Source organism: Azohydromonas lata NBRC 102462 (assembly GCF_001571085.1).
Lineage (GTDB): Bacteria > Pseudomonadota > Gammaproteobacteria > Burkholderiales > Burkholderiaceae_C > Azohydromonas > Azohydromonas lata.
In genome coordinates this window covers 1-83,154 of record NZ_BCTC01000019.1, presented here as the reverse complement: position 1 = coordinate 83,154, position 83,154 = coordinate 1, and the positions used below count along the sequence as shown (strand labels likewise).

The window sequence follows — 83,154 nt, the reverse complement described above, 5'->3', positions numbered from 1 at the left end:
GCCGGTGGCCGCCGAGGCGCCCGTGCAGGCGCAGGCGCCTGCCGCCGAGCCCGCGGCCGAAGCCGCGCCGGCCGACGCGCCCAAGCCGCGCCGCACGCGCGCGCCCCGCAAGAAGGCCGCCGAGCCGGCGGCAGACGTTGCCGAACCCGCGGCTGCGGTGGCGGAGCTGCCCGTGGTGGCGGCCGAGGTGTCGGCGGCCACGCTGGAGGTGGTGGCTCCGGCGGTGGCGGCTGCCGCGCCCGCCGAAGCTGCGCCGGCCGAAGGTGGCGAGGCCACCGCGCCGGCCGCTGCCGAAGGCGAGGGCGAAAGCGAGGCGGCTGCGCGTCCGCGCCGCCGCCGCACGCGCCGCGACAAGCCGGCTGCGGAGGCTGCTGCCGAAGCGTCTGCCGAGGTTGTGCAGGAGAGTGCCGCTGCCGACGTGGCGCCGCAGGCGGCTGAAGCCGCTGCAGCCGAGCCTGCCGTGGCTGTGGCCGACGAGGGCGCCGTGGCGGCTGAGCCGGACGAACAGGTGAAAGAGCCGCGCCGCGAGGGCCGCAACCGCCGCAAGCGCAACGAGCGCCGCAATGCCGAGCAGGCTGCCGCCGCTGCGCCGGCCGAGGGTGGCGACGCCGAAGGCGCCGCGCCCCAGGCGCCGGCCGCCGAGGCCGCACCCGTGGCCCTGCCCGTGCCGGACACGCAGGAGCTGTTCGCGCAGGTGCTCTCCGGCGCCTTCGACGTGGAGCCCGCCGAGGAGGAAGAGGCCGACGCCGGCCCGCAAAAGCGCGTGCTGGCCGCCGAGCCGGATGCGCCCAAGCTGCACAAGGTGCTGGCGCAGGCCGGCGTGGGCTCGCGCCGCGACATGGAGCAGCTCATCGTCGAGGGCCGCATCACCGTCAACGGCGAGCCGGCGCACACCGGGCAGCGCATCTCCTGGGGCGACCGCATCCAGGTGAACGGCAAACCCATCCGCGTGCGCATCGCGCCGCCGCCGGCACGCGTGATCGCCTACCACAAGCCCGTGGGCGAAGTGGTCACGCACGACGACCCGCAACAGCGCCCCACCGTGTTCCGCCGCCTGCCCAGGCTGCAGCAGGGCAAGTGGCAGTCGGTGGGCCGGCTGGACATCAACACCGAAGGCCTGCTGCTGTTCACCAACTCCGGCGAGCTGGCCAACCAGCTCATGCACCCCCGCTTTGGCGTGGAGCGCGAGTACGCCGTGCGCGTGCTGGGCACGCTGGAGCCGGAAGCGCGCGCCAAGCTGCTCGACGGCGTGGAGATCGAGGGCCAGCCGGCCTGCTTCAAGTCCATCGAGGACGGCGGCGGCGAGGGCGTGAACCACTGGTACCGCGTCGTCATCACCGAGGGCCGCAACCGCGAGGTGCGCAAGCTCTTCGACACCGTGGGCCTGGCCGTGAGCCGGCTCATCCGCATCCGCTACGGCACCGTGGTGCTGCCGCGCGGCTTGAAGCGCGGCACCTGGGTGGACCTGTCCGAGGACGACGTGCGCATCATCCGCCGCCTGGCCCAGGGCCCCGGCAGCGAGCAGCGCCGCGCCGAGGGCGGCGAGCGTGGCGGGGACCGCAACAACGACCGCAACAACGACCGCAACAACGACCGCAACCGCCGCGGCAAGCGCCGTGGCGACAAGCGCGATGGCGCGCCGCTGCCGCAGGAGGGCCGCGCGCCGCGCCGCGAGGGCGACCAGCCGCAGCAGCCGCAGGAAGGGCGTGGTCCGCGCCGCGAGGGCGAGCAGCAGCGCGCCGACCGTGGTGGCGAGCGGGGCGGTGAGCGCAATGACCGCAACCGCCGCGGCAAGCGCGGGCGCGGCGGCGAGGGCGGCCCGCGCGAGGGCGGGCCGCGCGAAGGTGGCGCACGCGAGGGCGGCGCCATTCCCAACCCGCTGCAGCAGACCTACGACAAGCGCGCCATCCAGAGCGAGCGCGCCCGCAGCCGCAGCGCGGACTGGGAAGACGACGACAACCGTCCCATCCCCAACCCGCTGCAGCAGACCTACGACAAGCGCGCGCTGCAGGCCGAGCGCCAGCGCCGCGAGCGCAGCGAGGACGGTCCGATTCCCAACCCGCTGCAACAGACCTACGACAAGCGCTTCGTCCAGAAGGGCCCGGGCGGTGGTGGCGGTGGTGGCGGCTTCGGCCGCAACCGCGGTCCCGGCGGTGGTGGCGGCTTTGGCGGCGGCCCGGGCAACGGCCCGCGCGGCGGCGGCAAGGGCGGCAACCGGGGCGGCAAGGGCGGTGGCGGCGGCGGCGGCGAGCGCCAGCCCGACCCGATGCAGACCTCGGTGGGCTACATCGGCGCCGATGCCTTCTTGCGCGGCAAGGGCCGTGGCGGTGGCGGCCGCGGCGGCCGTGGCGGGCGCTGAGCCCGTCCGCCGTCCCTGACTTCCATCGGCCCGGCTGCCCAGCGCGCCGGCCCGGTGCCTTTGGCACCGGCCTGGCGTGTGCCGGCGCCGACATCCCTGTGTCACGGGCGCCCAAGGGCGCGCCGGTACAATTACGGGCTTTGCCCGCTTCACTTCAAGGAGAAATTCAAATGGCCATCGAACGCACCCTGTCCATCATCAAGCCCGACGCCGTGGCGAAGAACGTGATCGGCCAGATCTACGCCCGCTTCGAAGGCGCCGGCCTGAAGATCGTCGCCTCCAAGATGGCTCACCTGTCGCGCCGCGAGGCCGAGCAGTTCTACGCCGTGCACGCCGCGCGCCCGTTCTTCAAGGACCTGGTGGACTTCATGGTCTCCGGCCCCGTGATGATCCAGGTGCTCGAAGGCGAAGGCGCCATCGCCAAGAACCGTGAGCTCATGGGCGCCACCGACCCCAAGAAGGCCGAGAAGGGCACCATCCGCGCCGACTTCGCCGACAGCATCGACGCCAACGCCGTGCACGGCTCCGACGCTCCCGAAACCGCTGCCGTGGAAGTGGCCTTCTTCTTCCCCGGCATGCAGGTCTTCGGCCGCTGATCCAGGCTGGATACCCCGCGCTTAACGCCTCTACAGGCCCCGCAGCCATGAGCCTCGTCAACCTGCTGGATTTCGACCTCGAAGGCCTCACCGCCTTCTGCGAGGGCCTGGACGAAAAGCGTTTCAGGGCCGTGCAGCTCTTTCGCTGGATTCACCAGAAGGGAGCTGCCGACTTTGAGCAGATGAGCGACCTCGCCAAGTCGCTGCGCGCCAAGCTCGCCACCCGCGCCGAAGTCCGGCCGCTGGCCGTGATCAGCGAGCAGGCCTCCAGCGACGGCACGGTGAAGTGGCTGTTCGACGTGGGCGGCGGCAATGCGGTGGAAACCGTGTTCATCCCCGAGGAGGACCGCGGCACGCTGTGCGTCTCTTCCCAGGCCGGCTGCGCCGTGGGCTGCCGCTTCTGCTCCACCGGCCATCAAGGCTTCAGCCGCAACCTGAGCACGGGCGAGATCCTGGCCCAGCTCTGGTATGCCGAGCACCATCTGCGCGAACGCCTGAAGCTGGCGCCCACGGAGCGCGCCATCGACAACGTCGTGATGATGGGCATGGGCGAGCCGCTGCAGAACTACGCGGCGCTGGTGCCCGCGCTGCGCACCATGCTGGACGACCACGGCTACGGCCTGTCGCGCCGCCGCGTGACGGTGAGCACCTCCGGCGTCGTGCCCATGATCGAGCGGCTGCGCGAGGATTGTCCGGTGGCGCTGGCCGTGTCGCTGCACGCGCCCAACGACCCGTTGCGCGACGAGCTGGTGCCGCTCAACCGCAAGTACCCGATCGCCGAGCTGCTGGACGCCTGCCACCAGTACCTCAGCGCCGCGCCGCGGGACTTCGTCACCTTCGAATACTGCATGCTCGACGGCGTCAACGACACCGACGAGCACGCCCGCCAGCTCATAGAGCTGGCGCGCCGCAGCCCGCGCAGCGAGGGCTCGCGCGGCATCAGCTGCAAGTTCAACCTTATTCCCTTCAACCCCTTCCCGGCTTCGGGGCTCAAGCGCTCGCCGCGCGAGCGGGTGATGGCGTTTGCGCGCGTGCTGGCCGATGCCGGCATCGTCACCACGGTGCGCAAGACGCGCGGTGACGACATCGACGCCGCCTGCGGCCAGCTCGCCGGCGAGGTGCAGGACCGCACGCGCGCGGCCGAGCGCATGACGCGCGCGCCCATCCGCATCCACGCCGCCGCCCCGACCGCGCGCTCCTGAGGCCGCGCGGTCGCCTTTCGACGACGCAGTGCCCGCCGCCATGTCCGCCGCCTTTCCGCGCCTGCTGCTCACCGGCCTGCTGGCCGGCGCCGTGCTGCTGGCCGGCTGCGCCGCGACGGCGCCGCAGGGGCAGCAGACGGAAGCGGCCCAGCGCCGCGCCCAGGCTCGGCTGGAGCTGGCCTCGGCCTACCTGGAAAACGGCCAGGCGCGCACGGCGCTGGAAGAGGTGGACAAGGCGCTGGCGGCTGACGCCCAATCCGCCCCGGCCCACGACCTGCGCGGCCTGGCGCTGGCCAGCCTGGGGCGCGCGGGCGAGGCGCAGGCCAGCTTCGAGCGCGCGCTGCAGCTGGACGCGCGCGACGCCGGCGCCATGCACAACTTCGGCTGGTTCCTCTGCCAGCAGCAGCGCTGGGACGAGGCCCAGGCCTGGCTAGAGCGCGCCCTGGCGCAGCCCGGCTACGAGGGCGGCGCGCGCAGCCTGCTGGCCTTGGGCGTGTGCCAAGCGCGCGCGCAGCGCTGGGCCGCGGCCGAGCGCAGCCTGACGCTGGCCCTGGAGCGCGACCCGGCGCAGGCCGTCGCGGCGCTGAACCTGGCCGAGGTGCTGCTGCGCCAGGGCCAAGCCGAGCGGGCGCGGCTGCAGCTGCAGCGCGTGAGCATCACCAGCGCGCAAGCCGATGCAGCCACGCTGTGGCTGGCCACGCGCATAGAACACCGGCTGGGCCGCCACGCTGCCGTGGAGGCTCTTGGGCGCGAGTTGCGCCAACGCTTTCCGCAAGCGCCGCAGACGCTTGCCCTGGACCAAGGACGTTTTGATGACTGAGCCGAGCGCAACGACCCCGCGCGGTGACTCCCCCGGAACCATGCTGCGCAACGCGCGCCAGCAGCAAGGGCTGGAGCTGGATGCCCTGGCCGCCGCGATCAAGGTGCGGGCCGACAAGCTCGCCGCGCTGGAAGCCGACCACTACGAGCAGTTGCCCGATATGGCGTTCACGCGCGCGCTGGCCAAGACGCTGTGCCGCACGCTCAAGATCGACGCCGCGCCGGTGCTCGCCGGCCTGCCCGCCAGCCTGGACGGCTCGCGGCTGGAGCAGGTGGCCACGGGCTTGAACACGCCTTTCCGCGACCGGCCGGGCCGCCGCGAGGCGCGCGACCTGGGGCCGCTCAAGCGGCCGGTGCTGTGGGTCGTGGCGCTGCTGCTGGTGGGAGCGGCGGCCATCGTCCTGCTGCCGGCGAGCTGGCTCAAGTTGGGCAGTTTCGACTCAGGCAGCGGCGGCAGCGCCGAGGTGGCGACGTCGGCGGCGGCGCCCGCGGCGTCCGGGACGGCCTCGGCCGTGGTGGAGACGGTGTTCGCCTCGCCCACGGCGCCGGCCGCGGCCGACGCTGCGGCGTCAGGCACCGCACCGGCGGCGGCCGCCGAGTCGGCCGGTTTGCTGGTGCTGCGCGCCACGGGCGAAAGCTGGGTGGAGGTGCGCGACGGCACCAATCAACTGCTGCTGTCGCGCGCGCTGCACGCGGGCGAGACGGTCAACCTCGACGGCACGCTGCCGCTGCGCGCCACCATTGGCAATGCCTCGGCCACCTCGGTGAGCTTCCGCGGGCAGGTGCTGGATACGCGGTCACAGACGCGTGACAACGTGGCGCGTCTCGAACTCAAGTGAGTCTCCCAGCCATGCAAACGCCTTTTGAACCCATCAACGTGGCCCAACCCGCCGCCCGCCGCTCGCTGCAGGCGCGCGTGGCGTGGGGCGGCCAGGTGCTGACGCTGGGCGGCGACGCGCCGGTGCGCGTGCAGTCCATGACCAACACCGACACGGTGGACGTGATCGGCACGGCCATACAGGTCAAGGAGCTGGCCTTGGCCGGCTCGGAGCTGGTGCGCATCACGGTGAACACGCCGGAAGCGGCGCAGGCCGTGCCGCACATCCGCGAGCAGTTGGACCGCATGGGCATCAGCGTGCCGCTGGTGGGCGACTTCCACTACAACGGCCACCGCCTCCTGAGCGAGTTCCCGGACATGGCCGCGGCCCTGTCCAAGTACCGCATCAACCCGGGCAACGTGGGCAAGGGCGACAAGCGCGACCGCCAGTTCGCCCAAATGATCGAAGCGGCCCTCAGGCACGACCGCCCGGTGCGCATCGGCGTCAACTGGGGCAGCCTGGACCAGGAGCTGCTGGCCGCGCTCATGGACGAGAACGCGCAGCGCAGCAAACCGTGGGATGGCAAGCAGGTGATGTACCAGGCGCTGGTGCAGTCGGCGCTGTCCTCGGCGGCCTTTGCCGTGGAGGTGGGCATGGACCCGGCGCAGGTCATCCTGAGCTGCAAGGTCTCCGGCGTTCAGGACCTGGTGAGCGTGTATCGGGCCCTGGCCGCGCGCTGCAGCCACCCGCTGCACCTGGGCCTGACCGAGGCCGGCATGGGCACCAAGGGCACGGTGGCCTCGGCCGCGGCGCTGTCGCTGCTGCTGCAGGAAGGCATTGGCGACACCATACGCGTGAGCCTCACGCCGCAGCCCGGCGAGCCGCGCACGCAGGAAGTGGTGGTGGCGCTGGAGATCCTGCAGGCACTGGGCCTGCGCGCCTTCAACCCCAGCGTCACGGCCTGTCCGGGTTGCGGACGCACCACCAGCACCACGTTCCAGGAGCTGGCCAAGCAGATCGACGACTTCCTGCGCGCGCAGATGCCCGTGTGGAAGGCCCAGTACCCCGGCGTGGAAAACCTCAAGGTGGCGGTGATGGGATGCATCGTCAACGGCCCCGGCGAGAGCAAGCACGCCGACATCGGCATCAGCCTGCCCGGCACCGGCGAGGCGCCGGCGGCGCCGGTGTTCATCGACGGCGAGAAGGCGCTGACGCTGCGCGGCGAGGGCATCGCCGCGGACTTCCAGAAAATCGTCCAGGACTACATCGAGAAGCGCTTCGGCGCGGTGGCCGCGACCGCCGCTGCCTGAGGCTGCTTGAACTCCTGCGCCGCAGCCCGTGTGGGCCGCGGCGCCACCTCAGCCGCTGTCAACGCAGCGGCACGATCCGACATGGCTGAACAACCGAAGAACAAAGTCGAGCCGCTGCGCGCGGTCAAGGGCATGAACGACATCCTGCCGCCCACTTCCGCGCACTGGGAGTGGCTGGAGGACAAGCTGCGTTCGCTCATGCGCCGCTACGGCTACCTCAACGCGCGCACGCCCATCGTCGAGCCCACGGCGCTGTTCGTGCGCGGGTTGGGCGAGGTCACCGACATCGTGGAGAAGGAGATGTACTCCTTCGAGGACTCGATGAACGGCGACCGGCTGACGCTGCGCCCGGAGAACACCGCCGGCATGGTGCGCGCCGTCAATGAGCACGCGCTGCTGCACGACGGCGGCAAGCGCCTCTTCTACATCGGCCCCATGTTCCGCCACGAGCGGCCGCAAAAGGGGCGCTACCGCCAGTTCCACCAGGCCGGCGCCGAGGCGCTGGGCTACGCCGGGCCGGACGTGGACGCGGAGCTCATCCTCATGTGCCGCGCGCTGTGGCGCGAGCTGGGCCTGGAGGAAGGGCGCGACGTCACGCTGGAGCTCAACAGCCTGGGCCAGCCGGAGGAGCGCAACGCGCACCGCGCGGCGCTGATCGCGCACTTCGAGGCCCATGCCGAGCTGCTGGATGAAGATGCCAAGCGCCGCCTGCACAGCAACCCGCTGCGCATTCTCGACACCAAGAACCCGGCGATGCAGCCGGTGGTGGAGGCGGCTCCCAAGCTCATCGACTACCTGGGTGCCGAGTCGCGCGCGCACTTCGACGGGGTGTGCGCCATCCTGGACGCCGCGGGCCTGGCCTACCGCGTCAACCCGCGCCTGGTGCGCGGCATGGACTACTACAACCTGACCGTCTTCGAGTGGGTGACCACGCGGCTGGGCTCGCAGGGCACGGTGTGCGGCGGCGGGCGCTACGACCCGCTGATCGCGCAACTCGGCGGCAAGCCGGCACCGGCCGTGGGTTGGGCGCTGGGCATGGAGCGGCTGCTGCTGCTGCTGGAAGAGGTGGGCGTGCTGCCGCCGCCGCCGCCGCCGCGCGTGTATGCGGTCATTCCGTCGGCCGCGGCGCTGCCCAAGGCTTTCGTGGCGCTGGAGGCGCTGCGCGCCGCCGGTGTGGCGGCCCTGATGCACCCGGGGCAGGGCAGCATGAAGTCGCAGTTCAAGCGCGCGGATGCGTCCGGCGCGCAGTGGGCGCTGATCTTCGGCGACGAGGAAGTCTCCCGCGGCGAGGTGGCGCTCAAGGCGCTGCGCGCGCTGCCTGACGGCTCGCAGCTGCCCCAGCGCAGCCTGGCGCTGGCGGACGTGGCGGCCTGGGGGCCGCACCTGCTGCACGATAATCCCGCGTTTTGACAGCCCCAAGCTTCATGGCCACCTCACTCGACCTGCAGGAACAGGAACAGATCGACCAGCTCAAGGCGTTCTGGAAGCAGTACGGCAACCTCATCACCTGGATCCTGATCGCGGTGCTGGGCGCATATGCGGCCTGGAACGGCTGGAACTGGTGGCAGCGCGAGCAGGGCTTCAAGGCCGGCGCGCTGTACGGCGAGGTCGAGCGCGCGGCGCAGGCCGGCGAGGCCGACAAGGTCGCGCAGGCTTTCAATGACCTGCGCGAGCGCCACGGCGGCACGACCTACGCCGCCCAGGGCGCGCTGCTGGCAGCCAAGGTGCAGGCCGAGAAGGGCCAGGCCGACGCGGCCCGCGCCACGCTCACCTGGGCCGCGGACAAGGCCGACGGCGACGCCTACCGCGACATCGCCCGGCTGCGCCTGGCGGCGGTGCTGATGGACCAGAAGCAGTACGACGAGGCGATCAAGGCGCTGGACGGCGTCAAGGGCGACGAGTTCAAGCCGCTGGCAGCCGACCGCCGCGGCGACGTGCTGCAACTGCAGGGCAAGCCGGCCGAGGCCAAGGCGGCCTACCAGACGGCTTGGGCCGGGCTGGACGCCGCGGTGGAGTACCGCCAGGTGGTGGACGCCAAGCTCACGGCGCTGGGCGCCGCGCCCGCGCCGGCCGCCTCGGCTTCCGCCGCCAGCGGGGTGGCGCAATGAGCCGCCGCCTGCTGATGGGCGCCGCGCTGGCCGCGGCGGTGCTGGCCGCGGGCTGCGCGTCGAGCAGCCGGCCCAAGCCCGCGCCGCTGGAAAGCTTCAACGCGCAACTGGCGGCCAAGCCGCTGTGGAACACCAGCGTCGGCTCGCTCGACTTCGCGCTCACGCCGGCCGTGCGCGGCAACACGCTGGTGCTGGCGGGCAACGCGGGCCAGGTGCTGGCGCTGCAGGCCGACAACGGGCGCGAGCTCTGGCGCCTGAATGCCGGCACGCCGCTGTCGGCCGGCGTGGGCAGCGACGGGCGCTTCGCCAGCGTCGTGACCCGCGACAACGAGCTGCTGACCTTCGAAGGCGGCAAGCTGCTGTGGCGCCAGCGCCTGAACACGCGCGTCGTCACGGCGCCGCTGGTGGCGGGCGAGCGGGTGTTCGTTTTGGGCGTGGACCGTGGCGTGCAGGCCTTTGACGCCATCGACGGGCAGCAGTTGTGGAAGCTGCAGCGCCCCGGCGAGCCGCTGACGCTGCTGCAGCCCGGCGTGCTGTCGCCCTTCAAGGACACGCTGCTCGTGGGCCAGGGCCCGCGCCTGGCGGGCGTGGATCCGCTCAAGGGTACGCTGCGCTGGGAAGTGGCCATTGCCGTGCCGCGCGGCACCAACGAGGTCGAGCGCCTGGCGGACCTGGTTGGGCCCGTGCAGCGCGCGGGCGACGTGGTGTGCGCGCGCGCCTTCCAGTCGGCCGTGGGCTGCGTGGACGCGCAGCGCGCCGCGCTGCTGTGGGCCAAGAGCGTCGGCGGCGTCTCGGCCGTGGGCGGCGACGCGCGGCAGGTGTTCGGCGCTGACGCCAGCGACCGCATCAGCGCCTGGAACGCCAAGAGCGGCGAGCTGGCCTGGACCAGCGACAAGTTGTTGAACCGCGACCTGAGTGGCGCGCTGGTGCTGGAGCGGGCCGTCGTGTTCGGCGACGCGCAGGGCTACGTGCACTTCCTGTCGCGCGACTCGGGGCAGACGCTGCAGCGCCTGTCCACCGATGGTTCGGCTGTGGTGGGATCGCCGCTTCGCGTCGGCGACGCAGTGGTTGTGCTTACGCGTAAGGGAGGCGTCTACGCCTTCCGACCTGAATGAGGAAACGTTGATGAAACCCGTGGTGGCCCTGGTGGGCCGACCCAACGTCGGCAAGTCGACGCTGTTCAATCGCATTACCAAGAGCCGCGACGCGATCGTGGCGGACTTCGCCGGGCTCACGCGCGACCGCCACTATGGCGACGCGCGGCTGGGTTCGCGCGAGTTCATCGTCATCGACACCGGCGGCTTCGAGCCGGAGAAGCCCTCCGGCGTGGTGGCCGAGATGGCCAAGCAAACCAAGCAGGCGGTGGCCGAGGCCGACGCCGTGGTCTTCGTGGTGGACCTGCGCAACGGCGTGTCCGGGCAGGACCACGACATCGCCCGCTACCTGCGCCAGTGCAACAAGCGCGTGTTCCTGGCGGTGAACAAGGCCGAGGGCATGTCGGAGTCGCCGCTGCTGGCCGAATTCCACGAACTGGGCATGGGCGAGCCGCATCCCATTTCGTCGGCGCACGGGCAGGGCATCCGCAGCCTGCTGGACGCGGTGCTGGAGAGCTTCGACTTCGGCGACGAGGACGAAGAGCTCAGCGAGGAGGACGTGGCCAACCGGCCCATCCGCCTGGCCGTGGCCGGGCGGCCCAACGTGGGCAAGAGCACGCTGATCAACACCTGGCTGGGCGAGGAGCGGCTGGTCGCCTTCGACATGCCGGGCACGACGCGCGACGCCATCAGCGTGCCCTTCGAGCGCCTGGGCCAGAAGTTCGAGCTGATCGATACGGCTGGCCTGCGCCGCAAGGGCAAGGTGTTCGAGGCGATAGAGAAGTTCTCGGTCGTCAAGACGCTGCAGGCCATTGCCGACGCCAACGTGGTGTTGCTGCTGGTGGACGCCATGCAGGGCGTGAGCGAGCAGGACGCGCACATCGCCGGCTACGTGCTGGACTCCGGCCGCGCGGTGGTTATCGCCATCAACAAGTGGGACGCCGTGGACGCCTACCAGCGCGAGATGGTGGAGCGCTCCATCTCGCAGCGGCTGGCCTTCCTGAAGTTCGCGCCCATCCTGCACATCTCCGCGCTCAAGCGGCAGGGCCTGGGCCCGCTGTGGAAGGCCGTTGCCGATGCCCATGCCTCGGCCACGCGCAAGATGCCCACGCCCGTGCTCACGCGGCTGCTGCTCGAAGCGGTCGAGCACCAGGCGCCCAAGCGCGCCGGGCACTTCCGGCCCAAGCTGCGTTACGCGCACCAGGGCGGCATGAATCCGCCGGTGGTGGTGGTGCACGGCAACTCGCTGGAGCACGTCACCGACAGCTACAAGCGCTATCTGGAAGGCCGCATACGCGAGCATTTCAAGCTGGTGGGCACGCCGCTGCGCGTGGAGATGAAGTCTTCGCACAACCCGTTTGTCGACAAGGAGTGAGCAGGCGCTTCTCTGCATCAACCGTGCCGGGCAGGGCCACGCTCCCCTGTGTTAACGTGCAAACTTTCTGGACTTTCATCACGGAGAACACGTGAGCAACAAAGGGCAACTCCTACAAGACCCGTTCCTGAACCTGCTGCGTAAAGAGCACGTGCCGGTGTCGATCTACCTCGTCAACGGCATCAAGCTGCAGGGCCACATCGAGTCCTTCGACCAATATGTGGTGCTGCTGCGTAACACCGTGACGCAGATGGTCTACAAGCACGCGATTTCTACCGTCGTGCCAGGGCGTGCAGTGAACTTCCACGCCCAGGAACAGAACGAAGCTTCCTGACCCGTCGTCATTCCGACGGCGGCCCTTCAAAGCTGCGTTCACCATTACTAACACCTTGAGTTCCGACAACACCGCCGCCGCGCAAGCTGCCTTGCAGCCGGCGCGGGCGGTTCTGGTCGGGGTCGATCTCGGCCCCGCCTCCTCATTCGATCCCACGCTCGACGAACTTGCCCTGCTGGCCGAATCGGCCGGTGACGAGGTCGTTGCGCGCGTGATTGCCCGCCGCAAGGCTCCCGACGCCGCACTTTTTGTAGGCTCGGGCAAGGCCGACGAGATCAAGCTGCTGGTGGACATGCACCAAGCCCAGGGCGTGATCTTCGACCAGGCGCTCAGCCCCGCACAGCAACGCAACCTGGAACGCCACATCGGCGTGCCGGTGGCCGACCGCACGGCGCTGATCCTGGAAATCTTTGGCCAGCGCGCACAAAGCCACGAGGGCAAGCTGCAGGTGGAGCTTGCCCGGCTGCAATACCTCTCCACGCGGCTGGTGAGGCGCTGGAGCCACCTGGAGCGCCAGCGCGGCGGCATTGGCACCCGCGGCGGCCCGGGTGAAGCCCAGATCGAGCTGGACCGCCGCATGATCGGCGAGCGCATCAAGGCGCTCAAGGTTCGGCTGGACAAGGTCAAGCGCCAGCGCGGCACGCAGCGCCGCGCGCGGGCACGCAGCGGCACCTTCCGCGTGTCGCTGGTGGGCTACACCAACGCGGGCAAATCCACGCTGTTCAACGCGCTGGTCAAGGCGCGGGCTTACGCGGCCAACCAGCTCTTCGCGACGCTGGACACCACCACGCGCTCGCTGTTCCTGGAGCAGGCCGGGCGTGCGGTGTCGCTCTCCGACACCGTGGGCTTCATCCGCGACCTGCCGCACAAGCTGGTCGAGGCCTTCGAAGCCACGCTGCAGGAGGCCGCCGACGCCGACTTGCTGCTGCATGTCGTCGATGCCTCCAGCCCCGTGCTGCAGGAGCAGATGGAAGAAGTGGACCGCGTGCTGGCCGAAATCGGCGCTTCGGACATTCCTCAGGTGTTGGTCTACAACAAGGTCGATGCGCTGCCGCCCTCGCAGCAGCCGCGTCAGGTCGTTGACGCATTGGAGCGCACGCCCGGCGTGCGCACGCCGCGTGTATTCGTCAGCGCGTTGCAGGGGCAGGGACTGGATGCCCTGCGTGACCTGATCGCGCAGGCGGCCACCGGCGCCGATGCAGCGGCCGACCAGACGATGCAGGACGACGGCGGTGACCCCGATGCCGCGGCCGACCTGCTTTCGCCGTCCGAGCCCCAGGCCCGCGACGACGATCACCCTCCTCGATCGATGCAAGCATGAGCATCCACCCTGACACTTCCTTGCCGTCGTCGCCGCTGCGAGCCGTGGCCGGTGCCGCACAGGCCTTGCTGCGACGCCTGGCGCGGCCTCTTTTGATGAGCAACGGCCGCAATGACGGACCGCCTGACCTCGACGAGCTCTGGCGCGACTTCAACCGCAAGCTCTCCAACCTGTTCGGCGGCAAATCGGGAAGGCCAGGCCCGGGCAACGGCGGCGGCAACGACGGCGGGCCGTCGTTCCAGCCCGACATGAAGAGCGCGGGCATCGGTGCCGGCCTGATTGCCGGCGTGGTGCTGCTGATCTGGCTGGGCAGCGGCGTTTTCATCGTCCAGGAAGGCCACCAGGCCGTGGTGACCTCCTTCGGCCGCTACGCCTACACCTCCGACGCCGGTATTCAATGGCGCTTTCCGTATCCCTTCCAGGCGCACGAGACGGTGCCCGTGACGCAGCTGCGCTCGGTGGAAGTAGGCCGCAACACCGTGGTGCAGGCCACGGGGCTGCGTGACTCATCCATGCTCACGCAGGACGAGAACATCGTCGATATCCGCTTTACCGTGCAGTACCGGCTCAAGGATGCGCGCGCCTACCTGTTCGAGAACCGCAACGCCGACGAGGCCGTGGTGCAGGCCGCGGAGTCGGCGGTGCGCGAGATCGTGGGCCGCAGCAAGGTGGACTCCGTGCTGTACGAGCAGCGCGACGCGGTGGCGCAGGATCTGGTGAAGTCCATCCAGAGCCAGCTCGACCGGCTCAACGCCGGCATCGTGGTGGCCAACGTCAACATGGGCAGCGTCCAGGTGCCTGAGCAGGTGCAGGCCGCGTTCAACGACGCCGTCAAGGCCGGCGCCGACCGCGACCGCTTCAAGAACGAAGGCCAGGCCTACGCCAGCGACGTCATTCCCAAGGCCCAGGGCACGGCCGCGCGGCTGCGCCAGGAAGCAGAGGGTTATCGTTCCCGCGTGGTGGCACAGGCTGAAGGCGATGCGCAGCGCTTCCGCTCGGTGCTCACCGAGTACCAGAAGGCGCCGGGCGTGACGCGTGACCGCCTCTACATCGACACCATGCAGCAGGTGCTCAACAACGTCAGCAAGGTGCTGGTGGACAGCCGCAGCGGCTCCAACCTGCTGTACCTGCCGCTGGACAAGCTGATGCAGCAGGCCAGCGCTCCGACGGCCGTGACGCCGCCGCCCGGCTCCAATGTGCCTTTACCCGATGCCAGCAGCGCCAGCACGGCAGCCGGCAACGTGGCCGACGTGCGCTCTCGCGACAACGCCCGCGGCCGCGAGCGTGAAAGCCGCTGATCGCGGCAGGAATGAGACAACAACACAATGAACCGCATCGGACTCATCGTGGCCAGCGCGCTTATCGCGCTGATGCTGGCAGCCTCGACCCTGTTCATCGTCGATCAACGCCAGTTGGCGGTGGTGTACGCGCTGGGTGAAATCAAGGAAGTCATCACCACGCCGGGGCTCAAGGTCAAGCTGCCGCCGCCGTTCCAGAACGTGGTGTTCCTCGACCGGCGCATCCAGACGCTGGACAGCCCGGAAAGCCGCCCCATCTTCACCGCCGAGAAGAAGAGCTTGGTGATCGATTGGCTGGTGAAGTGGCGCATCGCCGAGCCGCGCCAGTTCATCCGCAACAACGGCACCGACATCCGCAACCTGGAGAACCGGCTCGCGCCCGTGGTGCAGGCGGCCTTCAACGAGGAAGTGACCAAGCGCAGCGTCAGCGGCGTGCTGGCCACCGAGCGCGAGCGCGTGATGCAGGACGTGCGCTCGCGGCTGACGGACGATGCCAAGGCCTTCGGCATCGAGATCGTGGACGTGCGCGTCAAGCGCGTGGATTTCGTGGCCGACATCACGGATGCGGTCTATCGCCGCATGGAATCCGAGCGCAAGCAGGTGGCCAACGAGTTGCGTTCCACGGGCGCGGCCGAGGCCGAGCGCATCCGCGCCGATGCCGACCGCCAGCGCGAGGTGATCGTGGCCGAGGCCTACCGTGATGCCCAGAAGATCAAGGGCGAAGGCGATGGCCAGGCGTCGGCGCTGTACGCTGACGCCTTTGGCCGCGACCCGCAGTTCGCCCAGTTCTATCGGAGCCTGGAGGCCTACCGCGCCAGCTTCCGTCAGAAAAGCGACGTGATGGTGCTGGATCCCTCCAGCGACTTCTTCCGGGCCTTGCGAGGTTCCGGTGGAGGCGGTGGCGCCGCGGCGCCCGCGGCAGCGCCTTCGCGCCGTTGAAGACGCCTCCATGACTTCGCCGCCGGCCTTCGCGCCGGCGGTTGCGTTTTTGCGCTGGAACCGGGGCATACCCGGCCGCGGTTGCGGGGCTGAGTACAATCCCGTTTTTAATCCCCGCCTGTTTTTCCATGTCCTCTGCCTGGCTGCTGCCTGAGCACATCGCCGATGTGCTGCCTTCCGAGGCGCGGCGTATCGAGGAGCTGCGTCGGGGTCTGCTGGACATGGCGCGCAGCTACGGCTTCGAGCTGGTGATGCCACCGCTGCTGGAGCACCTGGAGTCGCTGCTCTCGGGCACCGGCCATGCGCTGGACCTGCAGACCTTCAAGCTCATCGATCAGCTCAGCGGTCGCACGCTGGGCGTGCGCGCCGACACCACGCCGCAGGTGGCGCGCATCGATGCGCACCTGCTCAATCGCGCTGGCGTGACCCGCCTTTGCTACTGCGGTCCGGTGCTGCACACGCGTCCCGCGAGTCCGCGCGCCACGCGCGAGCCGCTGCAGTTCGGTGCCGAGATCTATGGCCACGCCGGCCTGGAAGCCGACCTGGAGATCGTGGAGCTGGCGCTGGACGGCCTGCGTGCCGCCGGCGTCGAAGCGCCTGTGCTGGACTTGGGCGACGCACGCATCGTGCGCGCCCTGCTGCAGGACGTGGAGCGTTCGCGCCAGGATGAGCTCGCCGCCGCGCTGGCCCGCAAGGACGCCGCCGCGCTGCATGCGCTCACCGACGGTCTGCCCGCCGCTACCGCACGCGCGCTGCGCGCGCTGGCCCAGCTCTACGGCGGTGCCGAAGTGCTTGAAACGGCGCGCACGCTGCTGCCTGACGTGCCCGCCATACGCGCCGCGCTGGACGACCTCGCCTGGTTGTCCACGCACGTGCAGCGCACGCATGAACAGGTGCGCTTGGGTTTTGATTTGGGCGATACCGGCGCGCATGCCTACTACAGCGGTTCGCGCTTTGCCATCTATGGCAACGGCGCCAGTGACGCGCTTGCGCGTGGCGGCCGCTACGACGAGGTGGGCGCGGTGTTCGGCCGCAACCGTCCCGCCGTGGGTTTCAGCCTGGACCTCAAGGCCCTGGCTGAACGCACCGCGCCGGCACCCGCACGCTCAGCCGTGCGTGCGCCCTGGGGCGAGGCGCAGGCGTTGCGCGAGGCCGTGCGCGGCCTGCGCCGCCAGGGTGAAACCGTGCTGTGTGTGCTGCCGGGGCACGAGCACGAAGGGCAGGAGTTCGACTGCGACCGCGAGCTGGTCGAGGTCAATGGTCAATGGGTGTTGCGCGCCCTCTAAGGGTCAGCGTACTCACCGTTCAACGCAAGTCAAGATGGCACAAGTGAATCCTTCCGCCGTGCGCGGGCGCAACGTGGTCGTGGTCGGCACCCAGTGGGGCGACGAAGGCAAGGGCAAGGTCGTGGACTGGCTCACCGATCACGCCCAGGGCGTGGTGCGCTTCCAGGGCGGCCACAACGCCGGCCACACGCTGGTGATCAAGGGCGTCAAGACGGCGCTGCAGCTCATCCCGTCGGGCATCATGCGCGACGGCGTGGCCTGCTACATCGGCAATGGCGTGGTGGTCGATCCGGCGCACCTGCTGTCGGAAATCGAGCGGCTGGAAAAGGCGGGGCTGGACGTGCGCTCGCGCCTGTTCATCAGCGAGTCCTGCCCGCTGATCCTGCCTTTCCACGTGGAAGTGGACCGCGCCCGCGAGGCGCTGCGCGAAAGCAGCGGCAGCGGCAAGATCGGCACCACCGGCAAGGGCATCGGCCCGGCCTATGAAGACAAGGTGGCCCGCCGCGCGCTGCGCGTGCAGGACCTGAAGCATCCGCAGCGCTTCGAGAAAAAGCTGCGCGATCTGTTGACGCTGCACAACGAGGCGCTGGCGGGTCACCTCAAGGGCCAGCCGCTGGAGTTCCAGCCCATTTTCGACCAGGCCATGAAGCTGGCCGAGGTGCTCAAGCCCATGATGGCCGACGTGGGCTACCGCGTGCATGCCGCCAACGGCGCGGGCGCCAACATCCTGTTCGAGGGCGCGCAGGGCACGCTGCTGGACATCGATCACGGCACCTATCCCTTCGTGACCTCCAGCAACTGCGTGGCCGGCAATGCCGCTGCGGGTGCCGGCGTGGGTCCGGACCAACTGCACTACATCCTGGGCATCACCAAGGCCTACACCACGCGCGTGGGCTCGGGTCCGTTCCCGACGGAGCTGTCCATCGACGACGAGGGCAGTGTGGGCCACCACCTCTCCACCGTGGGCCAGGAGCGCGGTACCGTTACCGGCCGCGCCCGCCGCTGCGGCTGGCTGGATGCCGCGGCGCTCAAGCGCTCGGTCATCATCAACGGCATCTCCGGCCTTTGCATCACCAAGCTCGACGTGCTCGACGGCCTCGAAGAGATCAAGGTGTGCACGGGCTACGAGCTGCACGGCCAGCGTGTGGACATTCTGCCCTTGGATGCCGACGACATTGCCGACTGCGTGCCCGTGTACGACAGCTTCCCCGGCTGGACCGAATCCACCTTCGGCGTGACCGAATGGGACAAGCTGCCCGAGAACGCCCGCGCTTACCTGCAGCGCGTGCAAGCGCTCATCGGCGCGCCCATCGACATGGTCTCCACCGGCCCGGACCGTGAGCACACCATCGTGCTGCGCCACCCCTACCAGCGCTGAACAGCCAGCAAGGACCACCATGCTCACTGACGACGGCAAGCATCTCTACGTTTCCTGGGACGAATACCACCTGCTCACCGAGCGCCTGGCGCTGAAGGTGGCGGCTTCCGGTTGGGAATTCGACCAGATCCTGTGCCTGGCCCGTGGCGGCCTGCGCCCGGGCGACGTGCTCTCGCGCGTGTTCGACAAGCCCCTGGCCATCATGTCCACGAGTTCCTACCGTGACGAAGGCGGCACGCTGCAGGGCCGCCTGGACATGGCCAAGTACATCACCATGCCCAAGGGTGAGCTCGCCGGCCGCGTACTGCTTGTGGACGATCTGGCGGACTCCGGCGTCACGCTGCAGGCGGTGGTGGAGCGGCTGCGCGGCATCCCGGCCATCAAGGAACTGCGCTCGGCCGTGATCTGGACCAAGGGCGTGTCCTGCTACACGCCGGACTACTACGTCGAGCTGCTGCCCACGAGCCCGTGGATCCACCAGCCCTTCGAGGAATACGACAACCTGCGCCCCGACGGCCTGGCCCGCAAGTTCGCGGTTTGACGCCTACGGCAACGCTCATTGGTAAAACGGCCTGCAATTGCAGGCCGTTTTTTCATGTTGGGTGGCAAGAAGCAATGACTGTGTTGGTTGCCGGTGAGGCACGCCAATTGCCCTGGTTGCGCTGGCAACTGCAGAAAACACAAGTGCCGGCAACGAAAAGTCCAACAAAAAAGGCCGGCGCATTGCGCCGGCCTTTATGATGATTTGGTGCCCAGGAGAGGACTCGAACCTCCACGGAGTTACCCGCTAGTACCTGAAACTAGTGCGTCTACCAATTCCGCCACCTGGGCTTTGTTTCCGTCGTTTCGAAAACAGCAGAGATTCTATCATCAAAACAAAACAGAACGCAAATCCGGGCCTCGGCGCGGCGCTCATGAGCGAAGTCGAGGGTGTAGTGCAAGGCCATCGCGATGGCCACGGCTTCTTGTTGCGCCAGGGAGAAGGCGACGTCTATCTCTCGCCGCAGGAGATGCGCTCGGTGCTGCATCGCGACCGCGTGCGCGTGCGCATCGTGCGCTACGACCGCAAGGGCCGGCCGGAAGGCCGGGTACTGGAGATACTGGAGCGCAGGCGCACGCCCATCATCGGCCGCCTTCTGCATGAGAACGGGGTCTGGCTGGTGGCGCCTGAGGACAAGCGCTACGGGCAGGACATCCTCATTCCCAAGAACGCCACGGGCAGCGCCACGGCGGGGCAGGTGGTGGCCATAGAGCTCACCGAGGAACCTTCGATGTACTCGCAGCCGGTGGGCCGCGTCACCGAGGTGCTCGGCGAGATCGACGATCCGGGCATGGAGATCGAGATCGCGGTGCGCAAGTACGAGGTGCCGCACCGCTTCTCGCCTGAGACGCTGGCGCAGGCGGCGGCCTTGCCGGAGAAGCTCAGGCCTGCGGATCGTCGCCACCGCATCGACCTCACCGACGTGCCGCTGGTCACCATAGACGGCGAGGATGCGCGCGACTTCGACGATGCCGTCTACTGCGAGCCGCATGCTGCGGGACGCGGCAAGAGCGCCTTCAAAGGCTGGCGCTTGATCGTGGCCATTGCCGACGTGAGCCACTACGTCAAGCCCGGCGAGGCGCTGGACGAGGATGCTTACGAGCGGGCGACGTCCGTCTACTTCCCGCGCCGGGTCATTCCCATGCTGCCGGAGAAGCTCTCCAACGGGCTGTGCTCGCTCAACCCGCTGCAGGAACGGCTGTCCATGGTGTGCGACATGCTCGTGCGCGAGGACGGCGAGCTGCATGCCTACCAGTTCTTTCCCGCGGTGATCTGTTCGCATGCGCGGCTGACCTATACCGAGGTTGCTGCCATCCTGAGCAACACGCGCGGTCCTGAAGCCGGGCGCCGCGCGGACCTGGTGCCGCACCTGCTTCACCTGCACGAGGTGTACCGCGCGCTGCTTAAGCGCCGCGGCAGCCGTGGCGCAGTGGACTTCGATACCACCGAGACGCAGATCGTGTGCGATGCCAATGGCCGCATCGAGAAAATCGTGCCGCGCGTGCGCACCGAGGCGCACCGGCTGATCGAGGAGGCCATGCTGGCGGCCAACGTCTGCGCCGCCGACTTCATCGGCCACCACAAACATCCGGCGCTGTACCGCGTGCACGAAGGGCCCACGCCTGAAAAGCGCGTGACGCTGCAGAACTACCTGCGCGCGCTGGGGTTGGGTTTGAGCGTCAGCGACGAGCCCACGCCCGGCGAGTTCGCCGCGATTGCCGCGGCGACCAAGGACCGCCCGGATGCGCAGCAGATCCACACCATGCTGCTGCGCTCCATGCAGCAGGCCATCTACACGGCCACCAACTCCGGCCACTTCGGCCTGGCCTACGAGGCCTATACCCACTTCACCAGCCCCATACGCCGCTACCCCGACCTGCTGGTGCATCGCGTCATCAAGGCGCTGCTGGCGGGCAAGCGCTACCGCATCGCCAGCGGCGCGCTGGAGGAGGCTCCCAAGGCCCGTGCGGCCGGCAAGCAGGCCAAGGGACATTCGCAGGAAATGGAGATGTGGGAAGGCGCCGGTGCGCACTGCAGCGCTAACGAGCGCCGTGCCGACGAGGCCTCCCGCGACGTCGAAGCCTGGCTCAAGTGCCGCTACATGCGCGACCGCTTGGGCGAGGAGTTCAGCGGCACGGTGACTGCCGTCACCAGCTTCGGCTTGTTCGTCACGCTGGACGCGCTCTACGTCGAAGGTTTGGTGCACATCACTGAGTTGGGCGGCGAGTACTTCCGCTATGACGAGGCGCGCCAGGAACTGCGCGGCGAGCGCACCGGCGTGCGCTATGTCGTGGGCTCACGGGTGCGGGTGCAGGTCAGCCGCGTGGACCTGGACGGCCGCCGCATTGATTTCCGTCTTGTGCACGAAGGCGCCGAGGCTCGCGTGACCGGTCGGCGAGGCGTGCAGGGTAAGGCGGTGGAGGGTGAGACGCGTGGCGGACGCGGACGCCGCAACCGCAAGGGCGGCGAGACGCCGCGTTCTGCGGCGCAGGATGTCGCCGGTGCCGAGTTGGCGGACATGCCTTCCGCGGATACGCCGCCGCTGGACCGCCCGCATGCCACGACGCCTATGGGGCAAGGCTTTGGTGCCGATGGCGATGAGCCCGGTGCCGATCAGCCGCTTTCCGCTGTCGAACAGTTGGAAGCGCTCAAGGAGGAAAGCCGCGCCCACAAGGCCGCCGCGCGCACGGCGCGCAAGAGCGGGGCACGCAAGAGTGCGGCCCGCAAGACGGCCGCCGCCAAATCGGCTGCCAAGTCCGCCGCCCGCAAGAGCAAGGCGCGGAGTTGATGAATGCCCGGCGGCGCGGTGCGTCGCCGGCGTTCGCCGTCTTGGCTGGACGTTGATGCCGAGAACCTGCCTGGCGGGCTTCACGCCAGGCGTTGCATGGCACCAATCAAATCCAGTGCCAGCAGCGGGCCGTGCTGCGCATGGGCGTCGGCGGCCGCGCCGTGAAGCTGCACGGTGGCTGCCACCAGCGCCTGCAGCGATGTGCCGCCGCCGGCATGCGTGCTCCATTGCCCGGTGATCCAGCCCGCCAGCACGTCCCCCGTGCCCGGGCTCGCCAGCGCCGCGTTGCCCGTGGCGTTGACGTAAGGCAGCGCACCAGGAGCAGCCACCACGGAGCCCGACCCTTTGAGGACGACCACGGCCTTCAAATCGTCAGCGAGCCGTTGGGCGGCAGACAAGCGGTCGGCCTGTACCTGCGCCGCGGTGCAGTCCAGCAGGCGGGCGGCTTCCAAGGGGTGTGGCGTCAGTACCGTGGCCTGGCCGCGGCCGTCGCGCTCGCGCAGGGCCGTGGCCAGTGACCCGTCCGCAGCCAGGGCATTGAGGCCGTCGGCGTCGATCACCAGCCGCGCAGCCTGCTCCAGCAGCGGCGGCAAGGTGGCGGCTGCGGCCTTGCCGCCGCCGCAACCGCACAGCACGGTCGCGGTACCCAGGCGTTCGGCACCGGCATTCCAGAGCGCGTCGCGCTGCATCAGCTCCGGCCGGGTCGGGTCCAGCGGCATGGAGCCTTCCAGCAGGCTGAGGTAGACGCGGCCGGCGCCCGCGGACAGTGCCGCGCGCGCCGCCAGCAGCGCCGCGCCGTGCATGCCCAGCGCACCGGCGACGATGAAGGCATCGCCGTAACTGCCCTTGTGCTGCGCATGGCCGCGCGGCGTGCGCATGGCCATGTGCAGGGCGCGGCCGGCCAGCCAGGCCTGGGGCGGCTCGTCGTCCTGCACGTCCAGGGGTGCGAGCCAGATGCGGCCGCAGTGGGCGCGCCCGGCGCCGGTGAACAGGCCCGCCTTGAGGTTGAGCATGGTCAGCGTGTCCGTGGCCTGGGCCACGGCGGCGCCGGCCGTGGCGCCGGTGCCGGCGTCCAGCCCTGACGGCACGTCCACCGCCAGCCGCGTGCCCTCAATGGCGTTGAAGCCGTGCACGGCCTGCGCCATGGCACCTTCGATGGGGCGGGCGCTGCCTATGCCCAGCAGTCCGTCCAGCGCGAGTGCGCAGCCGTGCGGCGCGGCCGGGTCGTTGAGCAGGATGTTCGCGCCGGCATCGCAGGCTCGCTGCAGCGACTGCGCCGCCGCGGGCACGATGGCTTGCTCGTCGCGCGCAAACACGCTGGCCGTCACGCAGCGGCCGCTGCGTGCCAGGTGGAAAGCGGCTTCCAGCGCGTCGGCGCCGTTGTGTCCCGGGCCGGCCAGCACCCAGCAGTGGCGCGCGTGCGGCGCCAGTGCCAGAGCCAGTCGCGCCGTGGACAGGCCCGCGCGCGCCACCAGCGTGCCCGGCGGTACGGCGGCCAGCGCGCGCTGCTCCAGGCGCCGCGTGGCGCTCAGGTCGTGCAAAGGGAAATCGTGGTCCGGGACGGTGATGGCTTGCATGGCGCGGCGCAGGCTAGCCCAAGCGGTGCAGGGGGGCAACGGTCGGCGAGCGCTGTGCGCAGGTGCTACAATCTTCGGGTTTTTCCCCAGCCGGCCATGGTGGCCGGTTGCGTGGCGGAAAACGACTCGCGATGCCGGCGATCCAAGGTGCTCCTCAGGGGTGTTTGATGCCCCCGTGCAGGGGTTCGCGCCGGCTTCAAGACCCAACCTTTTGGAGAACTTCCATGTCCGTCAGCATGCGTGAAATGCTGGAAGCCGGTGTGCATTTCGGCCACCAGACCCGCTTCTGGAACCCCAAGATGGCTCCGTACATCTACGGCCATCGCAACAAGATTCACATCATCAACCTCGAAAAGACGCAGCCGCTGTTCGAGGAAGCGATGAAGTTCGTGCGCAACCTGTCGTCCAAGCGCGGCACCGTCCTGATGGTCGGCACCAAGCGCCAGGCTCGCGACATCGTCGCCCTGGAAGCCCAGCGCTGCGGCATGCCCTTTGTTGACCAGCGTTGGCTGGGCGGCATGCTGACCAACTTCAAGACGGTCAAGGGCTCGCTGAAGAAGCTCAAGGACATGCAGGCTCAAGTCGAAGCCGGCACGCAGCCTTCGATCAAGAAGGAAGCCCTGATGTTCCAGCGCGAGATCGCCAAGCTGGAAAAGGACATCGGCGGCATCGGTGATCTGGCCGCGCTGCCTGACGCCCTGTTCGTGATCGACGTGGGCTACCACAAGATCGCCGTGGCCGAAGCCAAGAAGCTGGGCATTCCGGTGGTGGGCGTGGTGGACACCAACCACTCGCCGGACGGCATCGACTACGTGATCCCGGGCAACGACGACTCGGCCAAGGCCGTGGCGCTGTACGCCCGCGCCGTGGCTGACGCGGTGCTGGAAGGCAAGGCCAACGCCACCAACGAGCTGGTGCAGGCCGTGTCCAGCGGCGGCGACGAATTCGTCGAGGTCCAGGCCGAGGCCTGATCGATCACGCGCCGGATGCGACCGGCCTGACGAAGGGGGCTGCTTTCAGCCCCCTTTTCACAATCACTGGAGATTCATATGCCCGCAATTACCGCAAGCATGGTCGCCGCGCTGCGTGCCAAGACCGACGCGCCGATGATGGAGTGCAAGAAGGCGCTGACCGAAGCTGACGGCGACATGGACCGCGCTGAAGAGATCCTGCGCGTCAAGCTCGGCAACAAGGCCGGCAAGGCCGCCTCGCGCGTGACCGCCGAAGGCGTCGTGGCCGCTGCCGTCAACGGCAACGTCGGCGCGCTGGTCGAAGTCAACTGCGAAACCGACTTCGTCACCAAGAACGATTCCTTCCTGGCCCTGGCCAAGAGCATTGCCGGCCTGATCGCCGAGCACAACCCGGCCGACGTGGAAGCCATCGGCGCGCTGCCGCTGGACCAGGACGGCTTCGGCCCCACCGTGGAAGACGTGCGCAAGGGCCTGATCGGCAAGATCGGCGAGAACATGTCCATCCGCCGCTTCAAGCGCTACGCGGACGGCGGCAAGCTGGCCTCGTACCTGCACGGCACGCGCATCGGCGTGATCGTGGAATTCGAAGGCGACGAAGTGGCGGCCAAGGACGTGGCCATGCACGTGGCGGCCATGAAGCCCGCAGCCCTCTCCGGTGCCGAAGTGGCGCCTGAGCTGGTCGAGAAGGAGCGCAAGATCGCCGCCGAGAAGGCTGCCGAGAGCGGCAAGCCCGCCGAGATCGTGACCAAGATGGTCGAAGGCTCGGTGCAGAAGTTCCTCAAGGAAGTCTCGCTGCTGGACCAGGTTTTCGTGAAGGCCGCCGACGGCAAGCAGACCGTGGGCGCGATGCTCAAGGAAAAGCAGACCACGGTGAAGGGCTTCACGCTGTACGTGGTGGGCGAGGGCATCGAGAAGAAGGTCGACGACTTCGCCGCCGAAGTGGCCGCGCAGGTCGCTGCCGCCAAGGGCCAGTAAGTCGGCCCACTGCGCCTGCCGCGCGTTGTGACGGCAGGCCCCCGGGCCGCCCAATGGGCGGCCCTTAGACTTGCATACCTTCGTCTTACTTCCTCAGGGAGAACCGCCGCATGCCGGCTTACAAGCGCATCCTGCTGAAACTTTCCGGCGAAGCCCTGATGGGCGACGACGCCTACGGCATCAACCGCGCCACCATCGTGCGCATGGTGCGCGAGATCCAGGAGGTGACGCAGCTGGGCTGCGAGGTGGCGGTGGTCATCGGCGGAGGCAACATCTTCCGCGGCGTGGCCGGCGGCTCCGTGGGCATGGACCGTGCCACGGCCGACTACATGGGCATGCTCGCCACGGTGATGAACTCGCTGGCCCTGGCCGACACGATGCGCCAGGAGGGCATGACCGCGCGCGTCATGTCGGCCATCAACATCGAGCAGGTGGTCGAGCCCTACGTGCGGCCCAAGGCGCTGCAGTACCTGGAAGAGGGCAAGGTGGTGGTGTTTGCCGCCGGCACGGGCAACCCCTTCTTCACCACCGACACGGCCGCGGCGCTGCGCGGTGCCGAGATCGGCGCCGAGATGATGCTCAAGGCCACCAAGGTGGACGGCGTCTACACGGCCGACCCCAAGAAGGACCCCAACGCCACGCGCTATACGCGCATCAGCTTCGACGAGGCCATCGCCCGCAACCTGCAGGTGCTCGATGCCACCGCCTTCGCGCTGTGCCGCGATCAGAAGCTGCCGATCAAGGTGTTCTCCATCTTCAAGCCCGGCGCGCTCAAGCGCGTGGTCATGGGCGAAGACGAGGGCACGCTGGTGCATGTGTAAGAGGAGCGATCGATGACCATTGCCGACATCCGCAAGACGGCTGAACAGAAGATGGCCAAGACCATCGAAGCCTTCAAGAACGAACTGCAGAAGGTGCGCACCGGCCGTGCGCACCCGGGCCTGCTGGACCAGATCCACGTGGAGTACTACGGCTCCATGCTGCCCCTGAGCCAGGTCGCCAACGTGAGCCTGCTCGACGCGCGCACGATCAGCGTGCAGCCCTGGGAAAAGGGCATGGGCGCCAAGATCGAGAAGGCCATCCGCGAGTCGGACCTGGGCCTGAACCCGTCCTCCCAGGGCGACCTGCTGCGCGTGCCCATGCCCGCGCTCACCGAGGAGCGCCGCAAGGAGCTCACCAAGGTCGTGCGCCACGCCGGCGAGGATGCCAAGGTGGCCGTGCGCAACCTGCGCCGCGACGCCAACGAGCACGCCAAGAAGCTGCTCAAGGACAAGGCCATCACCGAGGACGACGAGCGCCGCAGCCTCGACGAGATGCAAAAGCTCACCGACCGCACCATCGCCGAGCTCGACAAGCTCGTCGCTTCCAAGGAAGCCGAAATCCTGGCGGTCTGACCGCGGCAACGGCACGGCGAGCGTTTTTGATGCAGAAGCAGCAAGCGCCTGGGCACCACGCGGCGCGCATCCCGCGCCACGTGGCCATCGTGATGGACGGCAATGGCCGTTGGGCCAAGCGGCGCTTCATGCCGCGCATCTTCGGCCACAAGCATGGCGTGGATGCGCTGGTGCGCACGGTGCAGGCCTGTGCCGACCGCGGCATCGAATACCTCACCGTTTTCGCTTTCTCCTCGGAGAACTGGCGCCGCCCAAGCGACGAGGTCTCCGGCCTGATGAACCTGGTGCTGGTGGCCGTGTCCAAGTACCTGGGCAAGCTGCAGAAGGAAGGCGTGCGCATCCACATCGTGGGGGACCGCGCCGCCGTTTCCGAGCGCGTGCGCTCGGCCTGGCAGCAGGTGGAAACGGCCACCGCGCACAACCGCCGCATCACGCTGTCGGTGGCCTTCAACTACGGCGGGCGCTGGGACGTCGTCCAGGCCTGCCGCCGCGCGCTGGCCCTGGGCTTGAGCCCGGAAGAGCTGGACGAGCGCCGGCTTGGGCAGCTCATGGCCATGAGCCATGCGCCCGACCCCGATCTCTTCATCCGCACCGGCGGCGAGCTGCGCATCAGCAACTTCCTGCTCTGGCAGGTCGCCTACTCCGAGCTGGTCTTCAGCAACTGCCTGTGGCCGGAGTTCGGCGAAGCCGAGCTCGACGCCGCGCTGCAGGAGTACGCCGGACGCGAGCGGCGCTATGGCGGCGTGCCTGACGGGCAGTCGCAGGCCCTGAGCGCCTGAAAGGCCAACCATGCTCAAGCAGCGCGTGATCACGGCGCTGGTCCTGCTGGGCCTGCTGATCCCGGCTCTGCTGGCGCCTGACACGCGCTGGTTTGCCGCCCTGACGCTGGCCTTCATAGGCGCGGCCGGCTGGGAGTGGATGCGGCTCAACGGGGCCGCCTCCGGCCTGGCGGTGGCTTCAGGCGCCGTGCTGGCGGCGGCCTGTGCCGGCGCGCTGGCCGCGGGCTGGACGCAGCAGCCACCCTCGGCGTGGTGGCTCGTTCCGGCCGTGGCCTGGGTGGTGGGCGGCGCGCTGTCGCTGCGCGCGGGCGTGGCGGGCTGGCCCAACGTGCCCAGGGCGCTGCGCGGTGTGCTGGGCCTGGTGCTGCTGTGGCTGGCCTGGCTGGCGTTGTCGCAGGCGCGCGCGCTGGGCCTGAACTTCATCTTTTCCGTGTTCTGCCTGGTGTGGATGGCCGACAGCGCGGCCTACTTCGGCGGCCGCCGCTTTGGCCGCCACAAGCTCGCGCCCACCATCAGCCCCGGCAAGAGCCGCGAGGGCGCCGTCAGCGGCCTGTTGGGCGTGCTGGTCATGGCCGTGCTGTGGCTCGCGCTCGACGGCGAGCGCAGCAGCCTCTACGGCCGCCTGATGGCCTCGCACGGGCCGGCGCTGCTGGTGGCCGGCGTGCTGCTGCTGGTGGCCATGAGCGTGGTGGGCGACTTGTTCGAGTCGCTGGTCAAGCGCGCCGCGGGCGCCAAGGACAGCAGCGCGCTGCTGCCCGGCCATGGCGGCGTGCTCGACCGCGTGGACGCGCTGCTGCCGGTGTTCCCGATCGCGCTGGCGCTGGCCGCGCTCTGACCCGCCCGCCGCTGCTGCCTTCACGCGCGCGCCGGGCCCTCACGAGATCCAACGTCATGACTTGCACCAAGCAGCGCCTCACCATCCTGGGCGCCACCGGCTCCATAGGCACCAACACGCTGGACGTGGTGGCCCGCCACCCCGAGCAGTACGAGGTGTTCGCCCTGAGCGCGCACCAGCGCATCGAGGCGCTGGCCGCGCAGTGCCTGCAATGGCGCCCCCGCTTTGCCGCCGTGGCCGACGAGGCCGGCGCGCGGCGGCTGCGCGCGCTGCTGGCCGAGGCCGGCTGCGCCACCGAGGTGATGAGCGGGCCGCAGGCGCTGTGCGAGCTGGCCGCGCATCCGGACGTGGACGCGGTGATGGCCGCCATCGTCGGCGCCGCGGGCCTGGCGCCCTGCCTGGCCGCCGCGCGCGCGGGCAAGCGGCTGCTGCTGGCCAACAAGGAGGCGCTGGTCGTGGGCGGCGCGCTGTTCATGGACGCGGTGCATGCCGGCGGCGCCACGCTGCTGCCCATTGACAGCGAGCACTCGGCCATCTTCCAGTGCCTGCCCGACGACCGCGCCGCCTGGCCCGCGCGCATCGACCACATCATCCTCACCGCGTCGGGCGGCCCCTTCCGCCAGCGCGACCCGGCCACGCTGGCCGCCGTGACGCCGCAGGAGGCCTGCGCCCATCCCAACTGGGTCATGGGCCGCAAGATCTCGGTGGACTCCGCGACCATGATGAACAAGGCGCTGGAGGTCATAGAGGCGCGCTGGCTGTTCGAGCTGCAGCCGCAGCAGATCCGCGTGGTCATCCACCCGCAGAGCATCATCCACTCCATGGTGGTGTGCCGCGACCGTTCGGTGCTGGCGCAACTGGGCACGCCGGACATGCGCGTGCCCATCGCGGTGGGGCTGGCGCATCCGCAGCGCATCGAGTCCGGCGCCGAGCTGCTGGACTTCACGCGGCTGTCGGCGCTCACTTTCGAGGAGCCCGACCCCCAGCGCTTCCCGGGGCTGCAACTGGCGTTTGATGCGCTGCAAGGGCCCGAAGGCAGCACGGCCGTGCTCAATGCGGCCAACGAGGAGGCGGTGGCCGCCTTCCTGGACGGCGCCATAGGCTTCACCGACATCCACCGCGTCAACGCGGCCACCATAGAGCGCGTGCTGCCCAGCCTGCCCGCGCAGCCGGCGCTGCAAGACCTGCTGGCGCTGGATGAACGGGCCCGCGCGCAGGCGCGGCACTTCGTCAAAGGAATGGCGACATGAGCACCTTGCTGGCCTTCATCGTGACGTTGGGCGTGCTCGTGTGGATACACGAGTACGGGCACTACCGCGTGGCGCGTGCCTGCGGCGTCAAGGTGCTGCGCTTCTCGGTGGGCTTCGGCAAGGTGCTGTGGCGGCGCCAGAAGGGCGACACGGAGTTCGCCGTGTCGCTGCTGCCCTTGGGCGGCTACGTGCGCATGCTCGATGAGCGCGAAACCCCGGTGGCTGCGCACGAGCGCCACCAGGCCTTCAACCTCAAGCCCCTGTGGCAGCGCGCGGCCATCGTGGCCGCGGGACCGGCGGCCAACCTCATCCTGGCCGTGCTGCTGTACGCCGTGGCGAGCTGGATGGGCACGCAGGAGATCAAGCCCGTGTTGGGCGCGCCCGTGGCCGGCAGCCTGGCCGAGCGTGCCGGGCTGCGCGCGGGCGACTGGATACGCGCGGTTTCGCGCGACGGCACCGACTGGGTGGACGTCGAATCCGTCGCCGACCTGCGCTGGCAGGTGACGCAGGCCGCCATGGGCGGCGAGCGGCTGCAGCTCATGGTCAGCGACGCCCAAGGCCACGCCTCGCGCAACCTGGTGCTGGACCTGCAGAGCCTGGCGGGGCAGGAGGTCGATGCCGAGCTGGTGCAGCGCATCGGCCTGGGGGCGCCCTACAGCGAGCCCGTGATGGGCGACGTCAAGGCCGGCGGCCCCGCCGCGCGCGCCGGTTTGCAGAGCGGCGACCGGGTGCTGCGCGTGGACGGCGTGCCGGTGATGGACGCCGCGAGCCTGCGCGAGCGCATCATGGCCAGCGTGCACGACGGCGTGCCGCAGCCCATGCGCTGGCAGGTCGAGCGCCGCGGCCAGACGCTGGAGCTGGCCGTGCAGCCTCGCCTGCACGGCGAGGGCCCCCGTGCCGTGGGGCGCGTGGACGCCTACATCGGCCACCCGGCCGAGACCGTGGTGGTGCGCCGCGGCCCGGTGGATGGCCTGGTGCAGGGTGTGCAGCGCACCTGGGAGGTGTCGGCACTGACGCTGCAGATGATGGGCAAGATGCTCATCGGCGAGGCCTCGCTCAAGAACATCTCCGGCCCGCTGACCATTGCCGACTACGCCGGCCAGTCCGCCAACCAGGGCCTGAGCTATTACCTGGGCTTCCTGGCGCTGGTGAGCGTGAGCCTGGGGGTGCTCAACCTCCTGCCGCTGCCCATGCTCGATGGTGGGCACCTCATGTATTATCTTTTCGAGGGATTGACCGGACGCCCGGTCTCGGAGCTGTGGCTCAAGTGGCTGCAGCGCGGCGGCGCGCTCATTCTGCTGCTGCTGATGTCCCTTGCCCTGTCCAACGACCTGGCCCGCTACCTGGGCCAGTAATCACGCGCGCATTCGATGCTGTTTCCCTTTTCTGTGAGCCCGCTGCGCCCCGTGGCGGCCTGCGTGGCGGTGGCGGCCGCCGCCTGTGCCTTGCCCGCCGCGCACGCGGCTGAGCCTTTCGTGCTGAAGGACATCCGCATCGAGGGCCTGCAGCGCACCGACCCGGGCACCGTGTTCGCCGCGCTGCCTTTTCGCATCGGCGACACCTACTCCGACGAGAAGGGCGCCGCCGCGCTGCGCGCGCTCTTTGCCACCGGCCTGTTCCGCGACGTGCGGCTGGAAGTGGACGGCGACGTGGTCGTGGTGGTGGTCGATGAGCGCTCCATCATTGCCGACGTCAACTTCGTGGGCCTCAAGGAGTTCGACAAGGACACGCTGCTGAAGTCGCTGAAGTCCGCCGGCATCGGCGAGGGCCTGCCCTTCGACCGCGCCACGGTGGACCGCGCCGAGCAGGAGATCAAGCGCCAGTACCTCTCGCGCAGCCTCTACGGCGCCGAGGTGGTCACGACCATCACGCCGCAGGAGCGCAACCGCGTCAACGTCACCTTCACCATCGTCGAAGGCGACACGGCGCGCATCAAGGACATCCGCATCGTCGGCGCCAAGGCCTTCTCCGAGGGCACGCTGCTGGGCCTGCTGGAGCAGACCACCGGCGGCTGGCTGACCTGGTACACCAAGACCGACCGCTACTCCCGCGCCAAGCTCAACGCCGACCTGGAGACGCTGCGCGCCTACTACACCAACCGCGGCTACCTGGAGTTCAACGTCGAGTCCACGCAGGTCACGATCTCGCCGGACAAGCAGGACATCTCCATCACCATCAACGTGCGCGAGGGCCAGCCCTACACCGTCACCGGCGTGCGGCTCGAAGGCGACCTGCTGGGCAAGGAAGACGAGTTCCGCGCCCTGGTCAAGGTCAAGCCCGGCGAGCCCTACCGCAGCGAGGACGTGGCCGAGACCGTGCGCCAGTTCACCGAGCGCTTCGGCTTCTACGGCTACGCCTTCGCCCGCGTGGAATCGCGCCCCGAGATCGACCGCGCCAACGGCCAGGTGGCGCTGGTGCTGACGGCCGACCCGCAGCGCCGCGTCTACGTGCGCCGCATCAACGTGGCGGGCAACACGCGCACGCGCGACGAGGTGGTGCGCCGCGAGTTCCGGCAGTTCGAGTCGTCGTGGTACGACGGTCAGCGCATCAAGCTCTCGCGCGACCGCGTGGACCGCCTGGGTTACTTCAGCAACGTTGCCGTCGATACCGACGAGGTGCCGGGCGCGCTGGACCAGGTGGACCTCACCGTCAACGTCACCGAAAAGCCCACCGGCAACCTCATGCTGGGCGCGGGCTTCTCCAGCGCCGAAAAGCTCACGCTGTCGGGCTCCATCCGCCAGGAGAACGTCTTCGGCAGCGGCAACTACCTGGGTGTGGAAGTCAACACCAGCCGCTACAACCGGCAACTGGTGCTCTCCACGGTGGACCCGTACTTCACCATCGACGGCATCTCGCGCGCGATAGACCTCTACTACCGCACCAGCCGCCCAATCAACAGCCAGGGCGAGGACTACCAGCTCATCACCCCGGGCGCGGCCATACGCTTTGGCGTGCCGTTCTCCGAGTACGACACGGTGTTCTTCGGCATCGGTGCCGAGCGCACCGAGATCCGCGGCAGCGCGCTGCCCGTGGCCTACGCCAAGTACCGCGAGAGCTTCGGCGACACGGCGGTCTCGGTGCCGCTGACGCTGGGCTGGGCCCGCGACCAGCGAGACAGCGCCCTGGTGCCCACGCGCGGCCGCTACCAGCGCGTCAACGCCGAGTTCTCCGGCGCGGGCGACGCGCGCTACCTGCGCACCAACTTCCAGATCCAGCAGTACATCGCGCTGGGCCCGCGCTTCACGCTGGGCCTCAACGGCGAGCTGGGCTATGGCAAGGGCATCGGCGGCCGTCCGTACCCGGTGTTCAAGAACTTCTACGGCGGCGGCCTGGGCTCGGTGCGCGGCTTCGACCAGGGCTCGCTCGGCCGCGTGGACCCCACCGGCGCCTACTTGGGCGGCAACCGCAAGCTCAACCTCAACGCGGAGCTCTATGTGCCCGTGCCGGGGTCGGGCAACGACAAGACGCTGCGCATCTTCGGCTTCATGGACGCCGGCAACGTGTGGGCCGAGGACGAGAAGATGACGCTGTCGGACCTGCGCGCCTCCGCGGGCCTGGGCCTGAGCTGGCTCTCGCCGGTGGGTCCGCTCAAGCTCAGCGTAGGCACGCCGGTGCGCAAGCAGTCGGCAGATAGAATTCAACGTTTCCAATTCCAGATCGGGACCGCGTTTTGAAGAACATGGGTGGATTGAAGTCGCTGGTCTTTGCCGCGGCGCTGGCGGCTGCCGGCGCGAGCGCGCAGGCCCAGGAATTGAAGATCGGCTACGTCAACAGCGAGCGCGTGCTGCGCGAGGCCACGCCGGCCAAGGCCGCGCAAAGCAAGCTGGAGGCCGAGTTCGGCAAGCGCGAGAAGGAACTGGCCGACATGGCCACGCGCCTGAAGGCCGCCTCGGACAAGCTGGACAAGGACGCGCCCACGCTCAGCGAGGCCGAGCGCACCCGCCGCCAGCGCGACCTCGTCGAGCAGGACCGCGACTTCCAGCGCCGCCGCCGCGAGTTCCAGGAAGACCTCAACCAGCGCAAGAACGAGGAGCTGGCCTCCGTCGTCGAGCGCGCCAACAAGGTCATCAAGCAGATCTTCGACCAGGAAAAGTACGACCTGATCCTGCAGGAGGTCGTGTTCGCCAGCGGGCGCGTGGACATCACCAAGAAGGTGATAGACGCGCTCAACGCCGGCAAGTGACGCCTGAGGCCCGGGACGCCGCGCGGCGTCCCGGGGCAGCTTTTCCCCCGCGGCCGCCTTTTGGGCGGCCGCAGCCTTTGTCCCACTGAATGAGCCTGCAAGCATGAGCGTCGCGCTTTCCGACATCGTGGCCGCGCTCGGCGGCGAGCTGCTGGGCGACCCGGCCCTGGCCATGGACGGCATCGCGCCGCTGGAGTCGGCCGAGCCCACGCACATCAGCTTCCTGGCCAACCCGCGCTACCGCAGCCAGCTCGCCAGCACGCGTTCCGGCTGCGTGATCGTGGCCCCGGCGCTGCGCGACGAGGCCGCCGCCCGCGGCGCGGCGCTGGTCACGGCCGACCCCTACCTCTACTTCGCGCGCCTGACGCAATGGTGGGCGGCGCGCACGCGCGCGGCGTTGCCCGCGGGCGTGCACCCGTCGGCCGTGGTGGAGGAGGGCGCGGTGGTGGACCCGTCCGCGCGCATCGAGGCGCTGGCCTTCGTGGGCGCCGGCGCCATCGTGGAAGCGGACGCCGTGGTGGGCACGCAAAGCCACGTCGGCCGCGGCGCGCGCGTGGGCGCGGGCTCGCGGCTGGCGCCGCGCGTGGTGCTGGGCGAGGGCTGCACGGTGGGGCAGCGCTGCATCCTGCACAGCGGCGTGGTGGTGGGGGCCGACGGCTTCGGCTTCGCGCCCAACCAGGGCCGTTGGGAAAAGATCGAACAATTGGGTGCCGTCACCATGGGCGACGACGTCGAGATCGGCGCCAACACCTGCGTGGACCGCGGCGCGCTGGGCGACACCGTCATCGAGGACGGCGTGAAGCTGGACAACCTGATCCAGGTCGCCCACAACGTGCACATCGGCGCGCACACGGCCATCGCCGGCTGTGTCGCCATCGCCGGCAGCACGCGCATCGGACGCCACTGCACCATCGCCGGCGCCTCCAGCCTCGTGGGCCACATCGAGCTTGCGGACCATGTCCACATCTCGGCCTGCACGCTGGTCACGCGCTCGGTGCGCCAGCCGGGCCGCTACAGCGGCTCCTTCCCCTTCGACGACAATGCGAGCTGGGAGAAAAACGCAGCCACGTTGCGTCAGTTGCACGCCCTGCGCGAGCGCGTCAAAGCGCTAGAGAAAAAGACCTCATGATGGACATTCACCAGATTCTCAAGAAGCTTCCCCACCGCTACCCCATCCTGCTCGTGGACCGGGTGCTGGAGGTGGAAAAGGGCAAGCGCATCGTGGCGCTCAAGAACGTCACCATCAACGAGCCGCACTTCACGGGCCATTTCCCGAACCGCCCCGTGATGCCGGGCGTGCTCATTCTCGAAGCGCTGGCCCAGGCCTCGGCGCTGCTGGCCTTTTCCTCGGAGGAGAGCGGGCCCGACGAGAACACGGTGTATTACTTCGTCGGCATCGACGGTGCGCGCTTCAAGCGCCCGGTGGAGCCGGGCGACCAGTTGCGCCTGGAAGTGACGCTGGAGCGCATGAAGGCCGGCATCGCCAAGTTCAGCGCGCGCGCCCTGGTGGGCGAGGAGCTGGCCGCCGAGGCGCAGATCATGTGCACGACCCGCAAGGTCGCCTGAGCATCCCGCGCATGGCCCTCATCCACCCCACCGCGCTGGTGGACCCGGCCGCCGAGCTGGCGGACGACGTCAGCGTCGGCGCCTACACGCTCATCGGCCCCGAGGTCGTCATCGGCGCGGGCACGCGCGTCGGCCCGCACTGCGTGATCGAGGGCCGCACCACCATCGGCCGCAACAACGAGATTTTCCAGTTCGCCTCGTTGGGCGCGGCCCCGCAGGACAAGAAGTACGCCGGCGAGCCCACCGAGCTGCACATCGGCGACGGCAACACCATCCGCGAGTTCTGCACCTTCAACCGCGGCACGGCGCAGGACGTGGGCATCACCCGCATGGGCGACGACAACTGGGTCATGGCCTACGTGCACATCGCGCACGACGTGCAGTTGGGCAGCAAGACCATCCTGGCCAACAACGCCACGCTGGCCGGCCACGTGCACGTGGGCGACTGGGTGATCGTCGGCGGCCTCACCGGCGTGCACCAGTTCGTCAAGATCGGCGCGCACGCCATGATCGGCTTCGCCACCGCGCTGGCGCAGGACGTGCCGCCGTTCATGATGGTGGACGGCAACCCCGCTTCCACGCGCGGCTTCAACATCGAGGGCCTGCGCCGCCGCGGCTTCAGCCGCGAGCGCATCGCGCAGGTCAAGCAGATGCACAAGCTCATCTTCCGCGAGGGCCTGACGATGGACGCCGCCAAGGCGCAGATCGCGGCGCTGCGCGGCGGCACGGACGCCGAGGGAGACGCCGACATCGCGCTGATGCTGGACTTCCTGGAGCGCGCCAAGCGCGGCATCGTTCGCTGAAGCCGACCATGGCACCCATCGCAGGCGATCCTCGCTTCTCGATGGTCGCCGGCGAAGCGTCCGGTGACCTCCTCGCATCGCTGCTGTTGGGCGGCATGCGCCGGCGCTGGCCGCAGCTCTCGGCCACGGGCATAGGCGGGCCGAAGATGGCCGGCCAGGGTTTCACGCCCTGGTGGCCCTCGGACAAGCTGGCGGTGCACGGCTACGCCGAGGCGCTGCGCCACTACCGCGAAATCTCCGGCATCCGCGAGGCGCTGGCCGAACGGCTGCTGCGCGAGCGGCCGCAGCTCTTCATCGGCGTGGACGCGCCGGACTTCAACTTGGGCCTGGAAGCGCGGCTCAAGGCGGCCGGCGTGCGCACGGTGCACTTCGTCTGCCCCTCCATTTGGGCCTGGCGCGGCGGGCGGGTGAAGAAGCTCTGGCGCAGCGCGGACCACGTGCTGTGCCTGTTCCCCTTCGAGCCCGAGCTGCTGCAGGGCCACGGCATTGAGGCCAGCTACGTGGGCCACCCGCTGGCCGACGCCGTCCCGCTGGACGTGCCCCGTGCCGCCGCGCGCCAGGCGCTGGGCTTCGCGGCCGACGAGCCCGTGCTGGCCGTCATGCCCGGCAGCCGCCGCGGCGAGATCAACAACCTGCTGCCCGCCTTCCTGGGCGCGGTGCGGCGGCTGCACGCGGCGCGCCCCGCGCTGCGCTTCGTCCTGCCGGTGGCGCCGGGGCTGCGTCCGCTGGTGGACCAGCACATTGCCGCCCACGGCGCCGGGCTGCCCGTCGAGCTGCTAGACGGCCGCTCGCACGAGGCCCTGGCCGCCTGCGACGCCACGCTCATCGCCAGCGGCACCGCCACGCTGGAGGCCGCGCTGTTCAAGCGCCCAATGGTCATCGCCTACCGGCTGCACCCGCTGAGCTGGCAGCTCATGAAGCGCATGCGCTACCAGCCCTGGGTTGGGCTGCCCAACATCCTTTGCCGCGACTTCGTGGTGCCGGAGCTGCTGCAGCACGACGCCACGCCCAACGCGCTGGCCGACGCGGTGCTGCAGTGGCTCGACGCCCCGCAGCGCGCGCAAGCGCTGGAACAAAGATTCATGGAACTTCATCACCTGCTGCGCCGCGATACGGCGCGCACCGCCACCGATGTCATCGCACGACTGCTGGGGTCCTGAGCAAATGGCGCTGTGCTTCGACGTCCCCGGACTGGTGGCCGGCGTGGACGAGGCCGGCCGCGGCCCGCTGGCCGGCCCCGTGGTTGCCGCCGCCGTCATCCTGGACGACGCCAACCCCATCGAGGGCTTGGCCGACTCCAAGGTGCTGACGGCGCGCCGGCGCGAACAGCTCTTCGACGAGGTGCGCGCCAACGCCCTGAGCTTCTGCATCGCCGAGGCCAGCGTCGAGGAGATCGACCGCCTCAACATCCTGCACGCCACCATGCTGGCCATGAAGCGGGCCGTGGAGGGCTTGCGCCTGAAGCCGGCCAAGGCGCTGGTGGACGGCAACCGGCTGCCGCCGCTGCGCATCCCGGCCGAGGCCATCGTGCGCGGCGACGCGCTGGTGGCCTCCATCTCCGCCGCCTCCATCCTGGCCAAGGTGCACCGCGACCGGCTGTGCCTGGAGATGCATGCCGAGCTGCCGCATTACGGCTTCGACGTGCACAAGGGCTACCCGACGCCCGCACACCTGGCCGCGCTGCGCGAGCATGGCGCCAGCGCCGCGCACCGCCGCAGCTTCCGCCCCGTGCGCGAGGCGCTGGCGGCCCGCTTGGCGGGAGGCGAGGCATGAACGAGCCGCAACGCGTCACCTCGCGCGACAACCCGCTGCTGGTCAAGCTGCGCAAGCTCACGCAGGACCCGGCCGCCTACCGCAAGCTGGGCCTGGTCTGGCTGGAAGGCGACCACCTCTGCCGCGCGCTGCTGGCTCGCGGGCAACGGCCGGCGCAGGCCGTGGTGAGCGAGTCCGGCTGGCTGCAGCCGGCGCTGCGCGAGCTGGCCGCCGCCGCCGACAAGGCCGTGGTGGTGCCGGATGCGCTGTTCGCCGGCATCAGCGCGCTGGAGTCCCCGGCGCGCATCGGCTTCACGTGGGTGCCGCCCGCGATGACGGACATTGCCGCGGGCCAGGCCGCCGTGGTGCTGGACCGCGTGCAGGACGCGGGCAATCTCGGGAGCATCCTGCGCAGCGCCTCCGCGCTGGGCTTTGCGCAAGTGATCGCCCTCAAGGGCAGCGCGGCGCTGTGGTCGCCCAAGGTGGTGCGTGCCGGCATGGGCGCGCATTTCAACCTGCGGCTGGTCGAGGGCGTGGACGTGGACGCCCTGGACGCCCTGCAATTGCCGCTGGTGGCCACCAGCTCGCACGCCGCGCAGGCGGTGCACGAGGCGGCGCTGCCCTGGCCCTGCGCCTGGGTCATGGGCCACGAGGGGCAGGGCGTGCGCGAAGAGCTGCTGCAGCGCTGCGGGCTGACCGTGCGCATCGTGCAGCCGGGCGGCGAGGAGTCGCTCAACGTGGCCGCGGCAGCAGCCATCTGCCTGCACGAGTCGGCGCGGCGGCGGGCGGGCTGATGCGTCACGGACGGCGGCTCCCAGCCGCCGCTTTTCCATGCCGCCCCCCGCCGCTCACACCGTCGCCATCCCCCCGTCCACCTGCAGATTCGCCCCCGTCACGTAGGACGACTCGTTGCTCGCCAAGTACAGCACGGCCTGCGCGATCTCCTCGGCCTGCGCCAGCCGGTGCGCCGGCACCTGCTTGAGCAGCGCGCCGGCCCACTCCTGCACGGCGGCCTGGGGCAGGCCCAACTTGCCGTAGATGGGCGTCTCGGTCAGGCCCGGGCTCACGACGTTCACGCGTATGCCCTTGTCCAGCAGCTCGGCCGAGAGCGAGCGCGCCAGCGAGCGCACCGCCGCCTTGGTCGCGGCGTAGACGCTCATGCCCGCGATGCCGCGCTCCGTCATGGCCGTGGAGGTCATGACGATGCTGGCTGGCCGGCGCAGCAGCGGCAGCATCTTCTGGATGGTGTAGAGCACGCCCTTGAAATTCACGGCGAGCTGGCTGTCGATGTGCGCTTCGTCCACCTCGGCGATCGTCTTGGGCAACGCGATGCCGGCGTTGGCGAACACCACGTCCAGACCGCCCAGCGCCGCCTTGATCTGCTGCGCGGCGGCGGCCATGTCCGACAGCGAGGTCACGTCCGCACGAAGGCCCATGGCCTGCGGGCCCAGCAGCCGCGCCGCCTCGGCCACGCGCTGCGCGTCCTGCCCGGTGATGACCACGCGCGCCTCTTCCTGGATGAACAGCCTGGCCGTGGCCAAGCCGATACCACTGGTGCCGCCGGTGATCAGCACGTTCTTGCCCGTCAGTCTTGCCATGGCGATCTCCAAGTGAATGCCCCTGCGGGGCGGAACCGTTCAGTGAAGCCGGATTTCTGTACCGACAGGTATACTGTACCGATCGGAATATAATTTTCAAGAACCTTTTGGAGACCCGCCATGGCGACGGAACGCGGACGCCCCCGCTCCTTTGACGCTGACCAGGCGCTGGACGCCGCGCTGCGCGTGTTCTGGCGCCAGGGCTTCATGAAGGCCTCGCTGTCGGAGCTGACGGCCGAGATGGGCATCAACAAGCCCAGCCTGTACGCCGCCTTCGGCGACAAGGAGCGGCTGTACCTGGCGGCGCTGAGCCGCTATGCCGAGCGGCGCCTGAGCGGCCTGGCGGCGCGCATGCTGGCCAACCCGGACGGGCGTGAGGCGGTGTGGGAGTTCCTGCGCGCGCTGGCCGCGCTGTTTGCCGATCCGCAGCTGCCCGGCGGCTGCTTCATCGTCACCGGCGCGGCCGATTGCGGGACCAGCGCCATGTCGCCGGGGGTGGAGCAGGCCTTGCGGCAGGCGCTGCAGGGCAACGAGGGCTTGTTGCGCCAGCGGCTGGCGCAGGCGCAGGCGGACGCTCAGTTGCCCGCCGCGGCGGATGCCACCGCGCTGGCCGCCTTCTTCATCGCCACGGTGGCGGGCATGAGCGTGATGGCACGCAATGGCGCGGGCCTGCCCAAGCTGGAGCAGGTGGTGGAAGCGGCGATGGCGGTGTGGCCGCCGGTGCCGCTTCACAGCGAACAGCACGGCGGCCCCGGCGCTGCCGGGGCTGCCGTGACCTGAGTGGCTTGAAGCGGGCGGGCTCAGGCCGTGGCGAGCACGTCCTTGAGGGCCGCGACCAGCCGGTCCACGTCCGGCCGCTTGCGCACCACCAGGCGCAGCAGGGCTTCGCTGCCGCCCACCTTGTTGCTGCACTCGCGCACGAAGATGGCGTGGCGCTGCAGTAAATCGTTGCGCAGCGCCTTGCCGGAAACCCCGGCCGGCAATTCGACGAGGATGAAATTCGCCTCCGAGGGATAAACCACCAGAGTGCTGATTTCTCCCAAGCGCTCCTGCATGTAGCGCCTGTCCGCGGCGACCTTGGGGAAGCTCGCGCGGTATTCCTCGTGGAAGTCCTGCAAGTCCCTGAGCACCTGGCCCGCCAGGCCGTTGATATTCCAGTAAGGCAGGCGTGCACGCACCCGCTCGGCCAGCGCCGTGTGAGCCACGCCATAACCCAGGCGCATGCCGTGCCAGCCCAGGGACTTGCCCATGCTTTTCACCACCATGGCGTTGTCGTGGCGCAGCACCAGCCGCTCGGCCGAGGGTGTGGCGGCGAAATCGATGAAGGATTCATCGATGACGACCAGCGCCAGGTGTCTCAATTCGCCCAGCAGGCGGGCGATATCCGCCTCGCTGGAACAGGCCCCGGTCGGGTTGCTGGGATTGCAGAGGATGAAAGTGCGGGCCTGGGTGGATTTCACCTTGGCGACGATCTCTTCCACCGTCAGGCGAAACCCGTTTTCCCTGCGCCGCTCCAGGAAATGAATGGGCATGCCGTATTGCAGCGGCAAATCCGTCCAGCGGCCGAAGGTGGGCACGTCGGTGAGCAATGGCGCCTCGGCGGCCAGGCAGAGCTGGGTGATGATTTCCGTCACCCCGTTGGCCACGACGATGTTTTCGGCCGGCAGGCCGATCAGGCGGCTGATGTTTTCCTGGTGCACCGGAGCGTAGTCCGGGTAGTACTTCAAGGTGTCGGCCAGGCCGGCCTGGATGCGATCCACCAGCGCGGGTGGCGGAAAATAGGGATTGGCCGGTACGCAGAAATCCAGCACGTCCCTGGCGTTCGCCGTGGCGCGGATGCTGAAGATGGACGGGTTGTGAAACCGCGTGTCGAAAATGGCCAGGCCGTTGTCAGAGGGCATCGCAGCCTCCGCCAATGATTCTGTAGTCGCCCACGATGGACAGTGAATCGCCGAATTCCCGGCGCACCGTGTCCAGCAATTCGTGCGTGAGCCGGCTGTCTTCGCGGTAAAGAATGCCCAGCACCGAGCCGCTGTGCGCGCAATTGACCCCCAGTGCACCTTTTTCCGTGGTGCAAGCCAATAAATCCTCGAATTGGGGTTTGCGGTGGATTTGCTGGCTCAGCGTCGCGCTCATGGTGGCGGCCACGGCGATGACGGCCGGGTCGTTGGCACGCAAACCCTGTTTCAACAGGCTCAGCGCCTCGGTGATGCAATCTTCGTGATTGCGGTACACCGCGCGGGCGCGTTGCCGGTCAAAGCACAGCGTGTCGATTTCGCCGCCGCAATCCACGATGAGGGCGCGCATGCCGGAAGGGGGCGGCAAACTCTCCAGCAAATCGCCCGTGAGGTGATTCAAATGGGCAATGCCGGCGAAATGCACGCAGTCCGAAGGTTCCACTTCGGTCAGCAGCCGGGCGAATATATGGGGCGACACTTGCTGGCCGCAGGCGTGCAGATACGCGCTCAGCGCCGCGCCAATGTCGGCCGAGCTGGAGGCCATGCCCTTGCCGCGCGGAATAGGGCTGTTGACCTGGATGTCATGGCGCAGCGGCAAAAACAGCTCGTAAGCCGCCAACGTGAGCGTGTCGCGAATCTTGAAATAATCGCTTTCCCGCTCGATGTGCAGGCCGTCGTTGTCGGCTGTGCCTACTTCGGCATAGGAGTACAGGTCGATGGGGCAATTGACCAGGAAATCCCGTCCCTGGATATGTCCCTGAACGAATTCGCCGCAAGTGCCCGGCGCGCGGAACTTGGAAAATTTGACTTTGCTGTCCAGCTGCAGTGCTTCGGTAGGCATGGTGGGCTCCTTGATGAGGGTTCAGGCAATTTCACGCCAGGGCTGGTTCGGCCTTGGGCTCGCGCTTGAAGGGGTTGTCGAAGTTCTGGCGTCCGGCCGCTTCAAAGCTGCGGAAGTGCGTGCCGTGGTTTTCGAGCTGCGATGCGTCGAGGGCAATGGAGTCCTCGAATTTCACCGTGTCGCCAATCTGGCCTATGAGTTTGTTCACCGAGTCCTGGTTTTCCGACACGGCCTTGAAGTAGGCCAATTGTTCGGCGGTATAGGGCTGCATTTCGGCGCCGTCGCAGACGAAATTCCAGTAGCTTTCATAGTCCTGCATGCGCACGCCGGCATAGGCGGACAAGGCGTCGGACCAGGAAACTTCCCCCTGCAAATACCCATCGAGATATTGGGAGATCAATTCCGCGTCGCGCAGCGCGTGGGTGATGCCCATGGCCGTCCACTGGTCCTTGAAGCTGCCGGCGTCGCCCACCAGCGCCCAGCCGTTGCCCCAGTTCTCCCGGTGGTAGGCCACCATGCGGCCCATGGCCTTGAAGGGTTCCGTGCGCTGCGCGCGCGCCACGAGCTCGGCCACCTCCGGCGCGACGTAGCGATGGATGCGCTGGAAATTCTCGCCGGGATGGGCACTGAAATCGCTCCACCACGCGGTCGGGCCATAAACCAGGACCAAGTGTTTATTTTCATTGGTCGGGAATATGGCGGTGCCGAAACGGCCCCTTTTGTGGATAACCAATTCGGGTTTCTCGATGCCGGAGAAATAGCCGTAGTAGGCAAACGTGGACTTCTCGCGCACATGGGTGGTTTGGGCGCCCACCATGGAAGCGAACGATGAAACCCGGCCGTCGGCGCCAATCACCACGCGGGCACGGGCCAGCAATTCCTGGCCGTCGGCCGTTTCGGCGCGAATACCCGCCACGCGGCCGTTTTCCATGAGCAGGCCGCGCAGGTGGGTGCGCAGCCGCACGTCCACGCCATTTTCCTGGGCGTTGTCGAGCAGCAATTGGTCCAAGTGGAAACGGCGCGGGCCGCTGTAATAGCCGACCACGCCGTGGTCATTGCCGTGCAGGGCCATGAAGCGCTTTTTGAGGTCGGCCAGCGGCACGTGGCCGCGCAGGCGTATGCCCTCGATATTCACCTCGACGTTGGTGAAGTGCGGCGTGGTGGCCGTGATCTTGTCGGCCACGCCCAGGCGGTTCAAATAAGACACGCCGCGTGGCCAGACGAAATGCGTGGAATTCGTGTCGCGGGGGAAGGTGGCCTTGTCCACCATCAGCACTTTATAACCCTTGCGGGCCAGCCAGGTGGCGGTGGGAGAGCCGGCCACGCTGGCGCCGATCACGATGGCATCGAATTGTTCCATGATAATGCTCCTGGGGTAGAAAATGAGTCAGAGGGAATGGTTGCCGCTTTGTCGGCTTTTTATTGTTGAGGGTGTGCGCTCAGTTGGCGGCCCGGCGCACGAATTTCTGCAGCGACACCGTATAAACGTCCGTGGCGCTGTTGTGCCGTATGCAGTATTCGGTGGGGTAATAACCCGCCGATTGGAACTTGGCCGGCTGCTTGACGGGGTGGCACTGGTTGGGCTTGCTCAGCAGGTAATCCAGGCTCACCATGGGCTCGTAAAAGGTGATTTTCGAATCGTAGGAGCCCAATATGAAAGTCTGGGTGAAGGGCTGGCCGTGGAATTCCGGGCTGGTGCGGTCGGCCCAATGGTTGCCCATGCGGGAGAAGGCCAGGTTGGTGTTGAAGAAGTCGGGGTGCAGGTATTGCGCTGCCACGGGGCGAACCGCGACCTCGTGTTGCGCGCAGTTGATGGTGCCCGGCATGCAGGGGCCGACCGCAATCTGGTTGCGCTCCACGAAGCCGGTCATGTAGAAGTGGAAATCGAAATGGCGGGCGCCATAAATATCCTCAGGTACATGGCCATGAGGCTCCCAATCCACGGAAATCCATTGGAAGGGCGTGTTGTTTTTGCCGAAAAACAGGCTGCGGTTGTGGCCGCCTGAGCATTCGTCGTGCAGGTCGATCCGGTTGTCGGCGTTGAGGTCCCAGCAATTGAGGCCGTCGTTGGGTTCCGTGGGCAATTGCTTGAGGGTGGCGCCGGGGAAGCGCACGCCGATGGCATAGGGCGTTCCGTTTTGGTAATGCCGCGTGAAGGTGCGGATATGGCCGGCGCCCAGCGATATTTTGTCGCCATAAACGGCCGGCCCAAGGGGCGAGCCGCTGGCCGATGCCGTGGGGGCATCGTCCAGGTCGGCCTTGTTGTCCTTGGCTTGGGCGGGCAGCGTTTGCAGCGACAGGCCCAGGGCGAAGGCGGCCGAGGCCAGGGTATATTGAAGCGTCGTGTGGGTCATGCTTGTACTCCGGGGTGGCTATGAGAATGTGTTCGGCAATGAGGGCTGAATAAAGATTTTGCGTGCACGGCGTCCTTTCCCGAATGTTGGATATTCGGTCCGTGGGGTTGGGGAAAAAGGTTTTATGTCGGCGCCGTCGAGCAGCCTTGTCGGCAGGCTGTGGTTTATATCCGGCGCTTCGATATGTGCACTTTAGGTGCGGAGTAATTTAAATGCACCCCCCTGAGGGGTGAAGGCCAAGGGGGAGAGGGAACTCCCTGTAAATCGCCGCGCTCATTTGAAAATGCCGGCGGTGGACGATATGGGGCTTATCCCCGTTCGAATCGCGGGGAGAATGTCATGGCTTGGGAAATGTGACTTTTGGCCTTGCGCCAAATGCACGCCGGTGGGGAAGGGCGGTACAAAAATAAAAACGGCAGCCTGAGCTGCCGTTTTGTATGGGAAGGGGTTTGGCCTCAGTAAATCAATCGGTCGGGCCGGATGTCGCGCAGGATGGTGGTGGCGATCTCCTCGATGGACTTGTGCGTGGAGCTCAGCCAGCTGATGCCTTCGCGGCGCATCATCTGCTCGGCCTGGCGCACCTCCCAGCGGCAGTTCTCCAGCGAGGCGTACTTGCTGTCCGGGCGGCGCTCGTTGCGGATTTGCGCCAGGCGCTCGGGGTCGATGCTCAGGCCGAAGCACTTGCGCTTGTGCGGCGCCAGCGACGAGGGGATCTGGTGGCGCTCGAAGTCGTCGGGGATGAGCGGGTAGTTGGCGGCCTTGATGCCGTGCTGCATGGCCAGGTAGAGCGAGGTGGGCGTCTTGCCGCTGCGGCTCACGCCCACCAGGATCACGTCGGCGCTCTCCAGGTTGCGGGCGGACTGGCCGTCGTCATGTGCCAGCGAGAAGTTGATGGCCTCGATTCGCTCGTTGTACTCCTCGCTCTTGGCCACGTCGGAGAAGCGGCCCACGCGGTGGTTGGACTTCACGCCGAACTCCGCCTCCAGCGGCTCGACGAAGGTGTTGAACATGTCCAGCACCAGCCCGTGCGGCGACTCCTTGAGGATGCGGCGCACGTCCTCGTTGACCAGCGTGAGGAAAATGATGGGCCGCTTGCCTTCGCGTTGCGCCGTGGCCTCGATCTCCGCGGCCACGTGGGTGGCCTTCTCGACGCTGTCTATGAAGGGACGCCGCACATGCCGGTGCTTGGCCGGGAACTGCGCCAGGATGGAGTTGCCGAAAGTCTCGGCGGTGATGCCGGTGCCATCGGAGACAAAGAACACGGTTCTGTTGGGCATGACTTACCGCAAGTGCAGGAGTTGTCACGATCATAGGTGGCGCTTGCGTAGAATCCTGCGCATTCGCCTTGCGGCCCCGTCGGCACCAGCGTCCCGGGCCTGTCCATTCAAGAACACCAAGAACAAGTGCACATCAGGCACGCGTGACTTGTCACACGCGTGACGTGTCAGCGGCTGCGCGCAGGGCTCCAGGTTTCCCATCATCACGGAGCTTTTCCATGTCCAACCTTCAAGCCGCGACCGCACTGGTCCTGCCTTTCGAGCAGCTGCGCATGACCGACGTCGAGTCGGTCGGCGGCAAGAACGCCTCGCTGGGCGAAATGATCAGCCAGCTCGCCGCCACCGGCGTGCGCGTGCCCACGGGCTTCGCCACCACGGCGCATGCCTTCCGCGAGTTCCTGAAGTTCAACGACCTCACCGAGAAGATCAACGCCCGGCTGTCCAGCCTGGACGTGGACGACGTGCGCGCCCTCACCGAGGCCGGCGCCGAGATCCGCGGCTGGGTGACGGACGCCCCGTTCCCGCCCGCCTTTGAAGCCGCCGTGCGCGAGGACTTCGCCCGGCTGACCGCTGGCCACCCCGGCGCCAGCTTCGCCGTGCGTTCCTCCGCCACCGCCGAAGACCTGCCTGACGCCTCCTTCGCCGGCCAGCAGGAGACCTTCCTCAACGTCAGCGGCATCGACGACATCCTTCACAAGATGAAGGAAGTGTTCGCCTCGCTCTACAACGACCGCGCCATCAGCTACCGCGTGCACAAGGGCTTCGCCCACAGCGACGTGGCCTTGTCTGCGGGCGTGCAGCGCATGGTGCGCTCCGACCTGGGGGCCGCCGGCGTGATGTTCACCATCGACACCGAGAGCGGCTTCAAGGACGTGGTCTTCATCACCGCCAGCTACGGCCTGGGCGAGACGGTGGTGCAGGGTGCCGTCAACCCCGACGAGTTCTACGTGCACAAGCCGGCGCTCAAGGCGGGCAAGTTCTCCGTCATCCGCCGCAACCTGGGCTCCAAGCTCATCCGCATGGAGTTCGCCAGCCCCGAGGAAAAGGCCGCCACCGGCCGCCTGGTGCGCACCGTGGACACGCCGCCTGAGCAGCGCAACCGCTACGCGCTGAACGATGCCGACGTGGTGGAGCTGGCCAAGTTCGCCCTCATCATCGAGCAGCACTACGGCCGTCCGATGGACATCGAGTGGGGCAAGGACGGCGAGGACGGCCAGCTCTACATCCTGCAGGCCCGCCCCGAGACGGTGAAGAGCCAGGCCGAAGGCAAGGTCGAGCACCGCTACAAGCTCAAGGGCAAGGGCACCGTGCTGGCCGAAGGCCGCGCCATCGGCCAGAAGATCGGCACCGGCCCCGTGCGCCTGGTGCGCAGCATCGCCGAGATGGAGCGCGTGCAGCCCGGCGACGTGCTGGTGGCCGACATGACCGACCCCAACTGGGAGCCGGTGATGAAGCGCGCCTCGGCCATCGTCACCAACCGCGGCGGCCGCACCTGCCACGCGGCCATCATCGCGCGCGAGCTGGGCATCCCGGCCGTGGTGGGCTGCGGCGACGCCACCGAGACGCTTGCCGACGGCGCCCTGGTGACCGTCTCCTGCGCCGAGGGCGACACGGGCTTCATCTACGACGGCCTGCTGGAAACCGAGATCAGCGAGGTGCAGCGCGGCGAAATGCCGTACTGCCCCATCAAGATCATGATGAACGTGGGCAACCCGCAGCTCGCCTTCGACTTCGCCCAGATGCCCAGCGCGGGCGTGGGCCTGGCGCGGCTGGAATTCATCATCAACAACAACATCGGCGTCCACCCCAAGGCCATCCTCGACTATCCCAACATCGACGACGACCTGAAGAAGGCCGTGGAGTCCGTGGCCCGCGGCCACGCCTCGCCGCGCGCCTTCTACGTGGACAAGCTCGCCGAAGGCGTGGCCACCATCGCCGCGGCCTTCTGGCCCAAGCCCGTGATCGTGCGCCTGTCGGACTTCAAGTCCAACGAGTACCGCAAGCTCATCGGCGGCACCCGCTACGAGCCGGACGAAGAGAACCCCATGCTGGGCTTCCGCGGCGCCTCCCGCTACATCAGCGGCGACTTCAGCGACGCCTTCGGCATGGAGTGCGAGGCGCTCAAGCGCGTGCGCAACGACATGGGCCTGACCAACGTCGAGATCATGGTGCCGTTCGTGCGCACCGTGGCGCAGGCGCAGAAGGTGGGCGAGATGCTGGCCAACCGCGGCTTGAAGCGCGGCCAGGACGGCCTGAAGCTCATCATGATGTGCGAGGTGCCCAGCAACGCCATCCTGGCCGAGCAGTTCCTGGAGCACTTCGACGGCATGTCCATCGGCTCCAACGACCTGACGCAGCTCACGCTGGGCCTGGACCGCGACTCCGGCCTGGAGCTGCTGGCCAACGACTTCGACGAGCGCGACCCCGCCGTCAAGGCGCTGATCTCGCGTGCCATCGCCGCCTGCCGCGCCACCGGCAAGTACGTGGGCATCTGCGGCCAGGGCCCCAGCGACCACCCGGACTTCGCCGACTGGCTGGCCTCCGAGGGCATCGTCTCCATCTCGCTCAACCCCGACAGCGTGGTCGAGACCTGGCAGCGCCTGGCCAAGCGCTGATCCGGCGCTGAGCTTTCACCCGGCGGTTGCGCGCGCAGCGCCGCCGCCGCGGGTGAATTCCCTTCGAAAGCCCAAGCCTGCTTGGGCTTTTTCACGCATGCCGTTGCAGGCCCGAGACCCCCGGTTTGGGGCTTTCCCCACTCCACTGCTATAATCGCGGGCTTGCCTTGCCGTTCCTCTTCAAGACGCAGAGGAGCGGCTTTCCGTTTTTGGAAACCCACAAGGAGTCTTCATGCGTCATTACGAAATCATCCTGCTGATCCACCCGGATCAGAGCGAACAGGTTCCGGCCATGCTGGAACGCTACAAAACCCTGGTCACCAACGGTGGTGGCAAGGTGCACCGCGTCGAGGACTGGGGCCGCCGTCAACTGGCCTACCTGATCCAGAAGCTGGCCAAGGCGCACTACCTGTGCCTGAACATCGAGTGCAGCAAGGAAACGCTGGGCGAGCTGGAAACCGGCTTCCGCTTCAACGACGCCGTGCTGCGCCACCTGACCGTCGCCAAGGACAAGGCTGAAACGAGCCCGTCGGTGATGATGAAGGCCGTTGAGAAGGAAGAAGCTCGCAAGGCCGCTCAGGAGAGCGCCGCCTGATGAGCGCTGGCGCGTCGTCCGCGCCGCCGCCGATGCAGGCCGCCGCAGGCGTCAACCGGCTGGTGCTCAGTGCCCAGCTCGTCGAACGCGGTGCCCTGCGCTACACCCCCGCCGGGCTGCCGGCCCTGGACCTGGGACTCAAGCACGAGTCGCAAGTCCTGGAAGACGGCCAGCCGCGCCGGGTCTCGCTGGAGATCCGCGCGGTGGCGATAGGGGAGATCACGCGGCGCGTGGGCGCTCTGGCGCTGGGAGACGGCGGCGAGTTCGCCGGTTTCCTCAGTGCAGGGCGCAGTGGACGCGGTCTGCTCTTCCATGTCACGGCGCTGGACTGACACCTCAACCGTCAAGCCGCGCCGAACTGTTCGCAATTTCGAATCTGGATTCAAGGAGTCACTATGGCCCCGCCCCGTGGAAAAGGTCGCCTGAACAAGGACCGCAAGCCCAAGCGCAACCAGCAATCGCTGCTGTTCCGCCGCAAGCGCTTCTGCCGCTTCACCGTCGCCGGTGTCGAGCAGATCGACTACAAGGACATCGACACGCTGCGCGACTTCGTCGGCGAGAACGGCAAGATCACGCCGGCCCGCCTGACCGGCACGCGCGCCTTCTACCAGCGTCAGCTGACCACCGCCATCAAGCGCGCGCGCTTCCTGGCGATGCTGCCGTACAGCGACCAGCACAAGCTCTGATAGGGAAGCAGCACCATGCAAGTGATCCTGCTCGAAAAGATCGCCAACCTGGGCAACCTGGGTGACGTCGTCAAAGTCAAGGACGGCTACGCCCGCAACTTCCTGATCCCGACCAAGCAGGCGCGCCGCGCCACCGAGGCCGCGCTGCAGGAATTCGCCACCCGCCGCGCCGAGCTCGAAAAGGCCGCCGCCGAGAAGCTGACCGCCGCCCAAGCCCTGGGCGAGCGCATGGCCGGCCAGACCGTCCAGATCGCCCAGAAGGCGGGCGTGGACGGCCGCCTGTTCGGCTCGGTGACCAACGCCGACATCGCCGACGCGCTCAAGGCCAAGGGCTTCGAGATCGTCAAGTCGCAAGTGCGCCTGCCCAACGGCCCGCTCAAGGCCGTCGGCGAGTTCCCGGTGAACGTGGCCGCCCACACCGACGTGGTGGTCGAGCTGACCATCAAGGTCGTCGCCGAAGCGGAATAAGCGCCTTCAAGCGCACGAGCCGCCGCGGGCTTCATGCCCGCGCGGACCACGAAGGGCCGGCCATGCCGGCCTTTTTCTTTGGGTTTCCCGATGTGCCGTGCACCGCGCCCGGCGGGGTGCCGGCCGGGCTTGCCAAGCGAATCCTTCAGGGCTTGGCAGGTATCCAGCGCCGCCCGCCCCGCCGGCCAAAGCGGTCCCGGCCGCGCCGTATCATCCCGCGATGCCTGCCGTATTCCCCCCCCGTGACGCCTCCTCCGCCCCGCGCGACGACGAGGTGGCGCGCCTGCGCGTCCCGCCCCATTCGATCGAAGCCGAGCAAAGCGTGCTCGGCGGCCTGCTGCTGGACAACGCCGCCTGGGACCGTGCCGGCGACACGCTCTCCGAGGGTGATTTCTACCGTTACGAGCACCGGCTGATCTACGCGGCCGTCGGCAACCTCATCAGCGGCAGCAAGCCCGCCGACGTCATCACCGTCTTCGAGCAGCTCCAAAGCCTGGGCAAGGCCGAGGAGTGCGGCGGCCTGGCCTACCTCAACGCGCTGGCGCAAAGCGTGCCCAGCGCCGCCAACCTGCGCCGCTACGCCGAAATCGTTCGCGAGCGCGCCATCCTGCGCAAGCTCATCGAGGCCAGCGACGAGATCGCCACCAACGCCTTCAACCCCCAGGGCCGCGCCGTGTCGCAGATCCTGGACGAGGCCGAGGGCAAGATCTTCAAGATCGGCGAGGAGGGCTCGCGCCAGAAGGCGGGCTTCCAGAGCATGGACCACCTGGTCATGCAGCTCATCGACCGCGTGACGGAGCTGGCCGAGAACGGCGCCGAGGAAGTCACCGGCGTGCGCACCGGCTTCTACGACATGGACCGCATGACCGCCGGGCTGCAGCCGGGCGACCTGATCGTGCTGGCCGCGCGGCCGTCCATGGGCAAGACGGCCTTCGCCCTGAACATCGCCGAGCACGTGGCCGTGCACGAAGGCCTGCCCGTGGTGGTGTTCTCCATGGAAATGGGCGCCGCGCAACTGGCGCTGCGCATGGTGGGCTCGCTGGGCCGCATCGACCAGCAGCACCTGCGCACCGGCGCACTGCGCGACGACGAGTGGAGCCGCCTCACCGAGACCGTGGACCGCCTGAGCAAGGCCAGCGTCTTCATCGACGAGACGCCCGCCCTCAATCCCGCCGAGCTGCGCGCCCGCGCCCGGCGCCAGGCGCGCCAATGCGGGCGGCTGGGCCTCATCGTCATCGACTACCTGCAGCTCATGAGCGGCTCCGGCGCCAACGAGGAAAACCGCGCCACCGTCATCGGCGAGATTTCCCGCGGCCTGAAGGCCCTGGCCAAGGAGCTGCACTGCCCGGTGATCGCGCTGTCGCAGCTCAATCGCTCGGTGGAAACGCGCCCCGACAAGCGGCCCATGATGAGCGACCTGCGCGAGTCCGGCGCCATCGAGCAGGACGCGGACGTGATCATGTTCATCTACCGCGACGAGTACTACAACAAGGAGTCCAAGGAGCCGGGCGTGGCCGAGGTCATCATCGGCAAGCAGCGTAACGGCCCCGTGGGCACGGTGAAGCTGACCTTCCTGAAGCCGCTGACTAAGTTCGACAACCTGGCGCCTGGTAGCGCCTACGACGGCTAACGCCAACCTTCTCCAGCCCGGCGCCACCTCGCGTGGCAGGGCGGCCACCGCCCCCACAAGGGGCTTGCGCAGCGGCAGGTAACTGTATAAATATACAGTATGCGTACCGCTCGACCGCCTGACGCCGCCGCGCACGCCCCTGGCGTCGCTCCCGTGCACTTCGTGCCCTTCAAGGGCAGAGGCGCGTCGCGCAACATCGCCTCGCGCTTCGAGGCGGTGGACCGCGAGGGTTTCGACGATGGCTGGGGGACGCTGGCGCAGGCCGCGCTGCAGGAGCGCGCCGCGCCGCGCACGCAAATCATCGAGCAATCGGCGCGCAGCATCCTGGCGGGCAACGACTCGCCGGACATCCCCTTCGACCTGTCCATCAACCCTTACCGGGGCTGCGAGCACGGCTGCATCTACTGCTTCGCGCGGCCCACGCACAGCTACCTGGACCTCTCGCCGGGGTTGGACTTCGAAACGCGCATCGTCGCCAAGACCAACGCGGCGCAAAAGCTGCGCGAGGCCTTCGCCAGCCCAAGCTACGAACCGTCGCTCCTGAGCCTGGGCTCGGCCACCGACGCCTACCAGCCGGCCGAGCGCCAGTTGCGCATCACGCGCGGCCTGATCGAAGTGCTGGCCGAGCACCGGCACGCCTTCAGCATCGTCACCAAGTCCTCCGGCATAGAGCGTGACCTGGATCTCATCGCCCCCATGGCCGCGCAGCGGCTGGCTGCCGTCTACGTCTCCATCACCACGCTGGACGCGAAGCTGGCGCGGCTGATGGAGCCCCGCGCCACGGCGCCGGCACGCCGGCTGCGGACGATGGAAACGCTGGCGCGCGCGGGCGTGCCGGTGGGCGTGAGCGTCTCGCCGCTGATCCCGCTGCTCAACGAGCCGGAGCTGGAGCGCATCCTGGAGGCCGCGCGCGACGCCGGCGCCAGCCGTGCCTTCAGCATCGCGCTGCGCCTGCCCTGGGAGGTGAACCCGCTGTTCCAGCAATGGCTGCACCAGCATTTCCCGCAGCGCGCGGCGCACGTGATGGCGCGCATGCGCGAGCTGCGCGGCGGGCGCGAGAACGACTCGCGCTTCGGCCACCGCATGCGCGGGCAGGGCGTCTGGGGCGAGCTGCTGTCGCAGCGCCTGCACAAGGCCTGCGCCCGCCTGGGCCTCAACCTGCAGCCGCTGGCGCTGGATTTGTCGCAGTTCCAGCGGCCCGTGCCCGTCGCTTGCGGCGCTGCGGCGCCTGCTGCACCCCGGCCGGCGGCCCAGGCCGCTGGCGTGTCGGTGCCGGCGGCGGGCGTGCAGGGCGAGCTGTTCTGACCGGACACCGCCGGCGGCGGCGAGGGCGGCGCTTTTCAGCGCTGGCCCAGCCAGGGTGCGGCAGGGATTCACCCGATCCAAAGCGGGCCTTGCAAAGCCCGCCCCGCCGCAAAGTTCAGGGCTTGCGGCAGCTTTTGAAAATGTCCAGCTCGGGGCGGTAGGCGCTGGTTTGCACCTGCATCCAGCCCAGCACGCTGTGGGAGAGGTGGTCGTGCGACAGCGCCTCGTCGCGCCGCTGGCGCAGGCAATCCAGGCTCAGGCCCGTGGCGGCTTCGGTGGCCCGTGGCCACCAGGCGACCATGGGCACGTGCTTTTGGGCGCGCGGCGCCATGCCGTAGGGCAGGCCGTGCAGGTACAGGTTGTTCTCGCCCAAGGACTCGCCGTGGTCGGACACGTACAGCAGCCCCGGCGTCCAGGCCTGGGTGCGCTGCTGCAGCCAGCCCGTCAGCGCCGTGAGCACCTGGTCGGTGTAGGCGATGGAGTTGTCGTAGGCGTTCACCAGCGCCTGCGGGTCGCAGTGCTGCAGCGCGGTGTTGGTGCACTCCGGCTGGAAGGGTTTCGCATTTGGCGGCGAGCGCAGGAAGTAGGCCGGGCCGTGGCTGCCCATCTGGTGCAGCACCAGCACGACGCCGCGCTCACGCTGGTCGGCAGGCAATTGCGCCAGGCGCTCGTCCAGGCCGTGCAGCAGCGCCATGTCCAGGCACTCGCCGTCGGCCTTGCAAAGTTGCGACGGCAGGGGCGGCGCGCCGACAGGCAGATCGCTGGCCATGGCGTTGTGCACACGATTGCACAAGCCCTTGCAGCCGGACTGGTTGTCCAGCCACAGCACGGCCAGCCCGGCGTGCTGCAGCACGTCCAGCAGGTTTTCCTGCGGTTGCTTCAGCGACTGAAAGCCCTCGCGGCCCAGCAGCGAAAACATGCACGGCAGCGAAGCGGCCGTGCTGGTGCCGCAGGACGTCACGTCGGTAAAGCTCACCACCGGCAGCTTGGACAGGCCCGGGTTGGTCGGCCGGCCGTAGCCGTTGAGCGAGAAGTGGTCGGCGCGCGCCGTTTCGCCCACCACCAGCACCAGCAGCGGCGGCGGCGTGCCGGCGCGGCGGGCGGCGAGCGCGGCATCGCGGCCGGCGGGGGCGGGCGGTTCGTCGCGGCGGGTGGAGCGCTCGTCCACCAGGGCGCGCGTGAACGAGTACCAGCCGTTGATGGGGCTGATCATGTAGCGCAGCGTGGTGTGGTTGCGCATGAGCGAGGAGAAGTCGGCGAAGGTCGCGTAGATCAGGCCCGCCGCCACCGCCAGCCCACCCACGAACATCGCCACGTTGCGGGTTAAACCGCGCCACAGCCCCGGGCGGGCCAGCGGGCGCCGCCACAGCCACAGCATCGGCAGCAGCGCCAGGAACGTGAAACTCAAGAGCAGCGGCAGGCCCAGCAGGTCGCGCACCTCGCGCGCGTCGGTCTGCAGCACGTTGACCATCATGGTCGTGTCCAGCACCACGCCGTAGCTGCCCATGAAGTGCGCCGCCCCCGCGGTGCACAGCAGCGCGAAGCTCAACAGCGGCTTGACCAGCCGCGGCCACGCCAGCGGCGCCAGCAGTGCGGCCAGCACCCCGGCGATGCCCAAGCCCATGCACGAAGCCAGCAGCGGGAGCCGACCGCCCTGCAGCTCCGGCAGCGACATGAGCTGCCGCCACAGCGGCCAGTTGCCCGGCCCTGCGCACCACAGTGCGCACAAGATCACGAGAGCCTGCGGCGTCCACGCGCCGTTGGGCGCTGCGGTACCGCCTGGAAATGACAATCCTTTTCTCATCGGCCGTGATTGTCGGCGAGCGGCACAAGCCGTCCCCCGGCAAGCCCCGCCAGACCGTGTGCGCGGGGTGTTAAGAAGCTCTTCAGACACCGCCGCCACACTGCGCCCGGCCCGGCATTCGCCTGGCCTTTTCTTTTCCAGCCGGCTCCAGCGCGGGGCCCTGCAGTACCCATGTCCAATGCTTTCGCGGGCGCCGGCCTGACTCGGTGGTTTCCTCAGCGCTTGAAACCCCTGGTGCCGCTGGTGCTGGGCTTCGTGCTCTTCAACGCCCTGGTGCGGCTGGGCCTGCTGGCTTTCAACGGCCAGTGGTCGCTGGTGCTGCCGTGGCGGCTGCTGCCCATCCTGGGCATAGGCGCCTTGTTCGACCTGGGGGTGGCCACCTTCTTCCTGCCGCCGCTGGGCTGGCTGCTGCTGGCCTGGCCGGCACGGCGCACGCGCGGGCTGCGCTGGACGCTGCTGGCGTTGCTGCTGCCGCTGTGCGTGCTGGCGGTGTTCGTCGCCGCGTCGGAATTCACCTTCTGGAACGAGTTCGCCTCGCGCTTCAACTTCATCGCGGTGGACTACCTCGTCTACACCAACGAGGTGCTGGGCAACATCCGCGAGTCCTACAACATGCCGCTGCTGCTCTCGGCCGTGGGCGCGGTGGCGCTGACGCTGTGGGTGCTGCTGGTGCGCCGGCTGAGCCGGCCGCAATTGTGGAGCGACTTCGCCCTGTCCTGGCGCCGCCGCGCCGTGGCCGCCCTGGCGCTGGCTGCCGCTCCGGTGCTGGCCTACGTCAGCCTGGACGCGCGCTACAAGGAGTTCAGCGAAGACGCCCAAGCCAACGAGCTGGCGGGCAACGGCTACTTCGACTTCTGGCACGCCTTCTGGCACAACGAGATCGACTACGAGCGCTTCTACAGCACCGTGCCGGACGCGCAGGCCGCCGCCACGCTGTCGCGCACGTTGGGCAGCCCGTCGGCCGCCAACCCGTTTGACCGTGACGTGGAGCACCAGGGGCCGGAGAAGCGGCTCAACGTGGTGCTGGTGTCGGTGGAAAGCCTCTCGGCCAGCTTCCTGGGCAGCTTCGGCAACCAGGAGGGCCTCACGCCGCACCTGGACCGCCTGGCCAAGGACGGGCTGCTCTTCACGCGGCTCTACGCCACGGGCACGCGCACGGTGCGCGGGCTGGAGGCGCTGTCGCTGAGCGTGCCGCCCACGCCGGGCCACTCCATCGTCAAGCGCCCGGACAACGGCGACCTCTTCACCGTGGGCGAGGTGTTCAAGAGCAAGGGCTACGAGCCGCTCTACATCTACGGCGGCTACGGCTACTTCGACAACATGAATGCCTTTTTCGGGGGCAACGGCTACACCGTCATCGACCGCACGGCGCTCAAGGCCGACGAGATCCACTTCGAGAACATCTGGGGCGTGGCCGACGAGGACCTCTTCAGCCTCACCCTGCGCGAGCTCGATGCCCGCGCCGCCGCCAAGAAGCCTTTCTTTGCCCACGTCATGACGACGTCCAACCACCGGCCCTACACCTACACGGCCGGGCGCATCGACATCCCGTCCAAGACCGGGCGCGAGGGCGGCGTGAAGTACACCGACTGGGCCATTGGCGACTTCATCGAGCGCGCCAGGCAAAAGCCCTGGTTCGACGACACCGTCTTCGTCATCGTGGCCGACCACACCCACAACGGCCGCGGCCGCCAGGAGCTGCCGCCGGACAACTACCACATCCCCATGGTGATCTACGCGCCCAAGCACGTCGCGCCGGGGCGGGTGGAGAGCATCGCCTCGCAGATCGACGTGGCGCCCACGCTGCTGGGCCTGCTGAATTTCAGCTACCACAGCCGCTTCTTCGGCCAGGACATCCTGCGCGAGGGCCAGACGCACCAGCGCGCGCTGCTGGCCAACTACCAGACGGTGGGCCTGTACGAGGAGGGGCGCGTGGTCGAGCTCAAGCCCGGCGCGCGCTCGCGCGTGGTCGATGCCGAGTCCGGCCAGGAGATCGCCCAGGACGACGCGCTCAGCCGCCGCCTGCGCGACGAGGCCATCGCCTACTACCAGGTGCCCGCCAAGGCCTACAGGAAGGGCGAGCTGCGCCTGTCGGCCATGCCGTTGCACTGAGGACCGGCCGGCGCGCCACGCGCACAAAAAAGCCCCGCGGCCTGTGCAGCCGCGGGGCTTTTTGCCTTGTGGCGAGCGTCGCCCGGCGACCCGGGTCCGCTCGACTGCCTATCGGACCCGGAGCGCCCGCGCGGCCTACTTGAAGAGGTCCTTGATGCGGTCGGTAAAGCTCTTGGCGTTGGGCGAGTGGCGGTCGCCGGACTTGCGGAAGGACTCGTCCAGCTCCTTGAGCAGCTTGCGCTGGTGCTCGGTGAGCTTGACGGGCGTCTCCACCGCGACGTGGCAGTAGAGGTCGCCCGGGTAGCTGGAGCGCAGGCCCTTGATGCCCTTGCCACGCAGCCTGAACGTCTTGCCGTGCTGGGTGCCCTCGGGCAGCTCGATCTCGGCCTTGCCGCCCAACGTGGGCACTTCCACCGCGCCGCCCAGGGCGGCCAGCGTCATGCCCACGGGCACGGTGCAATGCAGGTCGTCGCCGTCGCGCTCGAAGATCTCGTGCTGCTTGATGCGGATCTCGATGTAGAGATCCCCCGGCGGGCCGCCGTTGGTGCCGGGCTCGCCGTTGCCGGCCGAGCGGATGCGCATGCCCTCGTTGATGCCGGCGGGGATCTTCACCTCCAGCGTCTTTTGCTTGCGCAGCTTGCCCGCGCCGGAGCACGTTGGGCAGGGCTCGGGAATGATGCGGCCCGTGCCGTGGCAGTGCGGGCAGGTCTGCTGGATGCTGAAGAAGCCCTGGCGCAGGTGCACCGTGCCGGAGCCGCCGCACGAAGGGCAGGGCTTGGGCGAGGTGCCGGGCTTGGCGCCGTTGCCGTGGCAGGTTTCGCAGGTCTCCCAGCTCGGGATGCGGATCTGCGTTTCCTTGCCGTTGGCCGCCTCCTCCAGCGTGATCTCCATGGTGTAGCTGAGATCGCCGCCGCGGTAGACCTGCTGGCCGCCGGGGCCGCGCCGGCCGCCAGCGGCTCCGCCGCCCTGGCCGAAGAGGTCGCCGAAGATGTCGCCGAAGGCTTCCGCGAAGCCGCCGAAGCCTTCCGGCCCCGGACCACGCCCCGCGCCCATGTTGGGGTCCACGCCCGCGTGGCCGTACTGGTCGTAGGCGGCGCGCTTTTGCCCGTCGGAGAGCATCTCGTAGGCCTCCTTGGCCTCCTTGAACTTCTCCTCGGCCTTCTTGGCATCGTCACCCTGATTGCGGTCAGGGTGGTATTTCATGGCCAGCTTGCGGTAGGCCTTCTTGATGTCCTCTTCGCTGGCGTTCTTGGCCAGTCCAAGGACCTCGTAGTAATCACGCTTTGCCATGGCAATGGATGCTCTATGCAAAAAGCCCCCGTGTGCGCCTCAAAGCCCACACGGGGGTGTTTCAGAAGTCAGTCAGGCTTTAGCGGCGCGTCACTTCTTGTCTTTGACTTCCTTGAACTCGGCGTCCACGACGTTGTCGTCGGCGGGGCGCGAGCTCGAAGCGGACGGACCACCTTGCGGCGCCTCGCCGCCCGGGGCAGCACCGGTACCAGCGGCGCCGGCCGCGGCCTGGGCCTCGGCGTAGACCTTCTCGCCCAACTTCTGGCTGGCCGTCATCAAGGCCTCGGTCTTGGACTCGATGGCGTCCTTGTCGTCGCCCTTGAGTGCTTCCTCGGTGTCCTTGAGCGCGGCCTCGATCTTGTCCTTCTCGCCCGCGTCGAGCTTGTCGCCATGCTCGCCCAGGCTCTTGCGCACGGAGTGCACCAGCGCCTCGCCCTGGTTGCGGGCCTGCACCAGCTCAAGCTTGCGCTTGTCCTCGGCGGCGTTGATCTCGGCGTCCTTCACCATCTTCTCGATCTCGGCTTCGGAGAGGCCCGAGTTCGCCTTGATGGTGATCTTGTTTTCCTTGCCCGTGCCCTTGTCCTTGGCCGAGACGTGCAGGATGCCGTTGGCGTCGATGTCGAAGGTCACCTCGATCTGCGGCACGCCGCGCGGCGCGGGCGGGATGCCTTCGAGGTTGAACTCGCCCAGCGACTTGTTGCCGGAGGCCATCTCGCGCTCGCCCTGGAAGACCTTGATGGTCACGGCCGGCTGGTGGTCGTCGGCGGTGGAGAAGGTCTGCGCGAACTTGGTCGGGATGGTCGTGTTCTTCTTGATCATCTTCGTCATCACGCCGCCCAGGGTCTCGATGCCCAGGGACAGCGGGGTGACGTCCAGCAGCAGCACGTCCTTGCGCTCGCCGCCCAGGACCTGGCCCTGGATGGCGGCACCCACGGCCACGGCCTCGTCGGGGTTGACGTCCTTGCGCGGCTCCTTGCCGAAGAACTCCTTGACCTTCTCCTGCACCTTGGGCATGCGGCTCATGCCGCCGACCAGGATCACGTCGTCGATGTCGCTCACCTTGACGCCGGCGTCCTTGATGGCCACGCGGCAGGGCTCGATGGTGCGCTGGATCAGCTCATCGACCAGCGCTTCGAGCTTGGCGCGGGTGAGCTTGATGTTCAGGTGCTTGGGACCCGAGGCATCGGCCGTGATGTAGGGCAGGTTGATGTCGGTCTGCGTGCTGTTGGACAGCTCGATCTTGGCCTTCTCGGCGGCTTCCTTCAGGCGTTGAAGGGCCAGCACGTCCTTGGTCAGATCGACGCCTTGCTCCTTGCGGAACTCGGTGACGATGTAGTCGATGATGCGCTGGTCGAAGTCCTCGCCGCCCAGGAAGGTGTCGCCGTTGGTGGACAGCACCTCGAACTGCTTCTCGCCGTCCACGTCCGCGATCTCGATGATGGAGATGTCGAACGTGCCGCCGCCCAGGTCGAACACGGCGATCTTGCGGTCACCCTTGCCGTGCTTGTCCAGGCCGAAGGCCAGGGCCGCGGCGGTGGGCTCGTTGATGATGCGCTTGACGTCCAGGCCGGCGATGCGGCCGGCGTCCTTGGTGGCCTGGCGCTGGCTGTCGTTGAAGTAGGCGGGCACCGTGATCACGGCTTCCGTCACTTCCTCGCCGAGGTAGTCCTCGGCCGTCTTCTTCATCTTGCGCAGCACCTCGGCGCTGACCTGGGGGGGCGCGAGCTTCTTGCCGCGCTCTTCCACCCAGGCGTCGCCGTTGTCGGCGGCCACGATCTTGTAGGGCATCAGGTCGATGTCCTTTTGCACTTCCTTCTCGGTGAACTTGCGGCCGATGAGGCGCTTGACCGCGTAGAAGGTGTGGCGCGGATTGGTGACGGCCTGGCGCTTGGCGGAAGCGCCGACCAGGATTTCGCCGTCTTCCTGGTACGCGACGATGGAGGGCGTGGTGCGCGTGCCTTCGCTGTTCTCGATGACGCGGGTGCTGTTGCCTTCCATCACGGCCACGCACGAGTTCGTGGTGCCGAGGTCAATGCCGATGATCTTGCCCATGTTTTGCTCCTGATCTCAGGGAGGATGTCTGGTTGTTCTGGGAAGTGCGGCCAGGCACGGAACTTTCAAGTCCGCGCCGCCGCCTTGGTTTTCACTTGGGGGCGGCCACCGTCACCAGGGCCGGGCGCAGCACGCGCTCGGCGATCAGGTAGCCCTTTTGCAGCACGGTCACCACGGTGTTGGGCTCCTGCTCGGCGGGAATCATGCTGATGGCCTGGTGCTGGTGGGGGTCGAAGCGCGTGCCCGCGGGCGGGGCCACTTCCACCACCTTGTTGCGCTCCAGGGCCTGGCTGAGCTGGCGCAGCGTGGCCTGCACGCCTTCGAGCACCTGCGCGGTGTTTGCGCCGGGGTTGGCGACGGCCGCTTCCAGGCTGTCCTTGACGGGCAGCAGGCTCTCCGCGAAGGACTCGACGGCGAACTTGCGCGCCTTGGCCATCTCCTCCTCGGAGCGGCGGCGCACGTTTTCGGTCTCGGCCTTGGCACGCAGGTAGGCCTCGGACACCTCGGCGTGGCGCGCTTCCAGCTCGCTCAGGCGCTGCTCCAGCGAGGGGGCTGCGCCCTGCGCCTCGGCGGCGCCGTTGGGGGCCGAGCCGGCGTCAGCGGCGGTGGTGTGGTCGGCGGCCGGCGGCACGTGGGCCGCGTCGGGGGTCGTGGTGTTGTCGGTCTGGTTCATGGGTGTGTGTCACTCCAACGCCTCGACACCTGGGGACGATCTCCCGGGCTTCAAGAGGGTCAATGCAAAAAAGATGCGGCCGGTTCAGAACGGGCGGGCTGCCTTCAATCCCTGAGCTTGGCGCTCCAGCGGTCCCATCCGACGCGCTGGCGCTGCTCGCGCTCGATGTCGCGCCGGTCGCGCTTGGTGGGCCGGCCGTTGACGATGCTTTGCGCCGGCTCAATGCCCTGGCGCCGCTGCTCGGCGGCGACGCGGCGGGCCTCCAGGCTTTCCGGGGTTTCGGCGTACAGCGCCTGCGCCAGCGGCGCGGGGCCGCGCACCTCGCTGAGGGCGCGCACCTCCACTTCGCGCAGCACGCCTTGCTGGCGCCAGGAGACGCGGTCGCCGGCTTTCAATTCGCGCGAGGCCTTGGCCACCTGGCCGTTGACGCTGATGCGGTTCTTGCCGATTTCCTCGGACGCCAGCCCGCGTGTCTTGAAGAAGCGGGCTGCCCACAGCCACTTGTCCAGCCGGACGCGTTCCTGAAGAGGTAGTTCGATCATTGGGCGCGATTGTCGGACAGTGCCAGGCGCACCACGGCGTCCAGGCCTTCGGTGCGGTCGCCCGCGCCCCGGTCCAGCAGCTCGATGCGGCCACCCAGCGACATGGCGATTTCGTGGCAAATCGCAAGCCCAAGGCCGGAGCCGCCCGGGCTGCCGGAGGCGAAGGGCTCGAACAGATGGCGGCGCACCTGCGGCGCCAGGCCCGGCCCGTCGTCGCGGATGGTGAGCACGGCCTGCCCGTCGATGTGCTGCAGCCGCACCAGCAGCAGCGCCCGCGTGTGGCGTATGGCGTTGTGCAGCAAATTGCGGGTGAGCTCGCGCAGCGACCATTCGTGGGCGTGCACGAGGGCAGGGCCGTCCTGCAGGTCCAGCTCGAAGTCCAGGTTGCGCTGCGCGATCAGCGCCGAGAGCTCCAGCGCCAGCGCGTGGACGATGGCGGCCCAATCGCTCACCGGCGCGTCCTGCTGGCGGCGCAACTGCTCGACCTTGGCCAGGGCCAGCATCTGGTTCACGAGTTGATTCGCACGGTCCACCGTGGTGTTGATCTCCTGCAGCCCTTCCTGCGGCGCCACGTCGCCGCGCAGCGCCGACTGCACCTGCACCTTGAGCACCGCCAGCGGCGTGCGCAACTGGTGCGAGGCGTCGCGCACGAAGCGCTTTTGTTGCGCCGCCGCCTGCGCCAGCCGCGCCATCACGGCGTTGGTGGCGGCGATCAGCGGCTGCAGCTCGCGGGGCGCGTCCGGCGCATGGATGGGCGACAGCGCCGCTTCGTCGCGCGCGGCCACCTCCTCGCTGATGCGGCGCACCGGCGCCGTGGCGCGCTGCACCACCCACACCACCACCAGCGCAATCACCACCACCAGCAGCCCCTGGCGCCACAGCGCATCCAGCAGCATCTCGCGCGCCAGCGAGCGGCGCAGCTCCAGCGTCTCGGCCACCTGGATGGTCGCCATGCCCTGGCCCAGGTCGGAAGCCACCGGCTGCAGCAGCACGGCCATGCGCACGGGCATGCCCTGGTAGGTGCCGTCGTAGAAGTCCACGAGGGCCGCGTAGGCCGGGCGGTCGGGAATGCGCCCCTGCCAGCGGGGCAAGTCTTCGAAGCCCGACAGCAGCTCGCCGTTGAAGCCGTTGACGCGGTAGAAGAGGCGGCTGCGGTTGTCGGCCTCGAAGGCCTCCAGCGCCGCGTAGGGCACGGTCGCATGCAGCCGCACCTTCCCGCCGTCGCGCGTGAGGAAAAGCATCTCGCCAATGGATTTCGCCGAGGCCAGCAGCGTGCGGTCGTAGGCCAGGTCGGCCGCGCGCAGCGCCTGGCGGTACAGGCTCCAGGCGTTGAAGCTCACCAGCGCCAGCACCGGCACCAGGATGCCCAGCAGCAGCCGCGCGCGCAGCGACAGCCGCGCGGCGTGCACGGCGGCGTCCTTGCCGTTTGGGCCGGTGGCCGCCGTCACGCCGGCGCCTGCAGCAAGTAGCCCAGGCCGCGCAGCGTCACGAGCTGCACGCCGGTGGCGCCCAGCTTCTTGCGCAGCCGGTAGGCCACGACTTCTATGGCCTCCGGCTGTACCGCGGCGTCGCCCGCGAACACGATGTCGAAAAGCCGCTCCTTGGCCACCGCGTGCCCGGGCTTGCCCAGCAGCGCGCGCAGCAGCGCCGCCTCGCGCGGGGCCAGCTCCAGCGGCTTGTCCAGGTGGTAGACGGCGCCGCTGGCGGCATCCACCCGCAGCCCGCACCAGCTTGGCGGCTCCACGGCGCCGCTGCCGTTGCCCCCGCCGCGGCGGCGCACCAGGGCGCGCAGACGTGCCTCCAGCTCGTCCAGGTCGAAAGGCTTGGCCATGTAGTCGTCCGCGCCGGTGTTGAGGCCCAGCACGCGGTCGCCCACCGTGCCGCGCGCGGTGAGGATGAGCACCGGGGCGTCCAGCCCTTCCGCGCGCGCCTGCGCCAGCACCTGCAGCCCGTCCACGTTGGGCAGCGACAGGTCCAGCACCACGGCGTCGGGCACCGCCGCGCGCCAGCGCTCCAGCGCGCGGGCGCCGTCGCCGCAGGTGCTCACCTGGATGCCGCGGCGCTCCAGCGAGCGCTGCATGGCGGCCTGCATGGCCGCATCGTCTTCCACCAGCAGCAATCTCATGCGCTACAGCTCCGTAATTTCCCTGATGTGTTTGACAGCCGATCGACAGCGCCAATTTCAAGAATCCCCCCAGCCCTCAAGACAACAAGGAGACATCCATGCGTCGAGACACTTTCCTGCGTTCCCTGGCCGCGCTGGCCGCCGTGGGTGCGCTGCCGCTGTCGGCCCGCGCCGCCGGTGCCAATCTCAAGATGATGATCCCCGCCAACCCCGGCGGCGGCTGGGACACCACCGGCCGCGCCCTGGGCAAGGCCTTGATGGAGGCGGGTGCCGCATCGTCCGTCAACTATGACAACAAGGGTGGCGCGGCCGGCGCCATCGGCCTGGCGCAGTTCGTCAATGCCAGCAAGGGCGACCCGAACGCGCTGATGGTCATGGGCGCCGTCATGCTCGGCGGCATCATCACCGGCAAGCCTCCCGTCAACGTCACGCAGGCCACGCCGCTGGCGCGGCTGCTCAGCGAATCGCAGGTCTTCGTCCTGCCCGCCAATTCTCCCTTCAAGTCCATGAAGGACGTCGTCGAGCAGATGAAGAAGGACCCGGGCAGCGTCAAGTGGGGCGGCGGCTCGCGCGGCTCCACCGAGCACATCGCCGTGGCCATGCTGGCGCGCGAGGCCGGTGTCGATCCCACCAAGATCAACTACGTCGCCTTCCGTGGGGGCGGCGAGGCGGTGGCCGCCATCCTGGGCGGCAACGTCACGGTGGGCGGCAGCGCGCTCACCGAGTTCGGCGAGTACATCAAGGGCGGCAAGATGAAGCCCATCGCCGTGACGGCCGAGCAGCGCCTGAAGGGCCTGGACGCGCCCACGCTCAAGGAGCAGGGCTACAACGTCGTGATCAGCAACTGGCGCGGCGTCTACGGCGCCCCCGGCATCACGGCCGAGCAGCGCAAGGCGCTGATCGACATGGTCACCAAGGCCACGCAGGCGCCGGCCTGGACGCAGGCGGTGCAGACCAACGGCTGGACGCCGGCGCTGCTCACGGGCGACGCCTTCGGCAAGTTCGTGGACGACGAGTTCGCGAGCCTGCGCGCCATCATGGCCAAGTCCGGGATGGTCTGACATGAGCCAGCGCACGGCACAGACGCTGGTGGGCCTGGCGGCGCTGGCCGCCGGTGGCCTGCTGGCCTGGGGGGCCTCGGGCATCCCGGCCGACGCAGGCTATGCCGGCGTCGGCCCCAACTTCCTGCCCTGGCTGGTCACGGTGGCGCTGCTGCTGTGCGGCGGCTGGCTGCTGTTCGAGGCGGCCACGGGGGGCTTCCGGCACATGGAGGAAGCCGACGACGAGGAGGGCGGCTTCTGGGGCGGCTTTGTGTGGGTGTCGGCCGGGCTGCTGGCCAACGCGGCGCTCATCGAGCGCGTGGGCTTCATCCTGAGCTGTGCGCTGTGCTTCATGCTGGCCGTGCGTGGCTTCAAGTCGGCGCAAGGGCGCACCGACCGCTCGCCGCTTTCCTTCGTGAAGGACTTCCTCGTCGGCCTGGCCATTGCCGCGCCGGTGTACTGGATGTTCACGCAGGGTCTTGCAATCAACCTGCCGGGGCTCACCGGCACGGGGTGGCTGTAAATGGATATCTTGAATGCCCTGCTGCAGGGCTTTGCCACCGCCGGCACGCCGGTGAACCTGTTGTGGGCGCTGGTGGGCTGCACCATCGGCACGGCCGTGGGCGTGCTGCCTGGCATCGGCCCGGCCACGGCGGTGGCCATGCTGCTGCCCATCACGCTCAAGGTGGACCCGACGGCGTCCATGATCTTCTTCGCCGGCATCTACTACGGCGCGATGTACGGCGGCTCGACCACGTCCATCCTGCTCAACACGCCGGGCGAGGCCGGCTCCATGGTCACGGCCATGGAAGGCAACAAGATGGCGCGCAGCGGCCGTGCGGGCGCCGCGCTGGCCACGGCGGCCATAGGCTCCTTCGTGGCGGGCACCATCGCCACGGTGCTGGTGACCTTCTGCGCGCCGCTGGTGGCGAAGTACGCGGTGCTGCTTGGGCCGCCCGAGTACTTCATGCTGATGGTGCTGGCCTTCTGCACCGTGACCGCGGTGCTGGGCAAGAGCACGGTGCGCGGCCTGACGGCGCTCTTCATCGGCCTGGCCATGGGCCTGGTGGGCATCGACCAGATCACGGGCCAGGCGCGCTACACGGCGGGCATGCCCGAGCTCATGGACGGGCTGGAAGTGGTGCTGATCGCGGTGGGCCTGTTCGCCGTGGCCGAGTGCCTCTACGCCGTGCTCTACGAGGGCAAGACGCAGGAGACGCAGAACAAGCTCAGCCGCGTGCACATGACGCGCGACGAGTGGCGCCGCTCCTGGCCCGCCTGGCTGCGCGCCACCTTCATCGGCTTTCCCTTCGGCACCATCCCGGCCGGCGGCAGCGAGATTCCGACCTTCCTGAGCTACGCCACGGAGAAGAAGCTCTCCAAGCACAAGGAAGAGTTCGGGAGCACCGGTGCCATCGAGGGCGTGGCCGGCCCCGAGGCGGCCAACAACGCCGCCATCACCGCCACGCTCATTCCGCTGCTGACGCTGGGCATCCCCACGTCCAACACGGCCGCCATCCTGTTGGGCGCCTTCCAGAACTACGGCATACAGCCCGGGCCGCAGCTCTTCGACAACAACGCCGCGCTGGTGTGGGCGCTGATCGCCTCGCTCTACATCGGCAACGTGATGCTGCTGATCCTGAACCTGCCGCTGGTGGGCTTCTGGGTGAAGCTGCTCAAGGTCCCGAAGCCGCAGCTCTACGCCGGCATCCTGATCTTCGCCACGGTGGGCGTGTACGGCATGCGCCAGTCCGCGTTCGACCTGGTGCTGCTCTACGCCATCGGCATCCTGGGCGTGGTGATGCGCCGCTTCGACTTCCCCACCGCACCGGTGGTGGTGGGCATGATCCTGGGCCCGCTGGCCGAAGCGCAGTTGCGCAACGCCCTGTCCATTGGCGAAGGCCACTGGAGCGTGCTGGTGCAGCGCCCCATGTCGGCCACGCTGCTGGCGGTCGTGGTGGCGGTGCTGGTGCTGCCGCGCTTCATGGCCTGGCGCCGCCGCATGAAGAGCGGCCCGCGCACGCCCGCGCCCATCCCGCACGGCTGACGCGCCACCCGCGGCTTCCTCGACAGGAAGCCGCTTCCCGTTCATCCGACTCATGCCGCGCGCGGCCCTTCATCGGGCTGCTTCGCGGCCGGGTTCGCGCCGCCGGTGGCAAGGCCGGCGGCGTGAAACAACAAGCCCGGACCCAGCCGAAACGGCGGCCCGGGGCAGTTCATCACCAAGAGGAGATACCCCATGAAGAAACTCGCCATCGTGCTGGCCGCGCTGCCCGCCGCGGCCGCCGTGCAGGCCCAGTCCACCAACGTCCAGCTCTACGGCCTGGTCGATGCCGGCGTGGAAGTCGTCAACCACGCCTCGGCCACGGGCGGCAAGGTCACGCGGCTGACCTCCGGCGGCATGAACACCTCGCGCTTCGGCCTGCGCGGCTCCGAGGACCTGGGCGGCGGCCTCAAGGCCATCTTCCAGCTCGAAGGTGGCCTCTTCATCGACGAAGGCAAGTCCGACGGCAACCTGTTCGGCCGCCAGGCCAACGTGGGCCTGGAAGGCGGCTTCGGCCGCGTCATCGCCGGCCGCTCCTACACCACGGCCTACGACTTCATCCTGCCCTTCGATCCCATGGGCTACGCGCCGGCCTACTCCTGGGCCACCACGGGCCACGGCACCCCGGTCAACGCCACCACCGGCACGCCCGTCAACAAGTACGGCATGACCACGGGCGCCAGCAACCTCGTCAAGTACCAGGGCACGTTCAGCGGCGTGAAGGTCGGCGCGACCTACGCCTTCGGCGAGCAGACCACGGGCGCCTCCGACGGCTCCACCGTGATGCTGGGCCTGGGCTACGCGGCCGGTCCCTTCAGCACCGCCGCCACCTACGAGCGCACCAACGGCCTGTCCACCGCCACCGGCCACGACAAGACCACCGTGGCCCAACTGGGCGTGGGCTATGCCCTGAACGACACCTGGTCGCTCAAGGGGGCCTATCGCTATTACAAGAAGAACCTCGCCGCTGCCGCGGCGGTGGACCTGCGCGGCGACACCTGGTGGGCCGGCGTCAACTACCAGGCCACCCCGGCGCTGGGCCTGACCGCCGCCGTGTACCGCGTCAACGTCAAGGACGTGGCCACCGGCCCCGAGGCCGATCCGACGATGTTCGTCTTCCGCGCCAAATATGCGCTGTCCAAGCGCACGGACCTCTACGCCGTGGCCGCCCACGCCCGCGCCAAGAACGACCAGTTCGTCGGCCTGACCCGCAGCGGCAGCACCGAGGGCGTGACCGGCTTCAGCGACACCCAGACCGGCGCCATGGTCGGCGTGCAGCACCGCTTCTAAGCGCATTGCGCGCCCTCCCGGCCTGGTGCCGGGAGGCTGCCGGCCCATGCCGGCCTGCGCCGGCACCAGGCCGCCGCGGCAACCCCCGTTGCCCGGCGGCCTTCTCGCTTTTCAGGCCGCCGCGCCCAAGGCCAGCGCCCGCTCGCGCTGGCGCGCCAGCTCGGCCGCCGGGGCCGCGTCCACCGGCCAGCCCTGCAGGTGGCGCCGCGCCAGGTCGGCCAGCGCGTCCAGCCAGGCCGGCGCGTCGTTGAGGCAGGGGATGTAGTGGTACTCCCGTCCGCCGGCCTGGACGAAGGCGGCGCGCACCTCCATGTTGATTTCCTCCAGCGTTTCCAGGCAGTCGGCCGGGAAGCCGGGGCACATGACGTCCACGCGCTTCAGGCCGCCGCGTGCCAGTTGCACCAGCGTGGGCTCGGTGTAGGGCTTCAGCCACTCGGCCTTGCCGAAGCGGCTCTGGAAGGTCACCAGCCACTCGTCCTTGGCCAGGCCCAGTTGCTGCGCCAGCAGCCGCGCCGTCTTGTGGCATTCGCAGTGGTAGGGGTCGCCCAGCTCCAGCGTGCGCTTGGGAACGCCGTGGAAGCTCATGACGAGCTTCTCGCCGCGCCCGTGCTGCTGCCAGTGCGCGCGCACCTGCGCAGCCAGCGCGCCGATGTAGCCGGCATCGTCGGGGTAGTGGTTGACGAAGCGGATTTCCGGCTGGCGCCGCTGCGCCGAGAGCCAGCGCGCCACCGCGTCGTTGGCCGTGGCGGTGGTGGAGGCGGCGTACTGCGGGTACAGCGGCAGTACCAGCACGCGCGTGGCACCGGCGGCGGTGAGCTCGTCCAGCACCTGCGGCAGGGCCGGGTTGCCGTAGCGCATGGCGTGGCGCACCAGCACCGTGTCCGGCAGCCGCTGGCGCAGCCCTTCGGCCTGGCGCTGCGTCCACACCGCCAGGGGCGAGCCCTGCGGCGTCCAGATGCTGGCGTACTTGGCGGCCGACTTGGGCGGGCGTACGCGCAGGATGACGCCGTGCAGTATGGGCAGCCAGGCCGCGCGCGGGATCTCCACCACGCGCGGATCGCCCAGGAACTCGGCCAGGTAGCGGCGCAGCGCCGCGGGAGTGGGCTCGTCAGGCGTGCCCAGGTTGACGAGCAGCACGGCGGTGCGCTCGGCCGTGCCGTGCCGGTAGGAAGCGGTGGAGGTCATTCGCAAATTGTCCCCGATGGCCTGGTCCCGAGCGGGCAGGGCCGCCGCGCGCCGGGCGCGCTTCAGGCCGTGGCGGGCTCGGGCGGCAGCCGGTTGTTGCCCAGGCGCAGGACTTCAAAGCGCAGCACGGGCGCGCGCACGTCCCCGGGCGGCACGCCCAAGCCGATCTCGCCGCGGCCGTGCAGCGTGCAACTGCCGCGGCGCAGGCTGAGCACGGCGCGGTCGTGGGCGAAGCGCACGAAGCTGCCGTTGAAGCTCAGGTCCGTGAACTGGAAGGCGCCGCCGTGCCAGTCGATGCGCGCATGCGAGCGCGAGACGCGGGAGTCGTCTATGCAGCAGCCGGCCTGCGGGCTGCGGCCCAGCACCAGCGGGAATTGGGAGGTGGCAAAAATCCGCTCCTGGCCGCGCCACACCAGGCGCAGCGCCTCGGGCTCGCCGGGCAGGGCCACGGCGTCGCCGAACTGCGTGGCCGCGCCGTCCGTGGCCGCGGCGCGGCCTTGCAGCAGGTGCACCTGCACGGGCTCGGCACGGCCGCGCAACTGCAGCCGGTCCAGGGCGCGAAAGCGCGTCTGCTGCACGGGCTGCAGGCCGGCCAGCACGTCCACGGTGACCAGGGTCTCGTTGTCGCCGGCATGGTCCAGCAGCCGCGCGGCGACGTTGACGGCGTCGCCGAAGCAGTCGCTGTCGATCTCCACGACCTCGCCGCGTGCCATGGCCACCTGCAGCTTGAGCGCGCCGGAAGCCACGCCGGCGGCGGTGGCCGCGCCGCTGCCCTGGGGCGGGCGGTCCAGCGCCACGTGCATGGCGTCGGCCGCGGCGACGGCGGCGGCGGTGTGCTCGAACACCGCCATCAGCCCGTCGCCCAGCGTCTTGACCACGTGGCCGCCGCCGCGCTCCACGCACTCGCCCACCAGGCCCACGGCACCCGTCACCAGCGTGCTGGCCGCGGCATTGCCCAAGCGCTCGTACAGCGCGGTGGATCCGCGCAGGTCGGCAAACAGGACGGTACGTTCAAGGATGCGGGTCATGGGCCACGGCAGTTTAGCCGCGCGCTTGCGGGGGCCGGCGCACAAAAGCGACGGCCCCGGGATTACCGGGGCCGTCGCCAACTTCAAGGGCTGGCAAAGCCAGCCCGCTTTTCCGACTTACAAGTTGTCCAAGTACGTGCGCAGCTTGTCCGAGCGCGTCGGGTGCTTGAGCTTGCGGATGGCCTTGGCCTCGATCTGGCGGATGCGCTCGCGGGTGACGTCGAACTGCTTGCCGACTTCCTCCAGCGTGTGGTCCGACTGCATCTCGATGCCGAAGCGCATGCGCAGCACCTTGGCTTCGCGCGGGGTGAGGCTGTCGAGGATGTCCTTGACCACGTCGCGCAGGCCGGCCTGCATGGCCGCCTCGATGGGCGCGGTGTTGTTGGTGTCCTCGATGAAGTCGCCCAGGTGGGAGTCGTCATCGTCGCCGATGGGCGTCTCCATGGAGATCGGCTCCTTGGCGATCTTCATGATCTTGCGGATCTTGTCCTCGGGGATCTCCATCTTCTCGGCCAGCGTCGGCGCGTCCGGCTCGAAGCCGAACTCCTGCAGGTGCTGGCGCGAGATGCGGTTCATCTTGTTGATGGTCTCGATCATGTGCACCGGGATGCGGATGGTGCGCGCCTGGTCGGCGATCGAGCGCGTGATGGCCTGGCGGATCCACCACGTGGCGTAGGTCGAGAACTTGTAGCCGCGGCGGTATTCGAACTTGTCCACCGCCTTCATCAGGCCGATGTTGCCTTCCTGGATCAGGTCCAGGAACTGCAGGCCGCGGTTGGTGTACTTCTTGGCGATGGAGATCACCAGGCGCAGGTTGGCCTCGATCATCTCCTTCTTGGCGTCGCGAGAGCTCTTCTCGCCCTCGTTCATCTTCTTGTTGATCGCCTTGAGGTCTTCCAGCGGCACCACGGCGCGCGACTGCACGTCGACGAGCTTTTGCTGCAGCTCCTGCACGGCGGGCAGGTTGCGGCCCAGCACGGCGCTGTAGCCCTTGCCCAGGGCCACTTCGTCCTCGGCCCACTTCAGGTCCAGCGCGCGCGGCGGGAAGGTCTTGATGAAGTGTTCCTGCGGCATGCCGCACTTGTCCACGACGATGCGGCGCAGCTCGCGCTCGTAGCGGCGCACGTCGTCCACCTGCGAGCGCAGCATGTCGCAGAGCTTCTCGATGGTCTTGACAGTGAAGCGGATCGTCATCAGCTCGCCGCTGATGGCGTCCTGCGCCTTCACGTAGGCCGGCGACTTGTAGCCCTTGGCGCCGTCCTTCTCGACCACCTTGCGAAGCTGCTCGAACTGGGCGCGGATGGCGTCGAACTTCACCAGCGCGGCGCGCTTGAGCTCTTCGAGCTTCTTGGTCAGCGCCTTGGAGCCGCCCTGGCCGTCGTCGTCGTCCTCTTCGTCGAACTCGTCGAAGTCTTCCTCGGCGACGTAGTCGTCGGCCTCGTCCTCGGCCACGAAGCCGTCCACCACCTCGGAGATGGCCATCTCGCCGGAGGCCAGCTTGTCGGCCATGGTGAGGATCTCGGCAATCGTCGTGGGCGACTCCGAGATGGCCAGCATCATGTCCTGCAGGCCCTTCTCGATGCGCTTGGCGATCTCGATCTCGCCCTCGCGCGTGAGCAGCTCCACCGTGCCCATTTCGCGCATGTACATGCGCACGGGGTCGGTGGTGCGGCCGAACTCGGAGTCCACCGTGGACAGCGCGGCCTCGGCGGCTTCCTCGGCCTCTTCCTCGGTGGCGGTGGTGGTGGCGCCGCCGGCAATCAGCAGCGTGGCCGCGTCAGGCGCCTGCTCGTACACGGCGATGCCCATGTCGTTGAGCATCGAGACGATGGCTTCCAGGATCTCCGCCTCCACCAGCTTTTCCGGCAGGTGGTCGTTGATCTCCTGGTGCGTCAGGAAGCCGCGCGTCTTGCCCATCTTGATGAGCGTCTTGAGCTCCTGGCGGCGCTTGGCGACTTCCTCTTCGGTGAGCGCGGTCTCGTCCAGGCCGAACTCGCGCATGAGCGCGCGCTCCTTGGCGCGGCTGACCTTCATGCGCAGCGGCTTGGCCTTGGGCTTGTCGGCGGCGACCTCGTCGGCCACGACCTCGGTGCCGGCATCGGCCTCGGCTTCACCCGCCTCGGCTTCAACCTCGCCCTCGAGATCGGCCTCGATGTCGTCGCTGAAGTCCTCCTCGGCCTCTTCCTTCTCGGCAGCCTTGGGCTTGCGACCGCGCTTGGCCTTGTCCTCGGCAGGCGCGGCGGCAGCAGCCTTAGCGGCCGGCTTCTTGCGGGCAGCGGTCTTGGCCGCCTTGGCAGCAGGCTTCTTGTCGTCTTCCAGATCGTCTTGGACAGGCGCGGTCTTCTTGGCGGTCATGCAATTCCTCGGATGGTGAAAGCGTCAAACGTCCGGCCTCGCGGAGGCGAGCACATGGCATGCGCGCGCCTCATGCGCAAAGCACGAAGCACGCGCCGGCACGTCTGGTGCGTCGCGGTCGGTAAGGCTCGGGCGGGCAAGCTCGCGTGGACTTCGGGAATAGCGCAGCCCTGGGCGGAAATATGGCCTGTTGTTTCAACCCCGTGTCGCGGGTGGCCGGATCCGGTATCCAATGACGCTGCTGTCACTCTTGCCGCTGATAACGAACCTTCAATTATCCCCCATGTAGGGTCGAAGGTCAAAAGTCAAGTGTTTGTCAAGCCAAAAAAAGTGTCTGACAGCAGCCTATTCGGCTGGACCGCGCCAGAGTTGAGTGGCATTCAGCCAAGCACTTGAAAAAGCTTCAGAAAATGCAGCGGGGCGGGCGTGCGGGCGAGGGTGCGTGGCACTTGCGGCGGGCCTGCGGGAGCAAACGGATGGCGCCGGCGTCGGCGCCTGCTGCTCCCAGGGCGATTGCCTGCGCTCAGGCGCTGGAAGCGCTGGTGCGCTTGCGCAGCTCCTGGCTCAGCGCGGTGAGCTCGCGGATGCGGCCCATGTGCTGCTCGCGCGCCACCGGGTCGGCGGGCAGGCTCACGGCCAGCTCCTCCAGCTGCGCCTGCACTTCCTTGAGGTGCAGCGCGTCCAGCAGCCTTTCCAGGTCGGCCAGCACTTCCTCGCCGGGCTCGTCGCCGGGCAGGGCGTTGCGCGCCTCCTCGGCCAGCGGGTCCTGCTCCAGGGCGACGCGCAGCGCGGCCCAGGACTGCGGGCCGTGCTCGTGCAGCTCGCGCTCCAGCCAGGCCACCAGCGCGCCATGCGGCGCGGGCAGGCCGTGCAGCAGGTCGTGCGCGGCCGGGGAGAGCTGGTCCCACCAGTCGGCGTGCGACAGCAGCAGTTGCAGCACGCGGTCCTCGCGCTGCTTGGGCGCGACGCGGCCGCCGCTGCGCCGCGCCGCCGGTGCCCGGGGGCGGTTGAAGCCCGGCGCGGGCCTGTCCACCCCGGGCGCCGCGGCGGCACCCGGCTCGCGCCGCGCCGCGCCGCGCGAGGCCGGCTGCGCCTGCCACAGCGCGGAGAGCTCGTCGGCCGGCAGCGCGCCGCGGCGGGCCAGCTCGCCCAACAGCTGCAGCCGCAGCGCGCCTTCTGGCAAGGCGCTCCACAGCGGCTTGGCCTGCGCCAGCATGCGCGAGCGGCCCTCGACGCTGGCGAGGTCGCACTCCTGCGCCGCCAGCTCCAACAACTGCTGCGACAGCGGCACCGCCTGCGCCACGGCCTGCTCGAAGGCCTCCTTGCCGTGCTCGCGCACGAAGGAGTCCGGGTCGTGCTCGGCCGGCAGGAACAGGAAGCGGAAGGAGCGCGTGTCGGTGGCATGCGGCAGCGCCGCCTCCAGCGCGCGCGCCGCGGCGCGGCGCCCGGCGGCGTCGCCGTCGAAGCTGAACACCACCTGGTCCGTGAAGCGCAGCAGCTTGGCCACGTGCTCCGGCGTGCAGGCCGTGCCCAGCGTGGCCACGGCGTGGGGCAGGCCCAGCTGCGCCAGCGCCACCACGTCCATGTAGCCCTCGGTGACCAGCACGTAGCCGCTGTCGCGCAGCGCGCCGCGCGCCTCATAGAGGCCGTAGAGCTCGCGGCCCTTGTGGAACAGCGGCGTCTCCGGCGAGTTGAGGTACTTGGGCTCGCCCTTGTCGAGCACGCGCGCGCCGAAGGCGATGACCTCGCCCTTGACGCTGCGTATGGGGAACATGATGCGGTCGCGGAAGCGGTCGTAGCGCTTTTGCTCCGGCCCGTCCTCGCCCTGGACGATGACCAGCCCCGACTCGGCCAGCAGCGGGTCGTCGTAGCGCGGGAACACGCTGGCCAGGCCGCGCCAGCCGTCCGGCGCGTAGCCCAGCGCGAAGCGCGCGGCGATCTCGCCGGAGAGGCCGCGGCCCTTGAGGTAGTCGATGGCGCGCGGGCTGGCCTTGAGCTGCTTGCGGTAGTGCGTCGCGGCGCGGCCAAGCACGTCGGCCAGCGTGGCCTCGTGCTCGCGCTGTTGGGCGGCAAGCTCCTTGCGGCGCGGATCGGCCTCGTCCTCCGGCACGGTCAGGCCCACCTGCTGGGCCAGGTCCTTGACGGCCTCGACGAAGCCGAGCCCATGCTGCTCGGTGAGAAAGCGGATGGCGTCGCCGTTGGCCCCGCAGCCGAAGCAGTGATAGAACTGCTTGCTTGGGCTGACGGTGAAGCTGGGGCTCTTCTCCCCGTGGAAGGGGCACAGGCCGACGTAGTTGGCCCCGGTTTTCTTGAGCTGGACCTGGCGGCCGACGAGCTCCACGAGGTCCACGCGCGACAGCAATTCCTGAACGAAGCCGGGTGGGATCATCCGGGGAGTCTAGCCAAGCGCCACGCCCCGGCGCCCCGTGGCGGCTTCGTGCGCCCAACGGTCGCCCGCACCCCGCGCACTTGTGCACGCCCGGACCTTGAAAATTGAGGCGGTGACTGAAAATATTTTTTGAATCCACGCAGCAAGAAAAAAGCCGCCCATAAAAGGCGGCTTTTTCATGGCGACTCGTCGAATCGGCAAAACATCGTGCATCAAGCACGGTACAAAGCCTGATTTGAATCAGCTCAGGCAGTGAAGCTCTCCGGTTCAATCCCGTCGCCACGCCGGCAAAAAACGGGAGAAAGGCTCCGGCAAAAGCTTGGGCGAAAGTGCAGGCAAACGTCCAGGCAAAAGTTCGGGAAAGCCGGGAGAAAGCTTCAAACGCGGATCAGGCCGCGTCGGGAATCAAAAAGTCGGCCAGTTGCTTGCCTTCGGCCAAAGCCGCCTTGAGCCACTTGGGCTGCAGGCCACGGCCGGTCCAGCTTTCGCCGGTGGCGGGATTGCGGTATTTGGCGGCCACTTTGGCGCGGCGGCCATCGGTGGCCGAAGCGGCCGAGCGCGAAGCACCCCGCGTGGCCGTGACGTCCTCGATGGACAAATCATGGTCGGCCATCAGCTGGCGAATGGTGGCAATGGCTTCGGCACGCTCTTGACGCTGGGTTTCGGCAATTTGGCGCTCCAGCTCGGCACGCTGGTTCAGGAGTTCTTGCAGGGAGGTCATTCTCATCTCCTCGTTATGTGGGCAGGGCGAAATATATCACCGCTTTTGCCCACATACCGTTCCGCGCCAGGGTTGGAGGAGATATGTGCCGATATTCAAACGTTGCCGCACTGTTTCACTGTGAACGACAAGCTGTCAATTGCCTTGCTGTGCCTGGGCCCGTGGGGGAGTATTCACGGGTCGATTCGCCGAAACGTTTCCCGGCAGGGAATGTGTTGGGCCGCCACCATATTGGCGCGGCCCGCCGGGCGCAGGCCCGGCGGCGGATCGAAAAAATCAGGCCGAGGGCGGAACGAAACCGGTGGGCTGGTCGGCGCCTTCGCCGAAGAAGAAACGCTCCATCTGCCGCGCCAGGTATTGGCGGGCGCGCGCGTCGGCCAGGTTGAGGCGGTTTTCATTGACCAGCATGGTCTGGTGGCGCTTCCACTGCTCGAAGGCTTCCTTGCTGACGTTGTCGTAGATGCGCTTGCCCAGCTCGCCCGGGTAGGGCGCAAAGTCCAGTCCCTCGGCTTCCTTCTTCAGATAAACGCACTGAACCACTCGTGCCATGTCGGTTCTCCTTCGTGTAATGAGGTTGTCGGGGGTTGTCAGGTGAGTTTCTTGACCAGCACCAGCGAGCGCCGGTCCCAGTTGTACTTGCGCTTTCTGGCCTCGGGCAGCCAATCGGGGTCCACCTGCGAGAACCCGCGCTTGACGAACCAGTGCTTGGTGCGCGTGGTGAGCACGAAGATGCTCGCCAGCCCAAGCGCCTTGGCGCGCTGCTCCACGCGCTTGAGGATGCGTTCGCCGTCGCCCTGGCTCTGCACCTGCGGCGAGATGGTCAGCGCCGCCATTTCGCCCGTGTGCGCCTCGGGGTAGGGGTACAGCGCCGCGCAGCCGAAGATCACGCCGTCGTGCTCGATGACGGTGTAGTTGGCGATGTCGCGCTCGATCTCCGTGCGCTCGCGCCGCACCAAGGTGCCGTCGCGCTCGAAGGGCTCGATGAGCTGCAGGATGCCGCCCACGTCGTCGCTGGTGGCCTCGCGCAGGCTCTCCAGCTTCTCGTCCACCACCATGGTGCCGATGCCGTCGTGGGTGAAGACCTCCATGAGCAGCGCGCCGTCCACGGAGTACGGGAGGATGTGTGAGCGCTCCACGCCGCCGCGGCAGGCGCGCACGCAGTGCTGCAGGTAGAAGGCGGTGTCCGTGGGCAGCGTGGGCCGCGGCAGCGAGGCCAGCAGCCGCTCGGCCTCGGCCACGGACAGCTCGGTGTCTATGGCGCTTTCCGGGTCGTTCAGGTCCTCGCGGATGCCGGGCATCTCGGTGAGGAACAGCAGCTTGTCGGCCTGCAGCGCCACGGCGGTGGCGGTGGCCACTTCTTCCATGGCGAGGTTGAAGGCCTCGCCCGTGGGCGAGAAGCCGAAGGGCGAGAGCAGCACCAGCGTTTCGGACTCGATGGCGCGGCGGATCGCCGCCGCGTCCACCTTGCGGACGACGCCGCTGTGCATGAAGTCCACGCCGTCCACGATGCCCACCGGGCGCGCGGTGAGGAAGTTGCCCGACACCACGCGCACCGTGGCGTTGGCCATGGGCGTGTTGGGCAGGCCCTGGGAGAAAGCGGCTTCGATCTCGAAGCGCAACTGCCCCGCGGCCTCCTGCGCGCAGTCCAGCGCCACCTCGTCGGTGATGCGCAGCCCGTGGCTGTAGCGCGAGGCGTGGCCCTTGGCGGCAAGCTGCTCGTTGACCTGCGGCCGGAAGCCGTGCACCAGCACCAGCTTGATGCCCATGGCCTGCAGGATGGAGAGGTCCTGTGCGAACTGGTTGAGCTTGCCCGCGGCAATGGCCTCGCCGGCCAGGCCGATGACGAAGGTCTTGCCGTGGTAGGCGTGGATGTAGGGCGCGACCGCCCGGAACCAGGGAACGAAGGTGTGCGGAAAGACGAGGCTCACGGCAGCGGCGGCAATAGGCAAAGGCGGGCGGGGGGCGGCGGTCAAGGCCGGTCAATCCGGAATTCTTGCATGCCCCTGAAAGCAGGGGCCGCCGCCGGGCTGCTGACGCCGCCCAAGGCCGGCTTTGCTGGGGGTATTCGCCGGGCCTGCGCGGCTGGCGCTGCCCCGTCTGCGCGGCCGCCTTGGCCCGCGCCCGCGCCTATGCCCGTGGCGCTCAGTGCGCGCCGCCCAAGTAGGCCGCCTTCACCGCCGGGTCGTCGCGCAGCTTGTGGGCCGGGCCGTGCACGGCGATGCGGCCGTTTTCCAGCACGTAGCCGTAATCGGCCACGGCCAGCGCCGCGGCGGCGAACTGCTCGACCAGCAGCATGGTCACGCCCTGGGCCTTGAGCCGCTCGATGATGCGGAACACCTCCTCAACCAGGATGGGCGCCAGGCCCATGGAGGGCTCGTCCAGCAGCACCACCTCGGGGTTGAGCATGACGGCGCGCGCCATGGCCAGCATCTGCTGCTCGCCGCCGGAGAGCGTGCCGGCGAGCTGGTTGCGCCGCTCCTTCAGGCGCGGAAACAGCTCCATGGCCCGCTCCAGGTCGGCCTTGACGTCGCCCTTGGGCCGGCTGCCCGTCAGGCGCGGGAAGGCGCCCAGCACGAGGTTGTCGGCCACGCTCATGGTGGCGAACACGCGCCGGCCCTCCGGCGAGTGCGCCAGGCCCAGGCGGGCGATGTGGTGCGACTCCAGCGCGTCGATGCGCCGCCCGTTGAGGCTGATCTGGCCGGCGCTGGGCCGGATCATTCCGGAGACGGCGCGCATGGTGGTGGTCTTGCCCGCGCCGTTGGAGCCAATGAGCGTGACTACCTGGCCCTTGGCCACGTCCATGGACACCTCGTGCAGCACCTGCACCTTGCCGTAGCCGGCGCACAGCTTGTGGATGTTGAGCATGTGTGGGGTTTGCGGTTGAAGCGGGTCAGGCGGCCTGGCCGCCGAGGTAGGCCTCGATGACCTTGGCGTCGGACTGCACGGCGGCAGGGGCGCCTTCGGCGATCTTCTGGCCGAAGTCCAGCACCGAGACCGTGTCGCACAGGCCCATGACGACGTCCATGTGGTGCTCGATGAGGATCACCGTGATGCCGTGGTCGCGCACCTTGCGGATGATGGCGATGAGCTCCTTGATGTCCGGCGCGGTCAGGCCCGCCGCGGGCTCGTCCAGCAGCAGCAGCCGCGGCTCCAGCGCCAGCGCGCGGGCGATCTCCAGCAGCCGCTGCTTGCCGTAGGGAAGGTTGCGCGCCTGCTCGTGCGCCAGCTCGCCCAGGCCCACGAAGCGCAGCAGCCCCAGCGCGCGCGCCGTGCCGCGCAGGTTCTCGCGGGCGTAGCGCGGCGTGTGCAGCGACACGTCCAGCAGCCCCGACTTGAAGCTGTGGTGCAGGCCCACCAGCACGTTCTGCAGCGCCGTCATCTCGCCGAAGAGCTGCACGTTCTGGAAGGTGCGCGCGATGCCGGACAGGGCGATGTCGGACGAGGTGCGTCCAACCACCGAGCGCCCGTCGAAGGTGATGGCGCCGGCCGTGGGCACGTAGATGCCGGTGAGCACGTTCATCATGGTGCTCTTGCCCGACCCGTTGGGACCAATGAGGCCGTGGATGCTGCCGCGGGCGATGCTGAGGTCCACCTCGTTGAGCGCCTTGAGGCCGCCAAAGCGCATGAGCACGCCTTGCGCCTGCAGCAGCGGCTCGCCGCGCGCGCCGCCGGCCGCGGCCTGCGACACCGCGTCGGCGCCGGCCGGGCCCAGGGCCTGCGTGTCCTCCGCGTCGTCGGCCACGCTGCGCTGGCGGTTGAGGGCGCTGCGAATGAAGCCGACGATGCCGTCCTGCAGGTAGTAGACGACGAAGAGCGTGATCAGGCCGAAGATGGACAGTCGCCAGTCCGTCATGGTGGTCAGCACGAAGGAGAGGGCCGCCAGCGCCAGGCTGCCCGCCACCGGAATGGCGGCCTGCACGGCGGTGGCCTTGCCGCGCTGCAGCGCCACCACCGCGCCCGCGGTGACGATCACGGCCATGGCGACGGACACCATGCGGAAGGCGTCGATGTCGTCCAGCAGCTTGGGCAGCATCACGATGATGGCCGCCCCCAGCAGCGCGCCGGTGCGCGTCTTGCGGCCGCCCATGATGATGGCCAGCAGGAACAGCACCGTCTGCTCGAAGTTGTAGGTGTTCGGGCTGATGTACTGCTCGGAGTAGGCGTAGAGCGCGCCGGCCAAGCCCGCCAGGCCCGCGCTGATGACGAAGGCGTGCACCTTGTAGCGGTACACCGACACGCCCATGCAGTCCGAGGCCACGGGCGAGCCGCGCAGCGCCTCGAAGGCGCGCCCAAGGTGCGAGCGCAACACGCGGTGGACGAACACCAGCGAGGCCACCAGCAGCGCCAGCACCACCCAGTAGTAGCCCACCTCGCCCAGCTTGGTACCGAAGAGCGCCGGCTTGTCCAGCTTGATGCCCATGGGGCCTTCGGTCAGGAAGCTCATCTCGTTGATGAGGATCTGGATGATGGTGCCGAAGGCCAGGGTGACCATCGCCAGGTAGGGCCCCGTCACCCGCAGCGCCGGCAGCGCCAGCAGCGCGCCGAAGGCGGCCGTCACGGCGATGGCCGCGGGCAGCGTGAGCCACAGCGGCGCGGCCAGCTTGAACACCAGCACGCCCGCGGTGTAGGCGCCTATGCCGAAGAGTCCGGCGTGGCCCAGCGACACCAGCCCGGTGTAGCCCACCACGATGTCCAGGCCGAACAGCACGATCGCGTAGATCATGATGGTCTCGACCAGGTGGATGTAGTACGGGTTGTGCAGCACCAGCGGGAACAGCGCCGCGGCCGCCACGCCGGCCACGGCCAGCAGGGCCTGGGAACGATTGACTGCCATGGCGGGCCTCACACCTTCTTGATCGCGGTCTTGCCGAACAGGCCCTGCGGCTTGACGGCCAGGACGATGAGCAGCAGCACCAGCCCGGGCACGTCCTTGTAGCCCGTGGAGAGGTAGAAGCCCGTGGTGGTCTCGGCGATGCCCAGGATGAGCCCGCCCACCACGATGCCGAGGCCGCTGGTGAGGCCGCCGATGATGGCCACGGCAAACGCCTTCAGGCCCAGCACCGCGCCCATGGTGGCGCCGGTGAGCGTGAGCGGCGCGATCAGCACGCCGGCGAACGCGGCGGTGAGCGAGGACAGCGCGTAGGAGAAGGTGATGACCATCCCCGTGTTGATGCCCATGAGCCGCGCCGCGTCGCGGTCGTTGAAGGTGGCAACCACCGCCTTGCCGTAGATGGTCTTGCGGTTGAAGAACTCGACGGCCAGCATCATGGCCAGGGCGCCGACCACCACCAGCACTTCCATGGGCAGCACGTTGGCGCCCAGCAGCTGCATGGGCGATTCGGGCAAGGGCGAAGGAAACCTCAGGTCATCGCGGCCCCACAGGTTCTCGGCCACGTTTTTAAAAATGATGCCCAGGGCGATGGTGCTCATGATCCAGCCGAACTCGCTCTTGAGCTTGATGGCCGGGCGCACGCCGATGCGCTCCACCAGGGCGCCTTGCAGCGCGCCGAACAGGCAGACGATGGGAATCATCAGCCAGTAGTTCACGCCGGCGTTGACCAGCGACAGGCCCACCAGCGCGCCCAGCATGAGCGACTCGCCCTGGCCGAAGTTCAGCGTGTCGGAGGTGGCGAAGGTGAGCTGGTAGCCGAAGGCGATGACGGCGTAGATCATCCCCAGCGCGATGCCGCTGTAGATGAGTTGGATCAGGATCTGCATGGCGAGGCCCGCGAAAGACGTCCGCAACAAAGTGCGCCGCCGCGGGCTGGAGCGCCCCGCGGCGGCGTCACGACCGCTGTGAGTGGTGGAGAGGAAGTGCGGATTACTTCTTGGTCTGGACCAGGGCGCCCTTGGCGTTGACGTCCTTGACGCGCACCTCGGAGGCCTTCTTGAAGTCGGCCTCGTAGGCGTAGACCACGCGCTGGCCCTTGACCTCGCCCAGCACCGGGATGTTGGCCGTGATGGCCTCGTGGTCCTTGGCCGTGTAGGGCTTGCTGTAGGTGGTCACCACGCCTTCCACGGGCGTCTTGAGGTCTTCCAGCGCGGCGCGGACCTTGGGCCCTTCGGTGGAGCCGGCCTGCTGCATGGCCGCGGCCAGCAGGTAGATGGAGTCGTAGCCCTGGGCCGCGGACACCGGCGAGTCGATGCGGTTGTTCTTGGGCTTGAAGGTGCGCAGGTAGTTGATGATGAAGCTCTGGCGCTTCGGGGTCGTGGGCTCCTGGATGAAGGTCTGCGGCATGCGCGCGCCTTCGCCGCCGGGGCCGGCGTTGTCGATGTAGTTGGCCATGGAGAGCGTCCAGCTCCCGATCATGGGCACCTTCCAGCCCAGCTTGGTCATGCCGTTGGCGATCTGCGCCAGCTCCGGGCCGATGCCGTAGGTCAGGATGGCCTCGGCGCCGGCCTCCTTGGCCTTGAGCAGCTGGGCCGTCATGTCCACGTCCTTGATGTTGAACTTCTCCACCGCCACGGGCTTGAGGCCCTTGAGCTCCAGCGCCTTTTCCAGGTCCTGGCGGCCGAGCTGGCCGTAGTTGGTGGAGTCGGCCAGGATGGCCACCTTCTTGAAGCCGCGGCGGGCGACGGCCTCCTCCACGATCATCGGCGCCTGGATGCTGTCGTGCGCCGAGTTGCGGAACACGTAGTTCTCGGGCTGGTCGGCGAACTGCTGCGTGATCACGGAGCCCGTGGCCACGTTGTTCATCACGGGGATCTTGGCGTCCTGGAAGAAGCGCTGCGAGGCCAGCGCCACGCCGGTGTTGATGTAGCCCACCACGGCGGCCACGCGCTCCTTGTTGATGAGCTCCTGCGCGATCTGCACGCCGCGCTCGTTCTTGGCCTCGTCGTCGCGCTCCACGAGCTGGATTTGGCGGCCCAGCACGCCGCCGGCCTTGTTGATCTCCTCGGCGGCCAGGCGCACGCCGTCGCGCATGCTCACGCCCATGGAGGAGGAGCCCCCGGTGAAGGGGCCCGAAACGCCAATCTTGATCGTGTCGGCCGCCATCGCCAGGGTGCTCATGGCGGCCAGTGCCAGGGCGCTCAGGCCCGTCTTCAGCAAGCTCATCGACTGTCTCCGTACTTGTCGTTCGTCCCGCCTGCCGTCGTGCCGGTGGTGCATCGCGGCGGGCTGCGCGGTGCCGCATGCGGGTGCGCATGCGTGCAGCCGAAACGAATGTAGCAGTGGGTTTTCAGCCCTTGACGCTGCGCGAAGTCCTTGTCGGCCTTGAAGAAAACGGGACATGCGCCGCCCAAGCATGGCGCTTGGGACAGCGCCATCCAGGGCAACCCTGCAAAGGCTGATGCAGGTCACGGAGGGGCCTTGCGCCTTGGCCCAAGGGGCGGGCCGGGCAGGGCGCCGGCTGACGCGAAACTTTCCGATTCAGGGACTTCCCCAGCGCGGGAAAGTCCCGAGATGGGTGGGTGCGGATAATCCCGCCCCGCGATGCCCTCCATGCCCGATACCAGAACGAACGCCGCGCCCTCCGACCAGGAGGAGCGCCGCCGCACCGACAAGCCGGCCCAACCGCCCGCCC

General features: G+C 68.7%; 72 protein-coding genes and 1 tRNA gene. 47 read left to right on the top strand and 26 right to left on the bottom strand.

The window, feature by feature from the left end; all coding sequences use genetic code 11:
- The 17 genes from ALA01S_RS09565 to ALA01S_RS09485 all read left to right on the top strand — a co-directional run.
- Positions 1-2,359, top strand: a 2,359-nt coding sequence (locus tag ALA01S_RS09565; protein ID WP_307189673.1) for a pseudouridine synthase, incomplete at its 5' end; no start/stop codon positions are given.
- A 170-nt stretch (positions 2,360-2,529) separates the two neighbouring features.
- Entirely contained in the window at positions 2,530-2,955 is a 426-nt protein-coding gene (gene ndk, locus ALA01S_RS09560) for a nucleoside-diphosphate kinase (RefSeq protein ID WP_066335263.1), read from the top strand.
- 47 nt (positions 2,956-3,002) lie between these two features.
- The gene (gene rlmN / locus ALA01S_RS09555) at positions 3,003-4,157 is read left to right on the top strand and encodes a dual-specificity RNA methyltransferase RlmN (protein WP_066335260.1); all 1,155 of its coding nucleotides are present in this window, start codon (positions 3,003-3,005) and stop codon (positions 4,155-4,157) included.
- Between the two features lie 40 nt (positions 4,158-4,197).
- Complete coding sequence (gene pilW / locus ALA01S_RS09550) at positions 4,198-4,977, top strand: type IV pilus biogenesis/stability protein PilW (RefSeq protein WP_084267389.1); 780 nt, start codon at positions 4,198-4,200, stop codon at positions 4,975-4,977.
- A gap of 40 nt (positions 4,978-5,017) precedes the next feature.
- Entirely contained in the window at positions 5,018-5,815 is a 798-nt protein-coding gene (locus tag ALA01S_RS09545; RefSeq protein WP_066335255.1) for a helix-turn-helix domain-containing protein, read from the top strand.
- A gap of 11 nt (positions 5,816-5,826) precedes the next feature.
- Positions 5,827-7,104: a flavodoxin-dependent (E)-4-hydroxy-3-methylbut-2-enyl-diphosphate synthase gene (gene ispG, locus ALA01S_RS09540; protein WP_066335252.1), complete on the top strand. Its 1,278-nt coding sequence runs from the start codon at positions 5,827-5,829 to the stop codon at positions 7,102-7,104.
- Positions 7,105-7,185: 81 nt separating this feature from the next.
- Positions 7,186-8,514, top strand: coding sequence for a histidine--tRNA ligase (gene hisS, locus ALA01S_RS09535; protein WP_066335250.1), 1,329 nt, complete (start codon positions 7,186-7,188; stop codon positions 8,512-8,514).
- 14 nt (positions 8,515-8,528) lie between these two features.
- Positions 8,529-9,212 (top strand): YfgM family protein, encoded by a 684-nt coding sequence (locus ALA01S_RS09530; protein WP_066335247.1) that lies wholly within the window; start codon positions 8,529-8,531, stop codon positions 9,210-9,212.
- The gene (gene bamB / locus ALA01S_RS09525) at positions 9,209-10,327 is read left to right on the top strand and encodes an outer membrane protein assembly factor BamB (RefSeq protein WP_066335245.1); all 1,119 of its coding nucleotides are present in this window, start codon (positions 9,209-9,211) and stop codon (positions 10,325-10,327) included. Before ALA01S_RS09530 ends, bamB begins: the two co-directional genes overlap by 4 nt.
- A gap of 10 nt (positions 10,328-10,337) precedes the next feature.
- Complete coding sequence (gene der / locus ALA01S_RS09520) at positions 10,338-11,681, top strand: ribosome biogenesis GTPase Der (RefSeq protein ID WP_066335242.1); 1,344 nt, start codon at positions 10,338-10,340, stop codon at positions 11,679-11,681.
- A gap of 91 nt (positions 11,682-11,772) precedes the next feature.
- A complete protein-coding gene (hfq, locus tag ALA01S_RS09515) occupies positions 11,773-12,015 on the top strand; it encodes an RNA chaperone Hfq (protein ID WP_028999187.1) in 243 nt (80 codons plus the stop codon).
- Between the two features lie 55 nt (positions 12,016-12,070).
- Positions 12,071-13,336, top strand: coding sequence for a GTPase HflX (gene hflX / locus ALA01S_RS09510; protein WP_084267385.1), 1,266 nt, complete (start codon positions 12,071-12,073; stop codon positions 13,334-13,336).
- 95 nt (positions 13,337-13,431) lie between these two features.
- Positions 13,432-14,634, top strand: coding sequence for an FtsH protease activity modulator HflK (gene hflK, locus ALA01S_RS09505; protein WP_066335238.1), 1,203 nt, complete (start codon positions 13,432-13,434; stop codon positions 14,632-14,634).
- A 27-nt stretch (positions 14,635-14,661) separates the two neighbouring features.
- Positions 14,662-15,573 carry a protease modulator HflC gene (gene hflC / locus ALA01S_RS09500; protein ID WP_066335235.1) on the top strand — a complete coding sequence of 304 codons (912 nt, stop codon included), beginning with the start codon at positions 14,662-14,664 and terminating at the stop codon, positions 15,571-15,573.
- A 128-nt stretch (positions 15,574-15,701) separates the two neighbouring features.
- The gene (locus tag ALA01S_RS09495) at positions 15,702-16,859 is read left to right on the top strand and encodes an ATP phosphoribosyltransferase regulatory subunit (protein WP_066335226.1); all 1,158 of its coding nucleotides are present in this window, start codon (positions 15,702-15,704) and stop codon (positions 16,857-16,859) included.
- A gap of 43 nt (positions 16,860-16,902) precedes the next feature.
- Positions 16,903-18,237, top strand: coding sequence for an adenylosuccinate synthase (locus ALA01S_RS09490; RefSeq protein ID WP_238455745.1), 1,335 nt, complete (start codon positions 16,903-16,905; stop codon positions 18,235-18,237).
- A gap of 19 nt (positions 18,238-18,256) precedes the next feature.
- Complete coding sequence (locus ALA01S_RS09485) at positions 18,257-18,778, top strand: phosphoribosyltransferase (RefSeq protein ID WP_028999182.1); 522 nt, start codon at positions 18,257-18,259, stop codon at positions 18,776-18,778.
- A gap of 205 nt (positions 18,779-18,983) precedes the next feature.
- Here ALA01S_RS09485 and ALA01S_RS09480 read toward each other — a convergent pair.
- Positions 18,984-19,068: transfer RNA gene (locus tag ALA01S_RS09480), tRNA-Leu, on the bottom strand.
- An 83-nt stretch (positions 19,069-19,151) separates the two neighbouring features.
- Here ALA01S_RS09480 and rnr point away from each other — a divergent pair.
- Positions 19,152-21,566: a ribonuclease R gene (gene rnr, locus ALA01S_RS09475; protein WP_066335222.1), complete on the top strand. Its 2,415-nt coding sequence runs from the start codon at positions 19,152-19,154 to the stop codon at positions 21,564-21,566.
- An 80-nt stretch (positions 21,567-21,646) separates the two neighbouring features.
- Here rnr and ALA01S_RS09470 read toward each other — a convergent pair whose 3' ends face one another.
- A complete protein-coding gene (locus tag ALA01S_RS09470) occupies positions 21,647-23,143 on the bottom strand; it encodes an NAD(P)H-hydrate dehydratase (protein ID WP_066335217.1) in 1,497 nt (498 codons plus the stop codon).
- Positions 23,144-23,367: 224 nt separating this feature from the next.
- Between ALA01S_RS09470 and rpsB the strand changes: the two genes are divergently transcribed.
- The 16 genes from rpsB to ALA01S_RS09390 all read left to right on the top strand — a co-directional run bounded on the left by rpsB (position 23,368) and on the right by ALA01S_RS09390 (position 38,445).
- Complete coding sequence (gene rpsB / locus ALA01S_RS09465) at positions 23,368-24,114, top strand: 30S ribosomal protein S2 (protein ID WP_066335215.1); 747 nt, start codon at positions 23,368-23,370, stop codon at positions 24,112-24,114.
- A 78-nt stretch (positions 24,115-24,192) separates the two neighbouring features.
- Positions 24,193-25,089 carry a translation elongation factor Ts gene (tsf, locus tag ALA01S_RS09460; RefSeq protein WP_066335211.1) on the top strand — a complete coding sequence of 299 codons (897 nt, stop codon included), beginning with the start codon at positions 24,193-24,195 and terminating at the stop codon, positions 25,087-25,089.
- A gap of 110 nt (positions 25,090-25,199) precedes the next feature.
- On the top strand, positions 25,200-25,910 hold the full coding sequence (pyrH, locus tag ALA01S_RS09455) for a UMP kinase (protein ID WP_066335208.1): 711 nt from the start codon (positions 25,200-25,202) through the stop codon (positions 25,908-25,910).
- 12 nt (positions 25,911-25,922) lie between these two features.
- On the top strand, positions 25,923-26,483 hold the full coding sequence (gene frr, locus ALA01S_RS09450; protein ID WP_066335205.1) for a ribosome recycling factor: 561 nt from the start codon (positions 25,923-25,925) through the stop codon (positions 26,481-26,483).
- A gap of 29 nt (positions 26,484-26,512) precedes the next feature.
- The gene (gene uppS / locus ALA01S_RS09445) at positions 26,513-27,262 is read left to right on the top strand and encodes a polyprenyl diphosphate synthase (protein ID WP_066335203.1); all 750 of its coding nucleotides are present in this window, start codon (positions 26,513-26,515) and stop codon (positions 27,260-27,262) included.
- A gap of 10 nt (positions 27,263-27,272) precedes the next feature.
- Positions 27,273-28,097 (top strand): phosphatidate cytidylyltransferase, encoded by an 825-nt coding sequence (locus ALA01S_RS09440; protein ID WP_066335200.1) that lies wholly within the window; start codon positions 27,273-27,275, stop codon positions 28,095-28,097.
- Positions 28,098-28,153: 56 nt separating this feature from the next.
- Positions 28,154-29,347: a 1-deoxy-D-xylulose-5-phosphate reductoisomerase gene (gene ispC, locus ALA01S_RS09435; protein WP_066335197.1), complete on the top strand. Its 1,194-nt coding sequence runs from the start codon at positions 28,154-28,156 to the stop codon at positions 29,345-29,347.
- Complete coding sequence (rseP, locus tag ALA01S_RS09430; protein WP_066335195.1) at positions 29,344-30,702, top strand: RIP metalloprotease RseP; 1,359 nt, start codon at positions 29,344-29,346, stop codon at positions 30,700-30,702. The genes ispC and rseP overlap by 4 nt, the downstream gene beginning before the upstream one ends.
- A gap of 15 nt (positions 30,703-30,717) precedes the next feature.
- Positions 30,718-33,021, top strand: a complete 2,304-nt coding sequence (gene bamA / locus ALA01S_RS09425) for an outer membrane protein assembly factor BamA (protein WP_066335194.1) — start codon at positions 30,718-30,720, stop codon at positions 33,019-33,021.
- A gap of 5 nt (positions 33,022-33,026) precedes the next feature.
- A complete protein-coding gene (locus tag ALA01S_RS09420) occupies positions 33,027-33,530 on the top strand; it encodes an OmpH/Skp family outer membrane protein (protein ID WP_084267388.1) in 504 nt (167 codons plus the stop codon).
- 103 nt (positions 33,531-33,633) lie between these two features.
- Positions 33,634-34,659, top strand: a complete 1,026-nt coding sequence (lpxD, locus tag ALA01S_RS09415; protein ID WP_066335189.1) for a UDP-3-O-(3-hydroxymyristoyl)glucosamine N-acyltransferase — start codon at positions 33,634-33,636, stop codon at positions 34,657-34,659.
- On the top strand, positions 34,656-35,096 hold the full coding sequence (fabZ, locus tag ALA01S_RS09410) for a 3-hydroxyacyl-ACP dehydratase FabZ (RefSeq protein ID WP_066335185.1): 441 nt from the start codon (positions 34,656-34,658) through the stop codon (positions 35,094-35,096). Before lpxD ends, fabZ begins: the two co-directional genes overlap by 4 nt.
- Positions 35,097-35,107: 11 nt before the next feature.
- On the top strand, positions 35,108-35,899 hold the full coding sequence (lpxA, locus tag ALA01S_RS09405; protein ID WP_066335274.1) for an acyl-ACP--UDP-N-acetylglucosamine O-acyltransferase: 792 nt from the start codon (positions 35,108-35,110) through the stop codon (positions 35,897-35,899).
- Between the two features lie 8 nt (positions 35,900-35,907).
- Positions 35,908-37,059 carry a lipid-A-disaccharide synthase gene (lpxB, locus tag ALA01S_RS09400; protein WP_066335182.1) on the top strand — a complete coding sequence of 384 codons (1,152 nt, stop codon included), beginning with the start codon at positions 35,908-35,910 and terminating at the stop codon, positions 37,057-37,059.
- On the top strand, positions 37,031-37,672 hold the full coding sequence (gene rnhB / locus ALA01S_RS09395) for a ribonuclease HII (protein ID WP_066335179.1): 642 nt from the start codon (positions 37,031-37,033) through the stop codon (positions 37,670-37,672). The genes lpxB and rnhB overlap by 29 nt, the downstream gene beginning before the upstream one ends.
- On the top strand, positions 37,669-38,445 hold the full coding sequence (locus ALA01S_RS09390) for a TrmH family RNA methyltransferase (RefSeq protein ID WP_066335176.1): 777 nt from the start codon (positions 37,669-37,671) through the stop codon (positions 38,443-38,445). Before rnhB ends, ALA01S_RS09390 begins: the two co-directional genes overlap by 4 nt.
- A gap of 54 nt (positions 38,446-38,499) precedes the next feature.
- Here the strand turns inward: ALA01S_RS09390 and ALA01S_RS09385 are convergent, their stop codons facing one another.
- The gene (locus tag ALA01S_RS09385; RefSeq protein WP_066335173.1) at positions 38,500-39,249 is read right to left on the bottom strand and encodes an SDR family oxidoreductase; all 750 of its coding nucleotides are present in this window, start codon (positions 39,247-39,249) and stop codon (positions 38,500-38,502) included.
- 120 nt (positions 39,250-39,369) lie between these two features.
- Between ALA01S_RS09385 and ALA01S_RS09380 the strand changes: the two genes are divergently transcribed.
- Positions 39,370-40,029, top strand: coding sequence for a TetR/AcrR family transcriptional regulator (locus tag ALA01S_RS09380; RefSeq protein ID WP_066335171.1), 660 nt, complete (start codon positions 39,370-39,372; stop codon positions 40,027-40,029).
- A 20-nt stretch (positions 40,030-40,049) separates the two neighbouring features.
- Here the strand turns inward: ALA01S_RS09380 and ALA01S_RS09375 are convergent, their stop codons facing one another.
- From ALA01S_RS09375 to ppsR, 5 genes are all read right to left on the bottom strand, one after another.
- Positions 40,050-41,150 carry a pyridoxal phosphate-dependent aminotransferase gene (locus ALA01S_RS09375; RefSeq protein WP_066335170.1) on the bottom strand — a complete coding sequence of 367 codons (1,101 nt, stop codon included), beginning with the start codon at positions 41,148-41,150 and terminating at the stop codon, positions 40,050-40,052.
- Entirely contained in the window at positions 41,140-42,048 is a 909-nt protein-coding gene (locus tag ALA01S_RS09370; RefSeq protein WP_066335169.1) for a GHMP family kinase ATP-binding protein, read from the bottom strand. The genes ALA01S_RS09375 and ALA01S_RS09370 overlap by 11 nt, the downstream gene beginning before the upstream one ends.
- A gap of 31 nt (positions 42,049-42,079) precedes the next feature.
- A complete protein-coding gene (locus tag ALA01S_RS09365; RefSeq protein WP_084267382.1) occupies positions 42,080-43,408 on the bottom strand; it encodes an NAD(P)/FAD-dependent oxidoreductase in 1,329 nt (442 codons plus the stop codon).
- A gap of 79 nt (positions 43,409-43,487) precedes the next feature.
- On the bottom strand, positions 43,488-44,402 hold the full coding sequence (locus tag ALA01S_RS09360) for a hypothetical protein (protein ID WP_066335165.1): 915 nt from the start codon (positions 44,400-44,402) through the stop codon (positions 43,488-43,490).
- A gap of 455 nt (positions 44,403-44,857) precedes the next feature.
- Positions 44,858-45,679 (bottom strand): posphoenolpyruvate synthetase regulatory kinase/phosphorylase PpsR, encoded by an 822-nt coding sequence (ppsR, locus tag ALA01S_RS09355; RefSeq protein ID WP_066335162.1) that lies wholly within the window; start codon positions 45,677-45,679, stop codon positions 44,858-44,860.
- Between the two features lie 218 nt (positions 45,680-45,897).
- Between ppsR and ppsA the strand changes: the two genes are divergently transcribed.
- From ppsA to ALA01S_RS09320, 7 genes are all read left to right on the top strand, one after another.
- Entirely contained in the window at positions 45,898-48,294 is a 2,397-nt protein-coding gene (gene ppsA / locus ALA01S_RS09350; protein ID WP_066335160.1) for a phosphoenolpyruvate synthase, read from the top strand.
- Between the two features lie 232 nt (positions 48,295-48,526).
- Entirely contained in the window at positions 48,527-48,889 is a 363-nt protein-coding gene (gene rpsF, locus ALA01S_RS09345) for a 30S ribosomal protein S6 (protein ID WP_066335157.1), read from the top strand.
- Positions 48,889-49,221 (top strand): primosomal replication protein N, encoded by a 333-nt coding sequence (gene priB / locus ALA01S_RS09340; protein WP_238455744.1) that lies wholly within the window; start codon positions 48,889-48,891, stop codon positions 49,219-49,221. The genes rpsF and priB overlap by 1 nt, the downstream gene beginning before the upstream one ends.
- A 63-nt stretch (positions 49,222-49,284) precedes the next feature.
- Positions 49,285-49,575 (top strand): 30S ribosomal protein S18, encoded by a 291-nt coding sequence (rpsR, locus tag ALA01S_RS09335; protein ID WP_066335155.1) that lies wholly within the window; start codon positions 49,285-49,287, stop codon positions 49,573-49,575.
- Positions 49,576-49,590: 15 nt separating this feature from the next.
- Positions 49,591-50,043 (top strand): 50S ribosomal protein L9, encoded by a 453-nt coding sequence (rplI, locus tag ALA01S_RS09330; RefSeq protein WP_066335152.1) that lies wholly within the window; start codon positions 49,591-49,593, stop codon positions 50,041-50,043.
- Between the two features lie 220 nt (positions 50,044-50,263).
- Positions 50,264-51,673: a replicative DNA helicase gene (gene dnaB, locus ALA01S_RS09325; protein WP_066335149.1), complete on the top strand. Its 1,410-nt coding sequence runs from the start codon at positions 50,264-50,266 to the stop codon at positions 51,671-51,673.
- Between the two features lie 99 nt (positions 51,674-51,772).
- Positions 51,773-52,978 carry a PA0069 family radical SAM protein gene (locus ALA01S_RS09320; protein ID WP_084267381.1) on the top strand — a complete coding sequence of 402 codons (1,206 nt, stop codon included), beginning with the start codon at positions 51,773-51,775 and terminating at the stop codon, positions 52,976-52,978.
- A gap of 115 nt (positions 52,979-53,093) precedes the next feature.
- On the opposite strand, the gene ALA01S_RS09315 is transcribed toward ALA01S_RS09320, so the two are convergent.
- Positions 53,094-54,713 (bottom strand): phosphoethanolamine transferase, encoded by a 1,620-nt coding sequence (locus ALA01S_RS09315; RefSeq protein ID WP_169805886.1) that lies wholly within the window; start codon positions 54,711-54,713, stop codon positions 53,094-53,096.
- A gap of 240 nt (positions 54,714-54,953) precedes the next feature.
- Between ALA01S_RS09315 and ALA01S_RS09310 the strand changes: the two genes are divergently transcribed.
- Positions 54,954-56,894 (top strand): LTA synthase family protein, encoded by a 1,941-nt coding sequence (locus ALA01S_RS09310; RefSeq protein ID WP_066335143.1) that lies wholly within the window; start codon positions 54,954-54,956, stop codon positions 56,892-56,894.
- A gap of 135 nt (positions 56,895-57,029) precedes the next feature.
- Here the strand turns inward: ALA01S_RS09310 and dnaJ are convergent, their stop codons facing one another.
- From dnaJ to ALA01S_RS09280, 6 genes are all read right to left on the bottom strand, one after another.
- Positions 57,030-58,184 (bottom strand): molecular chaperone DnaJ, encoded by a 1,155-nt coding sequence (dnaJ, locus tag ALA01S_RS09305; RefSeq protein ID WP_066335141.1) that lies wholly within the window; start codon positions 58,182-58,184, stop codon positions 57,030-57,032.
- 90 nt (positions 58,185-58,274) lie between these two features.
- A complete protein-coding gene (gene dnaK, locus ALA01S_RS09300; protein WP_066335139.1) occupies positions 58,275-60,236 on the bottom strand; it encodes a molecular chaperone DnaK in 1,962 nt (653 codons plus the stop codon).
- Between the two features lie 91 nt (positions 60,237-60,327).
- Positions 60,328-60,909, bottom strand: coding sequence for a nucleotide exchange factor GrpE (gene grpE / locus ALA01S_RS09295; RefSeq protein ID WP_066335135.1), 582 nt, complete (start codon positions 60,907-60,909; stop codon positions 60,328-60,330).
- A 104-nt stretch (positions 60,910-61,013) separates the two neighbouring features.
- Entirely contained in the window at positions 61,014-61,451 is a 438-nt protein-coding gene (locus ALA01S_RS09290) for an RNA-binding S4 domain-containing protein (protein ID WP_066335133.1), read from the bottom strand.
- Positions 61,448-62,899 carry a sensor histidine kinase gene (locus ALA01S_RS09285; RefSeq protein ID WP_238455743.1) on the bottom strand — a complete coding sequence of 484 codons (1,452 nt, stop codon included), beginning with the start codon at positions 62,897-62,899 and terminating at the stop codon, positions 61,448-61,450. The genes ALA01S_RS09290 and ALA01S_RS09285 overlap by 4 nt, the downstream gene beginning before the upstream one ends.
- On the bottom strand, positions 62,896-63,576 hold the full coding sequence (locus tag ALA01S_RS09280; protein ID WP_066335129.1) for a response regulator transcription factor: 681 nt from the start codon (positions 63,574-63,576) through the stop codon (positions 62,896-62,898). The genes ALA01S_RS09285 and ALA01S_RS09280 overlap by 4 nt, the downstream gene beginning before the upstream one ends.
- Positions 63,577-63,674: 98 nt before the next feature.
- Here ALA01S_RS09280 and ALA01S_RS09275 point away from each other — a divergent pair, with 98 nt between their 5' ends.
- From ALA01S_RS09275 to ALA01S_RS09260, 4 genes are all read left to right on the top strand, one after another.
- Positions 63,675-64,637 carry a tripartite tricarboxylate transporter substrate binding protein gene (locus ALA01S_RS09275; RefSeq protein ID WP_066335127.1) on the top strand — a complete coding sequence of 321 codons (963 nt, stop codon included), beginning with the start codon at positions 63,675-63,677 and terminating at the stop codon, positions 64,635-64,637.
- Position 64,638: 1 nt separating this feature from the next.
- A complete protein-coding gene (locus tag ALA01S_RS09270; RefSeq protein ID WP_066335124.1) occupies positions 64,639-65,139 on the top strand; it encodes a tripartite tricarboxylate transporter TctB family protein in 501 nt (166 codons plus the stop codon).
- The gene (locus tag ALA01S_RS09265) at positions 65,140-66,663 is read left to right on the top strand and encodes a tripartite tricarboxylate transporter permease (RefSeq protein WP_066335122.1); all 1,524 of its coding nucleotides are present in this window, start codon (positions 65,140-65,142) and stop codon (positions 66,661-66,663) included.
- Positions 66,664-66,855: 192 nt separating this feature from the next.
- A complete protein-coding gene (locus ALA01S_RS09260) occupies positions 66,856-67,950 on the top strand; it encodes a porin (protein ID WP_066335120.1) in 1,095 nt (364 codons plus the stop codon).
- Positions 67,951-68,061: 111 nt separating this feature from the next.
- On the opposite strand, the gene hemH is transcribed toward ALA01S_RS09260, so the two are convergent.
- From hemH to ALA01S_RS09205, 11 genes are all read right to left on the bottom strand, one after another.
- The gene (gene hemH, locus ALA01S_RS09255) at positions 68,062-69,135 is read right to left on the bottom strand and encodes a ferrochelatase (RefSeq protein ID WP_066335118.1); all 1,074 of its coding nucleotides are present in this window, start codon (positions 69,133-69,135) and stop codon (positions 68,062-68,064) included.
- 62 nt (positions 69,136-69,197) lie between these two features.
- The gene (locus tag ALA01S_RS09250; protein ID WP_066335116.1) at positions 69,198-70,163 is read right to left on the bottom strand and encodes an adenylate/guanylate cyclase domain-containing protein; all 966 of its coding nucleotides are present in this window, start codon (positions 70,161-70,163) and stop codon (positions 69,198-69,200) included.
- 117 nt (positions 70,164-70,280) lie between these two features.
- The gene (gene rpoD / locus ALA01S_RS09245; protein ID WP_066335114.1) at positions 70,281-72,518 is read right to left on the bottom strand and encodes an RNA polymerase sigma factor RpoD; all 2,238 of its coding nucleotides are present in this window, start codon (positions 72,516-72,518) and stop codon (positions 70,281-70,283) included.
- A gap of 523 nt (positions 72,519-73,041) precedes the next feature.
- Positions 73,042-74,907 carry a DNA primase gene (gene dnaG, locus ALA01S_RS09240; RefSeq protein ID WP_066335112.1) on the bottom strand — a complete coding sequence of 622 codons (1,866 nt, stop codon included), beginning with the start codon at positions 74,905-74,907 and terminating at the stop codon, positions 73,042-73,044.
- A 388-nt stretch (positions 74,908-75,295) separates the two neighbouring features.
- The gene (locus tag ALA01S_RS09235) at positions 75,296-75,628 is read right to left on the bottom strand and encodes an H-NS histone family protein (RefSeq protein WP_066335111.1); all 333 of its coding nucleotides are present in this window, start codon (positions 75,626-75,628) and stop codon (positions 75,296-75,298) included.
- A gap of 276 nt (positions 75,629-75,904) precedes the next feature.
- Positions 75,905-76,177: an oxidative damage protection protein gene (locus ALA01S_RS09230; RefSeq protein ID WP_066335108.1), complete on the bottom strand. Its 273-nt coding sequence runs from the start codon at positions 76,175-76,177 to the stop codon at positions 75,905-75,907.
- 38 nt (positions 76,178-76,215) lie between these two features.
- Positions 76,216-77,556 carry an amino-acid N-acetyltransferase gene (gene argA / locus ALA01S_RS09225; RefSeq protein ID WP_066335107.1) on the bottom strand — a complete coding sequence of 447 codons (1,341 nt, stop codon included), beginning with the start codon at positions 77,554-77,556 and terminating at the stop codon, positions 76,216-76,218.
- 214 nt (positions 77,557-77,770) lie between these two features.
- Positions 77,771-78,493, bottom strand: a complete 723-nt coding sequence (locus ALA01S_RS09220; RefSeq protein ID WP_066335103.1) for an ABC transporter ATP-binding protein — start codon at positions 78,491-78,493, stop codon at positions 77,771-77,773.
- 25 nt (positions 78,494-78,518) lie between these two features.
- On the bottom strand, positions 78,519-80,462 hold the full coding sequence (locus tag ALA01S_RS09215) for a branched-chain amino acid ABC transporter ATP-binding protein/permease (protein WP_066335102.1): 1,944 nt from the start codon (positions 80,460-80,462) through the stop codon (positions 78,519-78,521).
- A gap of 8 nt (positions 80,463-80,470) precedes the next feature.
- The gene (locus ALA01S_RS09210; protein ID WP_066335100.1) at positions 80,471-81,346 is read right to left on the bottom strand and encodes a branched-chain amino acid ABC transporter permease; all 876 of its coding nucleotides are present in this window, start codon (positions 81,344-81,346) and stop codon (positions 80,471-80,473) included.
- 103 nt (positions 81,347-81,449) lie between these two features.
- Positions 81,450-82,685, bottom strand: coding sequence for an ABC transporter substrate-binding protein (locus ALA01S_RS09205; protein WP_066335098.1), 1,236 nt, complete (start codon positions 82,683-82,685; stop codon positions 81,450-81,452).
- Positions 82,686-83,154 lie beyond the last annotated feature (469 nt).

Coding starts and splice junctions, on each gene's coding strand:
- ndk (WP_066335263.1), top strand. CDS start 2,530: ATGGCCATCGAACGCACCCTGTCCATCATCAAGCCCGACGCCGTGGCG.
- rlmN (WP_066335260.1), top strand. CDS start 3,003: ATGAGCCTCGTCAACCTGCTGGATTTCGACCTCGAAGGCCTCACCGCC.
- pilW (WP_084267389.1), top strand. CDS start 4,198: ATGTCCGCCGCCTTTCCGCGCCTGCTGCTCACCGGCCTGCTGGCCGGC.
- ALA01S_RS09545 (WP_066335255.1), top strand. CDS start 5,018: ATGCTGCGCAACGCGCGCCAGCAGCAAGGGCTGGAGCTGGATGCCCTG.
- ispG (WP_066335252.1), top strand. CDS start 5,827: ATGCAAACGCCTTTTGAACCCATCAACGTGGCCCAACCCGCCGCCCGC.
- hisS (WP_066335250.1), top strand. CDS start 7,186: ATGGCTGAACAACCGAAGAACAAAGTCGAGCCGCTGCGCGCGGTCAAG.
- ALA01S_RS09530 (WP_066335247.1), top strand. CDS start 8,529: ATGGCCACCTCACTCGACCTGCAGGAACAGGAACAGATCGACCAGCTC.
- bamB (WP_066335245.1), top strand. CDS start 9,209: ATGAGCCGCCGCCTGCTGATGGGCGCCGCGCTGGCCGCGGCGGTGCTG.
- der (WP_066335242.1), top strand. CDS start 10,338: ATGAAACCCGTGGTGGCCCTGGTGGGCCGACCCAACGTCGGCAAGTCG.
- hflK (WP_066335238.1), top strand. CDS start 13,432: ATGAGCAACGGCCGCAATGACGGACCGCCTGACCTCGACGAGCTCTGG.
- hflC (WP_066335235.1), top strand. CDS start 14,662: ATGAACCGCATCGGACTCATCGTGGCCAGCGCGCTTATCGCGCTGATG.
- ALA01S_RS09495 (WP_066335226.1), top strand. CDS start 15,702: ATGTCCTCTGCCTGGCTGCTGCCTGAGCACATCGCCGATGTGCTGCCT.
- ALA01S_RS09485 (WP_028999182.1), top strand. CDS start 18,257: ATGCTCACTGACGACGGCAAGCATCTCTACGTTTCCTGGGACGAATAC.
- rnr (WP_066335222.1), top strand. CDS start 19,152: ATGAGCGAAGTCGAGGGTGTAGTGCAAGGCCATCGCGATGGCCACGGC.
- ALA01S_RS09470 (WP_066335217.1), bottom strand. CDS start 23,143: ATGCAAGCCATCACCGTCCCGGACCACGATTTCCCTTTGCACGACCTG.
- rpsB (WP_066335215.1), top strand. CDS start 23,368: ATGTCCGTCAGCATGCGTGAAATGCTGGAAGCCGGTGTGCATTTCGGC.
- tsf (WP_066335211.1), top strand. CDS start 24,193: ATGCCCGCAATTACCGCAAGCATGGTCGCCGCGCTGCGTGCCAAGACC.
- pyrH (WP_066335208.1), top strand. CDS start 25,200: ATGCCGGCTTACAAGCGCATCCTGCTGAAACTTTCCGGCGAAGCCCTG.
- frr (WP_066335205.1), top strand. CDS start 25,923: ATGACCATTGCCGACATCCGCAAGACGGCTGAACAGAAGATGGCCAAG.
- uppS (WP_066335203.1), top strand. CDS start 26,513: ATGCAGAAGCAGCAAGCGCCTGGGCACCACGCGGCGCGCATCCCGCGC.
- ALA01S_RS09440 (WP_066335200.1), top strand. CDS start 27,273: ATGCTCAAGCAGCGCGTGATCACGGCGCTGGTCCTGCTGGGCCTGCTG.
- ispC (WP_066335197.1), top strand. CDS start 28,154: ATGACTTGCACCAAGCAGCGCCTCACCATCCTGGGCGCCACCGGCTCC.
- rseP (WP_066335195.1), top strand. CDS start 29,344: ATGAGCACCTTGCTGGCCTTCATCGTGACGTTGGGCGTGCTCGTGTGG.
- bamA (WP_066335194.1), top strand. CDS start 30,718: ATGCTGTTTCCCTTTTCTGTGAGCCCGCTGCGCCCCGTGGCGGCCTGC.
- ALA01S_RS09420 (WP_084267388.1), top strand. CDS start 33,027: ATGGGTGGATTGAAGTCGCTGGTCTTTGCCGCGGCGCTGGCGGCTGCC.
- lpxD (WP_066335189.1), top strand. CDS start 33,634: ATGAGCGTCGCGCTTTCCGACATCGTGGCCGCGCTCGGCGGCGAGCTG.
- fabZ (WP_066335185.1), top strand. CDS start 34,656: ATGATGGACATTCACCAGATTCTCAAGAAGCTTCCCCACCGCTACCCC.
- lpxA (WP_066335274.1), top strand. CDS start 35,108: ATGGCCCTCATCCACCCCACCGCGCTGGTGGACCCGGCCGCCGAGCTG.
- lpxB (WP_066335182.1), top strand. CDS start 35,908: ATGGCACCCATCGCAGGCGATCCTCGCTTCTCGATGGTCGCCGGCGAA.
- rnhB (WP_066335179.1), top strand. CDS start 37,031: ATGTCATCGCACGACTGCTGGGGTCCTGAGCAAATGGCGCTGTGCTTC.
- ALA01S_RS09390 (WP_066335176.1), top strand. CDS start 37,669: ATGAACGAGCCGCAACGCGTCACCTCGCGCGACAACCCGCTGCTGGTC.
- ALA01S_RS09385 (WP_066335173.1), bottom strand. CDS start 39,249: ATGGCAAGACTGACGGGCAAGAACGTGCTGATCACCGGCGGCACCAGT.
- ALA01S_RS09380 (WP_066335171.1), top strand. CDS start 39,370: ATGGCGACGGAACGCGGACGCCCCCGCTCCTTTGACGCTGACCAGGCG.
- ALA01S_RS09375 (WP_066335170.1), bottom strand. CDS start 41,150: ATGCCCTCTGACAACGGCCTGGCCATTTTCGACACGCGGTTTCACAAC.
- ALA01S_RS09370 (WP_066335169.1), bottom strand. CDS start 42,048: ATGCCTACCGAAGCACTGCAGCTGGACAGCAAAGTCAAATTTTCCAAG.
- ALA01S_RS09365 (WP_084267382.1), bottom strand. CDS start 43,408: ATGGAACAATTCGATGCCATCGTGATCGGCGCCAGCGTGGCCGGCTCT.
- ALA01S_RS09360 (WP_066335165.1), bottom strand. CDS start 44,402: ATGACCCACACGACGCTTCAATATACCCTGGCCTCGGCCGCCTTCGCC.
- ppsR (WP_066335162.1), bottom strand. CDS start 45,679: ATGCCCAACAGAACCGTGTTCTTTGTCTCCGATGGCACCGGCATCACC.
- ppsA (WP_066335160.1), top strand. CDS start 45,898: ATGTCCAACCTTCAAGCCGCGACCGCACTGGTCCTGCCTTTCGAGCAG.
- rpsF (WP_066335157.1), top strand. CDS start 48,527: ATGCGTCATTACGAAATCATCCTGCTGATCCACCCGGATCAGAGCGAA.
- priB (WP_238455744.1), top strand. CDS start 48,889: ATGAGCGCTGGCGCGTCGTCCGCGCCGCCGCCGATGCAGGCCGCCGCA.
- rpsR (WP_066335155.1), top strand. CDS start 49,285: ATGGCCCCGCCCCGTGGAAAAGGTCGCCTGAACAAGGACCGCAAGCCC.
- rplI (WP_066335152.1), top strand. CDS start 49,591: ATGCAAGTGATCCTGCTCGAAAAGATCGCCAACCTGGGCAACCTGGGT.
- dnaB (WP_066335149.1), top strand. CDS start 50,264: ATGCCTGCCGTATTCCCCCCCCGTGACGCCTCCTCCGCCCCGCGCGAC.
- ALA01S_RS09320 (WP_084267381.1), top strand. CDS start 51,773: ATGCGTACCGCTCGACCGCCTGACGCCGCCGCGCACGCCCCTGGCGTC.
- ALA01S_RS09310 (WP_066335143.1), top strand. CDS start 54,954: ATGTCCAATGCTTTCGCGGGCGCCGGCCTGACTCGGTGGTTTCCTCAG.
- dnaJ (WP_066335141.1), bottom strand. CDS start 58,184: ATGGCAAAGCGTGATTACTACGAGGTCCTTGGACTGGCCAAGAACGCC.
- dnaK (WP_066335139.1), bottom strand. CDS start 60,236: ATGGGCAAGATCATCGGCATTGACCTCGGCACCACGAACTCGTGCGTG.
- grpE (WP_066335135.1), bottom strand. CDS start 60,909: ATGAACCAGACCGACAACACCACGACCCCCGACGCGGCCCACGTGCCG.
- ALA01S_RS09290 (WP_066335133.1), bottom strand. CDS start 61,451: ATGATCGAACTACCTCTTCAGGAACGCGTCCGGCTGGACAAGTGGCTG.
- ALA01S_RS09280 (WP_066335129.1), bottom strand. CDS start 63,576: ATGAGATTGCTGCTGGTGGAAGACGATGCGGCCATGCAGGCCGCCATG.
- ALA01S_RS09275 (WP_066335127.1), top strand. CDS start 63,675: ATGCGTCGAGACACTTTCCTGCGTTCCCTGGCCGCGCTGGCCGCCGTG.
- ALA01S_RS09270 (WP_066335124.1), top strand. CDS start 64,639: ATGAGCCAGCGCACGGCACAGACGCTGGTGGGCCTGGCGGCGCTGGCC.
- ALA01S_RS09265 (WP_066335122.1), top strand. CDS start 65,140: ATGGATATCTTGAATGCCCTGCTGCAGGGCTTTGCCACCGCCGGCACG.
- ALA01S_RS09260 (WP_066335120.1), top strand. CDS start 66,856: ATGAAGAAACTCGCCATCGTGCTGGCCGCGCTGCCCGCCGCGGCCGCC.
- hemH (WP_066335118.1), bottom strand. CDS start 69,135: ATGACCTCCACCGCTTCCTACCGGCACGGCACGGCCGAGCGCACCGCC.
- ALA01S_RS09250 (WP_066335116.1), bottom strand. CDS start 70,163: ATGACCCGCATCCTTGAACGTACCGTCCTGTTTGCCGACCTGCGCGGA.
- rpoD (WP_066335114.1), bottom strand. CDS start 72,518: ATGACCGCCAAGAAGACCGCGCCTGTCCAAGACGATCTGGAAGACGAC.
- dnaG (WP_066335112.1), bottom strand. CDS start 74,907: ATGATCCCACCCGGCTTCGTTCAGGAATTGCTGTCGCGCGTGGACCTC.
- ALA01S_RS09235 (WP_066335111.1), bottom strand. CDS start 75,628: ATGACCTCCCTGCAAGAACTCCTGAACCAGCGTGCCGAGCTGGAGCGC.
- ALA01S_RS09230 (WP_066335108.1), bottom strand. CDS start 76,177: ATGGCACGAGTGGTTCAGTGCGTTTATCTGAAGAAGGAAGCCGAGGGA.
- ALA01S_RS09220 (WP_066335103.1), bottom strand. CDS start 78,493: ATGCTCAACATCCACAAGCTGTGCGCCGGCTACGGCAAGGTGCAGGTG.
- ALA01S_RS09215 (WP_066335102.1), bottom strand. CDS start 80,462: ATGGCAGTCAATCGTTCCCAGGCCCTGCTGGCCGTGGCCGGCGTGGCG.
- ALA01S_RS09210 (WP_066335100.1), bottom strand. CDS start 81,346: ATGCAGATCCTGATCCAACTCATCTACAGCGGCATCGCGCTGGGGATG.
- ALA01S_RS09205 (WP_066335098.1), bottom strand. CDS start 82,685: ATGAGCTTGCTGAAGACGGGCCTGAGCGCCCTGGCACTGGCCGCCATG.